Annotated in this window: 102 protein-coding genes (1 of these 102 only partly in view); 41 read left to right on the top strand and 61 right to left on the bottom strand. The window is 46.6% G+C overall.

Annotated elements, in window-relative coordinates; all coding sequences use genetic code 11:
- Nucleotides 1–603 carry the 5' portion of a serine hydroxymethyltransferase gene (gene glyA / locus KO518_RS07790; RefSeq protein WP_216025254.1) on the bottom strand. The gene continues 654 nt to the left of window position 1, outside the view, so only the first 603 of its 1,257 coding nucleotides appear in the window; it begins with the start codon at nt 601–603; its stop codon lies off the left edge, out of view.
- A 128-nt stretch (nt 604–731) separates the two neighbouring features.
- Here glyA and KO518_RS07785 point away from each other — a divergent pair, with 128 nt between their 5' ends.
- Nucleotides 732–1,586 (top strand): LysR substrate-binding domain-containing protein, encoded by an 855-nt coding sequence (locus tag KO518_RS07785; RefSeq protein ID WP_216025253.1) that lies wholly within the window; start codon nt 732–734, stop codon nt 1,584–1,586.
- Nucleotides 1,587–1,774: 188 nt separating this feature from the next.
- Here KO518_RS07785 and KO518_RS07780 read toward each other — a convergent pair whose 3' ends face one another.
- From KO518_RS07780 to upp, 4 genes are all read right to left on the bottom strand, one after another.
- Complete coding sequence (locus tag KO518_RS07780; protein ID WP_216025252.1) at nt 1,775–3,373, bottom strand: peptidase dimerization domain-containing protein; 1,599 nt, start codon at nt 3,371–3,373, stop codon at nt 1,775–1,777.
- A 58-nt stretch (nt 3,374–3,431) separates the two neighbouring features.
- Nucleotides 3,432–5,048: an amidohydrolase gene (locus tag KO518_RS07775; RefSeq protein ID WP_216025251.1), complete on the bottom strand. Its 1,617-nt coding sequence runs from the start codon at nt 5,046–5,048 to the stop codon at nt 3,432–3,434.
- Between the two features lie 12 nt (nt 5,049–5,060).
- Entirely contained in the window at nt 5,061–7,880 is a 2,820-nt protein-coding gene (locus KO518_RS07770) for a TonB-dependent siderophore receptor (protein ID WP_216025250.1), read from the bottom strand.
- Between the two features lie 721 nt (nt 7,881–8,601).
- Nucleotides 8,602–9,231, bottom strand: coding sequence for a uracil phosphoribosyltransferase (gene upp, locus KO518_RS07765; protein WP_216025249.1), 630 nt, complete (start codon nt 9,229–9,231; stop codon nt 8,602–8,604).
- A 297-nt stretch (nt 9,232–9,528) separates the two neighbouring features.
- On the opposite strand from upp, the gene KO518_RS07760 reads away from it, so the two are divergent.
- Together KO518_RS07760 and KO518_RS07755 are read left to right on the top strand one after the other, a co-directional pair.
- Nucleotides 9,529–10,824 carry a M20/M25/M40 family metallo-hydrolase gene (locus KO518_RS07760; RefSeq protein ID WP_216025248.1) on the top strand — a complete coding sequence of 432 codons (1,296 nt, stop codon included), beginning with the start codon at nt 9,529–9,531 and terminating at the stop codon, nt 10,822–10,824.
- Nucleotides 10,825–10,845: 21 nt separating this feature from the next.
- On the top strand, nt 10,846–12,390 hold the full coding sequence (locus tag KO518_RS07755; RefSeq protein ID WP_216025247.1) for a S10 family peptidase: 1,545 nt from the start codon (nt 10,846–10,848) through the stop codon (nt 12,388–12,390).
- 246 nt (nt 12,391–12,636) lie between these two features.
- Here KO518_RS07755 and minE read toward each other — a convergent pair whose 3' ends face one another.
- The 6 genes from minE to KO518_RS07725 all read right to left on the bottom strand — a co-directional run bounded on the left by minE (nt 12,637) and on the right by KO518_RS07725 (nt 18,536).
- Nucleotides 12,637–12,891 (bottom strand): cell division topological specificity factor MinE, encoded by a 255-nt coding sequence (minE, locus tag KO518_RS07750; RefSeq protein ID WP_216025246.1) that lies wholly within the window; start codon nt 12,889–12,891, stop codon nt 12,637–12,639.
- Nucleotides 12,891–13,700, bottom strand: a complete 810-nt coding sequence (gene minD / locus KO518_RS07745; protein WP_216025245.1) for a septum site-determining protein MinD — start codon at nt 13,698–13,700, stop codon at nt 12,891–12,893. Before minD ends, minE begins: the two co-directional genes overlap by 1 nt.
- A gap of 29 nt (nt 13,701–13,729) precedes the next feature.
- Nucleotides 13,730–14,479 (bottom strand): septum site-determining protein MinC, encoded by a 750-nt coding sequence (gene minC, locus KO518_RS07740; protein WP_216025244.1) that lies wholly within the window; start codon nt 14,477–14,479, stop codon nt 13,730–13,732.
- Nucleotides 14,480–14,676: 197 nt separating this feature from the next.
- Complete coding sequence (locus KO518_RS07735; protein WP_216025243.1) at nt 14,677–16,080, bottom strand: zincin-like metallopeptidase domain-containing protein; 1,404 nt, start codon at nt 16,078–16,080, stop codon at nt 14,677–14,679.
- 255 nt (nt 16,081–16,335) lie between these two features.
- Complete coding sequence (locus KO518_RS07730) at nt 16,336–18,210, bottom strand: DUF885 family protein (RefSeq protein ID WP_216025242.1); 1,875 nt, start codon at nt 18,208–18,210, stop codon at nt 16,336–16,338.
- A gap of 110 nt (nt 18,211–18,320) precedes the next feature.
- Nucleotides 18,321–18,536, bottom strand: coding sequence for a hypothetical protein (locus tag KO518_RS07725; RefSeq protein WP_216025241.1), 216 nt, complete (start codon nt 18,534–18,536; stop codon nt 18,321–18,323).
- A 285-nt stretch (nt 18,537–18,821) separates the two neighbouring features.
- Here KO518_RS07725 and KO518_RS07720 point away from each other — a divergent pair, with 285 nt between their 5' ends.
- Entirely contained in the window at nt 18,822–19,475 is a 654-nt protein-coding gene (locus KO518_RS07720; protein ID WP_216025240.1) for a nitroreductase family protein, read from the top strand.
- Between the two features lie 58 nt (nt 19,476–19,533).
- On the opposite strand, the gene gloA is transcribed toward KO518_RS07720, so the two are convergent.
- Nucleotides 19,534–20,064, bottom strand: coding sequence for a lactoylglutathione lyase (gene gloA / locus KO518_RS07715; protein WP_216025239.1), 531 nt, complete (start codon nt 20,062–20,064; stop codon nt 19,534–19,536).
- 257 nt (nt 20,065–20,321) lie between these two features.
- Between gloA and KO518_RS07710 the strand changes: the two genes are divergently transcribed.
- The 5 genes from KO518_RS07710 (at nt 20,322) to KO518_RS07690 (ending at nt 24,379) form a co-directional block, all read left to right on the top strand.
- Nucleotides 20,322–20,840, top strand: a complete 519-nt coding sequence (locus tag KO518_RS07710; RefSeq protein WP_216025238.1) for a YgjV family protein — start codon at nt 20,322–20,324, stop codon at nt 20,838–20,840.
- Nucleotides 20,841–20,996: 156 nt separating this feature from the next.
- Nucleotides 20,997–21,458, top strand: a complete 462-nt coding sequence (locus KO518_RS07705; protein WP_216025237.1) for a hypothetical protein — start codon at nt 20,997–20,999, stop codon at nt 21,456–21,458.
- A gap of 131 nt (nt 21,459–21,589) precedes the next feature.
- The gene (locus KO518_RS07700) at nt 21,590–22,219 is read left to right on the top strand and encodes an NAD(P)H-dependent oxidoreductase (protein ID WP_216025236.1); all 630 of its coding nucleotides are present in this window, start codon (nt 21,590–21,592) and stop codon (nt 22,217–22,219) included.
- On the top strand, nt 22,216–24,135 hold the full coding sequence (locus KO518_RS07695; protein ID WP_216025235.1) for a monovalent cation:proton antiporter-2 (CPA2) family protein: 1,920 nt from the start codon (nt 22,216–22,218) through the stop codon (nt 24,133–24,135). The genes KO518_RS07700 and KO518_RS07695 overlap by 4 nt, the downstream gene beginning before the upstream one ends.
- A 70-nt stretch (nt 24,136–24,205) precedes the next feature.
- Nucleotides 24,206–24,379 (top strand): hypothetical protein, encoded by a 174-nt coding sequence (locus KO518_RS07690; RefSeq protein WP_216025234.1) that lies wholly within the window; start codon nt 24,206–24,208, stop codon nt 24,377–24,379.
- Nucleotides 24,380–24,575: 196 nt separating this feature from the next.
- On the opposite strand, the gene KO518_RS07685 is transcribed toward KO518_RS07690, so the two are convergent.
- A complete protein-coding gene (locus KO518_RS07685) occupies nt 24,576–24,980 on the bottom strand; it encodes a helix-turn-helix domain-containing protein (RefSeq protein ID WP_216025233.1) in 405 nt (134 codons plus the stop codon).
- A gap of 76 nt (nt 24,981–25,056) precedes the next feature.
- Here KO518_RS07685 and KO518_RS07680 point away from each other — a divergent pair, with 76 nt between their 5' ends.
- Complete coding sequence (locus KO518_RS07680; RefSeq protein ID WP_216025232.1) at nt 25,057–25,551, top strand: DUF2938 family protein; 495 nt, start codon at nt 25,057–25,059, stop codon at nt 25,549–25,551.
- 9 nt (nt 25,552–25,560) lie between these two features.
- On the opposite strand, the gene KO518_RS07675 is transcribed toward KO518_RS07680, so the two are convergent.
- The 7 genes from KO518_RS07675 to KO518_RS07645 all read right to left on the bottom strand — a co-directional run bounded on the left by KO518_RS07675 (nt 25,561) and on the right by KO518_RS07645 (nt 34,449).
- Complete coding sequence (locus tag KO518_RS07675) at nt 25,561–26,574, bottom strand: ABC transporter ATP-binding protein (RefSeq protein WP_216025231.1); 1,014 nt, start codon at nt 26,572–26,574, stop codon at nt 25,561–25,563.
- Nucleotides 26,574–28,094, bottom strand: coding sequence for an iron ABC transporter permease (locus KO518_RS07670; protein ID WP_216025230.1), 1,521 nt, complete (start codon nt 28,092–28,094; stop codon nt 26,574–26,576). The genes KO518_RS07675 and KO518_RS07670 overlap by 1 nt, the downstream gene beginning before the upstream one ends.
- Entirely contained in the window at nt 28,091–29,134 is a 1,044-nt protein-coding gene (locus KO518_RS07665; RefSeq protein WP_216025229.1) for an extracellular solute-binding protein, read from the bottom strand. Before KO518_RS07665 ends, KO518_RS07670 begins: the two co-directional genes overlap by 4 nt.
- 13 nt (nt 29,135–29,147) lie before the next feature.
- Nucleotides 29,148–29,954, bottom strand: a complete 807-nt coding sequence (locus KO518_RS07660; RefSeq protein ID WP_216025228.1) for a hypothetical protein — start codon at nt 29,952–29,954, stop codon at nt 29,148–29,150.
- A gap of 108 nt (nt 29,955–30,062) precedes the next feature.
- Complete coding sequence (locus tag KO518_RS07655; protein ID WP_216025227.1) at nt 30,063–30,950, bottom strand: 5'-methylthioadenosine/S-adenosylhomocysteine nucleosidase; 888 nt, start codon at nt 30,948–30,950, stop codon at nt 30,063–30,065.
- Between the two features lie 252 nt (nt 30,951–31,202).
- Nucleotides 31,203–32,723, bottom strand: a complete 1,521-nt coding sequence (locus KO518_RS07650) for a mannitol dehydrogenase family protein (protein ID WP_216025226.1) — start codon at nt 32,721–32,723, stop codon at nt 31,203–31,205.
- Nucleotides 32,724–32,733: 10 nt separating this feature from the next.
- On the bottom strand, nt 32,734–34,449 hold the full coding sequence (locus KO518_RS07645; RefSeq protein WP_216025225.1) for a cytosine permease: 1,716 nt from the start codon (nt 34,447–34,449) through the stop codon (nt 32,734–32,736).
- A gap of 324 nt (nt 34,450–34,773) precedes the next feature.
- On the opposite strand from KO518_RS07645, the gene KO518_RS07640 reads away from it, so the two are divergent.
- Nucleotides 34,774–35,451, top strand: coding sequence for an HAD family phosphatase (locus KO518_RS07640; RefSeq protein ID WP_216025224.1), 678 nt, complete (start codon nt 34,774–34,776; stop codon nt 35,449–35,451).
- The gene (locus KO518_RS07635; RefSeq protein WP_216025223.1) at nt 35,448–36,425 is read left to right on the top strand and encodes a sugar-binding transcriptional regulator; all 978 of its coding nucleotides are present in this window, start codon (nt 35,448–35,450) and stop codon (nt 36,423–36,425) included. The genes KO518_RS07640 and KO518_RS07635 overlap by 4 nt, the downstream gene beginning before the upstream one ends.
- A 10-nt stretch (nt 36,426–36,435) precedes the next feature.
- Here KO518_RS07635 and yghU read toward each other — a convergent pair whose 3' ends face one another.
- From yghU to KO518_RS07620, 3 genes are all read right to left on the bottom strand, one after another.
- A complete protein-coding gene (gene yghU / locus KO518_RS07630; protein ID WP_216025222.1) occupies nt 36,436–37,299 on the bottom strand; it encodes a glutathione-dependent disulfide-bond oxidoreductase in 864 nt (287 codons plus the stop codon).
- 112 nt (nt 37,300–37,411) lie between these two features.
- Entirely contained in the window at nt 37,412–38,443 is a 1,032-nt protein-coding gene (locus KO518_RS20210) for a M48 family metallopeptidase (RefSeq protein WP_216025221.1), read from the bottom strand.
- A 6-nt stretch (nt 38,444–38,449) separates the two neighbouring features.
- On the bottom strand, nt 38,450–39,631 hold the full coding sequence (locus KO518_RS07620) for a YjgN family protein (protein WP_216025220.1): 1,182 nt from the start codon (nt 39,629–39,631) through the stop codon (nt 38,450–38,452).
- A 212-nt stretch (nt 39,632–39,843) separates the two neighbouring features.
- Here KO518_RS07620 and KO518_RS07615 point away from each other — a divergent pair, with 212 nt between their 5' ends.
- The gene (locus KO518_RS07615) at nt 39,844–40,752 is read left to right on the top strand and encodes an alpha/beta fold hydrolase (protein WP_216025219.1); all 909 of its coding nucleotides are present in this window, start codon (nt 39,844–39,846) and stop codon (nt 40,750–40,752) included.
- Nucleotides 40,753–41,149: 397 nt separating this feature from the next.
- Here KO518_RS07615 and KO518_RS07610 read toward each other — a convergent pair whose 3' ends face one another.
- The 4 genes from KO518_RS07610 to KO518_RS07595 form a co-directional block, all read right to left on the bottom strand.
- Nucleotides 41,150–41,347 carry a hypothetical protein gene (locus KO518_RS07610; protein ID WP_216025218.1) on the bottom strand — a complete coding sequence of 66 codons (198 nt, stop codon included), beginning with the start codon at nt 41,345–41,347 and terminating at the stop codon, nt 41,150–41,152.
- A 46-nt stretch (nt 41,348–41,393) separates the two neighbouring features.
- On the bottom strand, nt 41,394–41,546 hold the full coding sequence (locus KO518_RS07605) for a hypothetical protein (protein ID WP_216025217.1): 153 nt from the start codon (nt 41,544–41,546) through the stop codon (nt 41,394–41,396).
- A 12-nt stretch (nt 41,547–41,558) separates the two neighbouring features.
- Nucleotides 41,559–41,693, bottom strand: coding sequence for a class IIb bacteriocin, lactobin A/cerein 7B family (locus KO518_RS07600; RefSeq protein ID WP_216025216.1), 135 nt, complete (start codon nt 41,691–41,693; stop codon nt 41,559–41,561).
- Between the two features lie 111 nt (nt 41,694–41,804).
- Complete coding sequence (locus KO518_RS07595; protein ID WP_216025215.1) at nt 41,805–43,841, bottom strand: TonB-dependent siderophore receptor; 2,037 nt, start codon at nt 43,839–43,841, stop codon at nt 41,805–41,807.
- A gap of 62 nt (nt 43,842–43,903) precedes the next feature.
- Here KO518_RS07595 and KO518_RS07590 point away from each other — a divergent pair, with 62 nt between their 5' ends.
- Nucleotides 43,904–44,290 carry a MerR family transcriptional regulator gene (locus KO518_RS07590; protein ID WP_216025214.1) on the top strand — a complete coding sequence of 129 codons (387 nt, stop codon included), beginning with the start codon at nt 43,904–43,906 and terminating at the stop codon, nt 44,288–44,290.
- A gap of 64 nt (nt 44,291–44,354) precedes the next feature.
- Here KO518_RS07590 and KO518_RS07585 read toward each other — a convergent pair whose 3' ends face one another.
- Both KO518_RS07585 and KO518_RS07580 read right to left on the bottom strand, forming a co-directional pair.
- A complete protein-coding gene (locus KO518_RS07585; protein WP_216025485.1) occupies nt 44,355–45,173 on the bottom strand; it encodes an SDR family oxidoreductase in 819 nt (272 codons plus the stop codon).
- Nucleotides 45,174–45,201: 28 nt separating this feature from the next.
- Entirely contained in the window at nt 45,202–45,918 is a 717-nt protein-coding gene (locus KO518_RS07580; RefSeq protein WP_216025213.1) for an enoyl-CoA hydratase/isomerase family protein, read from the bottom strand.
- Between the two features lie 237 nt (nt 45,919–46,155).
- Between KO518_RS07580 and KO518_RS07575 the strand changes: the two genes are divergently transcribed.
- Nucleotides 46,156–46,593 carry a hypothetical protein gene (locus KO518_RS07575; protein ID WP_216025212.1) on the top strand — a complete coding sequence of 146 codons (438 nt, stop codon included), beginning with the start codon at nt 46,156–46,158 and terminating at the stop codon, nt 46,591–46,593.
- A gap of 15 nt (nt 46,594–46,608) precedes the next feature.
- Here KO518_RS07575 and KO518_RS07570 read toward each other — a convergent pair whose 3' ends face one another.
- Nucleotides 46,609–47,424: a mechanosensitive ion channel family protein gene (locus KO518_RS07570; RefSeq protein ID WP_216025211.1), complete on the bottom strand. Its 816-nt coding sequence runs from the start codon at nt 47,422–47,424 to the stop codon at nt 46,609–46,611.
- A gap of 261 nt (nt 47,425–47,685) precedes the next feature.
- On the opposite strand from KO518_RS07570, the gene KO518_RS07565 reads away from it, so the two are divergent.
- From KO518_RS07565 to KO518_RS07555, 3 genes are all read left to right on the top strand, one after another.
- A complete protein-coding gene (locus KO518_RS07565) occupies nt 47,686–48,879 on the top strand; it encodes a hypothetical protein (protein WP_216025210.1) in 1,194 nt (397 codons plus the stop codon).
- Nucleotides 48,880–48,923: 44 nt separating this feature from the next.
- Entirely contained in the window at nt 48,924–49,295 is a 372-nt protein-coding gene (locus KO518_RS07560; protein WP_216025209.1) for a hypothetical protein, read from the top strand.
- Between the two features lie 281 nt (nt 49,296–49,576).
- Nucleotides 49,577–50,743: a DUF819 domain-containing protein gene (locus KO518_RS07555; protein ID WP_216025208.1), complete on the top strand. Its 1,167-nt coding sequence runs from the start codon at nt 49,577–49,579 to the stop codon at nt 50,741–50,743.
- Nucleotides 50,744–50,783: 40 nt separating this feature from the next.
- Here the strand turns inward: KO518_RS07555 and KO518_RS07550 are convergent, their stop codons facing one another.
- On the bottom strand, nt 50,784–52,355 hold the full coding sequence (locus tag KO518_RS07550) for an ATP-binding cassette domain-containing protein (protein WP_216025207.1): 1,572 nt from the start codon (nt 52,353–52,355) through the stop codon (nt 50,784–50,786).
- Nucleotides 52,356–52,790: 435 nt separating this feature from the next.
- Between KO518_RS07550 and KO518_RS07545 the strand changes: the two genes are divergently transcribed.
- Nucleotides 52,791–54,296: a S41 family peptidase gene (locus tag KO518_RS07545; protein ID WP_216025206.1), complete on the top strand. Its 1,506-nt coding sequence runs from the start codon at nt 52,791–52,793 to the stop codon at nt 54,294–54,296.
- A gap of 155 nt (nt 54,297–54,451) precedes the next feature.
- On the top strand, nt 54,452–54,904 hold the full coding sequence (locus tag KO518_RS07540) for a hypothetical protein (protein WP_216025205.1): 453 nt from the start codon (nt 54,452–54,454) through the stop codon (nt 54,902–54,904).
- 93 nt (nt 54,905–54,997) lie between these two features.
- Here the strand turns inward: KO518_RS07540 and KO518_RS07535 are convergent, their stop codons facing one another.
- Nucleotides 54,998–55,228, bottom strand: a complete 231-nt coding sequence (locus tag KO518_RS07535; RefSeq protein WP_216025204.1) for a VF530 family DNA-binding protein — start codon at nt 55,226–55,228, stop codon at nt 54,998–55,000.
- A 168-nt stretch (nt 55,229–55,396) separates the two neighbouring features.
- Between KO518_RS07535 and KO518_RS07530 the strand changes: the two genes are divergently transcribed.
- Nucleotides 55,397–55,876, top strand: coding sequence for a nuclear transport factor 2 family protein (locus KO518_RS07530; RefSeq protein WP_216025203.1), 480 nt, complete (start codon nt 55,397–55,399; stop codon nt 55,874–55,876).
- A gap of 101 nt (nt 55,877–55,977) precedes the next feature.
- Here KO518_RS07530 and KO518_RS07525 read toward each other — a convergent pair whose 3' ends face one another.
- The gene (locus KO518_RS07525; protein WP_216025202.1) at nt 55,978–58,947 is read right to left on the bottom strand and encodes a TonB-dependent receptor; all 2,970 of its coding nucleotides are present in this window, start codon (nt 58,945–58,947) and stop codon (nt 55,978–55,980) included.
- Nucleotides 58,948–59,412: 465 nt separating this feature from the next.
- On the opposite strand from KO518_RS07525, the gene KO518_RS07520 reads away from it, so the two are divergent.
- The 3 genes from KO518_RS07520 to KO518_RS07510 are packed head-to-tail and all read left to right on the top strand — an operon-like array spanning nt 59,413 to nt 62,343.
- Entirely contained in the window at nt 59,413–60,564 is a 1,152-nt protein-coding gene (locus KO518_RS07520; protein WP_216025201.1) for a hypothetical protein, read from the top strand.
- A 4-nt stretch (nt 60,565–60,568) separates the two neighbouring features.
- Nucleotides 60,569–62,182, top strand: coding sequence for a glycoside hydrolase family 43 protein (locus KO518_RS07515; protein WP_216025200.1), 1,614 nt, complete (start codon nt 60,569–60,571; stop codon nt 62,180–62,182).
- A 23-nt stretch (nt 62,183–62,205) separates the two neighbouring features.
- A complete protein-coding gene (locus tag KO518_RS07510; protein ID WP_216025199.1) occupies nt 62,206–62,343 on the top strand; it encodes a hypothetical protein in 138 nt (45 codons plus the stop codon).
- Nucleotides 62,344–62,516: 173 nt separating this feature from the next.
- Here KO518_RS07510 and KO518_RS07505 read toward each other — a convergent pair whose 3' ends face one another.
- The 10 genes from KO518_RS07505 to KO518_RS07460 all read right to left on the bottom strand — a co-directional run bounded on the left by KO518_RS07505 (nt 62,517) and on the right by KO518_RS07460 (nt 73,764).
- The gene (locus tag KO518_RS07505) at nt 62,517–62,681 is read right to left on the bottom strand and encodes a hypothetical protein (protein WP_216025198.1); all 165 of its coding nucleotides are present in this window, start codon (nt 62,679–62,681) and stop codon (nt 62,517–62,519) included.
- On the bottom strand, nt 62,678–64,261 hold the full coding sequence (locus KO518_RS07500) for a sugar porter family MFS transporter (RefSeq protein WP_216025197.1): 1,584 nt from the start codon (nt 64,259–64,261) through the stop codon (nt 62,678–62,680). The genes KO518_RS07505 and KO518_RS07500 overlap by 4 nt, the downstream gene beginning before the upstream one ends.
- A gap of 213 nt (nt 64,262–64,474) precedes the next feature.
- Entirely contained in the window at nt 64,475–65,509 is a 1,035-nt protein-coding gene (locus tag KO518_RS07495; RefSeq protein ID WP_216025196.1) for a LacI family DNA-binding transcriptional regulator, read from the bottom strand.
- A gap of 81 nt (nt 65,510–65,590) precedes the next feature.
- Nucleotides 65,591–66,613, bottom strand: a complete 1,023-nt coding sequence (locus KO518_RS07490; RefSeq protein WP_216025195.1) for a methionine synthase — start codon at nt 66,611–66,613, stop codon at nt 65,591–65,593.
- Nucleotides 66,614–66,621: 8 nt separating this feature from the next.
- Complete coding sequence (locus tag KO518_RS07485; protein WP_216025194.1) at nt 66,622–67,623, bottom strand: DUF1852 domain-containing protein; 1,002 nt, start codon at nt 67,621–67,623, stop codon at nt 66,622–66,624.
- Nucleotides 67,624–67,840: 217 nt separating this feature from the next.
- Nucleotides 67,841–69,058, bottom strand: coding sequence for an ABC transporter permease (locus KO518_RS07480; protein WP_252736014.1), 1,218 nt, complete (start codon nt 69,056–69,058; stop codon nt 67,841–67,843).
- A gap of 10 nt (nt 69,059–69,068) precedes the next feature.
- Nucleotides 69,069–70,379, bottom strand: a complete 1,311-nt coding sequence (locus KO518_RS07475; protein WP_216025193.1) for an ABC transporter permease — start codon at nt 70,377–70,379, stop codon at nt 69,069–69,071.
- A gap of 10 nt (nt 70,380–70,389) precedes the next feature.
- Entirely contained in the window at nt 70,390–71,091 is a 702-nt protein-coding gene (locus KO518_RS07470; protein WP_216025192.1) for an ABC transporter ATP-binding protein, read from the bottom strand.
- A gap of 30 nt (nt 71,092–71,121) precedes the next feature.
- Nucleotides 71,122–72,420 carry an efflux RND transporter periplasmic adaptor subunit gene (locus KO518_RS07465; protein ID WP_216025191.1) on the bottom strand — a complete coding sequence of 433 codons (1,299 nt, stop codon included), beginning with the start codon at nt 72,418–72,420 and terminating at the stop codon, nt 71,122–71,124.
- 195 nt (nt 72,421–72,615) lie between these two features.
- On the bottom strand, nt 72,616–73,764 hold the full coding sequence (locus KO518_RS07460; protein ID WP_216025190.1) for an AI-2E family transporter: 1,149 nt from the start codon (nt 73,762–73,764) through the stop codon (nt 72,616–72,618).
- Nucleotides 73,765–74,149: 385 nt separating this feature from the next.
- Here KO518_RS07460 and KO518_RS07455 point away from each other — a divergent pair, with 385 nt between their 5' ends.
- The 5 genes from KO518_RS07455 to KO518_RS07435 all read left to right on the top strand — a co-directional run bounded on the left by KO518_RS07455 (nt 74,150) and on the right by KO518_RS07435 (nt 81,898).
- Complete coding sequence (locus tag KO518_RS07455; RefSeq protein WP_216025189.1) at nt 74,150–74,629, top strand: DUF3718 domain-containing protein; 480 nt, start codon at nt 74,150–74,152, stop codon at nt 74,627–74,629.
- A 706-nt stretch (nt 74,630–75,335) separates the two neighbouring features.
- A complete protein-coding gene (locus tag KO518_RS07450) occupies nt 75,336–78,254 on the top strand; it encodes a TonB-dependent receptor (protein WP_216025188.1) in 2,919 nt (972 codons plus the stop codon).
- A 299-nt stretch (nt 78,255–78,553) separates the two neighbouring features.
- The gene (locus KO518_RS07445; protein WP_216025187.1) at nt 78,554–80,896 is read left to right on the top strand and encodes an EAL domain-containing protein; all 2,343 of its coding nucleotides are present in this window, start codon (nt 78,554–78,556) and stop codon (nt 80,894–80,896) included.
- Nucleotides 80,893–81,078, top strand: coding sequence for a succinylglutamate desuccinylase/aspartoacylase family protein (locus KO518_RS20205; protein ID WP_216025483.1), 186 nt, complete (start codon nt 80,893–80,895; stop codon nt 81,076–81,078). The genes KO518_RS07445 and KO518_RS20205 overlap by 4 nt, the downstream gene beginning before the upstream one ends.
- A gap of 163 nt (nt 81,079–81,241) precedes the next feature.
- Nucleotides 81,242–81,898, top strand: a complete 657-nt coding sequence (locus KO518_RS07435; RefSeq protein ID WP_216025186.1) for a DsbA family protein — start codon at nt 81,242–81,244, stop codon at nt 81,896–81,898.
- Between the two features lie 179 nt (nt 81,899–82,077).
- Here KO518_RS07435 and KO518_RS07430 read toward each other — a convergent pair whose 3' ends face one another.
- The 5 genes from KO518_RS07430 to KO518_RS07410 form a co-directional block, all read right to left on the bottom strand.
- Nucleotides 82,078–82,260, bottom strand: a complete 183-nt coding sequence (locus KO518_RS07430; RefSeq protein WP_216025185.1) for a hypothetical protein — start codon at nt 82,258–82,260, stop codon at nt 82,078–82,080.
- Between the two features lie 32 nt (nt 82,261–82,292).
- A complete protein-coding gene (locus KO518_RS07425) occupies nt 82,293–82,853 on the bottom strand; it encodes a DUF4339 domain-containing protein (protein ID WP_216025184.1) in 561 nt (186 codons plus the stop codon).
- A 467-nt stretch (nt 82,854–83,320) separates the two neighbouring features.
- The gene (locus tag KO518_RS07420; RefSeq protein WP_216025183.1) at nt 83,321–84,937 is read right to left on the bottom strand and encodes a PepSY domain-containing protein; all 1,617 of its coding nucleotides are present in this window, start codon (nt 84,935–84,937) and stop codon (nt 83,321–83,323) included.
- A gap of 17 nt (nt 84,938–84,954) precedes the next feature.
- Nucleotides 84,955–85,266, bottom strand: coding sequence for a hypothetical protein (locus KO518_RS19880; RefSeq protein ID WP_252736013.1), 312 nt, complete (start codon nt 85,264–85,266; stop codon nt 84,955–84,957).
- A gap of 94 nt (nt 85,267–85,360) precedes the next feature.
- The gene (locus KO518_RS07410; RefSeq protein WP_216025182.1) at nt 85,361–87,697 is read right to left on the bottom strand and encodes a TonB-dependent receptor; all 2,337 of its coding nucleotides are present in this window, start codon (nt 87,695–87,697) and stop codon (nt 85,361–85,363) included.
- A gap of 243 nt (nt 87,698–87,940) precedes the next feature.
- Here KO518_RS07410 and KO518_RS07405 point away from each other — a divergent pair, with 243 nt between their 5' ends.
- Both KO518_RS07405 and KO518_RS07400 read left to right on the top strand, forming a co-directional pair.
- Complete coding sequence (locus tag KO518_RS07405) at nt 87,941–89,029, top strand: M14 family metallopeptidase (protein WP_216025181.1); 1,089 nt, start codon at nt 87,941–87,943, stop codon at nt 89,027–89,029.
- Nucleotides 89,030–89,346: 317 nt separating this feature from the next.
- A complete protein-coding gene (locus KO518_RS07400; protein ID WP_216025180.1) occupies nt 89,347–90,690 on the top strand; it encodes a serine hydrolase in 1,344 nt (447 codons plus the stop codon).
- A 321-nt stretch (nt 90,691–91,011) separates the two neighbouring features.
- Here KO518_RS07400 and KO518_RS07395 read toward each other — a convergent pair whose 3' ends face one another.
- From KO518_RS07395 to KO518_RS07375, 5 genes are all read right to left on the bottom strand, one after another.
- Nucleotides 91,012–91,200 (bottom strand): hypothetical protein, encoded by a 189-nt coding sequence (locus KO518_RS07395; protein WP_216025179.1) that lies wholly within the window; start codon nt 91,198–91,200, stop codon nt 91,012–91,014.
- A gap of 86 nt (nt 91,201–91,286) precedes the next feature.
- Nucleotides 91,287–92,357 (bottom strand): hypothetical protein, encoded by a 1,071-nt coding sequence (locus KO518_RS07390; protein WP_216025178.1) that lies wholly within the window; start codon nt 92,355–92,357, stop codon nt 91,287–91,289.
- A complete protein-coding gene (locus KO518_RS07385; RefSeq protein WP_216025177.1) occupies nt 92,347–92,847 on the bottom strand; it encodes a YgjP-like metallopeptidase domain-containing protein in 501 nt (166 codons plus the stop codon). The genes KO518_RS07390 and KO518_RS07385 overlap by 11 nt, the downstream gene beginning before the upstream one ends.
- Nucleotides 92,848–93,077: 230 nt before the next feature.
- Nucleotides 93,078–94,067, bottom strand: coding sequence for a zinc-dependent alcohol dehydrogenase family protein (locus KO518_RS07380; RefSeq protein WP_216025176.1), 990 nt, complete (start codon nt 94,065–94,067; stop codon nt 93,078–93,080).
- 161 nt (nt 94,068–94,228) lie between these two features.
- Nucleotides 94,229–94,999, bottom strand: coding sequence for a CmcJ/NvfI family oxidoreductase (locus KO518_RS07375; protein ID WP_216025175.1), 771 nt, complete (start codon nt 94,997–94,999; stop codon nt 94,229–94,231).
- Between the two features lie 387 nt (nt 95,000–95,386).
- Between KO518_RS07375 and KO518_RS07370 the strand changes: the two genes are divergently transcribed.
- The 3 genes from KO518_RS07370 (at nt 95,387) to KO518_RS07360 (ending at nt 98,579) form a co-directional block, all read left to right on the top strand.
- Nucleotides 95,387–96,331, top strand: coding sequence for a 2OG-Fe(II) oxygenase family protein (locus KO518_RS07370; protein WP_216025481.1), 945 nt, complete (start codon nt 95,387–95,389; stop codon nt 96,329–96,331).
- Nucleotides 96,332–96,490: 159 nt separating this feature from the next.
- Complete coding sequence (locus tag KO518_RS07365; RefSeq protein ID WP_216025174.1) at nt 96,491–98,008, top strand: Hsp70 family protein; 1,518 nt, start codon at nt 96,491–96,493, stop codon at nt 98,006–98,008.
- 64 nt (nt 98,009–98,072) lie between these two features.
- A complete protein-coding gene (locus tag KO518_RS07360; protein WP_252736012.1) occupies nt 98,073–98,579 on the top strand; it encodes a thioredoxin in 507 nt (168 codons plus the stop codon).
- Between the two features lie 11 nt (nt 98,580–98,590).
- Here the strand turns inward: KO518_RS07360 and KO518_RS07355 are convergent, their stop codons facing one another.
- The 3 genes from KO518_RS07355 to KO518_RS07345 all read right to left on the bottom strand — a co-directional run bounded on the left by KO518_RS07355 (nt 98,591) and on the right by KO518_RS07345 (nt 101,282).
- The gene (locus KO518_RS07355) at nt 98,591–99,181 is read right to left on the bottom strand and encodes a hypothetical protein (RefSeq protein ID WP_216025479.1); all 591 of its coding nucleotides are present in this window, start codon (nt 99,179–99,181) and stop codon (nt 98,591–98,593) included.
- Between the two features lie 564 nt (nt 99,182–99,745).
- Nucleotides 99,746–100,381 (bottom strand): response regulator transcription factor, encoded by a 636-nt coding sequence (locus tag KO518_RS07350; RefSeq protein ID WP_216025173.1) that lies wholly within the window; start codon nt 100,379–100,381, stop codon nt 99,746–99,748.
- Between the two features lie 4 nt (nt 100,382–100,385).
- The gene (locus tag KO518_RS07345) at nt 100,386–101,282 is read right to left on the bottom strand and encodes a sensor histidine kinase (RefSeq protein WP_216025172.1); all 897 of its coding nucleotides are present in this window, start codon (nt 101,280–101,282) and stop codon (nt 100,386–100,388) included.
- Nucleotides 101,283–101,687: 405 nt separating this feature from the next.
- Between KO518_RS07345 and KO518_RS07340 the strand changes: the two genes are divergently transcribed.
- Nucleotides 101,688–102,506, top strand: a complete 819-nt coding sequence (locus KO518_RS07340) for a MipA/OmpV family protein (protein WP_216025171.1) — start codon at nt 101,688–101,690, stop codon at nt 102,504–102,506.
- A gap of 9 nt (nt 102,507–102,515) precedes the next feature.
- Nucleotides 102,516–102,662 (top strand): hypothetical protein, encoded by a 147-nt coding sequence (locus KO518_RS07335; RefSeq protein ID WP_216025170.1) that lies wholly within the window; start codon nt 102,516–102,518, stop codon nt 102,660–102,662.
- 76 nt (nt 102,663–102,738) lie between these two features.
- Here the strand turns inward: KO518_RS07335 and KO518_RS07330 are convergent, their stop codons facing one another.
- From KO518_RS07330 to KO518_RS07315, 4 genes are all read right to left on the bottom strand, one after another.
- On the bottom strand, nt 102,739–104,226 hold the full coding sequence (locus KO518_RS07330; RefSeq protein WP_216025169.1) for a cell wall metabolism sensor histidine kinase WalK: 1,488 nt from the start codon (nt 104,224–104,226) through the stop codon (nt 102,739–102,741).
- Nucleotides 104,223–104,948 carry a response regulator transcription factor gene (locus KO518_RS07325; protein ID WP_216025168.1) on the bottom strand — a complete coding sequence of 242 codons (726 nt, stop codon included), beginning with the start codon at nt 104,946–104,948 and terminating at the stop codon, nt 104,223–104,225. The genes KO518_RS07330 and KO518_RS07325 overlap by 4 nt, the downstream gene beginning before the upstream one ends.
- A gap of 153 nt (nt 104,949–105,101) precedes the next feature.
- Nucleotides 105,102–105,959 (bottom strand): spondin domain-containing protein, encoded by an 858-nt coding sequence (locus KO518_RS07320; RefSeq protein WP_216025167.1) that lies wholly within the window; start codon nt 105,957–105,959, stop codon nt 105,102–105,104.
- A gap of 11 nt (nt 105,960–105,970) precedes the next feature.
- The gene (locus tag KO518_RS07315; protein ID WP_216025166.1) at nt 105,971–106,786 is read right to left on the bottom strand and encodes a spondin domain-containing protein; all 816 of its coding nucleotides are present in this window, start codon (nt 106,784–106,786) and stop codon (nt 105,971–105,973) included.
- 410 nt (nt 106,787–107,196) lie between these two features.
- Here KO518_RS07315 and KO518_RS07310 point away from each other — a divergent pair, with 410 nt between their 5' ends.
- The 5 genes from KO518_RS07310 to KO518_RS07290 all read left to right on the top strand — a co-directional run bounded on the left by KO518_RS07310 (nt 107,197) and on the right by KO518_RS07290 (nt 114,277).
- On the top strand, nt 107,197–107,964 hold the full coding sequence (locus tag KO518_RS07310; protein WP_216025165.1) for a hypothetical protein: 768 nt from the start codon (nt 107,197–107,199) through the stop codon (nt 107,962–107,964).
- Nucleotides 107,964–109,130, top strand: coding sequence for a hypothetical protein (locus KO518_RS07305; RefSeq protein WP_216025164.1), 1,167 nt, complete (start codon nt 107,964–107,966; stop codon nt 109,128–109,130). The genes KO518_RS07310 and KO518_RS07305 overlap by 1 nt, the downstream gene beginning before the upstream one ends.
- A 125-nt stretch (nt 109,131–109,255) precedes the next feature.
- On the top strand, nt 109,256–111,790 hold the full coding sequence (locus KO518_RS07300; protein ID WP_216025163.1) for a TonB-dependent receptor: 2,535 nt from the start codon (nt 109,256–109,258) through the stop codon (nt 111,788–111,790).
- 57 nt (nt 111,791–111,847) lie between these two features.
- Nucleotides 111,848–112,930, top strand: coding sequence for a tyrosine-protein phosphatase (locus tag KO518_RS07295; protein WP_216025162.1), 1,083 nt, complete (start codon nt 111,848–111,850; stop codon nt 112,928–112,930).
- Nucleotides 112,931–113,170: 240 nt separating this feature from the next.
- Nucleotides 113,171–114,277 carry a helix-turn-helix domain-containing protein gene (locus tag KO518_RS07290; protein ID WP_216025161.1) on the top strand — a complete coding sequence of 369 codons (1,107 nt, stop codon included), beginning with the start codon at nt 113,171–113,173 and terminating at the stop codon, nt 114,275–114,277.
- A gap of 3 nt (nt 114,278–114,280) precedes the next feature.
- On the opposite strand, the gene KO518_RS07285 is transcribed toward KO518_RS07290, so the two are convergent.
- A complete protein-coding gene (locus KO518_RS07285) occupies nt 114,281–115,123 on the bottom strand; it encodes a DUF2306 domain-containing protein (RefSeq protein ID WP_252736011.1) in 843 nt (280 codons plus the stop codon).
- Nucleotides 115,124–115,343: the final 220 nt, after the last annotated feature.

Here is a 115,343-nt window from a genome sequence, read left to right as displayed (position 1 = left end):
ATCTACTAGCAGGAATGCCCCAACTTCATCAGCAATATCCCTAAATCGCTGCCAGTCAACCACGCGGGAATAGGCAGAAAAACCAGCGACAATCATTTTTGGTTGGTGAGTTCTCGCCAGACTACGTACCTGCTCGTAGTCAATTTTTCCGGTGTCAGCATTCAAACCGTACTGCACCGCATTGTACAACTTACCAGAGAAATTCGGCTTGGCGCCGTGTGTCAAGTGACCACCGTGATCCAGGCTGAGTCCCAAAAGGGTATCACCTGGCGATAATAACGCCATGTAGACAGCGGCATTTGCTTGAGAACCTGAATGGGGTTGCACATTGGCGTAATCTGCGTGAAATAGCGCTTTCGCTCTGTCTATGGCCAATTGTTCAGCGACATCTACCGCTTCGCACCCCCCGTAATAGCGTTTAGCGGGATAACCTTCAGCATATTTATTTGTCAGTTGACTCCCCTGTGCAGCCATCACCGCCTGACTGGTGTAATTCTCCGAAGCGATAAGTTCAATGTGATCTTCTTGTCGAGTTGCCTCTTGTTCAAGTACCGCAGCAATATCTGGGTCGCACTGTTCGAGCGGGGTTAGTAACGAGTTCATTCTATCTCCATTGTGTTTTAGTTTTCTTTATGCTAGTTGTAGTACAAGAATAAATAAAATTAATAAAAACAATCGAACCATAAGTTTATAAAATAGGATTGCCTCCTATTTTCAGTAGGAGTGTAGGCATGAAAAATTTGTCCATCGACTTTCTTAGATCCTTTGTGACCATTGCGCAAACTGGCAGCTATACAGTTTGTGCAGAACGTCTGAAGCGAACGCAGCCGGCGATCAGCCTCCAAATTAAAAAGTTGGAAGACGTCGTAGGCGAGAAGCTGTTCTCTCGCGAAGGAAATCGCTTAACGCTGACCTTGGCGGGCAGTAAATTGTTAGAGTTCGGCATGAAAATTCTGATGTTGAACGACCAGGCGATGGCGGAATTCGGCCGTCCTCAGGTGAGTGGAAATATAAAGTTGGGTATACCCAGCGAGTTCTCGACCACCTTGATGCCGAAAATTATACGCCGGTTCACGCAATCCTATCCGGAAGTCTCTATGGAAGTGCACTGCGCTTTAAGCAAAGACTTATTATGTGAGCCGCTAAAAAATCAGTTTGACCTTATTTTGTCGTTGCAGGAACAGCCAGATCCGGACCAAGACGGTTACATTGTTACCGAACAGCTGGTTTGGGTAGGCAGCCAACGGTTTGTCAACAACCTGCCAGAGAAACTCCCTATTATTGCGGCCCCAGCCCCCTGCATTTACAGGAAGCGAGCTACCAATCTACTCGCGCAAAGTAAAAAGCAATGGCAAATAGTTTATACCATTGGTGATCTCAACGGCATTCAAACCGCCATCAATGAAGGGTTAGGAATAACCGTTCTGGCAAAAAGTACTGTGCCCAATGGATTACATGTTCTGTCTGCCTCACAGTCGTTGCCCGAACTGGGTCAAATTGGCGTGTGTTTGGTCAATCCACAAAAAGTGCGCTCTGAGGCAATAGAGCTGCTGGCTAAAACCATCGTCACCGAACTGGCCACATAAAAAAAGGCAGCACAAAATGGCTGCCTGAAAACGCTCAACGGAGCACGTACACATGATTGCCCTCATGGGCATGTCAGGCCAGACAGGCAACCCCATCCGGCAGACCTGGTTGACCTAAGCCTGTTTTCCTGTAAAAAACAAACCCTGGCCATGCACTGCCACAAGCGATTCACGCTCGTGTCAGTAGCTTACTCGTCGCCTTTTACCATAGGGTAATTTATCCCCAGTTGTTCCAGATAAGTGTCATATTTTTCGGGGTCGTAATAAAACTTTCGCATCTTGTCCCGGTACCTGGCCATAATATCTTTATTTAGGTAAATTTGCGGTTCATCTCCGTCTCTTAACAATGACTCGTACTTGATGTCTTTGGTTTGAACATCATTAAAATACGCGTGCATTTCGGGTAACAAGTCCGGGTTGGTAAACAAATCGACCATATTCATCGCGTGAGCCTTCGCTCCGGCGATGATTCCCTTATGTGCAATGGGCGTCGCCATTGAAACCGCATTTGCCCAGTTGTGGCCAGGTAAATTGGGAATGTTGGACGGGTAAAGCATAAAAATTGTCGGCACATTCCAGGCAATATCGCCAACGTCGTCTGAGCCACCGCCGGTGAGTTTGTCCTGTGGAGGAGGTTCACGCATGGGCATGATTTTTTCTGGTAGCCCGATAACTTCTGCTCCGATTTCTTTTTGCAGGGCTCTGGCCAGTGTCACGTCAGCATCCGACCAAGTCGGCATGCCCACTTTCTTAATGTTCTCGTATGCCGCCAGCGCCAGCGGCTTATTAAAATGACCAGGCCAGGCAGTCCCCATAACAACAGAATCCCATGAAGTATTGCTCATTAGCGCTGCCCCTTCAGCCATCTTGTCACCCACTTCCCACAGTGCTTTAATGTGGGGGTAATCGGTTTCACGAAAAAAATACCAGGCAGTAGCTTTTGGCGGTACAACGTTTGGCTGATCCCCACCATCCACAATAACGGCATGTGTTCGTTGGGCAATGCGTAAATGCTCACGGCGATAGTTCATACCCACTGACATAAGTTCTACCGCATCCAATGCACTGCGACCACGCCAGGGCGAACCCGCACTATGGGCCGATTCTCCGTAGAAGTTGTATTTAACCGATACCATCCCTGACATACCGGGATTGCCGTAAAACGTACCGAAACCGCTGCCAACGTGGGAATACAAAACGGCATCAACGTTGTCGAAGTAACCGTCCCGCACATAATAGGCCTTAGTGGCCAATTGCTCTTCTGCCACACCTGGCCACAGCACAAGTGTGCCTTCAATGCCGTTGGCACTCATATATTCTTTCATCGCCAGCGCAGCGATAATATTCACGACCTGACCTGAATTATGCCCTTCACCATGGCCGGGCGCGCCTTCAACGATGGGGTCGTGATACGCTACGCCGGGCTTTTGCGAAGCTTTGGGGATACCATCTAAATCTGTGCCCAACGCGATTACAGGCTTTCCACTTCCCCAAGTGGCATACCAGGCAGTAGGAATACCGGCAATCCCCCGCTCTACCGCAAAACCGTGTTCTTCGAGGAAAGTAGTTAAGTACGCCGACGTTTCAATTTCCTGAAACCCCAGTTCACCAAAACTGAAGATCATGTCGTTCATGACCTGTGCCAACTTGGCTTGTTTATCAATTGTCGCAACCAGTTCGTCTTTAGCTGCCTCGCGTTGTTCAGTGGTAAACGTGGTGGCCTGCACTGCGGACACCAATACACCTGAAAACATTGCGAAACGGCACGCGTTAATCAATTTTTTCATACAACACTCCTGTCCACGGGCGCTGAGCTATCCCACCGCCTGTAGCTCGTAAGTTAGTTTATTCTCTGACTGTGGGATAAGACACGCCCAACTGTTCCATGTAGGTGTCGTATTTTTCCGGATCGTAATAATATTCAGACATATCGCCCTTGAACTCGGCCATAATGCCTTTGTTCAAATGTACGGCAGGTTTGTCCTGCGCTCTGAGCAAGGGGGTATAGGACGCGTCTTTTGTCTGAACGTTTTTGTAGTAATCCCATGCTCTGTCCATTAGTGCGTCATCGGTAAGTAAATCGAAAAGTGTAAGTGCCTGGGCTTTGGCACCAGCCACAATACCTTTGTGCGCAATGGGTGTCGCCATGGCAACCGCATTCGACCAATTGTGCCCGGGTAAATTGGGAATATTCGCCGGGTATCTAAGCGTGATGGTAGGTACTTGCCACGATATATCACCAATGTCATCTGAACCACCGCCGGTGAGTTTTTTCGGATCCGGTGGGTCACTCAATTCGCTGATCTCTGTACGCAAGCCCTCTGGTTCAACGCCGATTTCCTTCTGTAGCGCTTTTGCCAGGGCTATATCGTCTGCAGACCATGCTGGCATACCCACCAGCTTTATATTTTCATAAGCGTCTTCTGCCATCGCCTTGTTCATGTGTTGTGGCCATGCAGAACCAAGTACTACCGATTCCCAGGTAGTATTGGACATCATGGCGGCACCTTCGGCCATTTTGTCACCTATTTCCCACAGAGACTTAATGTGCGGATAATCGGATTCACGGAAAAAATACCAGCGACTCGCCACAGGAGGGACAACGTTTGGCTGGTCGCCACCGTCTACCACAATAGAATGGATACGTTGAGAAAGCCGCAAATGCTCCCGGCGATAACTCATTCCCACTTCCATGAGCTCTACAGCGTCCAACGCACTTCTGCCACGCCAAGGCGAGCCCGCACTGTGGGCTGATTCGCCATAGAAGTTATACTGAACCGATATCAACCCGTTTCCACGCCCCGTTCCCCAACTGGTGCTGAAGGAGTTTGATACATGGGAAAACAATACTGCATCAACATCTTCAAAATACCCGTCGCGTACATAATAGGCCTTGGTGCCAAGCTGCTCTTCAGCCACCCCGGGCCACACTTTGATCGTACCTGTCAGGCCATTCGCTTCCATGTATTCCTTAACCGCTAAAATAGCAATAATGTTAACGACCTGGCCGGAATTGTGGCCCTCCCCATGCCCAGGTGCACCTTCAAGAATAGGGTCGTGGTAAGCCACACCGGGCTTTTGAGATGCTTTGGGTATGCCATCAATATCTGACCCTAATGCAATAACCGGTTCGCCTTCTCCCCACGTAGCCATCCAAGCAGTTGGAATCCCCGAAATGCCCTCCTCTACGCTGAACCCGTTCTCTTTGAGGATATCAATGAGGTATTTTGACGTTTGATACTCCTGAAAACCCAACTCACCAAAACTGAAAATCATGTCGTTCATGACTTGTGCTTGTTTTGCTTTGCTATCAATGGCCTTGATTAGCGCTTTTTTTGCATCCATTCGCTCGTTTTGAGACATACTGGTAGCGGCCAGAGACGCGCTTGCAACGCCCGAGAGGGCCAGTGCAACAAGCGCTGTAAGCAATTGTTTATGAAACCTTTGTAATACGAGTGGCATGATAACTCTCCCTTATAATTCCAAACGGAAACCCACTTTGAACTGGCGACCTAACACGTCATATAAACTGCGATTCGTTGCCAGATAGCCAGGTCTGTTTTCTGAGCCTTGGAACGCCGGGTATGTCACCTCAGCAGGATCTGAATTCAGCAGGTTTCTCACTTGCATATACAGTTCCAGCGACCCGGTATCACCCATTGGTATTGACTTGGATGCATAAGCATCGAGGTAGATTTTCGCCGCCACCGTGTTATCGTTAATCGTATAATTTGGCGCAATACTCTCAGGGCAATTTGACGAACATTCAATGTACGCGTTACTCAACGTGCCTTCTGAAATACCTCGGGCGGTTAAGTCAAAACGCATGTCATCAAGGCTATAAGTCACAGATGCCCGATACTTCCAGTCCGGCGTACTGTTGGCAACAGATCCAGCCTGATCTATCGCCGTCACACCGTTATCAGTGATCGCCTCAAGGTAGTTTGTCGCAAGAAATCGAAGTTTAAAGTCACCTGGTGCACCGTCGATGATATCTGCAGTATCAAAACGATAGGTTAAGTCATAATCCACCCCTTTTGCCGTCATGGCATTGAGGTTTTCGTACAGCAAATTGATAGTTTGCAGGGTACCGCTTTCATCGTAAATCATGTTGTCACAGTAGCGTTGCACGCCGAATTCAACACAATATTCCGCTGTTGCATCAGCAGATACAAAGCTGATAACACCTTCAATTTCCACTTCGTAGTAATCGATGGTGGCAGAAAACCCCTCGAGGAACGACGGACGCAGTACCACCCCGAGTCCCCACGAATCGCCTTCTTCAGGGCTGACATTCGGGTTACCTTGCAAATTTTGAATCATTGGTACAGACGCACCGTTAATCGTTACTGAATTTGAGCGTGCCGTACCGGCGGCATACAATTCGGATAAATTTGGTGCCCGAATATCTTTTGAACGGGTCAGACGAAACGTGGCATCATCGATGGGAGACCAGGTCAATCCGGTTTTCCAAGTTGTTACGCCGCCAGATGTACTGTAGTCGGTGTAGCGAACCGCACCATTAAAATCAAGATCTTCCATTACCGGCACGAGTGCTTCGAGGTACGCTTCTTTTACGTTGTATGACCCCTCTGTCACTTTGTAGTTACCGTATTTCCAGCCAGTGGAATACTGTGAGTCAACCTCACCGTCCATTTCTTCACTGCGGTACTCCGCACCGAAGGCGATTGAAATCGGACCTGCCCAGCCCTCTAACTCATTGGTAGAAAAGTTAATGGCTGCTACATCTTGAATGAAAGACTGCTCTCTGCGAGGACGCCCAAGTACATAGTTAAGTGCTTCATCACTGGCGACACCCACACCAAGACGGTTCAAGGGCACGCAACCGTTACTGGGATCTGTTAGTGTGGAGCGGCAGACAATGTTACCCGTACCAGGGTCAACCACTGCATCGGTTGCTAACGTAAGTCTTGAAGAGTTGTAGGTTGATGTCATATGCTCATCGGTATTGGTTTTTCCATACTGGTAATAGGCATCCCAGTTGAAAAACTTACCCGCCAGCGTAAACTCTCCGTCGGCACCAACGACAATCCGGGTTGTATCTCGTTTGTTGTTACTACCTGATGCCGGCATATCCACGTTACTGGTATTCAGAGAAAAACTGTCTAGACCCAGTTCCGCCATTTGCGCTGATACAGAGGAGGGTAAATAAGCGTTATCTGCGTATATCGTTACGCCTTTGGAGGTCGGATTAATATAGTAGCTAAGGCCTTCATATTCCGCGTAGGACCCTTGCAAAAACACTTCTGTTTCACCAAACATCCAACTTAAGCGACCAAACAGGTTCTTTCTGTCAATCTCAGCTGCCAGGGAGTTCGTACCTATCATGCCCGAAGTCGTATATTGCCAGTCACCACCAATCATCCACTGGCCTGACACATCGCCGTATGCCAACTGCCCCGGAGCGCCGTCAACGCCAAAATACGTGCCTTCCAGAGGCCCGGATGCAATTAAACCACCCGGCGTGTAATTCGAGATACCAATGCCGTTTCCAACAAAATAAAAAGGCGCGCCATCGGAAGTATCCGGGTTTATCATCGCTACACTACCGTCCTCTGCGTACTCTCTGGTAGTATTGTGGATACCGTTGGCGTGAAAAGTTTCGCCACTTAACAACAGGTGACCGTCGCCATTTCCCAACTCTGTACCATATGTAAGCACGATTTTGTTGTTTTCTCTGTCACCGTAAGTTGTCTCGCCGTACTCCACCTCAGACTTAAATCCGGTATATTCTTTGTCGAGGATAAAGTTCACCACACCGCTGATAGCATCGGAGCCATAAACCGAAGATGCACCGCCGGTAACAATTTCCACTCGCTTAATCAGTGACTGTGGGAAGGTATTGGTATCGACCTGGCCGGTAGAAGCAGATACCACTGAGCGCTGGCCGTCGAATAACACCAACGTTCTGCCGGTTCCCAGTGCGCGAAGGTTCAGCGCAGCAATACCCGACGCACCATTACTCAATGAACCAGAGCTGGTAGACGCTGTAGAGCTCCCGGTAACCGATGGCATGGTGTTGACAAAATCCGCCACACTATTGGGAGCAAAGGTGTTGATATCTTCTTCTGACATAGAGGCCACTGGTGTCGGCGTGTCATAGCCATCACGAGAAACGCGCGAGCCAGTTACTTGAATGGATTCCATTTTTTTTTCATCAACGGCGCTATCCGTGCCTGATGATTGCTGGGCGAATACCGGTGCGCTAAGTGCACTGGTGATGGCCACCGCAAGCGTGAGCTTTTTGGTCCGTAACGTTACCTTTGCCTTCATAGTGTATTCCTCTGTTTAGTACTGTGCTTGCCGTAAAGCTGATTATTGTGATGCGTCCAATGACAGCTTTGGCGCGTGCTCTTTCAGCCGTGTCTAAATAAAAGACATTTGCACAAGGCGTACCTAATACACTGTTTTAAATAAATTTTATTGAAGAACGGTTTATTCCAACGGAATTTACATTTGAGAAATTAACTTTAAACTTTGGTTTTCAGCACCTTAGATCCATTCATCGCCGTTTTAACAATAGCTAAACATATAAAAATTATTTATTAAAAATAACAGTAGTAAATGTGAGAATAGATAATTCAATATATTGCATAATTATTTTTTATAACGAGATTAGTGAACCTTATACTTTTGATTGAGATGCACAGATTTAATGCAATGCAAATCACACTTAGCACGTAATATCAAGAAAAAATGTTACATCATAACAAAAGTCATAATGTGATAAATATGTCCTATAAAAAGAGGAATAAAAACAGATATCTCGACAAATAACACTGGGTAGCGGACAGTTTAGCGGTGAAAAAAACAGCATTTATGGATAGAATTATCACAGCAAAGAAAAGCGTAGAAGAAGAGTTCGCAGAGAAAGCAATTTGATAATAATGGTGCATGAATGCATAAATATTCACATTTGACGCACCATTTTGCTACATACCAGAGGGTGAATTTTAGTGCTCACCTCTCCAGTAAAGAAATAAAAGCCCGTCCGTCACCGGGTACCGAAGATTTTATCACCAGCATCACCCAAACCTGGCAGTATGTATCCTTTATCGTTTAGTTTGTCATCAATAGAGGCGGTAAAAATATCGACATCGGGGTGAGCGTCACACACGGCATTAATTCCCTCGGGCGCAGAAACCAAAAACAGCCCCATGATTTGCTCACAGCCTTTTTGCTTGAGCAGATCGATTGTGGCGATTAACGTGCCTCCGGTTGCCAGCATTGGATCAACAATGAGCGCTGTGCGCATGTCGATGTCTTTCACCACTTTGTCAAAATACGCCACGGGCTGCAGAGTTTCCTCGTCGCGATACAGTCCGACTACACTGATCTTTGCATTGGGAATTAAACGCAACACGCCATCTAACATACCCAGGCCAGCACGAAGAATCGGCACCACGGTTATTTTTTTGCCTTTTATTTTTTCCACATCCAGCGTATCTCCATTCCAACCTTCTATAGCGGATGTCTCTGTTGGCAGTTCTCTAGTGGCTTCATAAGTAAGCAAGTTTCCAACTTCACTGGCCAGCTCTCTGAAGTCTTTACTTGAAATGTTGGCTTCGCGCATAAGCCCAATTTTATGTTGAATTAACGGATGCTTGATTTCGAAAACGGCCACGGTTATCTCCTGTTTGTTGCCTTTGATCAAAGCCCATGGGTGACTTCGACGCCCGGAGGACGAAGGGGCTTTAGATGTCGTACTTGCGAGAACGTCCGATTTTGCGCCCTGCCCCACAGTATTTCAACTCTGGCGGGACGATTTCCCTGTTTCGGGCCACTAAATTCCATCTGAACGAGCGCGGGTAATCAAATCCTCTGTTTAGCCGAGAGATTAGGAGGTTAATCGACAACCCTTTGCCAGCCCGGTCCGTTGACAAGTACCGTCGCAGATAAACACACCACAGGGAACAACAATATGAAATTACAGACACTGCTCATCGGAGTTTGTCTATCCTCACTTAATGCAATGGCAGCAATAAGTAATAAAGAAGCAACCATGACCGCTTTCATTGACGAAAACCAAACACAAGCAGTGCAGTTGTTGGAAGAGATTGTAAATATAAACAGCGGCACCATGAACTTTGCCGGCGTAAAGCAGGTGGCAGATACCCTTATTCCGCAGTTTGAGGCTCTTGGCTTTGACGTTTCCTTTGAAGATGGCAGTGCCTTTGACCGCGCCGGGCATTTGGTGGCAATAAAAGCAGGGGGAACAGGGCCTCGCATTCTGTTGATTGGTCACCTAGACACTGTCTTTGAGCCAGAAAGTACTTTCCAACACTTTGAAAAGATTGATGACCACACCGCCCGAGGCCCCGGCATAGCGGACATGAAGGGGGGCAATATCATTATCTTACAAACCCTAAAGGCCTTACAGGCAGCCGGTGAACTCAAAGACATGAACGTCCACGTAGTAATGACCGGTGATGAAGAGTTAAGTGGGCGCCCCTTATCTTTGTCAAAAAAGGCACTTATTGACAGTGCTAAGTGGGCAGATATCGCCCTGGGGTTTGAAAATGGCGACGGCAACCCAAAAACAGCCAATATCTCAAGGCGCGGCTCAGTTGGTTGGACGCTCACCGTTAAAGGGGTACCTTCACATTCCTCACGAGTGTTTAGCGACAAAGTTGGCGCAGGAGCAATATACGAAGCATCCAGAGTACTGAACACCTTTTACAACGAACTAAGAAGTGAAGACTTACTTACATTCAACCCGGGTAAAATTATAGGCGGAACCACGGTCACACACGACCAAACAAGCAATAGTGGCACTGCGTTTGGCAAGAGTAACGTTGTAGCAGAAACCGCCATTGTCACCGGCGATATCCGCGCCATTTCAGAAACACAACTCAAACGAGTGAAACAAAAAATGCAATCTATTGTGAGTGACAGCTTGCCGCAGACCCACAGTACTATCACCTTTGCAGAAGGATATCCCGCTCTTGCGCCTACGGATGGCAACAAAGCGTTACTCAATCTTTACAGTAAAGCCAGTGAAGATTTGGGTCTGGGCGCCGTCGTAGCCGTAAATCCATTGAATGCCGGTGCCGCTGATGTATCCTTTACTTCAGCACACGTTGATATGGCTATTGATGGACTTGGCATGAGTGGCGCAGATGCCCATACCGTCAATGAAGTGGGGAATTTACGCAGCCTTGCATCACAAGCCAAGCGCGCAGCGCTGTTGCTATACCGGCTAAAAACACAAGAATAACCAACCAAATAAGGACAACTGATGAAAATTTCGCAAACGCTCTCTGCAGTAGGTTTTTGCATTGGGTTGATGTCTGTCTCCCTCACTTCCGTCACTGCAGCGCAGGAGTCAGAATCCTATAACCGGGCTATTCCGGTGGAAATGGCCAACACCACGGAACACAAAGCCACCATCAATGGCAAAAAAATCACTTACACCGCAACTGCCGGTATGCAACCTGTCTGGAACGAGGAAGGTCACCCAATAGCAACACTACAGTTCACGTACTACGAAAAGGCCAACGTGAAGAACAAGGAAAAACGTCCCTTGGTGATTAGCTTTAACGGCGGCCCCGGTTCGGCATCCGTCTGGATGCACATTGCTTATACTGGTCCTAAAATTCTCAATATCGACGAAGAAGGCTACCCACTGCAACCTTACGGTGTTAAAGACAACCCTTACTCTATCTTAGACGTTGCAGATATTGTGTACGTGAACCCAGTTAACACGGGTTATAGTAGAGTGTTGCCCGATAAAGAAGGAAAAATGCCAGGTAAAGATGAGCAAAAAAATCTTTTCTTCGGTGTTAATGCTGATATTGCCTACCTCGCTGACTGGTTAAACACATTCGTAAGTCGCCAAAACCGCTGGCGGTCACCAAAATTCCTCATCGGTGAGAGCTACGGCACCACCAGAGTATCGGGGCTGGCCAAAGCCCTACAGCAAAACCAATGGATGTACCTCAACGGCGTCATTCTTGTATCGCCTACTGAGCTGGGGATAGCCCGGGAAGGGACAGTGGAATCTGCCAATCGTTTGCCATATTTTGCTGCCGCAGCATGGTTCCACAATAAACTGGCACCTGAATATCAAAACATGGCACTGGAAGACTTTTTACCCCAGGTAGAATCTTTCACTCTAAACACTTTACTGCCAGCGCTGGCCAAAGGCGCATGGATAGACGAAGATGAAAAGCGAGCTGTTACCGCCCAATATGCTGCCTATTCCGGTTTGTCGACAACGGAAATTGAACAAAATAACCTGGACGTAAGTACGTGGTATTTCTGGAAAGCGCTGTTGAGAGATGAAGGTAAAACCATAGGGCGTTTAGACAGCCGATATCTTGGTATCGATGAAAAAGACGTAGGCGACAACCCGGATTACAACGCAGAATTAAGTGCGTGGTTACACGCCTTTACGCCGGCTATTAACGATTACCTTCGCAACGACCTCGGCTTCGTGACTGATACTAAATACAATATGTTTGGTCCGGTTCACCCATGGGACCGAGAAAACAATCATACCGGTGAGGACTTACGAGCTGCCATGGCGGAAAACCCTTTTCTAAAGGTCATGATTCAGTCTGGTTATTACGACGGTGCTACCAACTACTTCGATGCAAAATACACTATGACCCAGATCGATCGCAGCGGAAAAATGAAAGACCGTCTGCAATTTAAAGGTTATCGCAGCGGACACATGATGTATTTGCGCTACGAAGATTTAAAAGCGGCCAACGAAGACATTCGGGCGTTTATTGAAAGCGCAACCCCCAGTACGACTACACCGGCAAAATATCAGCGTTAGTAGTACTTACCTTTTTGTTCCCTTGCACCAAGTGTTAGCGGTCAAGGGAGCAAAGCACCGCTTTTTACTACCTGCAGAAGCTGATGTTGCCCCCTCCAGCGCGAATTTCAGTTCCCCTTAAACGGGTAACAGAGGTAAACCATATAAACATTCCGCACTGCACCTTTCAATGCGCGCAAAACTATCATTAAAAAAGCGCCAGCGGCGCTCTCTTATGGGATGAGAATACGGTGTCAATGCCCTGCCCTATCGATCAGGCAAGGTAATGTTGAGTTCCAATACACTGCAATCTTCACTGTTATCCAGTTGTACTGACACGTCGTCTTCTGCAATTTCCACGTACTTGCGGATAACTTGCAGAATCTCCTGTTGCATCATGGGAATATAATCAGGTTGAGTGCGTTTTCTGCGCTCGTGAGCAACGATGATCTGCAGCCGCTCTTTTGCAACGGCGGCAGTACTAGGCTTCCCCTTTTTCAGCAGATAATCGAATATTCCCATTACTTACCTCCTAATAAGCGCTTTAAGAATCCTTTTTTCTCAACATCGAGGAACCTGTGTTCAACCTTTTCCCCGAGTAAACGCTTCACGGCATCTGAGTAGGCTTGTCCGGCATTTGATGCATCGTCGAGAATAACAGGTGTTCCCTGGTTAGACGCTTTAAGTACCGCTTCTGATTCCGGGATCACGCCTAATAATGGCACAGCCAATATTTCTTCCACATCGGCCACACTTAGCATTTCAGCAGTCGCTACCCGGTGTGGATTATACCGGGTAAGCAGTAAATGCTCCTTTACCGACTTACCCTGTTCTGCACGCATAGACTTACTTTGCAAAATACCTAGAATCCGGTCGGAATCGCGAACCGAAGACACTTCCGGATTGGTAACCACAATAGCTTCATCCGCGAAGTACAACGCCATTTGCGCGCCTTGCTCGATCCCTGCAGGTGAGTCACAAATAATAAAATCATAGTCTTTTGAGAGATCATTCAATACTTTTTGTACACCTTCCATTGTAAGGGCATCTTTATCCCGGGTTTGTGAAGCCGGTAAGATATACAGGTTCTCGGTGCGCTTGTCTTTAATCAGAGCCTGGTTCAGCGTTGCTTCTCTATTGATAACGTTGACAAAATCATAAACCACACGGCGCTCACAGCCCATAATAAGATCAAGGTTTCGCAAACCGACGTCGAAATCAATGACCACGGTTTTATGCCCGGCCAGCGCCAGTCCTGTTGCAATGGCCGCACTGGAAGTTGTCTTCCCTACGCCGCCTTTGCCTGATGTAACTACAATTATTTTCGCCATTATTAATCCCCAAATTGCCGATACACGGGCTAGTTCAGTCCTTCGACCACGATTGTATCAGCGTCTAAATATGCTTGTGCCGGTTTCTTCCAACACTGTTGTTGTACGTTTTCCTGCATGACGAAGCGCCCTGCTATGGATATCAACTCCGCTTCCATATTTTGGCAAAACACCCGCGCCTGCTCATCGCCTTTTACTCCGGCCAGCGCTCTTCCACGTAATGTACCATAAACGTGAATATTTCCATCTGCGAGAATTTCTGCTCCCTCACTAACCGCGCCCAATATGATAAGATCAGCGCCTTCAGCGTAAACCTGCTGTCCGGACCGAACCGGACGGGAAATAATCTTCGCTGGCTTCCCTCTCTGATTTACTGGCGCAGTTGACGGGCTTTCTTGTTCTGCGGGCCTGCGCGTTGACGGTTCGACAGCTGCATCACTGACCGTTTTTTGTTCACCCAGCGGCCGCTCACTTAATTTACTCTGGCTGATATCCGACATACCAAGGTCGTTGATCGTTCGCTTCAGGGCTTCTGTATTCCCTTTTACTGCCATTGGTTGCAATTCATGGCGACGGCACAATGCAATCAGCAGTTCAAATTCAGTTACCGTAAGCGCAGAAGTTAAGTGAATGATTAGCGAAGAGCGGGTAAAAAAATGAGGGGCACTGGCAATCTTCGCAGCCAATTGCGTTTCAAACTCGTCGGGTTCAAAATGAAGCACTTCCAGTACAATACTGGTAAGTGTGGTGCCTTTCATGCGAAAGCACTGTTCTGACATGTAGCGCATCCTGAGTTATCGTTGTTATCTCGCGAGGGCGCGTTTCAACGCCCTGGAGAAAGAGACAATAACTCTACCAAAATTCAGGATCACAGCAACATAAAGCGGCCGCTTAAGACAACAAAAGACCGTTTTTTGAACAAAAAACAGTCTCTGTGATACAAACCGCCTTATTTACCGCGACAAATTGACCCCTGTCAGCTTTGCCGCTCATCTGGAAAAAGAAAATTACACACCCTGTTTGCGCACTCAGACGCTTCGGCTACGAAACGAAAGCGGGAATCGATGTCGAGGTCGTCAATCCAATTACCAATGCGTTGTACACTGGTTTGACAAGGTTTTCTGTCAAGACCAAAACGCACAGATAAATGTGCTGTAGCCACTTCACTCACCAGTGTAACAAAGGCGTCTTGTTGCACCGGAGAAGTTAGATGAGCCCCCGCGTTTACGCGGCTTTTATGTCCTGCCCAGCGCACAAACTCGGGAAGCAATGCCTGGTAGTATGCGTCAGTGAAATTTTTAGCGTACAGCCCTGTCTCCGGCGGCATTTCTATATAATCATCGTCCGCGACCCAATGCGCTTTGTCACCTTCGCGAATATCTACCCTTAATTGCTCTATTCTGTCCCGCAATGCAGACAATGGCGTGACGAAGCCCTCTTCATAGGGCAAGCCGCGGTAATCAACCAGGCAACTGGCATTGTACACCAACTGTACCTTTCGCCCCATCTGAGAACGGCCTTCGTCGCCTTCGCCCAAAGACAACTCCTGGGAAGGCATGGAAAAATAGTGAAACACTGGAGCAGGCATTGCATTTTTGCGCAGTTTGAAGCCACATTTTTTCCACTGAAGCTTAGTGCCCCACAAGTTGCTGGTATAGCCGTAAGTTCTTGAGATAAGTGAAAGAATGAGCCAGCTCCACATTGAGTGATACGGCACTTTTGAACGTACGTTAAAGTGAGCCATCGGTTCTGGTTGTTCTATCCAGCGCAAAATACAATCACTGTCACGTTCGATCATGGCGTGTAAAATTTGATAATACTGGTGTTCGTCCAAGTCCCAGCTTTCGTGATTCAGTTCCACCACGTCAGCAAGGGTCTGGCAACCGGCTACCGGATGTCGCCGCAAAAAATAGTACAAACTTTTGGCGGAGACCACGTCTTTCTTTACAATATCCAAATCGTTGATGTACATCACCCAATAATGAAGTTCACCCAGTAATCTGAGCATCTCATCACGGGTCACGTCCTGCCATTGCCCGGGAGCCTGTAAATCGAAAACCTTGCTAACCAAAGTATCACTGTGAGCACAGGCTATTTTTTCCAGAATAGCTTGATAGGACAAGCCCAAAGAATCCTCTATGTTGGCGATTTGCTTACTGATATTGCTTAAATTCGACACGCTCGCATCCAGACTGCGGTCATGACCGAGAAAGTGGATGGGTCGGCTACAGGTCGCAGTCTGTGCTAAAAAATGATGAAATTGATCACTGCCATTGTATTTCGCAGACATCTTAAGCAGCGTTTGCGGGCTGCTTCCCGTTGCCAGAGAATACTCCAGCTGAACGGGATAACTATTGCGAAACTGTGAAAGGGTCAACATATCCAACATCCTTCTCTCAATGGTTCAGAAAGCTCTGCACAGTACGAAAAAACCGAGCTGCTGGCTTTCTGATTTTTAAGAAGTGTAGCTAACTCACTTTTCCTGTTCGATATGGAAAATGATAATCAGATGTGTAAGTTGATAAGTACTTCATACCTAAAATTTTGGCCCTAAGCCAGATTTCCACTTACGCCATGAAAAAAGGCCTCTGAAATCAGAGGCCTTCTGTACAACTTAAAAATAGTGGGGTTGAAATTATTTCTGTCGTTCAATCCAGTGTACTACTTGCTTTTCTACCAGCGACATTGGTCGCGCACCGGAAAGTAACATCACGTCATGAAGTTCTCTAATGTCATAATTGTCACCAAGAGTCATTCTGGCTCGTTTTTCCAACTCAATGAACTTCAACATGCCAAGCTTATACCCCAGAGCCTGACCGGGCCACGCCATGTAGCGTTCAACCTCAGGTACCACATCAGACAATGATGTTCCTGTAGTTTTGTGAAAATAATCAATGGCCTGTTCCCGGGTCCAGTGCTTTCGATGCAATCCGGTATCGACCACCAAGCGCACTGCCCTGTATAGTTCAGCTTGCAGACGCCCTAAATTTCCCAATGGATCATCGTCATACATACCCATATACTCACTGGCAACAAATTCCGAATACAATGCCCACCCCTCCACATAGGCATTATAGGGTGCATTTTGACGCATAATACCGATATCCTTTTGCGCCATATTCAACGCAAGCTGAAAGTGATGACCGGGCACAGCCTCGTGATAGGTTAGCGTTTTCAGACCAAATTTAGGCACTGCAGCCATGTCCCGTAAATTGATCCAGTATATGCCGGGCCGACTTCCATCCAGCGAAGGCGAAGAATAAAAACCACCAGCCTCGCCCGCTTCAGAAACTGGGGGAATGCGACGCACCTCCACGGCCTGAGTTGGCATGGCGCCGTAAAATTCCGGTGCTTTTGTAAGTATCTTGTTAATTTCCTCAGAGAGGTAATCCAACAGCGCCTGACGGCCTTCATCGTTGCCTGGGTAGACCTGTCCCGGTAAACTGGCAAGTGTCATCATTCGCTCTCCGACGGTACCGTCCTCAAAACCGTTAGTGCGAAGTATATCGTCCATTAGCGCAGTAATGCGGTCTACTTCATCGAGCCCAAGCTGATGTATTTCATCTGCCGTTAACGAAGAATCGCCAAGGAAACGAATTTGGTGTGTATAGAAATCATCCCCGCCGGGCTGAGACCAAATACCATCGTTGTTACTGGCAATTGTCTCATTTTCAAGTATCGCATCCCGGGCTCGGTTATAGGCGGGATAAACCACCGTAGTTACCCATTTTATCGCCTGCAACTGGTATGCCTTGCGTTGTTCCTCACTCAAACTGTCTATAGCGGCAATTTTGGTTACGAAGGTCCGTACGAGTTCGTGTTCCGGGGGGTCACTAGCGAGAAAACTGTTAAAAAACGCCAGGGTTTTAGGATGTAATTTCTTTGGAAGAACGATGCCCTTATTGGCATCAGCCTTAAATTTTGCTACCACATCATCAACAAATGCCCCCATGGTTTCTAAACGGGTTAGATAGGCTTCGATTTGCGCCTCATCGGTCACTGCCTGCTGTACTTGCATCAGTTTTGGCAAGTCGATAAGGGGCCCGGAAATCTGATTGATGATGTACGGAAGATGTCCCCCCCAGGTGTCAATATAACCTCCTGGAAAATGTTCGTCACCAGCGTAGTAGGCAAAGATATCTGCCAGTATCTGTTGATGAACCCGTTCACTTTCAGATAAACTTTCAGTTTGTATCGCACCTATTTTCTGGCTGGCTTCCCGCATACTTTGCTGAAAGGCTGCTGTACCTTGTTCGCTGTAATCGGGAAAACGGTGGTTATACGGCCCGCCAGCAATCTCTTCCTCAAGGGCGAGCATCGTAGAAAGCGCTGGTTGGTGGCGAAGAAAAACACCTGTGTATTTCACATCAGCTGTTTTTAATTGCTCTGCGGCGCTAGTTTTGCTAGTGAGTTGTTCAGTGCCCGGCATAGTATGACTGCCGGGAGGCTCGGAGCAAGCAGACAAACAACCTGCCCCAACAAAGGCAAAAATCAGTGTCTTAAAATTCATTGAGTTCTCTTTTTTTCATATTATCAAGACATTCTGCCTCAACATCGGGGAAATTACAGCCCACCATAAAAAGAAAGCCCCTGCGGGGCTTGTCTAAATGCGTTTTTGCATCAGGCGATGCGAAGTCTTTTATTCTTTACCGGCTTAGGAAAAGGATAGCTGGAATCGAGGATCACGTGACTGCCATCACGAAAAGCGTATTCCGTCAGGGTATCTGACAACGGCTGACACGACGAACAGGTGCGAAAACAATGCAACCAAATATGCGCACTATCCACACTGGTGGCGCGCTCTGCAAGTGTTGAAGGGGGGACTGATGATGTCATAATGGATCTCCAATTAAGCATCTTCTTTTGAAAACTGCCACAAAAGAGAACATAAAAAACCGAAAACCTATGGTAGACAAAAACGGCAAGAAGAAACTTGATCTGAACCAAGAAAGTTTTCAGTTTTAGTGTAGGCTCTAAGCAGATTTTTGCCATATAAATTGACTCTTTTTACATTTCCATCGCTTTTTCCCGAGGTTTCAACCCAGTAGCAAAAATGATGCTTTGGAAAGCGCAACAATGACCTCATTATTACACCGTGTTTGACCTATAGAAGGAGAAATCATGTCTCACCCGATTATCGATGATTTGAAGTCCCGGCATACCGTAAAGCAATACGATGCCAACCGAAAAGTACCGCGCGAAACCATGGATGTAATTTTAGAAGCGCTTCGCCTGTCCCCCTCTTCGATAAACTCTCAACCGTGGAAATTTATCGTGATTGAAAGCGACGAAGCCAAGCAGCGTTTTCACGACACCTTTGCCAATAAATTTCAGTTCAATCAGAAACATGCAAAGACAGCATCACATACTATTTTGTTTGCCTACAACCCAAAGTACAACCGGAGTGACTACAGCAGGGTAGTAGACAAACAAATTGCAGATGGCCGTGCCAAACCAGAAGACCGGGAAAAATTGTTTGGTAGTTTTGCATTTTCAGAGCTCAATACAGACCCTCAGGGTGTTAATGCTCCTTGGACAAAAGCACAACTGTACCTCGCCATGGGTAACGTTATGCACACCATAGCCAGACTCGGAGTGGACTGTACGCCTATGGAAGGCGTCGATAAAGATATGATTGGGGAATTGTTTGCCAAAGAGCTGAACGGTTATATCTGCGAAGTCGCCTTAGCCATTGGTTACAGCGATGCAGACGACTACAACGCCGCACTGCCGAAATCACGCTTAAATAAAGAAGACGTTATTACTGTCATCTAAAGCAAAGTTGGGCCGGCCACCCTTCGTGGCCTACCCAATGTCAGTTGGCAAGACGTGGTTAACCCAAACGACTCACCTGTTTCGCATCGAAAATTTCAATCCAATAGCCGTCCGGATCTTTAATAAACGCAATGTTATTCATTGCCCCATCTTCAGGCCGCTTTTGAAAGGGTACGTCTAATTCATCAAAACGCGCACACGCTGCCTTGAAGTCTGGCACGTGAAAACCAATATGACCAAACCCACGAGGGTCGCTGTTACCGTTGTGATATTGTGTAGTTTCTGCAGTGTCATCCCAGTTATGTGTCAGCTCCAGCATTGCCGGTCTACCAAAAGTCTGCGCTGTGCGCGTAGCAACATCATCACTAATATCTGAAAAGTCATCACCGGCGGCAAGAAAGTACAGGCTGAATTTCATCGATTCGAAATCCAGTCGTTTCAGTAAAGTCATTCCCATTACCCGGGTATAGAAATCCAGCGACCGGGCAGGATCTGCAATGCGCAACATGGTTTGATTAAATACAAACCCGTCTGTTGCAGGGTCCTTGTGTTCACAAAGGCCGTCTGCCTCATCAAAATGTCGACTCACGTTTTATTTCTCCCCATCAAACAGTGTCAAAAATTCACGAACTAGTGAAATGGGGTATCCTTTGCGTTTTCTCAAGTCTAAATATTCTGACCAGGACGCCAAAGCAGATACTAGTTGCCATCAACCAGAGCATCATAATCTTCGTCTCAGACTCTGGTAATTCAGCGCACTGTACTCACTTTTTACTGGTAAAACAGATGCGCCGGAGTAGACTGCCGCCGTTGCCGTGTAAATCTAATTTTAATAAGGTTTGTCGTATGCTAGCGCTACTTCTTCATACTCTGCCCGTTGTTTTTGCCCTCGCCTCATTTTGGTGTAATACAGAGCGAAAATTACTGTTGCTCAACCTAGGACTTTGTATTTCTATCAGCAGTTTGTTGTTGTTTGAACAGGCCTGGGGCGGTGCCATAGTATTACTGGTAGCAGGCATGAGCACTACCTACCGACTGGTAAAACAAACTTTACTCTCGGCGACAGCCACATACGTCAGCTTGTCTTTAATGACAGGAATTGTTCTCATTGTGAATGATTACACCGGACAAACCAGTGTCCTGGCTATGCTGCCAGTATTCACGTTCATGGCGTACCGCTTTGGCGAATTATACTGCAAGGAAGCCGGTTTGCGCGTCTGCATGATAGTCGGTTCAGCTAATTTCACACTTTATGCTATGCTAACTCAAACTTGGGGGCTTGCTATTACCGAAGCCATGTTTGCAATATCAAATACTTGGTACTGGTTTAAGTTGCGCAGACAACTAATGGCACATCCAGCTTAATTACACGGGGCCTTTACCTTAAGCAGTGCTTGATTTAAGGTATAGTCATAACAACAATATACATTGTCTTCTTTTTTTGCTTTTACCTCAGGGCAGCACCAATAGTCACAGTTCTCGGCTGAGATGGTGTAAACCTGTATAAAATTGAGTAATAGCATGAAATTAAAACCTTTTCTTCTTCCTTTGTGTATCGCGCTTTTCACGGTTGACGCCCTGGGATGCCAATTTCACGAAGTAAGCGACAGTAAAATACCTCTGTTTCCCCCACTTTCTCCTGCACTACACCCGGTAATGCTTCAACACTTTAGTCCACCGGAAACCGCTCCTATTGAGGTGGCGCTTTCTGCATCATCTGGGCGTTCATCGTCGGAATCAGTTCTAACACTTCGATATCGGGTGCACCCAGATTATCACAACGTTAAAGCTGAAATCGTGAGTGGTCGGGGTGTAGAAATAAAGGGCCGTTCGAGTTTGTATTTAACCCGTTTAACTGGTGATAAAACTCTGACTCTCACTGCGCCAAAAAACGGAAAAGCCTATGTTCGCGTGCGGGTTTCTGCGGTCAGGCACGGTTTACCCGTTATCGTTGAAAAGCGCATTGCTGTGCTAGCTGGCTAGCAGAGGCAAACACGTTTTTAGGGCTGTTGGGAACAATTTATATCCACGACAGCCAATATTGCGATTGTTCACAAGACACAAGCTATTCATAATAGTGTCAAACCCACGTCGAATGTCAGACACCTCGCCCAATGGATAGCAAGCAATTACCAGCTCAATCAATACTTGTACTTTACGCTCACCCGTCACCTTCCCGGTCTGAGATAAACGTGCCACTTTTCCGCGACGCAAAAGCACAACGTCACGTCAGCGTTATCGATTTGTACGCCGAGTATCCCGATTTCAATATTGATATAGACAAAGAGCAACAACGCCTGCTCGCCCATGATGTCATCGTTTTTTTATTTCCTCTCTACTGGTACTCCACCCCGTCACTACTAAAAGAATGGCAGGATCTAGTCCTTGAATACGGGTTTGCTTACGGTGACAACGGCACGGCACTTAAGGGAAAACGGTTTGTCTGTGCGCTATCCGCTGGCGGTCGTGAAGAAGCCTACCAAACCGACGGTTACAATCACTTTTCGTTAAAGCAGCTACTGCAGCCTTTGGAACAAATGGCCAACGTCACAGGCATGCTATATCTAGGGCCCTTTGCTATTTTTGGTTCAAGAACCGCAAGAGAAGAACACCGCATTAACCTGCACCGGCAAAAATGGCGACGGCTGTTGCAAAAGCTGGCAGATAACACGCTGAATATCGTCGAGGCCACACACTGTGAGAACCTCGCCGACTGCCCATGTATCACTGGAGATATCCTATGACAGGTTACTTTCTTCAAGCCTTCATCTATCTCATTGCTGCAGTGATCGCAGTCCCCATTGCCAAGCGGCTGGGCCTGGGATCTGTTCTGGGCTACTTAATAGCGGGCGTCATTATAGGGCCTGTATTGGGGTTGGTCGGCGACGAAACCACCACTATTCAGCATTTCGCTGAGTTCGGCGTAGTCATGATGCTTTTTTTGGTCGGACTGGAATTAGAACCCAAATCACTATGGGCAATGAAAACAAAGCTCATTGGATTAGGTGGTTTACAACTGCTTCTTACCACGGTTTTGATTATGGGTGGCGCATTACTCATGGCGCAGCCGTTTACTATTTCGTTGTCTATTGGCCTAATTTTCGCGTTGTCGTCAACGGCCATTGTACTGCAGACCTTTCAGGAAAAAGGTCTGCAACAAACAGAAGGGGGCAAGAGCGCATTTTCTGTGTTGCTGTTTCAGGACATTGCCGTTATTCCCATGCTGGCGCTCATTCCCCTATTGGCTATTCCCGAACTCGCTGCAAATGCGCAGCAAGGTGGCACAGAACATCACGATAACTATAATCTCGTGTCCGGATTGCCCGCCTGGTTATACGGGTTAGTGATTATCGCTTCGGTCGCCGCGGTAACGGTGGGCGGGCACTATCTCAGTCGTCCGCTATTTAAATTCGTTGCCGCCTCTGGTCTCAGGGAAATCTTCACGGCCACGGCGCTTATGCTGGTGATTGGCATCGCGGCACTCATGGGTTTGGTCGGTTTATCTCCAGCGCTGGGGGCGTTTCTCGCTGGTGTGGTACTGGCAAATAGTGAGTTCAGGCATGAACTTGAAGCCAATATAGAACCCTTCAAAGGACTACTTCTGGGTTTGTTTTTTATCACGGTTGGCGCGGGGATCAACGTTGATGTACTGACAAACAACGCACTGTTAATTATTGGTATAACCCTTGCTGTTATGATGATTAAAGCCATGGTACTTTACGTTATCGCCTTGGTTTTTGCTCTCAGGGAAAGCAATAAATGGCTGCTTACCTTAAGCCTTGCACAAGCTGGGGAATTTGGTTTCGTATTACTGAGCTTTTCATCTCAAAACCATGTGCTCACACAGAACATCATTGCCATTTTGTCTTTAGTGGTGGCGTTATCCATGTTCCTGACGCCAGGACTTTTTATTATTTTCGACAAAATCATCCTGCCTGCTTTTGAAAAGCAATCAAATGACGAAGAAAGCGATACAATCAACGACAGTGGTTCTGTGATCATCGCAGGAATAGGAAGATTCGGACAAATCATTAATCGTTTGTTACTCGCTAATAATTTCAAAACCGTTGTATTGGACGTGCGCTCTGCGCAAATCGATTCAATGCGAAAAATAGGCACCCATGCTTATTTTGGAGATGCATCGAAACCCGATATGCTACATACCGCTGGGATCGAAGACGCATCACTGATGGTCGTAGCAATAAACGATCGGGAAACCACCATTGAAATGGTGAAATATATTAAACACACCTATCCCCACATACGTATTCTTGCCCGTGCTTTTGACCGTGGCCATGGTTATCGAGTAAGACAAGCCGGTGCCCATTTTGTGGTATCAGAAACCTACCATTCGGCACTGGAAATGGGAGCAGAAGCGCTGCGCTCTATGGGATTACACCCTTTTCAGGTGGAACGTCAGAAAAGCGCGTACAAGCACATCGAAAATAAACAGGATGATACTTTATACGAAGCGTGGGCAGATGATGCCAGCGGCGAACGTTTTGACAATAACTATTTAGCACTCTTCATACAACTTGAATCACTAATACAAGATGCGCTTAATCGCGACTTGCACGAACACCATTCCCGTATGCGAGGGTGGACACCGCCGCCTAAAGGCTATGCAGACAAATTAAGCGAAAACGAGCCAAAAAGTTGAAATGTATATACATACGATATATATTGTATATCGTTAAACCGATAAGGCTGTTTCGGTGAGGGTAAAAACGTTGGACAAAAAGAAGCCAAAAAAGAAAGATAGTCAGTTGATTATTCGTATCAATGGTCAGGAACGGGCAGAATTTGTAGACCTCTGTGAAGAGCTTGATACCAGTGCAGCCAGAGAAGTAAGGCGGTTTATACGCCAGTTTATTGTTGAGCATAAGCCTAAATCATCACAGTAAATGATATGCCGCAATAAAGAAGACCAAATAAAACAGGAGAAGCCAACATGGCCAAAAAAGCAAAAGTGCTAAAGAAAGAAATTAAAGTAGCAAAAGCCAAAATTGCTAAGCAAGAAACCAAAGTGAAAAAGCTGAAGAAAAAACTCAAAAAAGCGAAGTAAGCTCGATTACTTTAGATAGAAGCGCCTCAATTTATTCAGGCGCTTTTTTTACGCCTGACTTTTTTTGCTGCGATTTTCATAAAGCGTTGAAACCGAGGGCAATCTAAGTGCTTAGGTGCAGAGCATACTGCAGCGTGGCGCAGACCATCTCTCATAGCGGTGAGCTGTTGAATGGTTTTGTCCAGAGAGTCTGCCTTGTTCAACAGCTCAGATCGATCTATTTCAGGCGAGTTATCACTTCCCAATAGCGCACCCACTTCATCCAGGGAAAAGCCAGCAGACTGACCTAATGCAATAAGCGACAACCTTTCGATTACCGACGGGCGAAATACTCTGCGCAGCCCGTGCCGACCCACAGAAGTAATTAGGCCTTTTTCTTCGTAGTAGCGAAGTGTCGAAGCTGGAACTCCGGTTGCTTTAGCCACTGTAGTAATATCCATTTTTGACCTTGACTTAAAGTTAACTTTAAGTGGCAAACTAGCAAGACTGATGTACCAAATCAATAGCAGAGTCAATATGCAATTACCGATATATCTTGCTGATAGTATTCAACTGGGTCTACTGGCAACACTGTGGATGGATATACTGAGCTTTATTTCCGCCCGATTCACAGCTATTCCGTTTCCGAATTATCCTATGGTAGGACGATGGTTCGGCTATGTTTTCCGCGGAACAATTTTGCAACGTCATACCCCTTCGGCACCGGCCATACAAGGCGAAAAAGCCATTGGCTGGGCTGCACACTACCTAGTTGGAATTTGCTTTAGTCTGGGATTTACTGCGTTTAGTGATGGCACATGGCTGACAGCTCCCACACTGCTGCCAGCGCTCGCCACGGGAATGGGAACAGTCATACTTCCCTACTTCATCATGCAGCCTTGTATGGGGCTGGGTGTTGCCGCAGCGAAAACACCACAACCGGGAAAAGCCAGATTACTGAGCCTTTACAACCATACTCTTTATGGCGTGGGTTTATTCCTGGCGGGAGAATCGCTACATCTTATGGGTTAGAGGACGCGGCTATGCTTTGGCAAAATATGCCAAAGCATGCGCTGAATGCAAGTTGAGTTGTACCCTGTCTTTAGGTTGCACTCTGATCTCGTGACTCACTCTGGCCTTTAACTCAGTTCCACTGTCGAGCACGGCGCCACAAAGTCGAGACTCACCTTCGTAGCGACTCCACATAATGGTTGCGTTTGTGTCCACACCACCAGTATGCATAAACACGTCGTCTGGCCTAACCAGCACATCAACCTGCCGGCCGGAAGTATTCATGGCCTTACCTGGCGCATTTCCAATTTCCGTTTCAACCCTGTCATTAACAACACGGCCATCAACAAAACAAGCATCACCGAGAAAGCGCGCGACAAAGCGGGAGCGAGGTTGCGAAAAACAAGCTTCAGGAGTATCGAGTTGCTCGAGTTCACCGCCGTTTAATACGCCAACCCGATCACCAACCGATAGCGCTTCATCCTGATCATGGGTAACCCATATCGCAGGCACACCTGCAGTTTTTAGTGCATCTCGAATTTCCCAGCGCAGCGTGTCTTTCAATGCCGCATCAAGGTTTGAAAGTGGCTCATCCAACAACACAAATGCGGGTTCATGGGCCAGTGTTCTGGCGAGCGCCACCCGTTGCTTTTGGCCACCGGATAAACTTGCAGGTTTCGCCTTTTTAAAATCACTTAAACCCAGTAACGACAGCCAGTGATCAGACAATGTCGTGTTCTTTAACCTAAAACAAACATTTTGCTCAACGGTGAGATGGGGAAATAGAGCGAAATCTTGAAAAACCATACCGACATTCCGTTTTTCCGGCGGAATGTTATTTCCGGCGGTCGATGTCCATTTACCTAATGAAATCTGACCTTCTGAAATCGGAATCAGTCCGGCTAAAGCCTGAAGAATAGTCGTTTTACCGCAGCCCGTAGGGCCAACCAGCATAAGAATTTCACTGTCGCCAAGTTCCAAATTCAGTTTATTAACTACCCGGGTAGATCCATAATCTACTGACAAATTACTGACTTTTAGCATTAACGACGATTATCCTCACTGATTGAAAATTCGGCACGGCGCTCGCCTGAAAGCATAATGACCAGCCCTATACCAGAGAGCACTACAAGCAATAGCCCAGGCACAGCCGCTCTGCCAAAGTATCCGGCTTCGTATACACGCCACAGATACGTTGCCAGGGTTTCAAACCCGGTGGGACCTAACATTAACGTAGCAGGTAACTCTCTCATAGCTTCAAGAAAAACAAGCGCAGCACCGGCAATCATACCACGCATAGTAAGGGGTAATGTAATGCGAATAAACGCTTCCTGGGGTGAGGCACCCAGTACGCGAGCTGCTTTTACTAACCCAGCCTCCTGGTTCTCCGCGGTACTGCGTACAGTTCCTACCGCCAGAGGCAAAAAACGCAATACGTAAGCAAGCACCAGCAAAGCCAACGTCTGATACAACACGGTGATTTGTAACCCAAGGTAAACCAGGGCCGTGCCCATTACTATGCCCGGCACACCGAAACCAAAGTAAGTGATGCGCTCCATCAACTTTCCAGCTCTACCCGCTATTGCAGCATGAGCGACTGGCACTGCAAGCACCACCGCGGCAATCGCAGCCAGCATGGAAGCATAAGCAGAATTCCACGCATACCCCATCTCAAACCCCGTTGTGCCTTCCCGCGCCAGCCACAAACCAAATACTAAAAGGGGGAGGAAAATTGCCAAAATGACCACCGGCATCGCCAATACAAGAAATCCGGTATTCATCCACGACGGTAACCACAAACTCAAATGCCGACCTGGCCGCTCTTTATCGCCGCCCATTCGAGATTCTATCACTAACACCAACACTACGATCAGCATGAGTTGTAGCGACAGCATGGCAGCCTGGCTTAAACCGAAAGCATTATATTCTACAAAAATTACCCGGGTAAATGTGTCAAACCCCATGATGGCAGGGGTGCCAAAATCTGATAATGCATACAGTGCGGCCAAAAGCGCCCCTGCGGCGATACTGTTTACAACCCGGGGTAAAACTACCCGCCAAATACTGCCTATCAGGCTCAAACCAAGAGTTCTCGCTGCATTGACCAAACTGGCATCAAGGCTTAACAGCGCTGCCCTTGTTGTCATCATCACAAAAGGATAAGTGTATAAAGACATAACCAGTGAAGCCCCCCAAAGTCCTTCCAGTGGCGGGGTGCTGACACCCAGTACATTCTCTATTTCCCCCCCCGTGCCAAAGGCAAAGTACAGCGTAAAAGCCCCTAAGTAACTTGGCAGCGCCAGTGGTGCAGCAAATAGGATTAACCACAGGCGCTTGAGCGGCAGGTTCACGTATGCGGTAAAAAGTGCAAGGGGAACCCCAATTAACACTGAGCCCACTATCGTAAAAAACATCAGTGTCAGAGTATTCCACAGCACTTGCATGTTACGAGGGTCAAAAAAAGACGCGCTTTCTGACGCAAGTGAAAACAACACGCCAATAGGCAAAACTGCCATTAGCGCAATTAAAAATGCAAAGGGATAAGATTTAGGCAAATTTGTCACAGAACGCCAACTTTCCTCATCAGATCGAGGGTAGGCCGAATATCTGCCAGTTTGCGTAAATCCAGCGCTGGTGGAGATAATTCCGTCAATGGTACTAAGCCAGACGGTGGTGTAACATCGTTAACCAATGGAATTTCATACGCTTCAGAAGCAAGATAAGATTGCACCTCCCGGGAGAGCAAATAGCGAATGAAATTCACCGGCAATTCGCCATCACTTAACGCCACAATACCAGATGCATTTACTAAGCAGCCCGCATCGTTTTTGGTATAGGCGAGACCAACATTGGCATCGGGTTTTCCGGATTTAAGCCGCAGCGTGTAATAGTGATTGGCGAAACCCAAATCTACTTCACCGCGTTCAACCCCCATTACAACACCTAATTCGCCCGCGTATTTCTTCGCTTTTCCGTTGATACCTTTAAGCCAGTTTGCCGTTGCTTTGTCACCTTCAAGTAAACGCATTGCAGTGACGAAAGACTGGAATGATGAGTACGCCGGTGCCCACCCCAGCTTTAGATCGGTATCGGCAAGCGCCATCACACTGTCTGGAATTTGCGCTGCAGATAACCGGGTAGTATTAAAAGGTAAAGTCCGAATCCGGCCGGTTACCGGCGACCACTTTGGATACTGAAAGCCGGGTTTGAGCTGGGCAACCAAATCTGTGGGAAGCGTTTTCGCCAAGCCGGCTTCGGTTATCATGCCAATAGAACCGGTGTCTACGGCCCAGAATAAATCTGCCCGTTTTACGCCCGCCTTTGATTCAGCCACCAGAGTATTTGCTAGGGCAGCGGTGCTGCCCCTGCGAACTTGTAGTGTCAGTTCCGGGTTCCTTTGCTTGATTGCCTCTATTACATTCTCATACAGGCCACCTTCCCCTCTGCCAAGGTACATAGTCAGATTTCCCTTTAACTTTGGCAAATCTTCTACGGACACAGACGATGTGGCCATTTGCGAGGCAAAGGCAAATCCACCAGGCAACGCTATACCAGCAGATAACCCGGACAAGGCCAAGCCCTGGATAAATGTTCTACGATGCATTACTTCATATTCCTTAGAAGACGCTCTTGCGGCGCTTCTCTGCTTCAGCCAGCAGTTGGCTGGCTTTATCCAGCTTCACCTGCATGGCTTCAACGACCTCACGTACGGTATCTACGCCCTTATCTGCACTGATGGCCTGAGGCAAGGTCACGTTGAAATCTTTTTCCAGATCTTCAACCAGTGCGGCGTTTTGCTCGATTAACGCGCCTTCAATACCTTCAAACCGTTGCAGGTAAGTATCGTGCACGAGTGTTGTGGCGACTTCAGAGAGTTGCTCTGCGTATTTAGCCACTACCCGATCCAGGCGTTTTTTAATATCTTCAACCACTTCCGGGCCAGTTGTAGGTTCAACCTCGGTGGTTTTCACTTTGGCAATGAGGCCTTTTTTCTGATATTGGGACGCAAGTTTAACGGCCCCAAGCCCTTGCCACAAGGCCTGATTGAGTTTCATTTGCTCCTTGCGCACAACATCAATTTTCGCGCCTTTGTCAATGGCTTGTTTCACGCCGTAAATGCCTTGCCAGATCGATGCATAAACCGGCACGTACTGGGTTTCAATGGCAGAGTGAAAATCAACTTCTTCCCAATACTCAATCATCACATTTGTATCGGCTTTGCCCTGTTTTTCGTAGGTATCCACAACAGCACCAAACTTGCCTGTTAACCAATGCACTTCTTCGTTATATTCATCCAGGTGCGCGTGCAGGTTATTCACCTGTTCGGTTATGACACCATTGGCAAGTGTATGTCCACTAAACAACCCTGTTGAGATGGCAAGCGCGACAGCTAGATTGCGATGTTTTCGAGAGATAAAAGTCATAATCAGTTCCGATGTGAGAAGAAGTCAGTAAATGATACTTATTATCATTAATGCTGTAAATATACCCGTGCACGTCGTTCGAGAGAAGCCCGCGCCGGTCAAACGTATTTAGTGTGGGACAAACGACTGTGTATCGATGTATTTTTCCACCAAGAGCCTGACAAACTGCTGACAGTCTTTAGCCGTACTTGGGTCATATTCACCGAGATTAGTGATGTTATTCGACAAAATTCGCACACCGAGAAAAGGCACACCGTAGGCATGGGCGATTTGCGCCGCCGAAGCCGTTTCCATTTCTTCCACACTGGTTTGTAAATTTTCGTGAAGCCAGCTAATGCGATCTATTTCATTGTTCCAAAAGTTCCCACTGCCGATCACGCCTTTTACCACCTTGCCGCGCTGATGGGCTGACTTTATCGACAACGCCATATCAATCAGCGCAGGATCACCGCTATAATAACGCACCTTTTCGGCATCTTTGGCGGCTTCGCCTTCCCCTGCACTACCTTCAGACGCCATGATATCCATGGGCAACCAGTTCAGGGGCTCGCTCCCCTCTCCGGCTGCCCGGTGAGGCGTTTTGAAATTGGCGGCGTTTACGCTTCTTTCACCCAATACGATGTCTCCTACTTTGAGTGTAGGATCGTGACCGCCAGAAGTGCCCTGATTAATGATAACCGCCGGTTTATAACGCTCGATACCCACTGCCGTCGCTGCAGCGGTATTCTCCAGCCCCTTGCCTGTTTTTACAACGACAACCGGGTAACCTTTCAAAGTACCAGAATAGAAAACTGCATTGCCAGTTGCTTCTGTTTTTACATTGCTGAGCAATGAAGCGAAATACTCGGCTTCAATAGGCATCGGACCTTGAATCATGACTGGCATGGCGTTAACAGGAGTTGAAGGCACCGTAATACTGTTAAAATCTCTTGCGCTGGCGACGAAAGAACTACAAAGAACGATAGTGACGAGGAATAACCTAATTACATTTCTCATGGCCAGTATCAATGCCTCTATTGGGTAAAAGTAATAATGCAGATGGACGAATTTCCCATAGTTACACAGAAACGCTGACAGAGGAATGGGCGAGAACTGACACCTTGGTCCACATTAAGGGAAAGACTTGGCAGTCTTAGCATTCTCAATGACACATGGCCTAAGAGATGCTAAGAGATGGATAAAACACCGGACGGGGAATATTGCGCAGGAGAATACCGGCAGCAAGCACTACCGGCCCAACGCAACGATTTAAACCATCACCAGGGTGCGCTGTGTCTCTGCGTTGAGCAAACGCTCAACAATGTCCAGCACTGGCACTTCGCTGTACAAATCCTGGGTAAATTTGACATATTCTTCGGTAAATGACTTATGGGCTGCCAAATCACCAAATACCGTTTTAAGCGCTAAGAACATCGTTGGATCAGCTGCACCGTCCGAGGCTGCCTGATGAAGCTCATCCGCCAGGACGTCGTCTATTTGCAGGGCCTTTTTGCTTTGCGACATCTGCTTGTCTGAGTAGTAGCACCAGCAGGCTAGGGTCAGCGCCGCAACACTAACGGCCCCCTCATTATTCAAATTGTCAAACACCGTTGGCAATAAAAACACAGGAATTTTAGCACTACTTTGAGAGCAAATCCTGGCCAGGGAATCCTTAATAAACGGATTAGAAAAGCGGCTCAGCAATTCATCGCGATACGCTAAAACATCAATGCCCTTTACCGCGTCCAGTTGCGGTACAACTTCTTTGGTCATAAATACAGACAGCAATTCCCGCATGCCCCTGCCATCCATTGCCGAGTGAATACTGTCAAATCCTGCCAATGCTCCAACTAATCCGAGCACTGAATGCCCTGCATTGAGCATACGCAATTTTAATTTTTCGTAGGGGGCCACATCTGTGACAAATTGTGCTCCCACACTCGCCCAATCAGGTCTGACGTTGGAAAACTTGTCTTCGATTATCCACTGATGAAACGGCTCACACACCACCGGCCAATTATCCGTCAACCCGAGTTCAGCGACTATGTCTCTGTCTGCATCTGTGGTTGCAGGCGTAATGCGGTCAACCATGGAATTAGGAAAGTCAACGTGCTGTTCAACCCATTCTGCCAACACCACATCGCTAAGGCGAATGAAAGACAACAGCATTTTCTTTGCCATATCGCCATTGTGCTGAATATTGTCACAGGACATCACCGTGAACGGCTTTATACCTGCTTCCCGACGCTTTTTCAGCGCAGCCGCGAGAAAACCAAAAACAGTCGTGGGTGACTTCGGTCGGGCAATATCTTTTACTATATCCGGGTTATCAACAACAAAGTTGCCTGAGGACGGGTCAATGTTATAGCCGCCTTCAGTAATGGTAAGTGAAACGATTTTGGTTTTCTCATCAGCCATTCTGTCAATAACGAGAGCCGGGTTGTCTTGTGCAATAAGAAAATCTCTCAATGCGCCAATGACATTTGCTTTAACCTTACCGTTGGCATGCTTTTCCACCAGCGTATAGAGATAATCCTGCCCTTCAAGGGCCGACTTCATCAGGCGATCGTTTTCTCTCAGTCCCACACCGCAGATCCCCCAGCGTAGGTCACCGGTCTTCGCCATGTAGTGATTCACGTACATAGCTTCATGGGAGCGGTGAAAACCGCCTACACCGATGTGAACAATACCTGTGGAGACCTCATCAATATCATAGCCGGGTGCAGAAACGTGAGTTGGTAACTGCTGGAGTTGGGCACGCCCCAGTGGCACGCATTTTAAAGTTTGCATAAATAAACCCTTATACAACGAGCGCTTTCTGGCGACGCATGGCCCAGTAAGCAGAAATAAAGTAAATAAGTGTGCAGGCGAACCCGACGTCAAAAAACTGTTCGCGATTCGTTTCATACACGGCAATATCAGGACTCATTAAAAAAGTATTGCCCGCAAGAAGTACGGTTACAGCCAGGCTGCCCCATGAGACTACCCGCAGGGCTCCGGATATCGCTGACCTGTCTTCCTGGTGAGGCGGTAAACTCGCAGCTTGGGCACGCTGGAAAGCTTTAACTTTATTGTCGAATGCCTCGCTTTTTGCTTTTTCTTCTTCAAACGTTTGTTTCGCACCGTATTTGGCAGCGAGTACGGTATACACTGCAATGGTAAAGAACCACGTGGGAATGAACAGATAGTAAAATGAGATCACATCAAGAGCGTTGAGTCCAAACCCGAAGACCAGCCCCAGACCCCAGCTGGCAACGGCCGGTGTACTGTGTCTCAATTGCTTATAATGTGCCCAATAGCGGGTATAACCGATTTTTGGAAAAATCACGTGTTCTGCAAACACAATGGCGCCTACGGGAACCACTGATAAACCGGCATAAGTCAACAGAGGCAATAGCTTGGTAAACACGAATGGGAAACATGCTATACAAACCGTTACAGCCCCCACGACGGCGGTAGTAGTGTTGCGGGACTTATCTTTAAACACAGCTTGAGCAGCGAGGCCTGCGCGATATAAATTGGCATTGGCGGTTGTCCAACCTGCGACAATCACAATCACCAAACCGGACAGACCTAATGCATGGAAAGCAACATCACCTGGATCGAGTTGAACAATAGATTTTTGCACAATTACTGCGGTCCCAGCTCCCATGATCCCCGCTGAAATCCAAGCGATATAATGACCAAAAAGCATACCTGCAGAAGTACACAAACCATAGCGTTTACGCTTGGCATAACGCAGCAATGCCATATCGATCAAGCCAAAATGGGTAATGGTGTTGGCTGCCCAGGAAAAGCCTATTACTTCCATCAGTCCAATACCCGGCTCGCCATGTTGAGTTAGCCCAGTCCACACCGACGTACTGCCAATTTCCATGAAGGATTGCCAGCTTGATACAAACGTGTCGCCAATAACAGCATTGGCTAATACCGGCATGAGCACCAAAGGCCCACTAATAAACATAGTAAATAACCACGGCGCACAGATACGGGAGAAATCAGATACCGCATTGAAGCCATACATAGCCACGACAACAACAATTACGCCCACAGCGACTACTACACCCACAAACGCAGCATTAGTTGGATACCAGTTCAATTGTGCGGGTATGTCCAGCGCAAATCTTACCGCTGTAGCCGAGACAGTAATCATTGCCGCCGATATAACGGTAAAAATGATTACGTTGGCCCAATTATACAGCTTGGTCATGGAGTCGCCGGCAATTTTTTGCAAGTAGGTATACAGACTCAAGCGCGTTTCCACGGCAATGGGTGTTGTGATAAGGGTCCAACTCAGTACCGCTAACAGATTCCCCACCAGTAAACCGATGAGTATATCTGACATGGTCGCCCCCAGAGCTACAAACGTGGCGCCAAACACAAACTCTGTCGCCGCAACGTGTTCACCCGCGTACAAGCCGGCGAAGTGTTTCCACCCTTTTAACTGATGTTTGGCAACCGGCAGTTGCTCATCACTTATCCCCGATATATCCACTTGTCCTGACGTTTCTTTCATTGGCTTCTCACTCAATAGGTGCACCTTGCGATCTTATAGCGCCTTACGCAACGTGCTGCTCTCTGGCTTAAACAGAACGGCCTCTCAATGGTCAATTCCTGCGAACAACCCCAACAGAGAGCATACGCCCCGTTAATGAATAATTGCTCACCTCGCGAATAATTGCACAACTTCAAAAATTTGTAAACAAAGATAAGCAACAACATCACAAATTTTATACAGCTCGCTTCTTCTTTGATTTTTGTTAACCAATGCCCGTTTTAATAGAAACTGGCAATAAATGTACGTAATATCAGAGACAAAGTGGAAAACGGGTTATAACCTATGACAGTCCCCATTGAACTGGTGATTTTTGATTGTGACGGCGTGTTGATAGACAGTGAAGTGCTGTCGATGGGCGTTTGGCAACAACTCCTTAGTGAGCACAATGTCACAATAACAAGAGACTATTTCACTAAACAGTTTCTCGGCAAAAGCATGGCTCACGTTGTAGCTTCAGTGAAAGCTGATTTTGCTATTGCCCTGAGCGAATCAGACCTGTCTCACTTCAATCAATCTCTCGCAGACGCTTTTTCATCGGCATTACGCCCCACCGATGGAGTTCACAATGTTTTAACGTCATTGAAGGTGCCCTTCTGTTTAGCGACCAGCAGTTCGCCAGAACGAACCGAACTAGCATTAGCCTGCACGGGCCTCGCCCCATTTTTTATTAACAATCGTTTTACTCGTTCAATGGTGGATCGTGGTAAACCTGCCCCTGATCTTTTCCTCTTTGCTGCAAAATCCATGGGCGTCAGTGCGGAACGTTGTTTGGTAATTGAAGACTCCGAGGCAGGAATGCAAGCAGCGAAGGGGGCAAACATGCGGGCATTGCGTTTTGTTGGCGGCAGTCATTTTAATACCCCTACCGATCCACAAGACAGTGTCATTGTCAGTTGGACAATGTTCAAAGAACGCTACGCCGAGCTTTTTGACCACAACTCAAATTCGGACTTACTATGAGTAAAAAACTACAAACAGAAAAAAATCGCATTGACGAAGCAGCTCGCGCTGGATGGCTGTATTACGTAGCCGGCAAAACCCAGGATGAGATTGCAAAAATGCTAAATACTTCCAGACAAAGTGCTCAGCGCATGGTGGCACTGGCCATGTCTGAAGGACTGATAAAGGTCAGACTCGAACACCCTATTGCTCGTTGTATGGAATTGGCAGAGCGCATTAAACACCGATTCGGCCTGCGTTATTGTGAGGTCGTTCCGGCTGTGGATGAAGATCCTAACTCCACCCTTGGTCTCGGAGAAGCAGGAGCCGCTGCCATTGAGCGAGAACTGAAATCAGAGACGAGTAAAACAATTGCCTTTGGCACAGGAAGGGTGCTTAGACATTGCGCCAATGAATTAGCGCTGATGCAGTGCCCTCAGCACAAAATCGTGTCTCTGGTGGGAAATATAGACAGTGATGGCGCGGCGACCCGTTACGATGTTGCCGTGCATATTGCCGACAGAATTAAGGGTCAGCATTATCCCATGCCTCTTCCCGTGATCGCTGCATCGGAGAAGGAAAAAAACCAACTACAGCAACAATCTCACGTGAAGCGTATTCAACAGCTTGCCCAGCGCGCTGACGCCCTGTTTGTGGGCATTGGCAATTTAGGCCTCTCTTCACCGTTGCACGTAGATGGTTTCATTGATGACGACAATATGGATACATTGGCGCAAGGCGGTGCAGCAGGAGAGATCATTAGCTGGGTATACGATATCAACGGCAACATACTGGATTGTGATGTAAATCGCAGAGTAACCAGCAGTGTACTGACACCATCCCCCGACAAACCGGTTGTAGGCATTGCATCGGGGCTCAATAAACGCAACGCAATTGTTGGCGCTCTGCGTTCGACACTAATAAACGGGCTGATCACCAACGAAACCACAGCAATGGCTGTACTGAGCGAGACGTCACCGGCGGGCAACCGGTGACAAGGGCCGTTTACGACTTTACTGCCGCCAACGCGTCGTCAATATCTTTGCCGCTATGACGGTTAGCAACCTGCCCATCTTCACCCCAGGTACGATTTACAATTCGTCCCCGTTTTACTGCCGGGCGGGCTTCTATCCGCTTTGCCCACGCAAGTAAGTGGGTATACTCGTGTACCTGTAAAAACGTCGCAGCATCATACAGATTGCCCAACACGAGGTTGCCATACCAAGGCCATATTGCGATGTCTGCAATACTGTATTGATCGCCTGCCATATAGGCATGACTGCCCAGGTGCTTATCTAACACGTCCAACTGACGTTTTGTCTCCATAGTAAAACGGTTAATCGGATACGACATGGGATAAGGTGCATAACTGTAGAAGTGGCCGAAACCACCACCGATATATGGCGCCGATCCCACTTGCCAGAATAGCCAGTTGTAACACGCTGCTTTTGCTTCATGGGCATCGGGAATAAGCACCCCGAACTTGTCAGCGAGGTAACGAAGAATGGCTCCTGATTCAAATAGTTTTGTTTCCGGCGTAGTGGTGGTATCCACCAAAGCTGGAATTTTAGAATTAGGATTTACCTCCACAAATCCTGAGGAGAACTGATCCCCTTCACCAATGTTGATGAGCCAAGCATCGTATTGAGCCTCTTCCACACCTAGCGCCAATAATTCCTCCAGCATAATGGTCACTTTTTGCCCGTTTGGCGTAGCCAGAGAATACAGTTGAAGACCGTGTTTTCCTATCGGTCTGTCTTTCTCATGGGTTGCTCCGGACACCGGCCGGTTAATACTGGCCCACTTGTTGCCATCATCTTCTGCCTGAGACCACACTTCAGGCGGCGTATACTTTTCCTGTTCTGACATAGATGCCTCATTAGGTTGTGACTTTGTAAATAGCATTGTGCTCAACAAGCAATAAAACAAGGGCGGTTGATTCAGCGTAAGACAAACAGCGGCGACTTGCGATAATTCGCAGTCAGTCCGTATTGTTGTCATCGTTAGTACTGCTGTAGCCCTCGGCGTTTTCAATACGTTGTTGGATAAGCGGATGAGATTGAAACCACGACATTTCCTCGCCAGTAGAGCCTGACATCAGGGTTGCTAATTTCTCCATAGCCTGTTTAAAGGCTGCGGGGTCGCGGTGGCTTTCCTTCAGCGTAGTCAAGGCAAAATTATCAGCTTCCCATTCATGGGCCTGAGAAAATTTATTGTGCACAACACTGGAACCTACGCCAAAAAAGGCTTCTACCGCTCCGGAAACATCGCCAAACAAGAGACTAAACCCCACCGTGGCAAACAGTGATTCTGCAACTAGTTGCATAGAGTGATTGTGCTCTACATGGCCAATTTCGTGCAAAAATATCGCGTCCAGTAACGCCTGATTTTGACTTACGAGCTCAACGAGTTGGTCGGTAAATACAATAGTGCCATCGGGTAACGCAAAGGCGTTTGGGCCCATGATATCGGAGTGGCGAAACAGCACGGTGAAATGCTGGTGTTGAGTACGAATATCTCTGAGAACGTCTTTAAACCCTTGGCTTATTGATTGGCGAGTTTCAGCGGAAAGTTCGCTGGGTGACAACGCACTGTAATCAAGGGCTGTGAGCGTTTGTTCCGAAGCCACAACCTTTGCGTTCATAGGAACAAAAGCGGCAAAATGCAGAGCCATTGCAGGGATGAGTTTGCCAAACACAAGGTAAAGCAAGAGAGGGACAACAACAAAACTCCCGACTATTACCCGTCGATTGCTCTCCAGAAACGAAAGGCGGCCGCCTTTATTACCATCTAGCCATTTATCCAACGACAGCGTACCTGGGAGAACAAGCAGCATACCATTGCCGAGGGTTATTTCCCGTGGCAAATTCCCGAGTTTCGATTGAACTGTAACTTCGTTTCGCCTGTAGATACGTTGTGCTTCACCGTCATCGACAACCAGTGTGCCATCGCGAAGAGCACACGTCACCGTACACTGCTGGGCCGAGCCGGGTTGGAAAAGCTGCCCTTCCACGTTCTCTTACCCCAGTGCAATATCAACGTCAAATAAGGTAGCAGCTTCGTCACCTAGCGCGCCCTGGGTATCAGTGTTTGTGTCTACGACATCCTCGATCCCGTTACTTATGGTGACGTAGGTAGCTCCAGCATAAAAATTCGCAGTTCTAATCTTTACCCAGGGAATGGCAAATCCCAGGGAAACGACGATCGCCAGCACATTGGACATTCGCAGCCAAATTAACTCTTTCACTTCCACCTGTGATTCGAAACGCGCCACACCTGAAAGCTCGGTAACGGCGAATATATGGTTGCGAATACGCGCCGTGTAAAATCCGGATGACACAGCGAACGCTATGAGGTACATGCCAAAAACCAGCATCATTACCGCACTCACTGCTTCTTTGTTCTCAGCGACCAACGCGACCAAAATGGCTATCACAATGCCCCCGGCGAAGAAAATACCCAACCCAATAGCAACGGCGCTGATACCCGTGCCAAAATACTCTGCAGTACTCAGTTGAGGCTTAAATTTTCTGTCGCCAAAGCCAGTCTCAGAAAGAATAAATTCATCAATCTTCTTCAGTACTATGGGTAAGATTGTGTAAAGCGTGAATACACTGGCAAAAGGCAACAACACAAATATCACGAATGCGCGGCCATAACTCCCTTCAAAACGAAATCGCACATTGCGGTATGCGGTCATTCTCATTTTAAAGCGGTAGCTCATTACCACAAAAAAAGGTGTTAATACCACCAACACTAAAGCGAGTATGCCGCCCGCCAGAGGATATAACGAACTTAAAATGAAATACGCTGCGAACAAAGTCACGGCAACGGCTCGTCCAATGAGTATTTGCATCGGCTCAGCCAAATAAGAAAAGCGATGCCCGTCGATTTCGGTGTTACCGTAAAAATAGCGATTGGTTCTAACTTTTGCCCATGCAGAATACACACCCAGTGTAACAATGGTAAGCAGAAGGTTAACTATCCAAATAGAAAAAAACTCCCGTGTGTTGCCGTGAAATTTTACCGGTACGCTTCTGCCCGATTCTGCAACCAGCGTTTCTACATCGAGGCTCTGATGTTGTTGCTCGGCTTCAGCAATCAGCTTATCAAGAGTATTAACCCGTTCCGGATACGCCGCTTCGTCCAATGTTGCCCTTGCTTGTTTTAGTTCTTCCAGTGAAAACTGTGAATAATCCATTGTTGTGTCCTTATGATCTCTTACTTTCGGGCAATCCGTTTAGTGCACGAAAAACAGCACGCGAGTTTTAGCAGACGTTACCGAAAAGCCCATAGGTGGGCAAGTTATTTATCCTGCCCTCAGGCCATTCAAAGCCCCGACTGGTTTGTCCAGTTGAAATACAGCGGACTAAGTGTCATGCTTCACAACGAGCACGCTTTTGGGAGAAACTGATGTACGGCAACACACTAAGGCAGGACAGCATATTTATCGATGATGGCCATCATCAGCTGCATTTACGTCACATTCGCATAAATGAAAATGGCCCGCCAGTGCTAATGCTCCACGGAGTCATTGAAAACGGACGAATTTTTTATACTGAAAGCGGCAAGGGGCTCGCCTGCTTTCTGGCAGCTCAGGGCTACAACGTATATGTGGCAGATATGCGCGGCAGAGGGAAAAGCGTTCCACCCATTTCAGAAGATCACAACCACGACCAATACGATCAAATCACGCGGGACATTCCGCTTTTTCTCAACTATGTTTTTGAGCACACCCGACAACCCGTGCATGCAATCGCTCACTCTTGGGGAGGCGTGTTGCTCGCATCGGCATTAGTTCGTTTTCCTGAATTGTCGAAAAACATTCGCAGTAAAATTTGCTTTGGTACAAAACGCAGTGTACGGGTACAGAACCCAGAAAAGTGGTTCAAAGTTGACTTTGTATGGAAATGGTTGTGCCCCAAAGTCGCCCGTCGAAAGGGGTTTCTACCTGGTGCAAAAATGAAAATTGGCGCAGATGACGAAACTTACGGTTCCCTTTGCCAAGGGATGAAATGGGTGGAACTTAACCCATGGGTAGACCCCAAAGATCAGTTTAATTATGCGCAAGCTGCAAAAGAAACTAACTGGCCCGTAACATGGCATATAGCCGCAGCTAACGATTACGCCCTTGGACATCCCAGGGATGTTCGCGATTTTATAGCTGAATCAGTCGGCTCTTCAGCCCGTTTTACCGTGCTGAGCAGGAAAAATGGCAACCTGTTTGACTACGACCACATAAACATGCTCACCCATCCTCGTGCTGTGGAAGATCATTTCCCTTCAATAGCGCAATGGCTTAACGAGCAATGTGATGATTAGGATTCGCCCACATTCACCGGGCGTTTTGTCATCGACTTTGGCATACACCAAACCGCTAAATAACCACCCCAGACTGCAGAGCATCCTATAAAAAACGGACGCAGTATGCGTTCTGCGATTAGAACGATCACCACACACTACTGGGAACTTCACTGAGCTTAAACAGAATATCTTTGATTGACAGGGATGAGCAGTGCTTTCCTCGGTTATCAGCCGGTATCAACCCTGGGTGAATAGGATAGAAAAGATGTGGCTAGCCTTACGCGAAACCATAACCTGCAATCAAAAATGTACAAAAATACAACAACCATCAAGAAGAGTGCGGCGGTTTATGCAAACCGCGTCACCATTTCCTGGTAATGCCCATGGAATGGCGAAGAGGCAGACTTAGGATAAGTCATTTAGCCCGACCCGATACTGACTCACGACCAAACCACAGCTTTTGCAAATAGCTCAATATTAAAAAGAGCAAACCTGTCTGTAAATCGTCATTAAACAACACACGTTCACTTCCGACAAAAAGATGATAAATAGCCTGGGCAAAAAATACTCCCGCAGCCAACTGAAAGCCTATTACCAAATGTTTCCCTAACATCTTGTTTATCCTCATATAGAAAAGGCTACTTACGTAGCCTTACTCACTAATACCGGTACCAGTGGTTTTTGTTGGTATTGCCATATTGCTCACGAATCCGGTCGTTTGCATTCCCAACGTGAGCAAAAAAACGCCCTAAATCGTAGAACAAGCCTGCCCCCTGCACTTGCTCGATTTCACTTTTTGTTAATTGCTTCATCGCAACGTCTCCCTATGGTCTTTTCCGATGTTCCATATAACCTTTGATAAAATCGTAGCCCGCATCAGCCACAGCGATACCAATAGCAATATGCCCCCAGATACCACCGTTGACCTGCTGTATTTCAGACGTCGATAAATCCTTCATCTCAATTTCTCCTTAATTAATGATTGATTCAACATGAATCAAGACCAACAATACGCCACGCAGCAGAAAATCCTACTGTACTTACAGTCGGTTTTACCTGCGATTTCAATCTCACCAACTTAGCCGAACGCCCCCATTGACAATAAAGCCGTCATTTCTCGACCAGATATCCGTAGTCCATTGGCCGCTTGGCGCGCGCTCAGGAAGTAACAGCGGGTGGGTATCTGTTTGCTTAACGTCCAGTAAATTTTCCAGATTTACAAACCAACTCACGGGCCCTCTGGTGATTTCCCCCATTAATCCAAGGTGCCAGTATGGTTTGGTTTGCGAAGTGTACGGATTGTTCTCTACCCGCTGTGTACCAGTATAGTAGGCTTCAAAACCGACTCGAAATTCTCCGTGCTTTTCCCACATAGCAACAAGTCCAGCCGAGTGTTGAGGGGTAAGTGCAATAGGTAATGATCCAGATTCGTCGGCCGATGCGGTGTCGAGGTACAAATAGCTACCAGTAACCTTAACGTCTCGCCAGTTGTACCTTAGCAAAAGTTCCGAGCCACGAATTTGGGTTTCGCCGTCAGCGTTGAACAATCGGACACCATTTAATTGGTTGCTGCCATCAACAGAGTAAGCTTCAAGTTGAGTAACGTTTTTCACATTTGATCCAAACAAGGTCACACTCGTCTCCACACTGTCAAACCGATAGGTCAAATCGATGGAAGCGGTTTCTGCCCGTTCCTCATCTAAAGCGAATACCGGATTAAGACGAGACAGCCCTGCGGCTTCAATTTCTTCAACAAACGGCGTAGGAGCGAAATATCCCTGCCCATATGAGCTTCTCAGCGTAAAGTCATCATAGCGATAGAGCAGCGATACCCGCGGGCTAAACTGCGTTCCATACTCATTGTGTTCGTCAATACGGCCACTGAAAGATGTAGTTAGCGCTGAACTTAGCTGATAGTCAATTTGTGCGAAAACCCCAGGTACCTCATAGCGGTAGTCGAAGCGCGGAAAATCTTCCGACGTAAATACCTCAGACAGGTATGCCAGCCCAGCCACCCAGTTGCTGTTGTCCGTATAGCCAGAAAGGCTTGACTCGAACAAATAGCTTTCGTGCTCATCCCGCTCTTCCTCTGTACCAAACACATGGGTATGCTGTTGCTTCATTGCCGAAGCACGGGTGGAAAACGTAAGCACATCACCAACCGGTACGGAAATCGTCAATCCACTGTCGATGCGAGATGAATGTTGCTCTTGCACAAAAGGCAAGCCATCTGAAAGCACTTCTCCAGGCATTGTGCCGCCTTGTCGATGCTCATTCATGTACCCGCCGGTGAAATATACCTGGCTACCTGATTCACCTTCCCAAAATAAACGCGGCCTGACTGTATAACGTTCATAACCAGCCAAATCAGCCCAGCCGTCGCCATCAACATCTTCCTGTTTTTGATGGTGCGCCCCTGCTGTCATAGAACCGCGCGTAGTCTGCGTAAACGGCATTTCCGCATACGTAGTAAGATCTTGCCCATCGCGACTTGTAGCATTGAACACCGTCTCCCCTTTTGCTTCCTCTCCGGGCCGCCTTGATACCAAATTAATCACACCGCCCAAAGCAGAGCCGCCGTATAAAGAAGAGGCAGACCCTTTTATAATTTCTACACGGCCCAAGTCAGTAGGAGGGATCTGAAGCAGGCCAATGGAAGCAGCTTGATTGCCATAAAGAGGTAAACCATCTGCCAGCAACTGTGTATAACGACCATACAACCCTTGCAGTCTTATATTTGCGCTACCAAGCGCCGGAGAGGTTGTTTGCACGCGCACACCACCCGTTTCTGCGACTAACATTGATATGTTTCCTGGCCGCATGGCAGCTTTTTCCTGGATCTCCTCGCGGTTGATAACTTCCACCCGAACCGGTTCCTCGTCGGCGATTCTGCCTGTTCGCGTGGCCTGCACAACGACGCGTTCAACGTGTTCGTGTTCGTGTTCGTGTTCGTGTTCGTGTTCGTGTTCGTGTTTTACATGCTCATCATGGGCGCTATTTTCAGACAAGGGTGGGTGAGAAGTCTGATCCGCCACTACTTTTGGAGACAACACAAATAAAAGGGAAAAACTCACGGTTAATGTAAGGGGATAAACAAGGTTAGGCATAAAATCACAAACAAAAAGATGGTAGAATCAATTCTAAAGGTTCCAGTTACTGTAAGGTCAATATGAGAATAAGTGAACTTGCGAAAGCGTCTAAGGTTTCCGTTAAAACCATCAGGTATTACGAACAGATCGCCCTATTACCCTTGCCCGCTCGGGATAAAAACGGTTACCGTGTATATACTCAAGACGATGTTAATACGGTGATATTCATACGCCGGTGCCGGGAACTCAACATTAGCGTGAAGAATATAAAACGCATCGTAGGCATTCGAAAACAGCCCACGGCTTCGTGCGCTGAAGTAGACAACATTATTCAGGCACAGTTACAAAAAATACAACAGACACAAAAAGAATTGGCGCTACTCGCCGACTCTTTACAGGTCCTCGTGCAATCGTGCTCTAACAAACAGGTTAAGGATTGCAAAATCCTACACCATTTAAACGCATAGCCCCACCATTGACACCGAGGGAACCAGCCGCGGATTGGGAAACAAAGCCAACCCGCTCTGCCTATTAACTCATTTTATCCAGCATAGACGACAAATTGGCCATTATTGACGTGGCACCGCCCTGACTCCAGCCACCATCTACCGGCAAGATAGCGCCGGAAATATAACTTGATTGTGGTGCACTTAACATTGCCGCTGCATTCGCGATATCGTCAACCGTTCCCTGGCGACCAAGTGGCACAGAACGGCGAACCCCTTCTTTCATCTCGGCAGTTGGGGCCAGTCGATCCATACCTTCCGTACCTTCAATAGGGCCGGGAACGATAGAGTTCACCCGTATGCCGTCTTTCCCCCATTCAATGGCCAGCGTACGGGTAACCATGTCTACACCAGCTTTCGCTGAGCACACGTGGGCCTGATGGCTCATTGGTAAAAAGGCTTGAGGCGCAGAAATATTGATTACACTTGCACCGGGCTTCTTGAGATAACCATGACTGGCTTTCATAACGTGAAAGGTGCCAAGCAAGTCGATTTCCAGTACCGACCGAATTGCATTCGCAGACATCTGGTTTACCCGAGCAGGAAAATTACCGGCCGCACCAGAAATCAGTACGTCTATCTCTGCGTCAAAAAATGCACTGACTTTTGCAAATCCCGCTTCCACCTCCTCGGCATGGCGTACATCAAACACAGTGCCAAACGCATCTGCGCCGAGCGACTGCAAATACGCGACAGCGGCATCTACTTTTTCCTGTTTCCTTGACGCAACAGCAACTTTTGCTCCCCAACGCGCGAAGCCGGCAGCAACACCGAGATTTATGCCACTGGTTCCCCCCACGACAAATACGTGTTTATTAGAAAAATCGAAGGTTGCACTCATTATTTAAACTCCCGTTCCAACCAAAAATTCACTACACCATCAATTTTACAGCGTCAATCAACGGCTTGTTCTGAGTATCGATGACGTTAATAATTTCTCTGTGCATACGCTTTTTATGCTCAGCAAAAATGGCCCGTTTTTTGTCAAATCCTGCGGCGAATGCCAGAGCTTTAGCCTGAAGCGCTTCGTTGCCTTCATATGCTCCTTCGACAACGTGATCTGCAGCCAATTCAGCCCCACTTACCCGGCGTCCGGTTAGTTTCATTTCATTTAAGCGATACTGGGGAATCGCCTTTCTCACAAAGGCAATCATGCCAGGTAAAAAAGGAATAGAAAGGTCCACTTCGGGGAAACAGAAAAAGCCCCGGTCGGAACGCATGAACCGAAAATCGCAAGCACAGGATAATATGGCGCCATTGCCAAATGCATGTCCGTTTATTGCTGCGATCACCGGAATCGGGAACAACAGCAGAGTTTTGAACACTTCATCCATGTCGTACATGAAGGCCTTGATTTCATCAAAATTGTGTTGTTGCATCGCTGGCATGAGCCATTCTACGTCAATGCCCTGGCTCCAGTTTTTCTCATCGTCTGACGTTATGATAAGTGCTTTGAATTCTTCGTTTGCCTGTACGTCAGCCAACCGCGCCAGCATCTGAGAAGCAAACACAGGATTGTGCCGGTTTTCACCGTTGCACATGGTAAGCACTGCAACCTGCCCTTGGGCACTCAACTCAATTACTGCCATGACTATTTTTCCTCACAAAAGATATCTTGTTGTAAATTTTAACCCGTATTTAGCTTACCTATAACACACAGGTCGTACCAGATAAACCTCAAGTGAATTTTATTTCGTTACTGCATTCATTCGTATTCACTGAATACCTCTCTCCCGGATGCTTTACGCAAAACTTACAAAGATGGGGGAAACTATTTGTTCACGCAGGCTTCTGAAGTTGAAGTAACGACAGATACGGACCTTTAAATGAAACATTTATCAATTGCCAGTGCCATCGCCCTAACCCTTGCAGGCTGTGCTCATTCCCCCCCTGTTGCTCCAAAAGACATATTTTTTGACACGAAAATTGAATCCGACAGCAGTAAGGTATTCTCAATCAGCATTCCCCTTCCCGGTAAAAATAGAAGCCATAAGTCTTCAGGGCAGGGCCGAGAGAAAAAAGGAAACCGCAACAGGGGTGACATGGGAAGCGGCATGCCGAACAAACGGGAAGCCGATAATTCAGACAAAGTTTACGAAGCCCTGCTCGATGCACTGGATGATAAGCTAGCCGAAACCGGCTATTGCACAACAGGGTACATGGAAGTAGATACGCATCAGTCCGATACGCGATTCCACCTGTTGGGCGAGTGCAATGAATCTGCCAGCGCCCAGGATAAAGTACATTTCCCCAATGCCTACTAAGGCTGAGGCTACCTGCTATAGCATTTTTACTTCCCGCTGCGGGAACGGTATTTCGATGTCTGCCTGCTTAAGCGCTTCAAAAATAGCTTTATTTAATGCATAGCGGATTTCGAAATGCCGGGTGGTCTGCGCCCACACTCGCACGCCGAAGTTAATGCTACTATCACCAAAACTGTCTACACCTACTGCTGGCGCTTTTTCATCAGACACCCCATCAACAGTTTCAATCGCAGAGCGAATGAGCGCTGTAACCTCGTCTACGTCACTGGAATACGCCACACCGACGTCTAACTCAATCAGCATTCGTTCCGCTGAGTTATGCAGTATTTCACCGACAATCAGCTTGTTAGGAATTTGGATATGTACGTTGTCTTCGTCGATTAGGATGGTATAAGGCAACATGACTTTGTCAACCACCCCTGCCACACCGCGCACCCGTATGGTGTCACCAACCACAAAGGGCCGGGTAATGATAATTGTAAACCCTGCAGCATAGTTCGCCAACATGCCCTGAATGGCTAGGCCAGCACCGATGCCCACCGCACCAATGGCTGCAATAAAAGGCGTAACACTGATACCGATATTGCCCAGCGCAATAATGATAACCAACCCGAGAATGAGTATTTTGCAAGCACCGCCAGTAAAACGACTTAACGTGATGTCGATATTTCGTTTTACCATCACATTCTCGACCACATCCCCCATTTTTGCAGCCAGCCACCAACCGACAAAAAAAATGAAAAATGCACCTACAATTTGGAAACTATAGGTTACGGCAAATTCTACCAGGGTGTCATACAATGCCTGGGCTTGTTGAAACTCTTCTTCCATCACGGCTATTCAATAAAGACAAACTACCGGGAGAATAATCAACAACCCCCACTAACACAACTCCAATTGAATGACGATAAGCCAGGCTTTGTTCGTACCCGCTGTCAGTAATCTGCAAAACAAATAAAAAAGGTAATGTGCGAAAAATAACAAACACATCCCATAAACAGAAATATCATCCTAAAGTGGGGAGGCAAAGTGTCAGTCCAATATCTATACTTCAGATCATTGTTCCGTATGGCCTTGAAGAGAAGAACATCCATGTCGGTGAAATGGATCACATTGCTGTTAGGGGGGGTCGTTACCGCAACCCCCAACGCACGGGCATTTGCAGATAACTTAGAAATCAGTGGTTTTGCCCGTGTGGTGGGTGGTGTTATTGACACTGACAAAGCCGAATTCGAAGGTTATGATGAGCGGTTCAGCATATCCGAGCAATCCCTTTTGGCCGCGCAAGGCGATCTCGCGGTTACGGACAACCTGAGCCTGTCAATGCAACTGTTGGCGCACAGCAGTGAAGACAGAGATTCTGGCGTGGAATGGCTGTATTTAACTTACGATCCCACAGCGGCTTGGACTTTCAAACTCGGTAAATTAAGAACGCCATTCTTTCTCTATAGTGATGTTATTGACGTAGGCTTTGCTTATCCCTGGATAACCGCGCCGGAACCGGTTTACGGTGGCTTCCTCTTTTCCAATTATCTCGGTGGTACTGCCACATATCGCTTTCAATACAACCAGGCACATTTTTCCGTCGAAGCCTATTACGGATCTTACGATGGTACCTTTGACCGGGCCGGGGAAGAAACCAATATTGAAGTAGACGAAATAAAGGGAATAATTTTTAGTGCACAAAAGGGCCGTCTAAGTGCCCGAGTTTCGGCAATTGTATCGTCTGATTTCTATGCTGATATTCCTGGATTTGACGAATTTGCAGATCTGCTGGATGGCTACGGCTACAACGACAACGCCGCACTGTTTCGTTTTGACTCTGATGCGACTGCTTATCAGGCAAGTTTGCAGTACGATGCTTTGGACTACTTCGCGTATGCCGAAGTCATTAATATTCAATCTGATTTGATTAGTGTTCCCGAAGTAAATGCCTTCTATATTACGTTAGGACGTAACATCAACGATTACCAGCTTTTCGCCACCTTTGCGTCGTCAACCAGCAGAAACGATATTCCTGAAAACCATATTCCAAAGGGAACCAACCCACAGCTCAACAGTTTGTCTTTTGCCTATGATGAGATCACAAGCAATCTACCGCTGTACGATCTCAACTCGCTTTCCCTTGGAGCGCGGTGGAATTTCCGATACAACCTCTCGGCCAAAGCGGAAATCACATGGCTCAAGGGAGAACCTGGCCAGAATTCATTTTACTCACAGATCAACGATGATAAGTTCAATCGGCAGGCGTTTCTATCGCAAGTAGCCCTGGAGTGGCTATTTTGAGAACCTTTACTGCCCTCCTGCTCATATCAACAAGCTTTTTTGTTATGTCGGCTGCACAAAATGACACCCTCGTCGTGGTTGCAAATACCGATAACCAGACCCTGACCTTAGAAAAATGGCAGATTAGGGATTTGTTTATGGGCAACAACGGCGATATCACGTTGGAACCCATAGGACTCGCACCGTCCAATACACTTAGAACCGTATTTAATACGAAAATCGTGGGCTTAACTGAATCGAGAATACAGGCATATTGGGCGCAAATGCGATTCAGTGGCCGCGATACCCCTCCCACAACCTTTGCATCGCAAAACGAGGCTCTCCAATACGTGCGACAACACAAGAATACTATTACGTACGTTTCCGCTTCTGCGACAATACCCGCTGATCTCGTCATTGTGTATGAGCAGCGTTAAACGCAATAACAAGGTCCCACGTACTACTACAAATTCAATCATCAGGGCCCATTGTTGTGTTTAAACCCTTCGAGCTATCTAATTTTGTTCTGTTCACGACAGAACAAAAACTTGCTGCTCAACGGCCTGGCATCACCGCAATTACCGTTCACAACGCACTGTGTTGTTCGCACCCTTAAGTAATAATTTATTCCGCCACGCATGATTATTACCTATCAAATATTTACAAACTGAATGCAGGCCGGTAATGTCTGTGCCACCAATTATCAAGTAACCCTGTTATGATCACCACTGCCTTTGCTTATATTTCTCTGTTGTTAATTGTTGCTGGTACCTTGCGTCTCTTAGAAGCAAAAACACAGTGGCGGATCTTTACCTACTTACCCGCTATCGTAGCTCTGTATTTTCTCGTAATGGTTTTATCGAGTATTGGCGTATGGCAAAACACAGACGCCATCAATACGACCTACTCTGCGGTAAAAAGCAATGTGTTACCCGCCATGATATTTCTAATGCTACTGACAGCCGATCTTCGACAAATCAGAAAATTGGGTGGAAAACTGCTATTGGCATTTCTGGCGGCGTCTGTGAGTATCGGCATTGCATTCACGGTGGCCTTCACGCTTTTTCAATCGTGGTTGCTACCTGACGCCTGGAAAACACTAGCCGCTCTGTCTGGCAGTTGGATGGGCGGAACCGGAAACATGGTCGCCGTGCAACTTGCCCTCGATGTGTCCGATGCCAGTATGGGCTATACCCTGCTTATTGATTCCATTGACTACAGTCTGTGGGTAATGCTGTTGCTTGCATTGGTTCCCTACGCGAGCCGGTTCAATCAATGGACAGGCGCAGATGCCGGTTTGCTTGAGAAAGTGGGTGCAGAATTGGAAAAACAAGCAAAGCAAACTTCATCTTTGGATGAAACAAGCAGCATGCTATTTTTGCTGGCCTTGTCGTTTGTGGTTTCCACCTTGTGTCAGACCCTCGCTGCCACCTTGCCAAGTGGCGCGTTCTTTACCGCCACAGCGTGGACAGTTACCCTGGTGACCATTTTAGGAGTTGCAGCAGCTCTCACGCCGATAAAACGTTTGTATGGCGCATCGGAACTCTCCACCATTATGCTTTACCTCATTGTTGCACTCATCGCGTCGCGAGCCAATTTTGCTGAATTGACAGCAGCGCCCGTTTACATTATTACCGGCTTTGTGATCTTACTTATTCACGGCCTGCTCATGCTCGTTATCGCCAAAATAAGTAAATTGGATCTGTTTACTTGCGGCATTGCCTCGCTGGCCAATATTGGCGGGGTTGCCTCTGCGCCTATTTTGGCAGCAGCGTATTCCCGGGCACTCATTCCAGTAGGCGTTCTCATGGCATTATTGGGATATATTGTGGGTACCGGCGGCGGTCTGCTCGTTGGTAAAATTCTCTCTGTCATTGCCGTATAGACGCCATGGGCAATTGACGTTGCCCATGGTGTTCCCCGTTTCATGACAAGTCGATACAGGTTGTCACGCCAGTATCCTCTGCAAAATCGGCATCGTGACTCACCAGCATAAAACCGCCTTTATAGGTTTTTAGTGCGCTGGCCAAAATACATTTCGCATTGAGATCGAGGTGATTGTCGGGTTCATCCAGCAATAGAAACGGCTGTGTTGACTGATTGCTGACAATCAGCATTGCCAGTTTCATTTTTTCACCGCCGCTTAAGGTCTGGCTTTGCCGGAATACCTCATCTTTGCGAAAGCCGATACCTGCCAACAGGGTTCTTGCCTCGCTTTCTCCCATGCCCGCACACTTCAACAACAAGTTGTCTAGCATGGATGATGCTCTGTCAATGACAGCAAAATGTTGATCTAAGTAATAGACTGGCTTACTGAGCTGCAAATGGCCGCTACGTAAAGTGAAATCACCAGCCAGAGTTTTTAGCAGAGTGGATTTACCGCTGCCATTTTTACCAGTCAGGTGGACTTTGTCGCCACTACATATCCTAAGAGACAATCCCCTCATGCCGCCAAAACAAAGCTCGCCATCAATAACAGCAATCGCATGTTGCGCCCGCAATGTAAAAGCTTGCATAGTAAATTTCAGTTCATTCCTCATTGTCTGCTCAGCCGAAAGCGCCTGCTGTTTATCACGCAGAAGGCTGTCTCGTTGCTGTTCGTTTTTAACGCGACTTGCAAGCCCGGCCGTAGCGCGGTCTTTCTTACTATCAAGCAATACCTTAGGCTGACTACCTGACTTCCTCAGTCGCGTCCCCTGAGCATTTCGTTGTGCCGCTTTTTCACGATTCTTATTCGCTGTGTCAGCCAGTTTTCTGCGCTGTTTATGCAGTGTGTTGAGCTTTCGCTCCAACGCTTCAGATTCCGCTTTTTTTTGCTCGCTATAATGGTCGTAATTTCCACCATACACGCGTAAACCCAGGGGCGACAGCTCCCATGTTTCTTCCACTTCTCTTAGCAGCGCCCTGTCGTGACTGATGAGTAATATGGGCCCGTCGTATTCATCCATCTGTTCTATTAACCACTGCTTTGCATCCCTGTCCAAGTGATTAGAAGGTTCGTCGAGAATTAACAGCCCGCAGCTCTGTTCGAACAAATGCCACAGTTGAAGTTTTGCCAGCTGACCGCCACTGAGTTTTGAACAGGGAAAGGTAGGATCTGCGGGCAAACCTAATTGTTCCAAGGTCTGTGCAAGCCGGGCTGGTAAATCCCACTGTTCATTCACTATGTCAAACCAATGCTGTTTAACGTCACCAGCCTCGATATGCGCGATGGCTTCAATAATGGTCTGTTCGCCTAAAAACGCTGCCACTGAAACAGTATCGCAAAGCAGCAGAGATGACTGTTGCTTAAAAATAGTAACCGGCACTTCTCGCTGAATACTGCCTTTTGTGGGAGATACATCTCCGCTCAACAAACTGCCAAGAAGAGATTTCCCCGCGCCGTTTTGTCCTACCACTCCTACCCTGGCGTGTTTCATCGAAAACGTGAGGTTCGAGAATAACACCTCGCCATTGGGAAATTGATAGGTGATGTTCTGAGCAAATAAATATGGCATTGTTAGCCTCCTGATAATCAGGGGCAAAGTCGCAGCATGAACCAGGTGCATGATACCAAACCCAGACTTAAGTCAGGGTTTGTAACAATGCAAATTCGGTAAATAGATAAGAAAACAGACAAGCTACGCCCATTAACCCTGTAAATCCAAGAAATGAAGAAAGATGGATGACAGGCTTAATTGTTCATGACGGCGTAAACTCCTAGAAGAAAGTGGTTAAAGAATAACCTCACCCCGTAGCATTGTCAAAAACACCGTGTAACAAAATGCGTCACAATAAAAAACACGGCTCATTGTGCATTCATCGAGACTCACATTCACCCTTCCTTCACCCAGTGCCGTTCAAAATATCGCAGTATCAGTACAACACAGCTAACAGCCTGATATTTGGCAAGGCTTCTACCTGTTCTCAATTTACACGATGGAGTGAATACAATGACCCCTTTATTTAAACACGCGGTGGTTGCCATAACCACGCTACTTGTTGTTACCGCTTGCGGCAGTTCACATCCCGATGGCGCCACTCCCCAACCCAGGCGAACGCACTCTGATTACCACGGAGTGTGGCTGGCGCACAGTTATGGCCGAGGTATTCAGTATGAAGATGACACGCTCGTTCTGTTTGACTACACCACCGATTACTGCCTCAAAACTATGGAGATTGATGCTGTTTCCCCCCAGGATATGGCGGACAACTTTACGCTGAGCGAAGATAAACTGACATTAGTTGAACGTGAGGGCGATCATCCGTTAAATGCCACAGCGAACCACATGATATATGAAGCCTCTGTTGGCGGCGTAACCCTCAGCCCGCGTCTGCCCGTATCATGTGAAAACGGGATGATTGCACGGCAAGGAGAAAGCGGCTATACCCGAAACCCGGAAAGAGATCTGGCGTATTTGTATCAAACCTTTGATAACTACTATGTAGACTTTGCATTGACGGATACAGACTGGCCAGGTCTTTATCAAAATGCGATAGTTGGCATTGACGAAGACACCTCTGACGAAGCGCTGTTTGAATCTATCTCCACAATGATCGCTCCGCTTCGGGACGCCCATGTATCCGTGACTTCTGCCTCTTCAGGCACCTTTGGTGTTAACAATGCCCCCACACTCATAGATACGCTGCTAAGCGAATTTGCCACAGCAAACGACCTGACGCTTCCCTTGCCATCTCATGCAACTGACGACGCCAACAACTATATTGCTGATGCGTTACAGAAAATAAGTGATGCCGCTTTACAGTATGCTGAAGATGGGTCTGTGCATACCGCTGGCGGTGATGCACTGGTTTGGTTTCAACAAGGAGGCCTGGGCTACCTGTCCATTCAAAGAATGTTCGCTTTCAACGATGATCCTGACGATATAGACGCCGATATTGCTGCGGCCGAAACCGCCATGATGGAAGCGATGACAGATCTCGCCTCTACTGACGGATTAATTGTTGATGTAAGGCTGAACAACGGCGGACGAGATGTAATAGCCTTGGCCATTGCCCGCTTTCTGTTTGCCGGAGAGCAACACGTCTATTCCAAGGAAACCGAAGCTATGGGCGCAAATTATTTACGTAGCGAGATAGTGTTGTCATCCCAAGACACGCCCTACACCAAACCTATCATCCTGCTTACCAGCGCCAGTACCGTCAGTGCTGCTGAAGTATTTACCCTCATCATGCGAAGTTTTCCTCATGTAACGATTGTTGGTCAACCCACCCAAGGTGCACTTTCTGATGCGCTACAAAAGCAACTACCCAATGGTTTTACCTTTACGCTGGCCAACGAGCGATACCTGAGTACAGATGAAGAATGGTTTGAGCGTACGGGTATTCCCGTTGACATTAACACTGAAGTGTTCTCAAAGACACAACGGGAAAATAACCAGGACCATGCCATCGAGGTGGCTGTGGGTTTGCTCACTGGAGAAGTTACTTTCCCTTAAATGTCGGATTGGAAAAATACGTTTTGCTGCTAATACACAACAACCAAGCGAATAAAATTTGTACAACTGTGAATATAGTTCTACTATGTTCACGCCTTCAAACCTGTCGCAGAGGCCGCAGGTAAGGCACCCTAACTACGTAGATGGAGTTAATAATGAAAAATTATGGAAAGATGTATAAATACGCGGTAGCAGTGGTTTTATGTATTTGCAGTGTTCATGCAGTGGCACAAACAGATGAACTACCTTACACAGCCGGAAACTACTGGGAAGTGTCCGGCATTGAGGTAATGCCAGGGCAAAGTTTAAATTATGCTAATCACTTGGCAAAACAATGGAAGAAGTATATGGATTTCGCCAAGAAAAAGGGGTGGATAGTTGATTATAAAGTACTGGCTAACTTGCATCCCAGAGAAGGCGAGCCTGATTTGTACTTAGTGACTGTATTTGAAAAGTGGGTATCCAACGCAGAATACGACAAACGCTATGACGAATACGTCGCATATATGAAAACGACCAATGAAGAACTCGAGGAACAAAGCGGTGAAAGAGTCGTGATGCGCAAACTTAAAAGCGACATTTTACTGATGGAATACACGTTAAAATAAACCAAAGCCGCCCGAGATTTTCGTAGTTCGGGCACATAGAGAGGCATTCCTCTTGATTTCTTCACGTCTGCAGCCCGGACCAGCCAGACAACATTAATTCAGGCCATTTTTAACAAACGTACTAATATAAAGCTGTTCGACTTTATCCCGCGCCCATTGGGTTCTGCGCAAAAATTTAAGTGAGGATTTAATAGAAGGATCGTTACTGAAGCAGTTAATTTTAATGCGGTAATAAAGTCCGTCCCATCCGTAGTGGCTCTGCAGTTCGGTAACAATTTTCTCCAGGGTAAGTCCATGGAGAGGGTTGTTCGGTTGCGATGACATAAATAATCTCAGGCTATTTTTCCACGCAGTATACCATGCCACTGCATTTCAATGGTGTACAAACACTCACCTTAACTCCAACAGAAATGCCATAGAACATTTAGATATACAGATCTGTCTACTTTTAGTTTATAGTCATTTATCTGTACTGAGCATCTGGAGAATCAAATGGAAACCACTAACGAAATACGCAAACCCCTTCCCCCTTTTACCCGCGAGTCCGCCATTGAGAAAGTCAGGTTGGCTGAGGATGGCTGGAACGGCCGAAATCCGGACAAAGTAGCTAAGGCATACAGTAAAGATACCCATTGGCGAAATCGCGCAGAATTTATAACATCCAGGGAGGAAGCCAAGGCATTTCTCGAGCGCAAGTGGGCCAAAGAGCTTGAATACCGGCTGACAAAAGAGCTGTGGGCGTATACGGATAATCGCATTTCAGTGCGGTATGCGTATGAATGGCACGATGATTCTGGGAATTGGTTTCGTTCCTACGGCAACGAAAACTGGGAGTTCAATGCCCAGGGATTAATGACTAACCGCTACGCAGCGTTAAACGATTTACCTATACGCGAAGAAGACAGATTGTTTCACTGGCCTTTGGGTAGACGCCCGGATGATCACCCAGGTCTGTCTGAACTCGGGTTGTAAACTACGATTTAATCAACACGCGTACGTTTTCTCTTCAGCGACCGCGCTGGGGAACGTTGCTCTGGGTAAGAAAATGGCCGCCATACCGCGGCCACATAATGCTAGAAGGTTCCCCGGAACCCTACGTTGTAACGCGCCTGAAAGGCCTGCGCACTCACCAGTTGATTCGAGAACCGACCATGCTGTCGCAGTGACGATTCGGTTAGGTTTACGCCTTCAACAAACAACGTAAAATGTTCGTTAATGTCATAACTGATGTTGGCATCAACCTGCCCATAGGATTCAGTAAACACAGGCTCATCCGGAGCGCGAAGTTGATCTGTCGAAGCCAGGAAATCGTCACGCCAATTGTACGCGACGCGAACCTGAAACCCGTTTTTATCATAAAAAGCAACCAGATTTGCAGAGTCACTTAGTCCAATTAGTGCCGTTTGTTGTACTACGCTTCTAATATCATACTCAACGTCGCCGTCGACAAAAGTGGCGTTAGCCTGGATCCCAAAACCGGTATCGTCGAATAAGTGTTGAACGGCGAGTTCGATACCATCAACACTGGCAGACTCTTCGTTCACAGGCGTGGTGATTAGCCAGTCTATTACAGGTGAGTTTGCGACTGCCGTGCCATCACAAACCGGCGAATCGGTACCGTTTAACGGGCATTGACCGGCTCCATTACCCAGATCTCCCTGACTTGGATCGGTATAAGCTATGCCGTCGGCATTATACAATTTACCCGACACAGTGTTGTTAGATATGTAATTATCAACCCATTTTTTAAAGTATCCAATCGATGCATAGCTGCCTTCGTCGTAGTACCACTCTAAAGACACATCAACACTATCAGCGACATAGGGTTTTAAATCAGGGTTGCCCTGATAAGCCAGGTATGGGCCGGCAGGTCGCGAATTAGCGATATTTGTAGCTGGCCGCAATGCGGTTAAATCATTACGCGTAAGACTTCGGCCTGCGGATAGACGGGCGATAAAGTCATCCGTCATTTCCACAGCAATATCGATATTAGGCAATAAGTAGGTATAATCACCGCTTAATTCACTGACACCAAATTGAGGCTCTGAGTCAAATTGTGAACGCAATTCCGTCAAACTAACGTATCGCAGCGCATAAGGCGTTACCTGAGATGTGACCCCTGTGACATCTGTAGTTTCGTAGCGGGTGCCAGCGACAATATCCACCAGCATACCGTGAAACTCCGTTTCGAATTCCAGTTGAACGTATGCCGATAAGGTTTTTTCCTGTAATTCATTCACTACGTTGGGGTTATAGGAAAAACCTACATCATCATTCACCCGATTCAACAACTCATTGACGTCAAACTCCACCACATATGGGAAAAGGGTATCACTATTAGAAAACTCACTGCCCAGATTACCTCTTTCCAGGTAAATTAAGTCACTTTCACTGGGGTTCCAGCTGCGACCCAATCCTGTAAAGTGCATGCGCCAGGTAGTGTCGTAATTAAAATCGACATAACCTACCCCAAAACTAACGGCTGCTAAATCGCTGTCACCATCGTTTAACCACGTGAAGTCAAGTTTGATTTGATCAATGGTATTCTCAACTTCGTTGCCCCGACCAATAGCCAGGTTTCCACCGACTAGGCCTGGATCATAGGGTCCATCGATACCAGTCATCACCTCACCGGTATACAAATAGCGCATCTGACCATCAAACCCTGCTGCTGCCATTGACGACTGATCATTCAAACGAGGTAAGTCCCCACTATCGTTATAGTCCAGCGTGTACTGCCCTGCGTAGCAAACCTCAAACGTATTACAAGCAAAATCAGCGTTCGTTAGCAATAGGGAGTTTTCAGAAATCGTGCCATCTGGCTGAGCATGTGATGCAGAATGGTGTGCGTCAAACGCCATACGCAAGGTATCTGTGAGTTGCCATTTTACATTGACGCCCACAGAATCGTTTTGTGTTTCAATTTCATCATAATAGCCGATGAAATCAGTACCACCCGCACCATTGGTAATATGCGCTAAGGTACCGTTAGCATCTGCGACCGCATTTACCCAATTTCCCACCCAGTAGGCAGTTTGATAGCGCTCAATGGTAGTTTCATAGTCCGACATGAAATAGTCCAGTGTTACCTCAAGATCGTCAGAAGGCGCAAATTGCACAACCAATTGTGCATTGGTTCGTGAGCGCTCATGGTGAGATACATCCATGTTGTAATTTTGCGGTAGCCAGAGGTGTCCTTCCGGGTTGCGGGAAAGGTCAATATTTGATGTATCAACCGAACCACCAGCCCCACCGCAATCAGGGCTAAAGGGTGTGGCGTACCCTAACTCGCAGTTGCCACCGGTTTGCCGAAGCCAGCCGTCAGTTGCAATGATTTCCTGAGCGCTGTCCCGGTCACTCGAGGAATAAGCTAGCAGTACACCGAGCTTTCCGTCCATAAAACGGTTCGATACCATACCGGAGAATTCAGGGGTGACTTCACTGCCTTTTTGGACAGAACTATCGTGAATACCCTTCACACTAAAAGCAGATTTAAAGCCATCGAAGTTAAACGGCTTTGCAGTTTCAATGTTAACAGTGGCACCGATACCGCCTGACGCAACATCAGCTCTGGCTGTTTTATATATTTGCACGCCACTCACAGATTCGGCGGCTATTTGTTCAAAATTAAAGCTGCGGTTTTGGGTGCCGCCTGCCCCTTCTTGTTTCGGTGAGTCGGCAAATGGCATTAAACGACCATTCAACGTAACCAGGTTGAAACTTGGACCAAAGCCGCGAACGGTAATTTGATTCCCTTCGTTGTTTTTACGATCGATAGAAACCCCGGATATTCGCTGTAATGACTCTGCCAGGTTGGTATCGGGAAACTTACCAATATCTTCGGCCGAAATAGCATCCACCACACCCTGGGAGTGTCGCTTTACGTCCATGGCTTTAATAACTGAAGAGCGAATGCCCGATACCTCAATCACTTCCATATCTTCGTCAGCGCTCTGCGCAACGCTGATATTCGGTGTAATAAATAGCGCAGCGGCTATCGCTAAGGATAATGCGGATGGCGTTGTGCTGATGTGGCTTCTCATATTGTCCCCTCCCCGGGTTTTTATCTCGTTGTAAAACAAAATACCGTCGTACCACGTGACACCCGCACCGCGGGTAAACTCACTATGCTCAACAGCATCCAAAAACAATGAGCCAACAAAAATGTTAGCGCTAACAATGAAATTAACTTATCATCAAAAAACAAGCGCATCAAACAAAAAAAGAACAATTTATTAACACCGGCAAGACAAAAACGAATTTTCGTAACAAAGAAAGAATTTTAGTGTATGGAAAAACCAACTTATTGAGGCAAGACTTAGTAAAATTCGACACTTAGGCCGTATATCAATGCTTAGCAATAAGCAAAAAAGTAACAAAAAAGAGGTTTACAACGAACCTCGCCGTCATTTATGTTAAAAATGTTAACGGTAACAAAATTAAATCGCGTAAGTTTTAGATTTGTTTTGCTATCACTGTAAGAACACGCGAGTAGGTGGTGACTGAATATGAAAAAAATAATTGTTGTACTTAGTACGTTTACTTTGCTACTTACAGGATGCGCTTCACACCAAGACAAACGACAGCGCTCTTCCCATCACGTACCACCTGACAACAAACTACTGCTGTTCATCGGCCAGGATTCCGATACCATTTCCAATTATCTTTCCCAAGTGCAGGAAGATAACGTCGAGGCTGTAACACTCTATACACAATTAAAATCACCTGTTCCTGATGATACGCTACACGGTATTCGACAAGCGTCCTCGTGGGACGCCGGAACAACAGATTTTGATCGAACCTTAAGCGAGGTTCCCCATGCCGCGTTAGCAATCGGTCTTGCTTTGGATACCTGTAATCAGGTGAATCATCCGGCCCGCCTTGCCAACGGTGACTACGACGACAGCCTGGCGACCCTGATTGACTACCTCGTATCACTCGCTCCCCGAAAGGTATTTCTGCGTATAGGTTATGAGTTCGATGGTCCGTGGAATTGCTATGAGCCTGAAGCATATAAAGCCGCCTTTCGCTACATTGCCCGAGCACTCGATAATGCTGATACTGCTCATGTCGCTACGGTATGGCAGTCTGCCGTTTGGCCTGACGGATATGATCAAACAAAGTATGACGTGGCGGCACCTAACCATTTTAGTAGCTGGTATCCCGGTGACGATGTTGTGGACTTTGTAGGTATCTCGGTATTTTATCGCGATCTTAGCTTATGGAACTACCAGCCACCATCAAACCCTGCAGAAGGGCAAGAGGCAGCGCTCTCATTTGCCAGGACACATCAGAAGCCCATTATGATAGCGGAATCAGCTCCCCAGGGTTATCGGACAGGAGCATTAACCAAAAGCCCTATCCATCAGAACAAACCTCAACCGCTAAGTGCCATGGAGATATGGCACAACTGGTATGCACCTTATTTCGAATTCATCAGGCGCAACAGAGACATCATTAAGGTTGTTGCCTATATCAATACCCACTGGGACGCTCAGGGCATGTGGCAATGTAATGAAAATGCCGCTGCCGGTCGCGATGGTTGCCCGCAGGGTAACTGGGGAGACTCTCGTGTTCAGGCTAACCCTTACATCAAGGCTAAGTGGTTAGAACAGGTAAATGATACCTCCCTGTGGATTCAAACAAGCGAGTACGATTAAGCCCATGTCAAAAAAATATATTCAAAACCCCATTCTCACTGGTTTCAACCCAGATCCAAACATCCTGCGAGTAGAAGATGACTATTACATTGTCACCTCCACATTCGAGTGGTTTCCTGGATACCAAATCCATCACTCCAGAGATCTTGTCAATTGGCAACTCATTCACCGGCCACTTGACAGAGTGTCGCAACTTGATATGCGCGGCGTGCCCGATTCCTGTGGTGTGTGGGCGCCCTGCTTGTCTTATCACGATGGCGTTTTCTACTTGCTTTATTGCAATGTGAAGAGTTTTAATGGCGACTGGAAAGACACACCAAACTATCTGGTTACTGCCACTGACATACGCGGGCCCTGGTCGGAACCTGTTTTTTTAAATGCCAGCGGATTCGACTCGTCGTTATTCCACGATGATGACGGCAAATCTTACTTTGTAAATATGTTAATGGACCATCGCAATGGCAAGTTCTTTGGTGGTGTCGTGCTACAGGAATTTTGCAAAGAAACAAACGCACTCACGGGCAGGATTCATCATATTTTTGAAGGCACCGAACACGGTCGCACCGAGGGGCCTCACCTATACAAACGAAATGGCTGGTACTATTTACTTACTGCAGAAGGCGGTACCAGCTATGAGCATTGCGTCACGCTGGCGCGTTCACGCTCTGTATTAGGGCCTTATGAAGTACACCCTGAAAATCCGATAATCACCGCCAAATACAACCCCAAAGCACCGTTGCAAAAACTGGGGCACGGCGATTTGGTAGAGACACAGAACGGTGAATGGTACGCAGTTTTTCTCACGGGAAGGCCGTTAACTGAACTTGGGCGTTGTATCACTGGACGAGAGACTGCCATTGAACAGGTGGAGTGGCGAGAAGACGACTGGCTTTACCTTACCCATAACAGTAAAGAAGCGAGACTCTATGTTGAAGCCCCGTCGTTACCTGAGTATCCGTTTACTGCAGCACCGGGATCGGTGAGCTTCGATAGCCCGGAACTCGATATACAATTTCAATCACTGCGCGTTCCTATGTCACCAGAATGGATAACCACGCAAGAGCGGCAAGGCTACCTAAGACTCTACGGCCGTGAGTCACTGAGCTCCTGCTTTGAACAAAGTCTGGTGGGCAGAAGGGTGCAAGCCCACATCTCCAGTGCTGAAACTTGTGTTGAATTTTCTCCAGAAAATTTTCAGCAAATGGCTGGGCTTGTGTGTTACTACAACACATTCCACTACCATTATTTACACATTTACGGCGACGACTTCGGCACATATTCGGGACGAAAATTTCTCACTGTACTGAGCTGTGACAATCACCTGACCACCCAGCCTAACGCGGAGCCGATAGATATTACAGGGGCAGAAAAAGTTTACCTCAAAGCTGAATTTACCGGCTCAGTCATTCAATTTCACTATGCATTAATGGAGGGAAACTGGCAAAAGATTGGGCCAGAGCTGGACGGCAGCATCCTGTCCGACGATTACGTCGAACATGGTGAAACACGCTTTCACCCCTGCTTCACTGGCGCATTTTACTGCCTGGCATGCCAGGATTTGTCCGGACAGAATCTACACGCCGACTTCAGCTATTTCACCTATCGCGAAAATGCGTAACAAACCAGAAGAGAGGGCCTTACATGGCCACTACACTGATGCCATTCCTGGCGATAGATGGTATACACAATATTTCCTGGTATTGTGGAGCACCAATAGCGCTAATGGACCTTCAAGCGGCAATGTGTCTTGATAGTCTGGATTTGCTGTTGCAGCCATAAACTGCGCGCATGCGGTACAATTTCATAACCTAGCCGACCATGGCGTATATCATCCGCTACCGCTTGCGCTTCATAGTGAAAACCCTGGCTCCGCCGCGGGTCCTCAAAGCAATCTACTTCATCATCCAACACAAATAGCGAGGCCTTACGGGCTCGCCAGAAGTCGGGGATCGCTATGTGGCGAAGGTTTTCGCATCCTCTTCCCGCCGCGCAGCCACAGCAACAACCTCACTCCCACTGACGTATTGCATATCATCAACGAACTGTTGCGCAATACGCCCTGTACTCACTATGCCCCACTTTATATTACTCTTTGTTTTATCAATAATGGTACTCATCCTTTTGCGGACTCCACTGCGGGTGTAATTACGAGCACGTTTTCAATATCCTCCAGCGATTTGCCTTTCGTTTCGGGTAACACTCTGTAAACCAAAACGAAGCCGAACACAGCGAACACCCCATAAATGAGAAACGTTACCGACGTACCTAACGTCGCCACCTCAACGGGAAATACCAGTTGTACAGAAAAGCTCACGATACTGTTAAACAACCCTGTAAAAGCAATGCCTATTCCTCGGATATGGTTGGGGAATATTTCCGCCAATAGCACCCACATCACCGGCCCCAACGAGACCGCAAACGAGGCAACAAACCCCAAAATTCCCGCTAGAATGAGCATAGGATTCATGGTCACAGCAGCTTGAATCAAAGCAGATTCATATTCCCTGGCCTCCGTTTTTCCTAAGCGAGCAACAATGGCGTTCTTGAATTGCACGTCATTGGTATAGACTTCGCCTAGCAACGGCGCCACCTTTTCCTTCACTTCACGATTTTCAATAAGATGCATTTTTTCTGCAGATAGGGAATACGTGGCCTGGCTAAATCCATACGCCACCACACTCATGCTCACGGCTACGCCGGCAAGACCAATTAGCATGAGTGGTTTTCGGCCCAGCTTATCAATCAGCAACATGGCTACAATAGTAAACACTACATTCGTCAGGCCAACCAATATAGCTTGAGAGTATGCCGCATCCTGGCCTATTCCACTTTGCTCAAAAATGGTGGGCGCGTAGAAATAAACGGCGTTGACACCGGTGATTTGTTGACAACAAGCAACCAACAGCCCAACGGCTAACACCAAGCGCATGGGTTTTGAAAAAAGCAGGGTAAGCCGTTCTGACAACGACGACATGGTGCGAGTTTGGCTACCTTTTATGTCGCGTACAAATTTGTCAGCTTCCGCGCTGGGGAAAAGCATACCAATCACCCTTTTTCCCTCGTCTATCCTGTTATTCATCACCAGCCATCTTGGGCTTTCAGGTATGGTGGTCAACGCCACGAGGTATAGGACGGCCGGCACTACCTCAATACCTAGCATCCACCGCCAAACATGCTCGCTCATACCCAGACTATCTGCCCATTCAGCGCCACTCGCACTGATTTTTAAGAGGAAATAATTAGCAAAATAGGCCGCGGAAAAACCCACTACAATATTCAGCTGATTGATAGAAATCATCTTCCCCCGTTGCTGACTAGGGGAGATTTCTGCAATATACATAGGAGCCAATACCAGGGAGGCAAAAGCAATACCGCCGATACAGCGAGCGAACACCAGCGCACTATAACTGGTAGCCGATGCAGACAATAATGACGAGAAGCAATAAATAAAGGCAATGCTGATCAACACATTTTTACGCCCGAACTTATCTGCACAGGGGCCAGCAAAAAAAGAGCCTAGCACCGCCCCAAGTGTCGGAGCACTTACCACTAAACCTTGCTGCCACTCATTGAGTTGAAACTCTGTAGCGACAAACCTTACAACGCCGGAGATGACAGAGGCGTCAAAACCAAAGATAAAGCCACCCAACGCCACGATAACAACATAAAGTACATTACTCGAACCACACCTATGCATGGCACCTCCTCACTCTCATTGTTGTTCCAGCTCGAAAGTCATCGCCCTCAACAAGCCATAGTATTGGAGGCTAATAACAATATTAGTTTTCCACCACAAAAAATGATAGCGCTAACAAATTACGCAATAATTACACATCATTCAATATTTATTTACATGATGGCGAAAAGAAAAGTGATACAGATACCGCTTACAAATATTAAGGGAGTCACGTTAGCTCAGTGCGCGAACCGATTCTCTTTCGACAATTTCAAAATCCAAAATATGTCTGAGATCGCGAAGCGTACATGTTGCTGGTTGCGTGAGTTTACCCGATGCCAGAATATCAATGGCCGTTCTTGCCATTTCGGTAATCGGCTGACGCACCGTGGTAAGGTGAGGAGAAATAGTCGTTGCTAACTGAGCATCGTCGAACCCAACGACGGAAAGATCTTTGGGAACCTGTAAACCGTTAACGTAGGCCACTGACACCACTGCCGCCGCCATTTCATCGTTAGCCGCAAAAACGGCGGTTGGCCTAGAGCCCAGTGTAAGCAGTTTATCGGCACAAGCCAAGCCGGACTTGTAGGTAAACGCCCCCTGTTCAATATACTCTGGCGGCACTGACAACCCGTTAGAGCGCAACGCGTCGAGATAGCCTTGATAGCGCATGCGGCTAGCGCCTTGCTTTGCATCGCCAACAATATGAGCGATGCGCGTGTGCCCCTGAGCAATAAGATATTCTGTGATATCAAATGCAGCCTGGTAATCATCAATACAAATAAAAGGGGAAGACGTTAAATTCTTGTCAGGCGCCACCCGCACAACAGGCACATGATGAGCTTCAAGTAGTGAAATCACTTCTTCTTTATCACTCACTGGTGGCAGTAAAATCATGCCGTCAACCTGTGTGGTGGTGATGAGTTCGCGAATAGACTCCAGCGAACGCGGCACATTGTCGTCGACTTCATCAACCACCAGATGATACCCCCTGCGACGACAGTGTTTTAATGCCGACAGCAGAAACTGACTAACATACGACCCATTCAAATCGTAGTAAAGCAGCCCAAGAAAGAATGATTTGTTGCTGGCGAGTCCTCGTGCTGCCACGTTGGGCCGATAGTTAAGGGCCTTCACCGCACTTAGCACTTTCTCCTTTCTTTTTTCGCTTACCTTCGATTCATTATTGAGGACGCGGGATACCGTCATGCTCGATACACCAGCAAGTTTCGCCACATCCTCAATTGTCGTTCTTTTTTTTCGGGCCATACCAAAAATTGTCTTCTCACCGCAGCATTGCATTACATCAGCTAATGCAAAAATGTGCAACGGAAGAAACCACTGCCACCTTCAAAGCCCTTGTCTGATAAGCGCTGCTCCTTGGCACAATGCCTTTAATTTACCAAATGCCACTTGCCGGGGTAGCGGCGCCATGCCGCAGTTTGTGCAAGGGTAAAGTTTATCAGCATCCACAAACGCGAGGGCTTTTTCCAACGTTGCCGCGACTTCTTGTGGGGTTTCTACGGTGTGATTTGCCACGTCAATGGCGCCTACCATGACCTTTTTCCCACGTAGCAACGCAATGAGTTCCATGGGTACTTTTGAGTTTTGACATTCTAACGACACCATATCTATGGCGGATTGCTGCAATTTGGGAAACACGGCTTCATACTGTCGCCATTGTGCGCCGAGTGTCTTTTTCCAATCGGTATTGGCCTTTATGCCGTAGCCATAACAGATATGCACAGCGGTTTCACAGCGCAAGCCTTGCACGGCTCTTTCAAGCGTCGCTACGCCCCAATCATTCACTTCATCAAAAAACACATTAAAGGCTGGTTCGTCAAACTGAATAATATCGACTCCCGCCGCTTCCAATGCTTTGGCTTCCTGATTTAAAATCACTGCAAATTCCCACGCCAGTTTTTCCCTACTCTTGTAGTGAGCGTCGTACAATGTGTCTACCATCGTCATCGGGCCTGGCAGCGCCCACTTAATAGGTTTTGTGGTTTGACTACGCAAAAAGGCCGCATCGCTCGCAAACACCGGTTTTTTATAGGTAACAGCATCCACGACAACCGGTACACTGGCGTCATAGCGATTGCGTATTTTCATCACCTTGCGCTTGGAAAAATCCACACCGCCTAATTGCTCTATAAACGTGGTAACGAAATGCTGACGAGTCTGTTCGCCATCACTCACAATATCAATGCCGGCCTGAAGTTGGTCGTGCAGGGATACGCGCAATGCGTCCCGCTTTCCCTCGGTTAAGGCCCCGCCCTCTAATTTCCATGGCGACCACAAGGTTTCAGGTTGTGCCAGCCACTGTGGCTTGGGCAAACTGCCCGCAAAAGAAGTTGGTAAACGTGTTGTCATTGTCTGCTCTACTTGAAAATAGCCGCGCGTTGCCGGCGCGGCCAGTTGGCTGCCCATTGATTTAATATTGCCTCATAAGGCTTGATGAAATGTGTCTCGGTGAACCTGCCCTGTTCAATCGCCAGCCTGCTTCGCTCTTCACGGTCGTAGACAATTTGAGTGAGAGAGTGGTCCTGGTGCTGCAAGCTCGGCTGATAGACCTTCCCCGCCGTGGCGTTGGCGTTATATATCTCCGGACGGTAAATTTTTTGAAACGTCTCCATAACACTTACCGTACTAATGAGCTCCAGGTTGGTGTAGTCGTTGAGCAAGTCACCATAAAAATAGAAAGCCAACGGCGCAGAGCTGTCAGGAGGCATGAAATAGCGCACATTAAGCCCCATTTTTTTAAAATACTGCTCGGTTAATGAAGACGTGGTTACCTGATATTCCACTCCTAATACCGGATGGTGATTTTCACTGCGATGGTAAGTTTTGTTTTCTGACACACTTAGGCAAATTACCGGGAGTTTTGAAAAATTCTCTTTATACACAGCAGAGTTGACAAACTCCTGAAAGAGCTTGCCGTGAAGTTCGCCAAAACTATCCGGCACGGAAAATGTGTTGGTATGCTTATTGTGCGCTTGTAACAGCACACTAAAGTCATAATCGCGAACGTAGGATGAAAAATTGTTGCCCACCATACCGTCAATGCGTTGTTGGGTTTTGTTGTCGAGAATTTGTGCATGCAGCACCTCAATGGAGGGGAAGCTGTTTCCATTCCCCTCCACGTCGATATCTGCAGAGATAATATCCAGTTCAACGGCGTAACGGTTTCTCTGTGGATTATCCCACTGAGCTAGTGCATTGAAGCGATTGTTTATCATCGTCAGGGTATTGCGAAGATTCTCACGACGTTGCTTTCCTCTCGCCAAATTTGCAAAGTTAGTGGTGAGGCGGGTGTTTTCTGATGGGCAATACTCTTCGTCAAAGCGAAGTCGTTTAAGTGTAAAGGTGAACGCTTTATTCATGATATCCGGGCACTGTGTTAGCAAAAAATCTCATTTTATTCACTGCGTCATAGGCAGTAGCCACAGTTATACAACGGCCAACACATGAATAAAAATGATATAAAATCATCAAACCATGAGCATAAATCATGCGGCATAACAATAAGGAGGGAGACTGGATACCAATAATTACTGGCGCGTTAAGGCTGGTGCACGCCAGCCTTAACAATGGCGACATTCACACTGTTCGGGTTGCGATAGCCGGAGGGATACCAGCCGCCCGGCTGGCTGGCCCAAACACGGCCAACTGCCCTACCAGCCAAAGTATGAGCATGCCAACTGGAATGTAGTACCAGGTGATTGGCGTCAAATCAAACTGTTCAACAAGCACAATATTCAGCCCTATTGTGAGCGCGGCCCCCACTAATACGCCAACCGTTGTAATGATAAAGTTTTCCATCATGAAATACCGCAATACCGCGCCCTTACTTGCGCCAAGTGCCCGCCGGGTGCCTATTTGTTTTCTACGACTGTTTACGCTGAAACTGGCTAGCCCCACAATACCCAGTGCCGTTACGACAGTGAGAACAATCATGACGGTGGTCAAAATTTTAATCATGGCGCTATCGCCACGATAGCTTCGCGCCCGGGTTTCTTCAATTGTGTTCAAACCGCGAATAATTCTGCCGGTGTGTCGTTCGGCTAAGAACGTTTCAACCTGTTGCATGACCGCATCTCGCTGGCCTGCTTCCGTGCGCACAAAATAACGAGTAGCATCATTATTCAGATGTTCCGGCGACAACATAGCATTTTCCACCCGGCTCCACCCCACCCAGGGCGCCTGAAGTTTATCGACAATCCCCTTTATCACCATAGGTTCTGTATCGTTGATGTACACCGTTTTACCCACAGTTTTAGAATAATGCTCGTCGGGAAACAATGCCTCAGCCATGGCCTTGGTGATAATGACGTCATTCGGCCAGTCACTTTGAGCGGGTTCCCGCCAGCGAACATCGGTAGCGGTAAAGTTTTCCCCGGCAATAACATCGAGATCCAGCGCATTGACGCCGTGTTCATCGACCATATACACCGCCACGCCAACGCCATCGTACTCAACGCCAGCCTGGGTTTTAAGTCCCATAGACCAACCACCTCCACTGATGGGGATGGCATTTATCTGCACAGCGTCAATCACACCGGGTAACTGGCGAAGTGCCGCGAGATCCTCTGTGATGGTCACTTTAGCATTGAAGTTTGAACCAAAACCAGAACTGGAAAGGTAGAAAGAATTTGCTTCATCAATACCGCTTTCGCGCTGCATTTTCTGACTGCGCTCATACACAATGAAAACCGCATTCACCACAATAGTCATAGTTATGGCAATTTGGATAGCAATGAGCAACGCGCCGGTTTTGTTTCGCATCAGTGATCGAAAAATAGGTCCTATTTCTAACATGACGGCTTCCTTATTGACTCTTGAGTTGACTGGCAGGCGCAATATTGCAGGCTCGCCACGTAGGATATAGCCCCGCCGCAACGCTCGATACAAGGGCCAGCACTAGTCCCACCAGCACCATGGTAAGATCGAGCACGGCGAGAGCCTGAATATACTCTCCGTAAAGGCTTTTAATGCCTTCTAACCCCACCAAGGCCAGCGACAATCCCAATAATCCCCCAACAAGGCCAATCAGTGCGGTTTCTACCAAATGCTGTAAAAACACATCGCCTTTCGATGCACCTACTGCTCTACGCAATCCTATTTCAGACGCTTTGCCGCTAAATTTCGCCAGTAGCAAACCAATCGTATTCAGCAGGCACACAAACAAAAACATTAGCGATAACCACAGCATGATTTGCGCATCGTCGGCAACGACTTCCTGGTCTTCCATCCAGGTCATGACATCCGACAAACGGTTTTGCATAGGACGGGGAAAGCGCCCCAGTGTTTTCTGCTCGCTCACGTAACTGTGCAGAAAATCCAGATAAGCAGCTTTATCCTCTAGTGTGGGCAGCTCTACCCACATCTGAAAACCGATACACTCTGAGCGAAGTTGCGCCTCGAAGCCATCTCCTTCTGGAGCTTTCCAGCAATTGGTGTTACCCCAACTCGGCAAAGCCAACTCTTCTTTGAGCATAAATGGAATAAACACTTCTTCCGATTCTTCAAACGCGCCGTTGTTCACATCGTAGAACTTAGGCATGGGTTGCCAATCATCGAGTACTCCGACTACCCGAAACTGTCGACCAAATAACCGAATAGACTCACCCACAGAATTTACGCCGCCGAAGACTTGCTCATTAATACGCTTTGTTAGCACCACCACTTGCTCTCGCTTTTCATCAGCGCGAGCAGACCATGGATTACCGTATAAAAAAGGCACTTCAAACATGGCAAAAAAATCGCGAAACGTCAGTCTTGCCGATACTTCAAATGGTTTGACATCTTTATTGTCCGGTTCCATTATTCCGCCGGTACGGCTCATCGCAGCCTGTCGCAATGCCCTGTTAGCGGCCATCAAATTAGTGGCTTCTGTCCAGGTTAACTGGTTGGGAATATCGTCTTCATTGAACGCGTTGTGTGGGTCCCAACTGTCAACCTGAACGTAATACAGGGCATGACTTTTTTCCGGAATAGGATTGGCCGACATCAGGTAATTCACCGTTATCGTGGTCATGCTCGAACCAATCCCCAGTGCAATAGCAGCCACCATAAGTCCGCTGAGAACCGGATTTCGCTTGATGCTCTTCACCGCGAGTCGAAGGTAATAGATAAACATGGATTGATCCTCAGGCGATGGCTGCATTGGGGAACGCAGCGCCGGTTGACAGTTCACTTACCTGGCCGTCCCTGACGAATATATTGCGTTTAGCCTGATTGGCGAGAACCTGATCGTGAGTGACCATGACAATAGTTGTGCCACGGGCGTTGATATCTTGCAATAACGCCATAACACTGGCGGCCATGGTAGAGTCCAGGTTGCCCGTCGGTTCATCGGCCAACAGAAAACGGGGTTCACCGGCCAGCGCACGCGCAATGGCAACCCGCTGTTGCTGCCCTCCGGATAATTGTGCGGGAAGGTGCTTCATTCGGTTCGCTAACCCCACCAAATCCAAACTTTGTTCTATGCGCTTGCGTCGTTCTTTCGCGTTAAAGCCGCGATAGCGAAGCGGCACGTCCACGTTGTCGAATAAATCGAGATCGGGGATCAGGTTGAAGCCTTGAAATATGAAGCCAATTTTTTCATTTCGCATCCTGCTGCGCTGTTTGTCGTTTAGTTGGCTTACATTTACACCGTCCAGCTCATAGGTACCGTCGCTGAAGGTTTCCAGTAATCCGGCTATATTTAAAAATGTGGTCTTTCCCGAACCCGATGGCCCGGTAACCGCCACAAAATCTCCTTCGTCTACCTGGAGACTAAAATCACGTAGTGCATGAGTTTCGATTAAATCCGTACGAAATACTTTCTTCACATCTGTCATTTGTAGCATGGTGTGTTCCTTCTGCCCTGTAGAGCTGTCTTATTGATTAATTTGAATGGTTTGGGCGCCGTTAAACTGTTCAGTACCCGACACGACAATGGTGTCGCCAGGCGCGAGTCCTGAAAGAATTTCTACACTGGAAAGACTGCGCGCGCCCGTAGTAATAGCCGTTTTATGAGCCATGCCGTTTCGCACCAGATACGCGATGCGACCGCTACCACTTTCCAGGAACTGTCCGCGCTGTACCATCAGCACGTCCTGCTTATTTTCCATAAGAATACGGGTGGTGAGTCGCTGGTTTTGTCTTAATCCCCGAGGCTGCGTCAGTGTGTTTCCTCGGTCGTCGAGGGTGGCGAATCGCACTCTACCGGTTACCTGATTGTTCTCGATTTCGGGCGAGATAGTAACCAGCGCCGCCCGGTGCGATTCGCCGTTGAGCTCTACTTCAGCGGCCATACCGATGGCCAGGTCGTCGGCATAACTCTCTGGTATTGCCACTTCCAATTCGAATTCAGACAAATCAACCACGCTGAGAATTGGTTGATTCTTCGTGACCTGGTTTTTCTGCTGAACAGCCAAATTGCCTACGATACCGTTTACCGGAGAACGCATTGTCAGTTCTTCAACCTTGCGACTGAGTTCATCCACCAGCAGTGACTGCCGCTCTACTTGCAGCGCTTTAGTGTGAATTTCAAATGCCAGACTCTCTTTATTCAGCGCGGCGTCCTCTACTGCATGTTGATGCACTAGCTCCGCGTTTTTAAGATCGTCCTGGGCCTTCTCAAAATCAATCTGGCTAATGGAATTACTTTGATAGGCTTTATCTGCACGCCGCTTTTCACGATCTGCCGCCTCCAGGGCAACCTGGGCGAGATCCACGGCTTTTTGATTCTCCAGTGCCTGTTTTTTAGCCTGTATTTTTTCTCTGTCCAGCGCCATTTCAGCTTCCTGCAAGCTCGCTTGCTCTTGCTTGAGTTGGTTGGCCAGTTCAAAACTTTCGATGGTGGCCAGCACTTGGCCTTTGCGCACACTGTCACCAGCATCAACCTCAAAGGTAATGGTACCTTGGGCTGGGCTATATAACTTTGGGCTTACTGCGGCTACTACCTGGCCCTGAACAGACAAGTCCCGGGTAAAGTCTCCACGGGTTACGGTGGCCACCCGAATACGCTGCGCAGAGACGGAGGAATCTGACCCCGACCATTTGCTCATCGCCGGAACCACCCACAGAGCGGCAATGACAATAAGCAGGAACAACACAGTAATTATGACGTAGGGCCTAACAGACTTTTGCGTGGCAAGAGTGACATCCTGGCCACTGGTATCAGTGATTTTCATCAACACTATCCTGAAATCTAAAAGAACAATCACAGGGTAAGTCGAGGGAACTGAGCAAAAGGTTTTAAAAAATTTTGTAAGAGCTAAAATTTCATGACGAGAAACAGAAGACGACCTATTGAGACTTAGATGACAACAGCAACAGGGTGTGTAGCAGGAAAACAGAACCAGCGCTCGGTCAGCGTACTCTGGGCCTCAAGATTCAATAAGCTTTACCCAATGTGGCAGCGCGCCGACGTTAGCTAGAATAATTTTGATACTCATTAATACCGGTACAGCAAGTAAAACGCCAATAACACCCCACAACCAACCCATAATTGACAACCAAAGAATGATTATAAGTGGGTTGACCCGCATACTCTTTCCCAAGATGGCTGGCGTGACAAACTGCGATTCCACTATATTTATACTCAAAAACACTGCCGCAGGTAACAAAGCCGCACTCACTAAACCAAATTGCACTGCACCGGCCACAAGCAGAATAGAACAGCTCACCAGACCACCAAGGTAGGGCACAAAATTCATCAGTGCAACAAGTACCCCCCAAAGCACGGCGTCTTTAACCCCTAAATACGTGAACGCCAACGCGGTGATGAAACCCAACAACCCGTTGATAATGCTCACAGTAATGATGTAATTCGACAGCTCTCTTTGAATGTGATTAACCATAACAATGGCCCGACGCTTGTTTGTCACAATGGGAAAGTCCTTGATGAAAACGCTGAACAGTTCCGGGCCAAATACCAACAGAAACAATATGAGAATAAGGCAACCAAAAAGCTGTGCAAGCAACAGTGGTGCACCACCTAAGGCAGTCATCAGCATTTCCATGCCACTTTGTTTTAACTTCCCGGTCACTAAATTTTCCTGTTTGTCTTCGGGTACCGGCGGCGCGTCGTCATCGTCAAACCAACCAAAGAAGGACGAACGCTCTTTCTGTGGCTCGGGAAGTACCTCAACGCCACCATTTTTAAGACTATCGCTGAGATCTTCTATTTCCTGAGTCACTTCTGCTGCCATTTGTGGCAGGGCTTTCATCCACCGCTCGGCAGGTTCTGCCAACTCAATGCCCAAAAAACTGAACGGAGCAATAAGAAATGCCATTAATACCGCAGCAGAAACAGCCCTGGGAATATAGAACTTTCTGGCCATAGCCACCAATGGGCTTAACAGCAAGGCTAACAAAGCAGAAAACAACAGGGGAATAAGTAACGATTTGGCAAGGTAAAGTGTGTAAATAATGGCAAGAACTAACAGTGTTCTCAGCAACCTGGTTTGACGGGCTTCCCGCAAGTAAGGCACAGAGCGAGGGTTGCTATTGCCTGGTCGTAATTGTTTACCCATCGTATGCCTGTTGTTCCAACGTTATTGTGAAGATCCGTTCATAGGTATTTGTCCATCTGCTTTTGGCTTTGGGACGTCATTTTTACGCCCACGGACCATTTCGGTTCACCGATTCGAAAGATCTTTGTCTGCCAGTCACACTGGAAGTGTAGTCAGGCCACCTGACAATAGCGTGCAACTGTAACGAGAAAGCATACTTTGTAAATTTTTCTATAAGAAAACATTTCACAGTGTAATTTTATTTCATTTTTGTCGTAAAAATAAAGAAAAAAACGCATTTTCTGTAATTAAATTACAAAAAATACTTTATTTTTGGTTTTTTTAGGCGATAATACAAACATCACAGCGGTGATATCTAATTTAGTTACAAAATAGGAATTTAATAATGAAACTGTCTACTGTCGCTCTCGCTTTAACATTATCTGTTGCTGCTACACAAACATTCGCCAAAAGCCTTGTTCTAAAACCTCTGAACGACAACATCGAAACTCAAGCGTGCTTAACAGCTGCAAATGAAGGTTATCAGCAGGCATTGCGATTGGTTCGCAGCAAAGGCTTAAACTCTGAAGAGTTTGCTGCATCAGTACGTTGTAACGGCGTGACTTTGCACACTTTTGCGAATATGTATAAAACGAAAGAAACACCTGCAGATAACACTGCTGAAGCCAGAACCATTGCGCTTGTTGCAAAAAATCGCGATATTGCATCTCAGGCCTGTCTTGAAGCACTGTCTTCAGGTAAAGAAGCTGCCCTGGCAAAATTCGGTTTAGAAGGCGAAAGTATTATCTGCAATTACAAATCATTGAACGATTTTGTTCGCGAGTACAGCGCAGACAACGTAATAGTTCGTACTTCAGCGGAATAAGCTGAAAAAAGGTTAGCAACCTACTGCTAAAAAAGTACAGTTTCATGGCCTTTCGCCCCTAAAGGCGAGAGGCCTGACACTATACCCTTTGATCGTCACATTCTTCGAAAAAATTCTCGTTTCCTTTGCCATTCATCCCCTAAAACCTTCCCGCTGTACAAAGATATCATTCCTTATTTGTTTATTTTTCCCGGCCTGATTTCAAGCGTATCTGCAACCTGGACGAATAAATTGCGTTTGCTGTAAACCTAATATTGCTTTTATGAGTTGACCACTTGCATAAAATACAAGCACTTTGAATCGGGTGCTGACCAAGCCCAAACCCGTTTTCACCATTTCGTGAACGAGATGAGGAGAATCACACGGCTCAAAACATCTGGGCGTCATATCAATGGGCGTTTCGTCAAGCAGTCGATATTGCATGATTTGTTTTTTTGCGCTTCTTTTTTGTACTACACAGACTGCATATTCTCTTTAGTTATTTCCCGCTACAAGCACGCTCGCCCCTTCTTCGTATCACCCTTGTTTGTTTTTTGTTATTTTTTTGTTTTAACCGCAAACATAATATGTTTAAATAAATACCATGATAACAAAAAGAACAACTTTGATATAATTGTCTGACCTGTACTCACATGGAAACAGGTTTCAAGCAGGCAATTGGGATGTATACAATTTCGGATGGCGGGCTCAGGAGGCTCAAAAGGCGATGAAAACCAAAATGACACATAATTCCCTGTTAAAAAATACAGCGATTGCTATTGCTGTGGCTCAGTCTTTAACTGGTGGGACAGCGTTTGCACAAACCACCGCAAATGAAGATGACGCTATAGAAACCATTCAAGTGCGCGGTATTCGCGCCAGTCTAAGCCAAAGTTTAAACCGCAAGAAAAACAGCGATGAAGTGTTAGATAGCATTGTTGCCGAAGACATCGGTAAATTCCCGGACACAAATGTCGCGGAGTCATTGCAGCGTATTCCGGGTGTGTCTATCGACCGCGCTGGTGGTGAAGGTTCTCAAGTTACTGTGCGGGGTTTCGGCCCTAACTTCAACTCTGTTTTAGTCGGTGGACGCCGACTGGCTACCGACACAGCAGGCCGCAATTTTCGTTTCGACTTACTTGGTGCAGAGCTAATTGGTGGTGCCGATGTATACAAATCAGCACCCTCGCACTTGCAAGCCGGCGGTATAGGCTCAACTATCGATTTACAATTGCAAAAACCACTAAGCATTGGCGAACAAAAAACCGTACTTAGTACCCGGGCCGTTTATGAAGATAACTCCGGCGAAGTGGCACCTCAGTTCTTTGGTTTATTCAGTAACACCTTTGCTGATGACACCATGGGTGCGCTGATATCTTTGTCTTATCAAAAACGAAAATCAGCCCAGGATGCAGTTTTTTCAGGCCCCTTCGTTGGCCCGGAGATAAACGAAGAGCAGGCTTCAGTGCTGTTTGCTGATGGCACCGGAAATGGTGCGGGACAATATCTTCACCAACAACAAATTAGGTTCGCAAGGCAAGAACAGCAGCGCGACCGTATTGGTCTTACCGGTGTATTCCAGTATCAGGTAAGCGACGATGCCATGCTAACCATTGACGGGTTATATAGTGATTTCGATATTTCTAATCAGACCACGCATAATTTTATGTTTAACGAGCGGGCAACTTACAATAATGCAATAACCGATGAGAACAACATTCTCGTAGGATGGGATCAAATTGGTCGCCCTTTCCAGGCTGCGATAGAAGACAACAGAGCATCGCAAGTCTGGCAAATCGGTGTTAATTTTAATTGGGACATTACAGACAACATCAGTGCTGCGTTTGATGCCTCCTACTCTGAGGCAGAAGACGATTCTGCCGGAGATGATTTCTTCTTTGTGGTGGCCGGCCCAGAAGCTGTGCAGCGTTTTGATTTTACTCAAAGTAGCGATGCCCCGACGTTCCAAAACTTTGAATTTGAGTTGGCCGATACTGATCTAAATGGCGATGGCGTGATCAACAGCCTCGATCGCATTGTTGGCGACGAAATTTTAGCGCCAGATCCAAACGACACCTATTCTTGGTTTGGTACCCGTGAAGGCCAGGGCAGTACAGATAAAATTCTCGAGCTTCGTTCTGACTTTGAATGGTATATTGACACAGGCGTACTTGAAAATATTACCTTTGGCGCCTATTACGCCGATCAGGAAAAGACCCGTTCAGATGCGCGCACACCTGGCGGCGGCAATGGCATCAACAACGCCTATCTGCAGGGGCAAATTCCCCTGCCAGCGAGTCTGTTTTCACTCAAAAACAATGACAATTTCCTGGACGCAATAAACATAGATGCGCCCTCGCAGTACCTGGCATATGATCCTGAAGCGGTAATTGATTATCTGGAATCCGCAGAAGCGCTGGCGTTACGCGATAGCCTGAATGGTTTGCCTCCTGGCACCAGTGCAGCGCGCTTAGGATTAGACCCTGCTAATCCTCGCGCTGACGGCGGTGTAGGTTTTAACGCCATCGATGTACCAAGAAATGCCTTCATCATTGGTGAAGAAACAATGGCAGTATATGCCAATGCGAAGCTAACAGGTGAAGTCGCTGACATGGGGCTGACGGTAAATGTTGGCTTTCGCTACACAAAAACCGAAACTACGTCTGAGGCATTCGCTGAACCCTTTGAAACTATTTTCCCTGATCCAACACGCCCAGATGTATTGCTAAGTACCCGTTTACCTGCCCAGTTTATCGAACAAACTGAAGATTATGATGAATTTTTGCCATCGGTGACAGCGAAACTGAACGTCACTGACCAGGTGGTAGTGCGGGCGTCTTACTCTAAGTCACTCACTCGCCCTAACCTTACCGACTTAAACCCAGGTATTAATACCGCGCCAGAATTGCGATTGTCCAGCCTGACAGGGTCCGCGGGCAACCCGGATCTTGACCCGTTTTTGTCAGACAATATCGATATGTCTGTAGAATACTATTTTGCAGATACATCCGTGATCAGCGCCGGCGTTTTCAGAAAAGATGTCTCAGCCTTCATTGCACAGCAAGAGATGCGCGAAGGCTTAACACTGCCGCCTGGCAACCGCTTAGACGAGGTGACCGAAGATCGCAGCAATATTGATGGCGATACTATCTACTTGGACATCAACCGCCCGCGTAACCTGAACTCCACCGTTGTAGACGGTGTCGAGATTTCATTTCAGCACGTTTTCGATACACTGCCAGGCTTGCTGCAATACGTCGGTGTAAGCGCCAATTTAACGTACGTCAGTTCTGATGATGAAGTGGGTAACGAACTCATCGACGCCGCGGTTGCCCTGCCTGGCTTAAGTGACTCGCAGAACTTTGTGGTTTACTATGACGATGGCACAATAGAAGCGCGGCTTGCCTACAATAACCGCGATCGTTTCTTTAGCGGCCGCCAAGGTGCAGAGCCTATTTTCACCGACGATTTTGACCAGCTCGATGCCCGTATTGCCTGGAACATTGGTGAAAACTATCAGGTATTTATCGAAGGGACGAATTTAACCAATTCTTTCGTTAAACGCTCCGGACGATTTGCCAGCCGGTTTGGCGGCATTGAAGATCCGGGTGCGCGATATGTGCTTGGTGCCAGAGCCACTTTCTGAAAAACGCATAATTGCTGCCAGCCATTCATTGTGTGATTGCTGGCACATTAGCTGAAAGATTCACCAATTATTGTTCTAAAGACGCCCGCGTGGCGTCTCGTTTTCTTACCGTTCATCCCTGGCTGCTGTTAGATGCCAGGGGATACTTCCTAACACGCTGCAAACAGTTCGGCCTTACTTTCTCAACGCCGCACTCATACCGTCAACATTGCTACACGGCTCGTCTGAGTTATCTATTACGCAAATTACAAAAAATAACGCATACTTAACACGGTCAGTTAATAAAAGAGGAAGCTTGTTTGAGTAATCCAGCAGGTTCGAAAGACGAATACGACAGGATAAAAGCATTACACAAGCTCAATATTTTAGATTCTGAGCCTGAAGAACGTTTTGATCGAATCACCCGCTTGGCACAGCACTTTTTCAACTGTGAATATGCTGCAATCACGTTTATCGATAGCGAACGACAGTGGCTCAAATCCCGTGTTAATTTAGCCCTGCGTGAATCGCCAAAGTGTGACTCTTTCTGCGTACATACCATTGCGCAAGAGGAACACCTGGTGATAGCCGATACGCGCTTAGACAATCGCTTTGCTAACAACCCGTTTGTCACTGGCCAGCCAAATATTCGGTTTTATGCTGGTGTGAAGTTAACCTTAAACGGCTACGCATTAGGGGCGCTATGTGTGTTTGACTCGCACAAGAAAACGTTCACCGACGAGCAGCTTGCGCAGTTAAAAGACTTGGCCAATATTGTAGAATCGGAATTAGTACGGCAAGAAATTATCCAGGCCAACGAAACACTCAGAGGCTATGAAAAACAGGTGGAAGAAACGCGAAAACTCACACGCGTTCGCAGTGCCATTCTGGAAAAAATTGTCTCGTCAGATACGCTAGGCACGGTATTGCACAATATTGTAGATGCCGTAGAACACGAATACTCAAACATGTTCTGTAGTATTTTACTGCTCGAAGGTAACCGGTTGCGTCTGGGCGCGGCCCCCTCGTTACCGCAGTTTTACAATGATGCCATCGACGGTGTTGTTGTTGGGCCAGGCGTGGGTTCCTGCGGTAATACAGCGTACAGCAATGCGCTGACTATTGTAGAAGACATCACTACACACCCATACTGGGAAGCTTGGAGTGATATTGCTGCACAGGCAAAGTTGGGTTCGTGCTGGTCACAGCCTATTCGTGGCGCTAGTGGAGAAGCGCTTGGTACGTTTGCTATATACCATTCCACGCCATCAAGCCCCACATCAGAACAAATCAATCAAATTGAGCAATTTGCCCATATTGCAAGTATTGCAATTGAACGCGAACGGGCGAATCAGCTTATTTGGCGGCAGGCAAATTTTGACGTTCTCACAGGATTACCCAATCGCAACCTGATGGAAGATCATTTAAACCTGGCATTGAAAGCAGCACAACGGGAAAAAACAAAAGTCGCAGTACTTTTTCTGGACCTCGACAACTTTAAAGATGTTAACGACTCTCTGGGTCATGACACTGGCGATGTGTTACTCGTTGAATGCGCACAACGCATAGAGAACGCATTGCGCAAAGAAGATACCGTGTCTCGCTTGGGCGGCGACGAATTTGTTGTGGTTTTGGGCGGCCTGAGTGATGTAATTTTGCTGGAAAAAGTCGTGCAGAAGCTAATGCGCAACGTGTCTGAGCCCTATACGCTAAACCAGCAAATTGTTCACACCAGCACCAGCGTTGGCATTACCCTTTATCCCGACGATGGCGAAGACATTACAAGCCTTTTAAAAAATGCCGACCAAGCAATGTACGGCGCTAAAGCGCAAGGCAAGAATAGTTACCAGTTCTACACCAAGTCTATGCAGGATGCTGCCATGAAGCGCATCGTATTGCTCAATGATATAAGAGAGGCGTTAAAAAATGAGCAGTTTTTCCTCGAATACCAGCCCATTGTGCATTTGCGAACCAATACAGTTACCAAAGCAGAGGCGTTAATAAGATGGCAACACCCCGAAAAAGGCCTTATTCGCCCCGATGAATTCATTCCACTTGCAGAGGAGTCAGGCTTAATTTTTGACATCAGCAACTGGGTATTTGAACAAGTATGTGACGATGCTATCCAATGGCGACGCGACTTGTGCCCCACGCTCCAACTGAGTATCAATACCTCTCCAAGCCACTACTTCAGTGCTAACCCGGATATAATGGACTGGTTAACCGTGTTACTGGGCAAGGGGTTATCTTCAGACGCGGTTTTGCTGGAGATAACAGAAAACCTGTTTATGGAAGCCAACTTCAGTGTAGCAAAAAAACTTTTTCAGTTCCGTCAAGCCGGAGTGGGTATTGCCTTGGACGATTTCGGCACCGGCTATTCATCCATCTCTTTCCTCAAAAAATACCCCACCGACTTCATTAAAATCGACCGTAGTTTTGTCAAATCTATGACAGAAGTCAGTAACGACAAAGTTCTGTGTGAAGCTATTATTGTCATGGCCAAAAAACTGGGCATCAAAGTCGTGGCAGAGGGCATTGAAACTGAAGAGCAACTGACTATTTTAAACAACATGGGTTGTGACTACGGGCAAGGCTATTTCCTTTCAAAACCGCTGAACAAGTCAAACTTCGGAGAAATACTGCAAAAAGAGCAGACAAAATAAATACGGGGAACACTGCCGCTGGTGTTCACGGCTATGAATACATCTCGGTTTTAACCGCTGAAAAATGGGTGAAATCCCTTTCCCCTGACACCATTTCTGATGTCTTAGTTATTGTGAGGCTTGCGCATATTCCCGCATTTGAAGAACGCTCAATATACGTCAATTCCTATGCTCGCAATTAAATAACACGCATGATCGCCTAGCGCTACTACCAGAAAAGACAGCCACAAGTACCAGGGATGTTCTGCCAAAATCGATACAAGCCAGAAAAGGCGCGATCTATTTTTTGAATAGCACAAACCTTAAATGCTACCATCACGCCATTAGAATTCTTAAGGAAAAATAGTGCTACATCACCGTTATTTTAAGAAAGTATCTTTAGCTACCGTTTTATCAATCGCATGTTACTCGGCGGGAGGCTTCACCGTTGCTTCAGCGGATGAAGAGACGACCAACCCAACGGTCGAGAGTATTGTAACAAGTGATATGGTTTTGGGTGACGCAGACGCCCCTGTAAGCGTTATTGAATACGCCTCATTTACTTGCGGCCATTGTGCAACTTTTCACAATTTAGTGTTTGATAAGTTAAAAGAAAATTACATTGACACCGGAAAAGTGAAGTTCACTTTTCGAGAAGTGTACTTCGACAAGTTTGGCTTAGCGGGCTCGCTTATTGCCAGGTGCGATGGCAACACCGATTTCTATTATACTTATTCAGGCGAACTGTTTAAAAAACAGCGCGAGTGGATGAAGTCAAAAAATGAAGGCGAATTATTATCACACTTTCAGGCTATGGCAATGGCTCTGGGACAAAGCGAAGAGAAGTTTAGAGCTTGTCTGAACAACAATGAAAATGCTGATTCGTTGCTAGCGTGGTATCACCACAACGCCGACGTCGACGGTATAAAGGCTACTCCCACTTTTCTTATCAATGGCAAGAAACATTCAAATATGAGTTTTGAAGATATGTCGAAACTTATCGACGCTGAGCTCAATAAATAAACACAGCGCCCTAAGAGATGCTTTTTGTGTTGAATGCGAAAAGAGTCTCTTGTTGGCGTGACTAAACTTTCTCTATGTTGATGAGGTGCATTACACTTGCCGTCAGAGCGGGGTTAGTCTTGTGCCAATACAGCTCAGCACAAGACGTGGAAACAGAGTGCCACAACGGTAGCTCGAAGTTAAGGTTTCTGAGCTTGCTTACTTTCAAGATGATCACTGTAATACCAAGCTGCTATAGCGGCGATTATCCATGTAGGGGACTCAGTATAGGCATCGTCAACGAAAAAATATATTAGCGTGGTGACTACCGCTAGAACAAAAGATATCCAGGCAATGACATCCCATACTTTAGGGTCTTTCATATTCTTTTCCTTACGCTGTTGAGGGTAAACTGCTAGGCAGACAAAACTAAAACGAACGAAACGATCCAAACCGCAAAGTAACCCATGCTATGGTTTAGATTTTTTGCTCTTTGAAAAAGATATACTGGCACAAGCCACGTCATACCTTTAAATTTCTTAGTGTTGTGGCCAGCTTGCGAGAGACGTTTTTCATCCCAATAAGACAGTGCCACGTTTAGAATCACTGTAATGTAAAAGTACTTTGCCTCAGCCATTGCTTGCTCAGCTTTCCACTCAGTACTGTTTGCTGCTCCTGCAACGATCCATTCCAAAAAGTAACCAAGGATGGGGGCGAAAGCCAATATCCACACCACAGTATTATTAACGTGCTCGCCGGCCAGAGGAGGCGGAGTAGCGTTGTTAAGATGCACGTTCAGCTCAGTATCTTCAACTTTTAACCAATCTGGAAAGCCTTGTTTCCAAACAGAAGTCCCATGAGATACAACCCCCGCGTTAATCAGCGCTACGAGGTCAGCCTCTCCAACCCCACCCTTTCTTTTGCCGTTCTCCTCGTAAAACCAAGAAATAGAGGCATCCTGATGATTTCCAGTCATATTGTTTTCCTTTCCCAATCGCCTAAAGATAATTGACTGTGCATAGGGAGCTCACAGCCTACGCCCTGATAACACACTGATAATGTTGGGCAAGTTAAGATGTCGCTAGGTTAATTGAAAAAAGAAGTGTTTTCTTCCTCATCAGGGTATTGGTTTTTAAACCATTGTTTATAAAGTAATATATAACAGGCAGGAAAAAACAGATTCCGCGCAGCTTACCTATTGGTGCTGACTTATCGCGAGTTTGCGAGTGCAATAAAGTAAACCGGTAAGTGAAAGAAGCGCCAGGTAAACGAAAAAACCGCGCATTTCGCCATATGTAAACACAGTTAGGGCCAGAGCTACAACGTGAAAACCAAGCCCCAAAAAACGCCCCGTTTTTCTGCCCGTGAACGAGCCTGCTAAATTCAATTGTATGCAGCCTATTACTGCAAACGTCAAAATAACCAAATGAAGCATTACATCCATTATTTATTGCCCTCTGCCTTTATGAGTGGCGACTCTATTGAGCCTGCAGTCTTTCCCTTGTAAAAAAGATAGTAGAAGGAAAGCAATCCCAGCATAAATAGAGTCAGATCTACACCGACGGACACGTTATGGTGGGTAGTACTAACATTAAAAAGATGGCTACCTGTAAATGCAATATCCAAAGGCATGACACTTACCAAACATAGCGCACTCATCATGCCCAACAGCCTGAAAGAGTGCTTTGCCCGGACGAAGAGACCGAGTAAGGTTGCGCCTCCCCAGACCCCAAAAAACGCCGTAAAAATAAGGTAAGTTTCGTCTGCACTAGGCATGATGTGATTGCACACGAGTTGAACAGGAAATAACACAGACGTGGCGAGTACGATCCCAGTACAGGTTCCACTTAATAACCTACCCACCAATTCATACGTACGCTTTGAATGAGACGGGTTTTTCGCAGCAATACCCCGTTGTTGCCAGAGCATAATACCGCTTATGGGCAACAAAGCCATTGCAAGACCTAACCACGCCCAGATTACTTTTACAAATATCCCGGCAAAATTGCCAAAATGTAGCGGGAACATGGCATCGAGTATTTTTCCTGTAACGCCCTCTAGCCGCCCAAAATTTGCTTGAGATCGCAGATATTCTCCTGTTGCTCCTTGATAAACCAGAGTCTCCCCACCAAGTTGCTCACTTCCCGTACCAAACACATATACCAGTGCTTCCTTGTCGCCGTAACCCATCACTGTAAAGTTTGTCAATGTGAGATCAGTCCGGGTTTCTTTACTTGCGCTTAATATCTCACTTATTTGAGTTTCCTGCTGAACATGACTGATTTCAGGGGCTTTTATAGCGGTGAAGGTTTCGACGAGTTTTTCCTGATCGCCGTTAAATCCAACATATGCAGCCGCCGGAACCAGGATAACCGTAGCAAGCCCCAGAAACGCTCCTGTAAACGCAATCACTGAGTGAAACGCTACTCCCCATATTCCCATGACTTTGTGTCCGTCACTGAGCAATAACGAGAAACTCTTATCAGGTCTGAACGTAAAGATCTGTGCTAGTTTCTTTCTATGAATAAGAATACCGGTGATTATCGACACCATTAGGGTAAGCCCCAGCAATCCGGTCAAAATTAATCCCACGGGGCGGCCCAGGTGCAAATCGGCGTGAAAATGCGCTATAAAACTTGCCATATCAAAACGCACAGTGGAAAAGTAAGTTTCCATATCGAATTTTTCGATAACACGTAAGTCTTTAGGGGATAATTCAAAAACAAATCCTTCGTGTTTTTCCGTTCCGTCTGGCTGCAATACGTGCCCTTCAAAAATCACTCTGGCCGTTTCAGCTGACCGCGCTCTCGGGAAATTAACATGGACTTCATCCAGATATTCAGGCCCTACCTTTTGCGCTAAAGTGGCGAGGGTAGCGTGGTACTGCTCCGGGTTTATTGGTATGGGTTCGCGGATAGCGCTATTTGCCCATATTTGTAACTCTGGACGGGCAAATACGGCAACGGCGCCACTAAATGCAATAACAAATAATAAGATGCCGGTAATTATTCCAACCCAAGTGTGCAGCTTGTACAGCTTTTTAATTGTGATACTTTTCATAAGGGTAGACTTCGTTCTCAGCCAGCCAACGCGAAATAAATACAAATAATATGGATAGCCGCCAAACTAACCAAGACAGCCCACAATTGCTTTACAGAAGTCACCAAAAAACAATAAATAAACAATGCCGCCCAGATGAAGGGAAACAATAAAATCGGGAGTCCCACTGCATCATTTTGATTAAATGGTAAGTAAGTAGACATACCTGGAATCATTACCGTTGAAGTAATCATCACCATTATCACTGCCGCAAAAATACGAGTCTTTAAAAAACTAAAAACTGATTTGCGGGAAGACGTCAGCTTATTTCCACTTGCCTGATGTTCCATTGCAATAACCCTACTCTACTTTGCATCTTGTTCGTGTTAAAAAGCGCCGTCTTTCCATCGTAGAGTAAACCTATAAGGCTCTCTTACGTATCATTTAGAAACTTCCTCGAAACTCAAGGCTTACCTGCCTCGGATCACCCAGTGTGTGTGTAGCTGGATTCGTCAACGTGGCGGCCGCTGAGCGGTACTCTTCATCAAGGAGGTTTTGAGCAACCAAGTAGATGCCAAATTGAGACTCATTGCGCCATTCGTAGCCAATCCGAACATCAACCAGCGTTCTCGCATCATTTTCTGGTTCAATGACATCGTCGGCACCGTTGGGTTTTAGCTCTGCAATAGAACTGTCGTTATAATTGATATTGGCATTAGCGACAAAGCCTGACTCAGCAGTGTAATTCAGCCCCATGTTGGCTGTTACTTTTGGGGCTCCCGCGAACGGTCTGCCGTCATAGGTGTTGCCGTTACTGCTATATTCTTTAAATTCTGTTTCAGATAATCCAAATCCCGCATAAAACGACAAATTTTCCGATGCAACATATTGAGTTTCTATTTCAAAGCCCATTACTTCTGACCGACCTGCGTTCACCACAATTGAGTCGTTATTCGCGGCACTCAAAGCTACCGTAAGTTGTTGGTCGGTCCAATCAATATAGAACACATTACCATTAACTGTTAACGCATTATCAAGCCATGTAGAACGAACGGAAAACTCGTAATTGTCAGTGAACTCAGCACCATAGGAATAGCGTTCACCTCGAATGATGTTGTAGCCTACACCACCCGACCGATAACCCTTCTGATACACAAAGCTGTAAGTTAGGTCATCATTGACATTATATTTTACGCCTGCTTTGGGAAGAACTTCAGTAAAGCTTCCACTTGACTCAGGAATAGAAGTAGATGCTTGCGCAGCCATGCCCTGAATTTGTGTGTTTAGAAGTGAAATAATCATTCCTGTCGTAGGATCGTATTGAGTGGGATCCGGAAATGCAGAGCTAATTGCATAGTTATCGTCATTGGAGAAACTCTGCTCTTCATCATCAATGCGCACACCAAATAGTAAGCTGATGGTTTCATTGAAATGATATTCCATATCGGCAAACAACGCGGCAGTGGTTATAGTTTGCTGATACTCACCATTTAACGCCAGATCTGCCGGGTCGGCGCCGGAATCAGCATAAACTCCCATCACATATGCTGTTGTCCCTATCGCCGTGGCTTCGTCCATACCAAACTGTGTAATAAGGGTAGATGTAAGGAGCTGATCGATACCTAAAGAAGAAAATGGTAGCAGTTGATTACCGTTGTAGTTGTCTTTCGAGTCCAGATCAGAGTAGAAAGCACCAATAACACCGTCAACATTATCGTAGTCAAAGACAAAACGAATTTCCTGGCTAAAGGTATCGTCATTTCTGGTATCAAATTGCTGTGCTAGCGCTAATGGCGATGCGTCACTGTCCCATTCGTAGCCATATTCTGCTTTAGTCAAAGCCGTCACTGATGTAACTGACCAGTTGTCGTTTATTTCGTAGTTCAGGGTAAGGTTGAAAAAGTCTGTGTCAGTAAATTCATGGGTAGGCGCGTTATAATCCATGATGCGTTCAGAGTAACGCTTTTCAGGCTCTGAAGGCACATTAACAAAACTAACGCCGTTATCACTTTGCATATTTGAATACGCAAACATGGCAGAAAAGCCGTCTAAATTCAGCGGTTCATAAAGTACTTTAAGCCGCCAGTTGTCTGCTTCTGAATAATCACTGTTGCCTGCTATGTTTGGCGCAGTGTTATACCCATCGCGATCGTTCTTTTCACCGGCCAGGCGAATAGCTAATTCATCTTCAATTAACGCACCGCCACCAGCAAACGCATATTCCCTTAGACCGTCGCTACCAATATTCGCGCGGACTTTCGCGCCCCAGTCATAAGTAGGGTTAACGGTAGTCATGACAACGGCACCGGCCAGTGCGTTTCGACCTTGTAGTGTCGATTGAGGACCCCGAAAAACTTCGACTTGCGCGATATCCCAGGCGGTAAGCGTACCTTGTTGAATAATACGATACGGCATTGCAGCACCATCTAAGTACAAACTAGCCAGCGCGTTATTTGTTCCGCCCCCCGTAATGCTTTGGCTGGCACCAAATGCGTTAATACCGCGAACGCTAAAATCTGATTCATTACCCACAGCAACATTCGGCACTTGTACCAATACATCGTACATACCGATTAAACCGCGCTCTTGTATATTTTCTGCCGTAGTCACATTCACGCTAACAGGGGTTTCTTGAATGGTACGCTCAATTTTTGTTCCGGTGACAAGAATTTTCTCGACTTCGTGCAATGAACCAGGTTCATCATTGGCCAATGACGACGCCGTAAAGCACATCATTGCAATTGAAAGTGGGGAGAGTTTTGACAGTGTAGGTAAATCCATGTTTTAGCCTTGCGCGAACACAATAATGAAGATGCGCATCATTATCATTTACATGCAGTACTTTGTAAAGATCAACTTTACTTACCCGACTGGAACTCAGGAGCGTGTTAGCCTGTTAATCGCGGACACAAATTAATTCCAGAAAACACAATGACTTGCTCTGGGAGCTCGCTAAAACTGAAATCTTCCAATTACCCAATGGTTGCTCGATAATAACCCTGGAAAAAGTATTATGGAAAAGCTATGACAACAAACAACTGGCTAACATTTAGCATCAAGCGCCTGGCATTTATCTTTGCATGGGGTATTTTCAGCGCCAGTAGCTTCGCTGCGCAAACCCTCGAAATAGCAGGTACATTCATTCCTCCCGGCACCAGTAAGAACTTGACTCTTGAGGTTGCTGCGGGCGAAAGTGACCCGGCAACGTTTATTCCTGTTACTGTCATTAATGGTAAGAACGACGGCACAGTATTGGCTACTGTTGCTGGCGTTCACGGGTATGAATATATCTCTATTCTCGCCACAGAAAAGTGGGCAGAAACGCTTTCACCAGAATCCATTTCAGGGGCACTCATTATCGTGAGGTTAGCGCATATACCCGCTTTTGAAGAACGGTCTGTCTATGTTAACCCACACGATAGGAAGAATCTGAACCGTAGCTTTCCCGGCAGTATTAGCGGTACACAGACAGAGCGTATTGCCCACGCCATTTCTACTCATATCGTCGCCAATGCAGATTTCCTGATTGATTTACACAGCGGCGATGGCGCTGAGTGGTTAGCCCCCTTTGTGGGCGCATACGGCGGCCCCTTGGCCAGTGATTACGAACAAGCCATGGACGTAGCGACACATTTTGGCTTTCCCAATATCGTTACCTATGAAATGAAAACGCAGCAGCAGGTAGATACAGAGCGCTCGTTAAATCGTCAGGGCGTAGCAGCAGGCATTCCAACCATACTCGTAGAAATAGGCGAAAACGCATCGAAAGATGAAACCTTGGTAAATAGGCTCGTAACAGGCTTAAATAACACCCTTGTGCGCTTATCAATGTTGCCGAAGGAAACATCACCACACTCCAATGAGACCCAACTTAACCATTTTGTGGGCACGACATCCGTACCTGTTGATGTATCTGGTATTTGGTATCCACGCCACGTGACTGGCAGAGAAATAGTTGAGGGTGAAATACTGGGTGAAATCAAAGATTACTTTGGCAAAATTGTCAGAACGGTTCGCGCCCCCGCGTCAGGTTATGCGCTATATGGGTTAGCAGGGCTTCCGGTTAAGCAAGGTGAAAGTGTCATGACCATTGCATTAAAAGATACTCCCTAATATCTTCCGGTAATATTCACCCATTGTTTCATCAAGCCGCTGATGTTGCTCCTCTCGTCAGCGGGAATCCAACTGTTTAAATGAAGTCCACCGTTTACTGAACTTATTTCGCGGCAATTAGAAGTCAACGACCAACTAAACACGGCCCAGTCTGCACTATATGACGAACATTCTGCTGCTAATTTACGGGAACAAGGTTACTATTTATCCCGCCCGCTACCGTGGGATGATTTTTTCTCTATGATAAAAGACTAAACTTGCTCCTCAGTTAGGCGCCCTGTAACTTAAACCTGCCCTCACATAATAAGGTCATTTTCATGAAGAAGGTATTCAGCTTTTTTGCACTGCTTGTTGTATTTGGTGTTTCAGGTCAAGATTTCGATAGCGCTAAAATGGATAGCTACTTAGACTCACTTGCCAACCACGACAAAGCCATGGTCAGCGTTGCCATTATGGAAAAAGGTGAGCCTGTTTATCAAAAAGCGGTGGGGTTTGCTGATGTAAATGCCAAACAACAAGCAACGATCAACACACGGTACAGGGTCGGCTCGATTACCAAGGTATTCACCGCCGTCATGATTTTTCAGTTAATTGAAGAAGACAAGCTGTCGCTGGACACCACGTTAGACACCTTTTACCCCAACATTCAAAATGCCCGTGCAATAACCATTTCAATGTTGCTACACCATCGAAGCGGTATTGCCAACTTCACCGACCTCCCCGCGTATGGCAGTTACATGACGCAGGCAAAAACTCAGGCCGACATGGTGAAGATACTGTCTGCGCTAGATAGCGACTTCACCCCAGGCAGCGGCGCAAAATATTCTAACTCCGGCTACTTACTATTGGGCTATATTATTGAAAGTATTACTGGTGATAGCTATGACAAACAGTTGCAACAACGTATAACCAGCAAACTGGGCCTGACGCATACGGTTTTTGGAACTAAAACGGACTCAGTGACTAAGTCTGATTTAGCAGAATCCTACATCTACCGAGGAACAGGCTGGCTACCTGCCAGCAATACTCACTTGTCAATTCCCCACGGTGCTGGTGCTATTGTTGCAACACCGTCTGACGTAACCGCTTTTTTCTCAGGACTGTTTGCAGGTAAACTCATTTCAAATGCATCGTTATCTGAAATGAAAACTATTAAAGATGGTTTGGGCGCAGGCCTATTTCAATTCCCTTTTTACGACAAAACCGCTTATGGTCATAACGGCATTATCGACGGCTTCAGTTCTCAAGCGTCTTATTTTGAAAAAGACGGCGTTGCCTTTGCAATCGTCGCTAATGGGCTGAATTATTCACTTAATGATATCAGTATTGCCATGTTAAGCCTGTTTTTTGGCCGTGAATACACGTTGCCCGATTTTGCGGGAAGCCCTGTTTCGCTGCCAACGAGCCAACTACATCAATACAAAGGCACTTATGCATCTCAGCAACTGCCACTAAAAATCACAATAACAGTGAAAGGCGATCAACTTATCGCGCAGGCTACCGGGCAAGGGCCGCTCCCTCTCACGCCTTACTCTAAATATGAATTTCGTTTCGCACCTGCTGGTATCGTTATGCAGTTCGCACCCGGTGATAAGAGCGAAAGCGCTGACGAATTTACACTTCATCAAGGTGGCGGAACCTATCTCTTTACAAAAGAGTAGCGGGCCTATTTTGTCTAACTGCGCGGTTTAAAATTTCTATTCCTTACCCCACACTTTAACGCGCAGCTAACGCTTATCCCTTGGATAAGGTGCGGTTTGAACCCGCTTTCTAACAGTGTTCTGCGCAACTAAATCAGGACACTTTTACTTTCTTGAATTGCGATTGCGCTTGCTTCGGCAATGACGTTATTAATTTGATGCTGAAAGTCTGTTTGCAGCATATCAAACTGCTGACTAATGGCATCATCATTAAAGCGTATCGAGAGCACCCTTGGTGCAGAACAAGGTAACGAGGCTGTCAGGATAAGCCTTCGCCTTTCATTAACGTTTACGGGGGTTGTCTGTTTCAAGCCACTTGGCAATCAGTGTTGCGATGCGCTTGTGATCGTTTTCACTTAACTGCATAAGCAAATCCCCTGAAGTGGGTTTATACCCTGTCCTGGCTTGCCCTTTCGTCATTATGCGTGAGAACGGCGATTTTTTCTGTTTCTCTTTGGTTGGTTTATTCATCGTATGGCAACACACTTATCCACTAATCACTGCTGATATTTACGCTTAACTTCATCGGTTTGACGTTTGGCCTCTTCTTGCATCTTTTACATCCAACCTTGAAAGTCCATCATTACCTGGTTTCTCTGCTGGGTGCTGCCTGCCCTTTTTAAATCCTGCTTTAGTTCTGCCTGCTTTATTAGCCTGCCGTCGCCACGATAAATAGCATTGAGCAGAGTGCCCGCAGGCAAGTCACAAAATGGGAGATCTTCACACCGGGCTCCAAAGTGATTCTGTTCTTTGTGTTGTTCGTACGCTTGAGCGTCATCATAAGCATGGTAATCAACCACCCTTGGGTACGTAAGCATGAGATATTGTTCAGCTTTGGTCAGTGGTTTAAATTGGAAAGTGTGGCTATCCCAAGGGGTCTCATTACCAAGCTGCGCGTTATAGACCCGAGCTTTCGTCGCCTCTTTACACTGCTCCTGCAATAGTCTGTTCAAAGTAGCGCCGACAACTTCTTTATACTGCCCGTGAAAATCGTTCTCCCGTTCTTCGCTACTACCCGGGTAATAAACGTCGAACGAACGCTCAATACAAAATTCTGGACTCTTGGCGTAAATGGTTAACTTTTCGTTTTGATACAACGGCTGACGTTGAGCCAAAAACGCCTCTGCGTCCATCCCTTCAGAAATAGCCATTGTGCTTAACTGATTGGCAAACTGCTTTAAACCATCCGTATTTCCCATGGCGTCATTCACTGATTGGTATTTCGGCACGCTTAACCACTGATTAAAAGGATTTCTCAGCATTATGCGCTCACTCTTTCCGGCTTGACCGCTATCTGCACAGAAGTTGCGATCAAGGTAAGAGTCTGAACCATACGGGGTAACTCGCAATGTAAAACTGCCCCATTGGGGGTAGCCATCGCGTTTTTCTTTACAAACCGGTTGATTGGGAAAATACCCTAGTTCATACCAGTAGCCTTTCACGTCGTAATAATCCACACGAGGCTTATCAGCATTGACATTTACTTTTTTTGAAAGCGATTCTCCCACCAACTTACCGTCGAACTTCGGGCCATAAATTCCGCGTACGGTATCTTCATCTATCCACAGCAATGTACGCATTAATGACGATTTTGACAGACAAGTCACATGTGATTGATCACTTCCCATAAGGATTTTCTCCCTTAGCAACAGCCACACAAAACAACCGCAAGTCGAGCTCGAGCTGGTGGTAGTCCGGCTCCATGTAACAACAAAGTTTGTAGAAGGCTTTGTTGTGCTCTTTTTCTTTAAAATGCGCCAATTCGTGTACGACTAATGCTTTCAACAAAGGCTCGGGTGCGCGCAGCAAATCACTATTAATGGATAAATCGTGTTTACGCGTTTTACCCTGCATGCGATAAGTGTGCGTTCCCAGCGCATTGGTAACCATATCCCCTTGCTTTTTAAACCCGGCGCGCCCAAACGGTGGTGCATTTTTTAAGTACTGTTTTTTTAAATCCGTCGCGTACTGATAAAGCAGCTTATCTGTAGTTATGTCATGAGGATAAGGGTATTTTTTCAATAGATAGCCGGTAAGCTGATTGTTTGAAATGAGTTGAAGCGCTTGTTCCACAACACTTGAGGGGTAACCATTAAAATACCGGGCATAGTTATTCACATTTCTTCTCCTTTGCAGAGAGAATTATAAAGTAATTGGGCGTTATGGACAGAGTGCTTTTCCTTACCGGCATTTTGCAATGAACGGCGTAGGAAAGAAAACCGCAGTAACAAGGCTACTGCGGTAAAAGCGTGCTAAGGGAAGCACTACGGGAAGCTAATTTAGCTAAACTTCGAAGGATAAAACTTACTTAAAATGAACAAAATGTGTACCACAACGGTCGCCACGCTCTACTCTACGGTAACCACGACTTTACCTACAGCTTTACCACTTGCCAAATGGTCATGGGCCGCTGCAATTTGCTCGAAGGTATATTCTTTTGCATCAATAATAGGTTTAAGCGCGCCTGCATCGACAATGCTTGCGAGCTCTTTAAGTATCTCGCCGTGAGCTTCACGGCCCACGTTGTGGATCATAGGAAGTAGCATAAACACCACATTCAAGCTCAAACCTCTAAAATGCACAGGTGATAAATCAGTCTCCAATAGAGACAAGGTTGTAGACACCTGACCGTTTAGTTTTGCCGCTGCGAAAGAGTTTTGAAGGTTGTTACCACCAACAGTGTCAAAAATAACATCAAAGCCATTGCCGTTAGTGTACTTACTCACATAATCTTCAACAGATTCATTGCGGTAGTCGATATATGTAGCGCCTAACGACTCAATAATCTCTTTCTGCTCATCAGAACCACCTGTCGCAAAGACTGTTGCTTTCATGTGCTTTGCAAGCTGAACGGCTATATGCCCTACCCCACCTGCACCGCCGTGAATCAATACATTTTGACCTTCACTGGTAAGCGCTCGGGTTAATCCTTCAAACGCAGTAATACCCACAAGAGGAATGGCAGCCGCTTCTTTCATAGAAAGAGACGAAGGCTTGTGTGCGATAAGACGAACATCGGCAAGCATTTTCTCAGCAAGAGAGCCTTGAAGATCACCAAGACCACCGGCACAACCGTACACTTCATCGCCCACTTTATATTCAGTCACACCCTCACCAACGGCTTCAATGGTGCCCGCGAAGTCCATGCCCAGAACCCCAGGAAGCTGCGGAGCAAAAGGTAAGTCTGCGCCCGATTGACGGATCATCATATCAATTGTATTAACGCTGCTTGCTGCAACACGCACAATGACGTGACCGGCCTTTACAGTAGGCTCTGCAATATCGCTTTGTGTAAATTGTTCGGTACCGCCAAATTCGTTTATTACCATTGCTTTCATGATTAAGCTCCTTTAAAGCCTGTTGTATGAGTACACGAAATATCATAGAGACTAAACTTGAGGATGATAATTGGGATTTGAACGCAAACAGTTTATAGATAATTTTGATAATGAGTGAATACCTAGCACTCCGAAGCATAGAGAGTATAGCCGCCTATGGCTTAATATTTCACCAACATCCTACTTTCAATACTTTTCCGGGTTGCATTTTTAGCGCCCTCTTCGCTCATATCTAATGCGCTGTGTGCCAGATGGGGAATACCCTTGTTATCAAAAATATTGAAAATGATACCTTCATCAACGCGCATTTTAGACTTATAAAACCAGCGGTGTTCAGGATTAGCCGTCACGCCCAAAATCTCCCCTTTACGGTCCGGATACACAAGCTCAATGTCGATCCAATCTTCGATATTCATGGATTCAGGGCAAATAAATCCCAGTGGAGAAGACATGATCGTATTTTCCACCGGCCTCCACAGGTTCACAAACCCAAAGTGCCCGTTGTGGTATTCAGCGGCTTTTTCTTCCCCGACTAAATCAATAAGACGGTTTTGAATGCCTTTCTCGCTGTAGTCGTTATGCACATTTCTCGCTGGTCGGCGCGACGCATTTTCGTCATCAATACGAACGGTATGATCAAATACCAGAACGTCTTTAGCGCCTAATTTTGCGCGCAACATAGCAGCAATTTGTCGATTATATTGCCCTTCATCATCAGCCATGAATGGATAGGGAACCGCATCAAGCCCCTCTAAAAAAGTAATACCATGGGTTTTAAAGCCAATATTCGATTCGCTTTTACGAATGTCGTAGACATTGACATTGGTAGTGACAAGTTCAGGTGATATTAAATTACCTTCGATACCATCTGCATCAAATTCAAATGCCTGTGTAACAGGCTTTCTTACGTGGTAATTTACCGAAGCATTCATCTTATTCCCCCCATGGAAAAGTTGCACGCGAGTCATTTACTATGACAAAGCGCTAAATAGGGCTCGAAATATACCTACATATTTTCAATGAAAAACCACATGAATACTGAAGCAGTATTTAGGTTTTATTGATAATGTATCATTCCGGTTGTAGGTGACGGCCTAACAATGCCAGAGCGCCGAACAAAGACTTAGCCCTCATTGGTTGAATTAAAACCTAATTTTCAACAAAATCTATATTCTGACTCTGCAAATAACGCATTTTTATATTTTTATAAGTGAAATATTCTTTAGTAATCGACGCGCTGTACTCAAAAACCGGCAACCAACCTGCGGCGATATAGTGCAACTAACTGGAGAATTTTTATGAGCGTTTCAACAACTCAAATGCCAACACCCGATAGAAGCAACGCGGTTAAAGTCACTGGCGGTGCTCTTGACCGCGCCCGTTTGCTGGACCTTCCAGGTCGCGATGAAATGTTGAAGAGAGCCCCTTCTGTTCAGCGTTTTTGGGATAGCAATCGTTTGCTATTGGAAAGTGCCTGGAAAGAGTGGGATGAACAGAACTCTCAACTGTCTCAATGGATAAATGAAACACTGCTAAGCGAGCCTCTTCGCAATGCTATAGCTTTAGCTTGGGAAGACCCGGCCAAAGAGCAAGCAGTGGCGGATTTGTGGGAAGAAATCCTACCCGGTGTGTATCAGGCACAACTGTTTGATATTGAGAAGCTTCATCTATTACGAGCCTATTTAGACGGCGTAGCAAGCGCGGGGATCCCTCTTCGCCCTCCCTACGGTATCGCTCTGAATCGCAATGGCGGTATGCTGGATGCGCGCTCTGAAGGATATTTGGCTGCACCAACATTCCAAGTATTTTACAACCTGATCATGAATAAGTACATGCGCCCTATTTCACGTATGTTGTTTCCTGAAGTAATGGGATTTGATACCCAGACCTTCGGATTTTCAATCCAATACCAAGAAGGCATGGATACGTCGTTGCGCCCCCATACCGATGCGTCCGCCGCGACAATGAATATCAATCTGAATGTGCCAGGGGAAACATTCAAAGGGTCGGAAGTAGACTTTTTTAACAATGAGACGGGTAAAGTAACACGCACTATTTTCCAGCCGGGCGTAGCTATGCTGCACCGTGGCAGTGTGCCTCATGCGGCACAGCCTATCACTGGCGGTAGCAGAACGAATATGGTGTTATGGCTCTATGGTGACAACATGCAAATTCCACGTGGCGTACTCCCTACCACGAAAGCTGAAGCCAAGGCCAGATGGACGGTACCGGATACGCAAAAAGATGACTTTGCGCCTTTTTAAATGTCGTGACTAACAGTAAAGAGCAGCTTTCATAGAACGCTGCTCTTTTTTGTGGTTTAACAGAAAGTGTCGGCTCACTATTTCCCCAGGCCATCAAGAACTAGAAAGGCTCACCGATTTTCCTTACAATCCGCTCCAAACTATTTACGCGAATAAACTATGACTGCAATTGGAATTGACTACGGCACGTCAAATTCTGAAGTTGTGTATTTTGATGGTTCATCACATCAGCACATCAAACTTGACCCACTGGATAACAAGGGGAGCAAAATTCGTTCTTCGGTGTTTATCTATTTTGAAGATGAATTGCCGCCGCCCCCCGATGCCATGGTTGAAGCAAAAGTCGCGCAATTGCAACGCATCATAAACGAGCAAATCGACAAAGCGAAAGATGGCTACTATTCGGCCAAAGATCCTAAAGAGCAGGATATCTACAGCGCGCGTATCAACGCGCTGCGTGGAGATTTGCACGACAAACCGGCATTACAACGCAAAGCAATTCAGCAGTTAATGCACGCCATGTCCCTTGACGAGATCCCCCTTCGACGTTTGGTTGAGCACGGCAAGTTCGCTTTTGGTGAACAGGGGTTCAGACGCTTTCTAAAAATGCCTGATAAAGGCAGGTTGATTTACTCGCCCAAGAATTTTTTAGGTGCATCGTTGGATGATGATCAGAAGCGCGCTTTCGTCGGCATCATCGCCCGGCAGTTCGCTTATTTCAAGCAGTGTGCAGAAGAACAGCTGGGCAAAACGGTGAATCAAGCCGTTATCGGTCGTCCGGTAAAATTCCACGGTACCCGCGGCGAAGAAGGCAACGCTCAAGCCATTCAAATTATGACAGACGCCGCCCACGAGGCCGGGTTCACAGGCGTTAACTTTTTGGATGAGCCCATCGCGGCGGCGTATAAAATTGAGCAAACACTCCCTAAAGAAACCACCACGCTGATTGTCGATATAGGCGGTGGTACTACAGATATCTGCTGCATTAAGCTTTCACCTGAGCGCGCGACGCAGTTCGACCGAAAAGACGATGTACTATCGGTAACGGGTAGAAGACTGGGCGGCATGGATTGTGATAAAAGCCTGGTACTCAAAACGATTGCGCCGGAAATGGGCATGGGTCTTAAAACCATTACCGGGCTTCCTATTCCGCCGAGCTATTTCACTGACATGTGTGCCATTGACAACATTCCCGCGCTTACACGCTTTTTTTCTGACGACTACGGGCTTGCCATATCCCAAACCATGTCGATAGTAAAAGCCCCTGAACAGCTGGAACGCCTGCTTACCGTGCAAGAAAACAAACTGTCTGCGCGAGTAGTAAACTCAGCTCGTCTGGCAAAGGAACTACTTTCGAGTAAGCAGAGTATTACCTTGCCTCTGCACTACATTGAAGATAACTTTAACGTGAAGATTTCACAAGATTCGCTGAAAAAGGCACTAAAACCATGGCTCGATAAAGTGAAAACCCTGGTGACGGAATGTTTACTCAACAGTGCTGAGAAACCTGAAGTAGTGATGATTACAGGCGGCATGAGCTTATCGCCAATTGTGGTTGAAGCGCTGTATGAATCGCTGTTAACGGAGTTGCCACGCCTGGAAAATGATGCGTTTAACTCTGTGTGTGAAGGGCTGGCTATTCAGGCTGCAAAACACGCCCTTCCTCATCAGCGGTAACACTAACCTGTGTGCTGCGGCATCCACAATAAGCGCGCCACTTCTTTTTTTTTGGAATGTAATAATGCAAAAACTCTACTCAATGTTTGGCGTTGTATTGCTGTTAACGACAGCAATGAGCGCCTGTAGCTTCTCACACGCCAGCCACCAGCAAAAAACAAACGATGCGACAGGTGAAATAAGCCAACAACAGTTGCTTAGCCACTACCCGGCATTCAAAGACAGTTACAACGCCTATACGCCCAGTGATAGCGAAGTGAGCGCCATCGCTTCCCTACAAGGGTATACCGTGCTGGTTTTGTTTGGCTCCTGGTGTCATGACAGCGAGCGCGAAGTGCCCCGCCTGCTAAAAACTCTGGATACGAGTGGCCAGGACAACATAGATATTCAATTAATTGCCGTTAACCGCCAAAAGCGCGACCCGCAAGGTATCGCCCTTTCACATGAGTTAAAATACACTCCTACCTTCATTCTAATGCAAGGTAATAAAGAACTTGGGAGGGTAATAGAAAAACCCTCACGTACCATTGCAGAGGATTTACAAGCACTAACTGAACTGCTAAACCCATAACATGGCACGTACTAGTCAATGTAGCCCCACGGAGCTGGCGGCGTGGTCACGGATTTAGTTAGATCAAAATCGACTCTGAACTCTCTACCTTCACGTATTAATCGATAGCTAAACTTTTCCGGATAGATATACATTTGCCAGATATTGGTACTTGACTGAGGAATACCTAACCTAACAAATAATTCTTTGGAATATTGGTCAGCCGGAAACGACTGTACCTGGTTATAGCCAGCATCAACCGTATGGCCGCCATACATGGTTGACTTGTCCATTGAACCATCCTGATGACGATGGTCGTGTTTTAACGACAAACCCGACCCTGTTTTCTTGATGATCCAGGTACGAGAAGCGTCGTCTCCCACATGAAAAGGGATCTGTAATTCAGTATCATTGCATTTTCGTACATGCATAACGAGTGGCTTATTCGCAAAGCTGTCACCCGCTGCATTGTCTACGGTAACTTTACCGGAATACGCTTTGCCACAGTGCGCTTTGATAGCAGAAAAAAAAGCATCATGGGTTGGAATTGAAACTAAAGGGGCGGACTGAAATGCGCCTGTCTTATTAGCGTTTACCGCGAACACACCAGGACTTAGCAGCATTAGAGCTATTACAAACACGCTGAACATAAAGGTATGTTTAGCATTGCTTTTCACTTTATTGATTTCACTTTTGTTCATTGCCATTCCTTGTTATTTCATTAATGCCGATATGTTAACAACCAATGTAGTGAAGACTCGGTAAATTGCTTCGCTATACCCGTACATACAAATAAGAGCTATGGACACAGCATGCACAAAGCAGCTTAGAGATAAGATATCAACATGCTAAGAAATTAGTTAAATGTATCATAGCGGGCATGGCGAGACTTCCCAAATGACCTGTGTGGTTATGAACAAATTTAATCTAATCATTCATAAATGCTCCGGCGTGATTTTGAAGTGGCCTGTGCGGCCATGAACCTGATGCGTTTGCATTGAGTAAATGTATACTAAAGTACAAGGGAAGTTGCAATTTCCGATGAAATTTAAGTGAATCTCCGACTATGCGTCGCTAAAACACATCTGAACTGACATTTTGAGATTTGATCGCTAGAATTCAAGGTGCGCATTACTGAATGCTCATGGAAGCAATTTGGTTATGCCGCCAAAAAGAAAAATATAACGTCAGATCAAACCCAAATCTATCGCCTTGAGAACAGCCCGTGTTCTGTCGCGAACATCCAGTTTTCGTAAAATAAACGACACCTGATTACGTATAGTGCCTTCGGATTTATATAGTGCCTGGGCAATTTCTGAGTTCGAGTAGCCTGCAGCAATTAAATTCAGTACCTTGAGTTCGCTTTTGCTTAACTTATCAGGTAACAAGGTAGGCTCACTCTGAGGTTGAATTGAACTATTAATAATTCTTTGTGTAATTGCGGGTGAAAGCGCTGATCCACCACTGGCAAGTGTTTCAATGGCAGAGACCAGTCGCTCCAAATTTATATCTTTTAATGCATAACCTTTTGCACCATAGCGAATACACTCAAGTACCTGTTCACTGTCATCGAAAGTTGTCAGCACTAGTACTGGCTGCGTTAACCCCTGTTTGTGCATGGCTTTGAGTACGCCAATACCATCTAAAACTGGCATGCGGATATCTAAAAGTACAACATCCACAGCGTACTGACTGAGTTTGTTCAAAGCACACTGACCATTATCCGCTTCAGCGACAACGTGAATATTGTCCTTTAGAGCCAATAAGCTTTTGAGCCCTTCTCTTAGTAAGGTCTGGTCCTCAACCAGTAGCACATTAATCATAATGTTACGCCAACGTATGTGGGTTAAGTTTATGAGGAAGTGTGGCATTAATCACAAAGCCAGTATCGCTGTGCTTAAACTCAATGGCACCTTTCACTAGCGCAAGCCGTTCTTGCATACCCAATAAACCGTTACCTAAATTGAGCTCGGCGTTTTTATTGCCGTTATCTTTTATACGTAACTGCACAGTTTGATTCTCTAATTGCAAAGAAACGTTTAGCTCATTCGCGTCACTGTGCTTTATGCTATTTGTTATGGCTTCCTGAACTGAATGAAATAACGTTTGCGCAAGAAGTGCATCACTGATTCTGATGGCTGGATCATAATCAAGTACAACATTTAAACCTGCTACATCACTGCATAAAGATTTCAACGATGTGTATAAATCGATAGTTTGATTTTCCCGCATGGATGACACCGAATCGCGTACGTCACTTAATAACAAACGCGTTATCTGCTGGGCTTTCGCAATGTGCTTTGGTACTTGATTGCTGACACAGTGACTTGCCACTTCTAAATGTATGCTAAGTCCGGTCAAATGATGCCCTAGCGTGTCATGTAGATCCCGGGCAATGCGGATACGCTCATCGCGGGTTGCAGTATCGTTTAACAGCGATTGCGTTGCTTTTAACTCGCGTAATAAATGGGCGGCTTGTTCTTTAGCTTTCCGTTCGGAAATAAGCCGCGTAGCAAAACGATAAGCAAAGCTATTGTACAAGGTAAATGCAAGCCCGTTTAACAATACAAACTCGCTATCGAAACCCAAATGAAGGATCAGCGCCATGAAAAAGGGCAAACATATAAGGAAATAAAGTATTGATTTCCTCGGTTCAAAATCACTGTATTTAACTAAGAAAATTATCAATAAAATAGCGACAAAACCAATATTAAATAACCACATGAGTAGTAACACATTGGCTATAGTAAAATTTAAAATGATAGTTTTACAATACTTCAAGCGCCGCCGAAAAAACTCAAAGTAAACTAAAAAAGCAAAAAAGCTGATGAACAGGCAACTCACTATTATTACATGTAGTGGTGAGTAGTCGAGTTGTGCTGTTTGCGCGCTGAGGGGCCACGCATGCAAGGTATAAATAAATACAAATAGCCAAGTGACTGCAGAAAGCAGAAAGTCGCTACGCTGTAAAAAAAGACGTAAAAATTTGTTCATGCCTTTATGTTAATTCTAAATAATCTGTTTATGTATATGACAAATGTCACGTTTTAAGTTGTGACATTTGCAGCATTTTTACTCGCGATATGAGCGCTATATTGTTATTAATTTCACCAATATAGAGGCATTATCATGACCAAAAATAAAGGTCTGCGAAACAGTTTATTTTCGTATCAGTTAATTGTTGCTGGTTGTTTAACCGCACAGTTTACTGATGTAGCTCAGGCAAAAGAGCAAACTGAGAAATGGCAGATGGACGTGGGAGCTGGCCTGCTTGCAGTAGATACACCTTGGCGTGGTTACGATATACAAACAATATCCCTTCCCTATTTTAATGCACGTAAAGGCCGGTGGCGTATTGGCCCGAAATATGGCTTGGTTCAGTATGCATTCTTAGAGGATACAGAGTTTGAAGCCTCGATGGGGCTAAGCTTTCGCGATGATACTTACGACAGTAGCCTGATTTTCAGTGATGAATTGTCAGACGATGATGTGTTTACAGGCTATAACGATGGAAAAGGCGAGCTTACTTTTAGAGCTCAGTTGCAATACAAACAATTGTTTTTGCGTGTAGCGCAAGATATTTCGAACCGCTCGGAAGGAATTACCCTACTTGGGCGCTATCACCTGCCCATTTACGGTAAAGGTTTGGGTTTACAGCTTAGTGCTGATTTAGGCGTTTACTGGCAAGACGAAAAGTATACCCAATACGTTTACGGCATTTCAGGAGAAAATATTGCCCCGGAATACGGTAGATATGCTTATCAGCCCAGCTCCGCAGTGAATCCTTTTTCTGCATTAAATCTTACGTATGTCTTTGATAAACACTGGTCCGTCCAAGCAAGTTACCAGGTTGAAACCCTTGATTCAACAATCAAAGAAAGCCCGTTAGTGGGAGACAGTTTTAAGCAACAATTGACAGTTTTTGTCAATTATCGTTTTGAAAAGTAAGGGATGCAGATGAAGCACATCAGTGTCATTCTAATCGTCGCGGTACTCGTAGGCTGCGACAGCGCAGTCGTTTTTGACGAAAGTGGTAGCGATACGCTTTGGAATAAAGTTGTTGATCCATGCATTGCCAGCGAAGCAAAAATTGGCACTTGCTGAATTGACCGGGATTTGTATTGGCATAGAGCATCATCCAGCCTTCGATATATCCGGGGCCTTTTATTTAGATCATGCTTTACTGTACGGGCACAACCTGTAATTCAAAGCTAAAGCAGGTGCCTTTGCCAAGTTGACTTTCAACTAACAGATCAGAATCCAAAAGCGAGACCAACTTCTTGCTGATGGCCAGGCCCAGCCCGGCATGCAGACAATTGTCTTTCTCATGGTTGGTAGCCTGATAGCGCGCATCAAAGATAAAGGCAATTTCCTTGTCGCTGATACCTACGCCCGTATCGCGAATATCTATGCGTATTTTATTCACTTGCGGGGTGACCGCCAGGGTAATCGTGCCCTGAGCAGGAGTGTGGCGAATCGCGTTTTCTAAGAGATTTGTCAAAATTCGCTCTAGTTTGCCTATATCAGCAAAAACACGGTAATCCGATTCACCTACACTCACTTCCAGGGTTAACGCTTTTTCTGCTGCTTTGAGGGCAAATTTCGAAGCGATATCGTGAAGCAATTCGCCCAATGGAAACGGTTCTTGATTGAGGGTCACTTGCCCACCTTCTAAGTAGGCGAGTTCGAATATCTGATCGATAAGATGTTTTAAATTGCGGGCGTTTTTTAACGAAATACTGATGAATCGCTTTCTCTTAGCTGCGTCTAAGGTGTCGTCATTGATGGCGAGGGTTTCAATATAGCCGTGAAGATTCGCCAACGGCGTGCGCAAGTCATGGGATAAATCTGCCAGTAGCACTCTGCGCTGCGTATCAATTTGCTGCAATTGGTCAAATTGCACATTGATGCGTTTTAACATGCGCGTGAAGGTGCTCCCCAGACGTTGAACCTCGTCGTGACTATCCGATTGCCATTGATAATTAGGTTCGTTCAAGCGGGTTTGCTGAAAGTCTGAACCACTGACCTTATCCATTTCGGCACTTAACTTGCGAAGAGGTGATGTAAGTGCGTTAAACAGCACCAACAAGACCACGAATAAAAATACCAGGCTCAATGCACTGAACAATATCAGCTGCTGTACGTTTTCACTTTCTTTAATATTTCCAAGAATAGAATCATAAATCTCACCGCCAATAATCACATACAAATACCCCTGCAATGCATCGCCGTTCATTACGGGCGCAGCTGAAAATATCTTTTTTACCCCCGGATTGCGTGGGTCATCACCTTTTATGGGAAGCTGGCCAGGATTGCGAATGAGCGTTTGAATGGGAGCTAAACTTACGTACTCCGCTTTTACTTTCCCGGCCTCTGCTGAATAGGTGAGGATTTTTCCATCGGGATCTAAATAGTAGAATTCGAAGTTTGGACCTAATATCATCAACGTATGAAACAAATTTTTTAGTGCCTCGTAATCGTAGACACCAGTTTTAAGTAACGGGCTGTCTAACGCGAGGTGTTCTGCAAGACCAAGATGAAGTTGCTGCTCTGCCTCATCTTGAGTGATAGATTGCAGATGTGCACTGGTAAAAAAGAACAGCGCAAGCACACAAATAAATACCGCCGCCAGGGCCAGGGAAATACGCTGATAAAAACACAGTTTCATTGTGCTTGCACTCCATCTGGGTTGAGCTTATAGCCTACCCCCCATACGGTTTGTACAATTTTCGGCGCGGTAGCGTCTAACTCTATTTTTGCCCGTAAACGATTGATATGAGAGTTCACCGTATGTTCGTAACCACTGTGTTGATAACCCCATACCGATTCCAAAAGCTGTGCCCGGCTAAAAACTTCATTAGGGTGATTGGCCAGGTAAAGGAGTAAATCAAACTCTGTGGCCGTGAGATCAAGGGGCTTTCCCCAAAAGGTGGCACGATGGAGCTTAATACTAATGGCAAGCGCACCAATGGTGATGTCTTTCTCTTCGATGGCATCTTGGCCTTGAGGCGATTTCGCCAGCAAATGTACTTTACGCAATTGCGCGCGAACCCGTGCTTGTAACTCCCGCACGCTAAACGGCTTGGTCATATAGTCATCGGCTCCTAGCTCCAGGCCGAGTACGCGATCGGTTTCTGAATTTTTAGCGGTCAGCATAATAATGGCTTTCTCAGGGTGTTTGTCCCGTACCTGACGGCATATATCAAGCCCGTTCACTTCAGGTAACGTAACATCGAGGATCAATAGCGAGAACGGCTCATCCAGCGCCAGGGCTAACCCTGTCTTTCCATTGTGGACCAACGTAATATCTACACCCAGTTCGCGCAGATTTACGCGAATTAAATCTGCGATATCGGCATCGTCCTCAACCACGAGAATAGTGTCTTGCATATCCACCCCAAGAATATAGCTCCGATAGACTAAGACCGGGGATGGCATCAATTTCATTCACGTAATGTAAATTTTTTTCTGCGCATTGACACTTCGATGTAAACAGTGCGTCACGAATAATCAGGCATTGCTATTCGTGACTCACTGTGTCTCTTAGCGGGTTCGGGTTATGACTATGCGGCTTGTTGGGTTGTCAAAGCGGTGTGCTTCTGTCAATACTGACGTTGCTAACCCCTCACGACTGGCATCAGTAGCATTTGCACTGGTGGTAACACCTGTGTGTAAACGCACAACATCAGCAAAGTCGTCGCGGGTAGGGTCATACCCTGCCGCAGCGCCGCCACCACCGGCTGCACCCGCTGCCGGGCCGGGCATGGTTGCTGCCGTTTCGGTATTGGCCTCGGTACCTGCGTCCCAGGTCACCGTCATAAAGGTTTTACTCTCCCCTACTGCCATACCACTTACATCGGCGGCGTTAAGTCCGGTAAACGCATCGTTGGTGTTTACCAGCATAGTGGTGATGGTTAAGCGAAGATCATCGGCGTCCAGTTCAGGCACCACTAAGGTCATGGCATCGCCCATGGAACTTGGCATCAAAATACCGCCAGAGTTTTGCGCATCAAGGAAGTCTGTGGCGTTCATAGCCTCATCAATCACCATTGATGGGTCGCCCCCTTCTGCCATCACTTCAATGCCCATGCTCGCTGGTTCACCATCCATAAATGCATGAAAACCCGTTTCATGAAGGATCACTGCTGCTGGCGCAAAAGGCTGTGCATGGGTGAGGTTGGTGATCTGTACCGTATATACGGCAGAGTTACCGTTCACACCGTCAGCACCATCGGCACCGTCCATGCCATCAGCGCCATCCATACCATCGGCGCCATCCATACCGTCAACTCCGTCCTGCCCAGCTGGGCCCGTGGGGCCGGTATCGCCATCGTCGCCACAGGCAACCATCAACGAAGAAAGTAGCAGCAGCGTACTGAATTTAATAATTGAATTTTTCATGGCATCGCTCCTTAAGATGCAGGAACAGTGATAACAACACGTGCAACAGGGTTTAACCAACGGTGGACTGTAGAATCCAAGTCGCTCGCGCCGCCAGCGTTATCAGTGTCACCCAAGGCATTTCGGTGAATGTGAACAGGTCCATCAGTACCGTCTTCCACTTCGCCATTGACCACTTGTGCGGCTACACCTGTGCCACCCATGCCGAGGTCGACGATACGCGTAGGTGCACCACCACCGGCCACACCGGGTACGCCATATCCACCCAGCGCATTGCCCGTTTCAGCTTCAACAACATCAGTACGCGCACTGTTTAGCTCGTCGTTTAGCTCTGTGCCGGCGTCATACGCATTGAGGTAATAGGTGTAAGTACCGGGCTCAGTAGGGATCATAATACTGTCTAAACCAACAAAAGCGTCGTTGGTGGGGATCAACATGGAAAGGATTGACAGGTAAGGCTTATCCATAGTGTCAAACGGGTAGCTCAATGACGTCGAAGGGGCCACTAAACCACCAAAACGATGCCAGGTATTAGAGCCATTGTCCGTGTCGACAGGGCCAAGTACTGCTTCAAAGTTTTCGCCGCTGGACGCAGGCTCTTGTTCATCGTCGATAACGCCACCTTCAGCTAGCCACGCCAATGCGGTTGATGCGGTTTCACCCACTTCAAAGGCATCAACGGTAGCATCGTGTGCAACAACTAAGCGCGGAGTGAAACTTTGTGCCTGGGTAAGGTTAGTGATTTCAATATCAAGCGTTACCGCTTGCGCTGCAGATACAGACGCCATTGCGAACAATGTAGCGCCGGCGAGTTTAGATAATTTCATTGTATTGTCCTTGTTTGTGACTGGAAGCACATAGAAAGTAAAGGACAGCGCAAATCAATTCATCACGGAAGTATCACAAAAAACGTACAATTTTGTCTCGGTGAATATACCTGTAAAAAGTTGGAGTGACCGAGACATTAGCATCCACACCCAAAAGCGCATTCACAAGCGACGGCTTTTCCTCACTATCAGGGGAATTATTCTGTAGGCTTGAACATATCTTTTGTGCAGAACTAAAATGTGTTGTTAGTTTCCTTGATGTAAATGCACATGACAAGGCTCAAGAGCTTTCGCGGTCACATACTTGTCACATAATCATCATAAACTTTAAGCTGGTTAATTAAGTTAATAGGCTCATGTCACGCGTTCGCTATGTCTTGATAATTTGTAGTTGTGTTATCGGAACACTGGTGATGAACCTACTGCTTACTCGTCATCAGTCTGTGTCATTGCCAATTGGCCCGCTTAATGAGGTGCAATGTCAAACGGGATCCGGGCTGGTAAATCAACTAAATATACAGTTGTATACGCCCGTACGGGCCAACGAAATTACGCAATTTCTATGTGACTCAACCTTAATTAAGCAACACTACGGCAGTGTAAGACTCTCCTGGCAAGCGAGGGATACCTTGACCCCAATAAACCTGCTGAATCAGGATTTTGATGTCATAATGGGCCGGGAACACAGTCTTAAAGGGCTGGTACCGAGCTTTTCGCAACTCTACTCCCCCATCATCAAGTTTGATGGCTTTTCAGTTTACTGGTTCAGCCGCAAGGCTATTGAATTCTCAGAACTGGAAAAGCTGCGTATTGGTTTGGTAGAAGACCCTCTAAGCCACACCCACTACCTGCTGCCATTGCAAGATCTAAAAGCCCGGTCAAGTAATATAGATGCCCTAGATATACACTACTATGCAGACAATTATTCTTTATACGAAGCATTTGACCGGCGAGAAGTGGACATAATTAGTACTATCGAAATGTTTCGAAAAGGAAGGAACGACGGACTACACAGCGTCAGAATTACCACTGATAACAGCGCCACTTTGTTTGTCACATCCGAACTTTCCAATGCTGTTCGTTGTGAATTATTAACTGCACTAGAGCCTGTAGTTGAGCACTTATCTACTATTTTGAATCTGTCATCGGTACAAACTTCATTAACTGGTTGCAACTAATGCGGTACCCGTCTGTTAAGCAGGTTATCTCGGTATTGATTACTGGTATCGTCCTTTGTGTTACTACCCTTTCATGGTCGAAATGGACGCTCTTGATATCAATTCAGCAACAGTATGCTGCCTCTTATCAATCTCTGGTGCCCAATAAAACATACTCTGGCAATCTGGACGAAGAACCCGTTAACTTTATTGTCAGTAAAATCAGCCATGCTCTTGAGCAAATCAGCCCACAAAGTCGTCTTTCAATTTTAGCGAAGTGCCATGTAACTGATCTGGTAGCAACAGCACCATTTGAAAGTGGCGAACGTTTGCGCAATTTGCTCATATTCCGTCTTGCGCTCGACGACCCTTATCATCATCTAAGTTATATCGGAGAGTTCAGTTGTCGTGTCCACTGGCCGTGGTTAATTGTGAGCCAATTTTCATTATCGCTTTTTTTATTCTTTTTATTGCGTTGGATCCCTGCGCCGCTAAGCAGACAACTCGCCCATCACATCATTCATTGGCAGCAACTGGGGTTAACTGCTGAACAGGCCAGAGAAGCAGCTAACGCCAGCGAACAAACAAGAGAAGTATTCAAAACCCTGATCCTGCACCCATCTCTGGCAGAGTTCGAACGTGATAAGCTGCTAAAATTGATATCCCGCTACGAATTAACCAGTGTAACTGAACGAGAGTCAGTGTGGCTGGGCTTGTTGTATACGCATTTCAACAAGGAAGAACAAGCATTTGTTAATACATTTACGTTACCAGAGCAATTGATCTTTGACGCTAAGAAAAGGTTACTCACTATCAAAGGGATAGAGATTAAGCTAACGGCCACACCTTATTATTACTACCTCTGGTACGCACAAAAGCGTATCCAAACTGATGACGGATGGGTGTTAAATCCGTTAACCAGCAAAGCTGATCATGAGCTCGCAGCAGAATTAATCGCTCTAATGGAACAGTTTGGCGGCCACGGCAAGGCTATTAACGATCTTATACGAAATGGGCTTACAGCGAAGAAGCTAGACCAGAATCGTAATAAAATTAAAGACGAACTCAACTCTGTGTTAGGTGAATCACTGGCCACACCTTTCTTGTTTGAAGGTCAAAGAGAGCAATCTTCATCGCGCTATTTTTACCGAATTCAGGCGCCGAAAGAAAAATTTAAAATACTGTAAGCACAAGAAAAATAAACACTTTTATTTTTAGAGACATCTCGTTTTAGTTTCAGATATCCCTGTCACATCATTGTCATCAAGGTTTTGCAGACTCGCCGCAACTTTTTTATGCGCTGGAGAATTTTATGCAACCACGTTCCTATCTAACCCTGTCGATACTGTCAGCTTTAGGTGTTTTTGTTTCCGCGGCTCACGCTCAACAAACGAGCGAGAATGACAGTCAAGAAATTGAAGAGATTGTCGCATTAGCCTCCCCTATTAAAGACAGCCAAACAGCTGCTATTGAAGCCAAACGCGTGGCATCAAATGTGATGGAAGTTATCGCTGCTGATACTATTGGCCGTTTTCCTGATCAAAACCTAGCTGATTCACTGGGTCGAGTTCCAGGCCTGGCTATTGAGCGGGATCAGGGCCAGGCCCGCTACATAAACTTTCGCGGTATGCCATTTCGCTACACTGCAATCGGCTTTGACGGTATAGACGTGCCCGGCGCTGAAAACGGTCGAATTCCACGATTTGATTCTTTCCCTTCGGTTATAACCCGACGCATCGAGGTCAACAAAGCGGTATTGCCATCAATGACCGGTGAGGCAGTGGCTGGTTACGTGAACATCGAAACCTTCAATCCGTTTGACCGAGAAGGCTTTAGCGCCGACCTCGATGTGGGTATGGGAGAACAGCAATTAGGAGGCGGAGACGTGGAGAAATTTGGCTCGCGCTTGTCATTTTCTAATGACAGTTTTGGCGTTATGGGCTTTTACTCCAAGAATAGCCGAGAACAAGTCACCGACAACCGTGAGTATGATTTAGGTGCCGATGGCGCGGTAAACAGCATTGATATGCGTAGCTATAAATTAACCCGTGAAGATGAAGCATACGGTGGTCGACTTGAGTATCGTTTGGATAATGGTACCCGATTCTTTATTTCCAGTTTGTACTCCGAGTTTACAGATTTGGAGCAGCGTAACCAGTATGTATTTAATTTTGCTACCTCACCTGTAGGGCCGGTGATAGAAAATGCACCTGTGTACATCAACCGTTTGTTACAAGACGGTGAATACAGTAATTCCACGCAAACTATCACTCTGGGTACTGACTTTCTCGTTGCTGGTTGGGATGTTGCATTGCGATACAACCTCACGGAAACCGAATTTTCCACCCAATTACCCATCATTTACCAGTCGGGTTTAGACTTTTTAAATGATTTTGCGGCAGATATTCACTTAGTAGATCTTGACCTCACTAACATTGAAGACCCAATCATCACGTCAGCAACGCCCGTTGACGAAATAGTGTACGGACCGACTTCTACTTACGCCTATAAAATCAATTCGCCGCTGAATGTCGATGCTGACAAAATTAAACTGGACGCCAGCAAAGATTTATCTTTCCTGGGATTGCCTTCAACACTTTCAATTGGTGGCGAATATAACAAGCGCGAAGCAAAAGGTGAAAACCTGGTGGATTTCGATGTGCTCGCTTTTATTCCAGCCTTTGGCGGTGCTGAGCTGGATGTAAATAGCTTTCTAACCGAAGAAAGCTGGGCGTCGAATACTTCTAACAGCATTAACGCAAACTACTGGAACAATGCCGGTTTACGTGCAGCTTGGGAAGCCTCTGGTGCAGAGTTATTCCCTGCTGCCTCTGCAGACGAACGTACGCACATTGAAGAAGATATTACCGCGGCATATGCCATGATGGAATCGCAGTTTAATTGGGGGAGTATTGTTTATGGCCTTCGAATTGAGCAAACGGATTATTCCTCAGTTGGCACCCTGCTCGACAGTGAAACCGGTGAAGAAACGCCGGTAGACTACAGTGATGATTTTACCAATGTACTTCCATCCGTACATCTCAATTACAACATCAATGATAAAGCCATCGCCCGTGTGTCATTTTCAAGTGGCGTCAACAGGCCAACCTACCAGGAGTGGCGAGCTGCGGCGAGCATAAACCCAACCGCAACACCGACTGCCGTTAGTGGCGGAAACCCGTCTCTAAAAGCAGAAGAGTCATATGGCCTGGATGGGACCCTGGAGTACTACTTTGCGCCTGCCAGTATTGCCTCAGCATCTATATTCAGCCGTTTTGTCGATAACGTTATTTATACCGATGTACAAAGTGTCGATGGCGCTATTTATGGTGGGCAACCTGGTGAAACCTGGGAACTTTCTGGCCCGGTAAATGGTTCAGATGGCGAAATTACCGGAATCGAACTCAACCTGATTGCCATGGCCGAAGATTTTGTACCGGCTCTTATGGGCTGGGGTGTCAGCGTTAACGCCACTTTCGTTGACTCAGAATTTACAACCATTCAAGGCGAGACACTGGATTTACCAGGTACCTCAGATCTGATTTATAACGCCTCGGTGTTTTACGAAGATTATGGTTTATCTGCCCGTTTAAATTACCAATACCGTGATGAATGGATCTCGCCCATCGAAGATCCTACTGAATACTGGGGCGAACAAAATCGTCTGGACTTCAACATCCAGTATGTTCTTCCAGAGAACATCACCGGGCCAGTGTCAGCTACCGTGTATTTTAACGCCAACAACCTGACTGATGAGACGGATCTACGCTACGCCGGAAACAACACGGTAAATCAGTCCGAAAGCTACGGTCGCCGTTTCCTGTTTGGCCTGCGCCTGAGTTACTAACCCTTAAAATTACTGACAAAACCAGAGCTGTTATTCGCAGCTCTGCGGAGATTTACTATGAAAAAATTAAGTGTGATGATGTGGGTTGTGGCCGGAGCAGCCACAGTGAGTTTTAACACTTTAGCGTTGGACGCTCAAGTCATGGTTGACCGAGATAGCGGCCATTATGTCTTAAACTGGGACAGTGAAACACCTGTAGCCGTGACTGCTCAGGGTGAACGCAGCGAAAACAGCATTATGATCTCAAACAAACTCAACAACGGCGTAACATCACTGCAGTGGGAGGCGCCAACACAAGACCGTTACACCTTTACATTTAGCGGGCAAAACGGTGAACACACTGTGGTGCGCTCCCGGGTGCTAAACCTCAATGGCGGACGTAACTTTCGCGATCTGGGTGGCTATAAAACCGGCGATGGCCGCCAGGTCAAATGGGGTAAACTCTATCGTTCAGGCGCGTTGCACAATCTCGATAATGCCGACTATGCGATGTTAAAAGAGCTGGACATCAAAACTGTGGTGGACTTTCGAGGCAATAGCGAGCGACAAAATGAGCTGACTCAATGGCAAGCTGGCGACATTAATCATATGACCTGGGACTACCAGATGGAATTTGATACGTCAGTATTCAAGCAAATGTTTGCCGAGGGACGGGCAACCGAGAAAGACATGGAACAGGTAATGGCCGGAATGTACCCGGAATTGCTGAATCAACAAAAAAAGCATTACCAGGCCATGTTTGCCGAATTGGTGGCTGATGACAAACCTTTGTTATTCCACTGCACTGCTGGTAAAGACAGAACCGGTGTAGCCGCAGCATTAATTCTATATGCTTTAGGTGTAGAGAAAGACGTGATCATGCAGGATTACGTGTTGTCTGAGCAAATATTACGGCCAGAAGATTTAATGAACGGGCACGATAAGAATGATGGTGCTCACAAACAGGATGCGACAATGGCAATGCTTGCACAACTACCTAAGGAAGCCATCGGTGCTCTTATGGGGACGCGTGAAAGCTATCTGAACGCGGCATTTGCTGAAATGGAAGCTCAATCCGGTTCCATCGACACCTTTATCAAAGAAGAACTGAACGTAAGTGACGCAGATATTGCTCAGTTAAAAGCGCAATATCTGGAATAAACAGAAGGTGAGCCGGTGCAGCAATGTGCCGGTCTCTCGCCATTTTGCTTTTCTCTGTTGTCATGAAACCAGTTTTTTTCATCAGGATATCAAACCCGTTAAGAGTTGTAGCGTGACTAGCCAATGCGACTGCTAGCTCAATAACGCTGCATACTGAAACAAACACTAACAATTCCGGCCTTACAGTAGCGCCTTTTTGGCCTATGATGAAGCCATGTTTCGCTGCCAATAATACACACGATGACGCTTGATTACGCATACTATACACTGATGTTTACCGCGCTTAGTGTCATGTTGGCGCAGCTATTTTTTAAACCGGTAAGAATCGAGCATATCCTTACCGCCATTTTTAGTGGCTCACTGGTGATGGTGGCGTTGCAAGTATTAACCACTGGCCATGGCAGTGTTTATCAATATGTATTTGCATTGGGCACCTGTGCTACATGCAACCTGGTTTGGCTTATTTCCCGCGCACTTTTTAGAGGTAGTCATAGTATTTCTGCCCAACACTATCTGCTCGCTGCTGCTATTGCGCTGCTGGTTTTTGCTAACCGAAGTGTAGAATTGATGGTGTTTATTGATTGGATAAACGCCGAGAGGGTTGGCTGGTTAAAACGCGCCATAGCGGAGATCACCGGTCTGTTATCCTCTGCTATTCTCGCGCTGTCATTCTGGGAGTCAGTGCGGGGGTTCAGCGCCGCCAACAAGGTTGCACAAAAACAGCGATTACTGTTTGCCACGGCTTTTTTTATAGGCGTGGTAAGTTGTACGGTTGTCGCCGATGGCATATTAAGCAGTGATGCCAGTGAACAAATAAAGCCATGGCTTGTGGTGGGCTCCGCGCTACAAATAACCCTGGCACTCTTTGCCATATTATTGTGGCAGCACAAAATACGGCAGCAACATTCTGTACTTGAAAAACACGCTGAGGTAGAAAGCACCTCACCCTCACCTTTTGTAAAAGAAGATCAACGACTCCTTGAGAAAATTATCTTTCTGATGGAACAAGAGCAGTGCTATTTACAGCACGATTTGAAAACCATAAAAATCGCCAATGCGTTGCAGGTGTCGGAATATAGAGTGAGTCGGGTAATCAGTTCCTACACCTCGGCGGCCAATGTGAATCAGTTTATTAATCATTATCGCATTGAACACGCAAAACACCTGCTAACGGCTAAGCACAGCCAGCACTGGACCATTCTGGTCATTAGCCTGGAATCCGGCTTTGCTTCGCTCGCCCCCTTCAACCGCGCTTTTAAAGCCAGTGAAGGTTGTACACCAAATCAGTACCGTCAAGTACGGCTTAGTGATCAATTGACGTCTAACCAACCCAGTGCCACCAGCTAAATTTTAGTAGCCGATGATCCGTGGCCCCCACATCATCATTGTTGCCGCTACGGTACCAAATAAGGTGATAATAATGGCGAATAATACCGAGATGATGGCGATAAGCCGAGCACTGGCCGCTTTGCTCTGCCGGGCCTTAAAAATGAGTTCCGCTATGACCATGGGGAGCAAATAAGAAGAAAAGGACAAGATAATATCTGCAGGCCCGTCCAAATTTGCGCTGTTTCCCAACGCCCCCTGATTGAGCATAAACCATCCCATCAGTAATAAGCGAAATGTCCACACACCGTTAATTAAAATAAACGCATGTATGGCAAAGCGCTTGTGTTGAGTGAAACGACGTTGCCATGCCGCTTTCCATGCAACGTACACAGCTACGGGAATGAGAAGCCCATTTAGCGTAACACCCAATGCGCCCAAATCACTCAGGCGACTGCCTGTTACCCAAGTAAGATATAGTCCACCTATCGCCCCCAACAAACCAAATGAAAGATACACACGTCCGTTGATCCGATGAAAACGCGGATAGTGTTTTCGAATTCCCGGGAACAACTGAAACGTACCACTTAGACTAATAAGCATGACAGGTATAACATGCAGTAGTAATAAGGCGTTGTTAAGCGTTTCACCGTTTATATAGCCCGTGATCATATAAGCGTAGCGGGATTCACTCAGCTGCCCGGTAAGCATAGGCAACGTGAACTGAACCAAAATATATAAAGCAAATATCCACTGGCCGGTAAGAATAATGCCCACCCAGCACTTTACCAACCAACCCAACACCTTTTCTGATTGCCAGCCCATTGCAGACTGAGTATTTACTGTAGAAGTCATATCTCGAGACATAGTTAGCCCTTCGTTAACAAATAGAGCTTAGAGAATGACAAAAACGGCAGAAATGGCTTATCGAATTACAAAATCGATAACAGAAATATCGATTTACTGAGCAAAAACTATGCTGACATGGTTTTAATGAACCAGTAAGAAAGTGCAAAAAGCATTAACTAATTATCGAAAAACGATAACTTTTTATTGCACAAAGATACTATCGTGTTATTTTACTTGC

Source organism: Aestuariibacter sp. A3R04, from assembly GCF_018860805.1.
In the GTDB taxonomy this organism is placed as follows: Bacteria; Pseudomonadota; Gammaproteobacteria; order Enterobacterales; family Alteromonadaceae; genus Alteromonas.
Note: the sequence above shows the minus strand (reverse complement) of the source record. Positions and strands in the feature narration are given on the sequence as shown.

Excerpts from the sequence above, each read along its gene's own strand:
- KO518_RS07785 (WP_216025253.1), top strand. The coding sequence starts at position 732 with ATGAAAAATTTGTCCATCGACTTTCTTAGATCCTTTGTGACCATTGCG.
- KO518_RS07780 (WP_216025252.1), bottom strand. The coding sequence starts at position 3,373 with ATGAAAAAATTGATTAACGCGTGCCGTTTCGCAATGTTTTCAGGTGTA.
- KO518_RS07775 (WP_216025251.1), bottom strand. The coding sequence starts at position 5,048 with ATGCCACTCGTATTACAAAGGTTTCATAAACAATTGCTTACAGCGCTT.
- KO518_RS07770 (WP_216025250.1), bottom strand. The coding sequence starts at position 7,880 with ATGAAGGCAAAGGTAACGTTACGGACCAAAAAGCTCACGCTTGCGGTG.
- KO518_RS07760 (WP_216025248.1), top strand. The coding sequence starts at position 9,529 with ATGAAATTACAGACACTGCTCATCGGAGTTTGTCTATCCTCACTTAAT.
- KO518_RS07755 (WP_216025247.1), top strand. The coding sequence starts at position 10,846 with ATGAAAATTTCGCAAACGCTCTCTGCAGTAGGTTTTTGCATTGGGTTG.
- minE (WP_216025246.1), bottom strand. The coding sequence starts at position 12,891 with ATGGGAATATTCGATTATCTGCTGAAAAAGGGGAAGCCTAGTACTGCC.
- minD (WP_216025245.1), bottom strand. The coding sequence starts at position 13,700 with ATGGCGAAAATAATTGTAGTTACATCAGGCAAAGGCGGCGTAGGGAAG.
- minC (WP_216025244.1), bottom strand. The coding sequence starts at position 14,479 with ATGTCAGAACAGTGCTTTCGCATGAAAGGCACCACACTTACCAGTATT.
- KO518_RS07735 (WP_216025243.1), bottom strand. The coding sequence starts at position 16,080 with ATGTTGACCCTTTCACAGTTTCGCAATAGTTATCCCGTTCAGCTGGAG.
- KO518_RS07730 (WP_216025242.1), bottom strand. The coding sequence starts at position 18,210 with ATGAATTTTAAGACACTGATTTTTGCCTTTGTTGGGGCAGGTTGTTTG.
- KO518_RS07725 (WP_216025241.1), bottom strand. The coding sequence starts at position 18,536 with ATGACATCATCAGTCCCCCCTTCAACACTTGCAGAGCGCGCCACCAGT.
- KO518_RS07720 (WP_216025240.1), top strand. The coding sequence starts at position 18,822 with ATGTCTCACCCGATTATCGATGATTTGAAGTCCCGGCATACCGTAAAG.
- KO518_RS07710 (WP_216025238.1), top strand. The coding sequence starts at position 20,322 with ATGCTAGCGCTACTTCTTCATACTCTGCCCGTTGTTTTTGCCCTCGCC.
- KO518_RS07705 (WP_216025237.1), top strand. The coding sequence starts at position 20,997 with ATGAAATTAAAACCTTTTCTTCTTCCTTTGTGTATCGCGCTTTTCACG.
- KO518_RS07700 (WP_216025236.1), top strand. The coding sequence starts at position 21,590 with ATGGATAGCAAGCAATTACCAGCTCAATCAATACTTGTACTTTACGCT.
- KO518_RS07695 (WP_216025235.1), top strand. The coding sequence starts at position 22,216 with ATGACAGGTTACTTTCTTCAAGCCTTCATCTATCTCATTGCTGCAGTG.
- KO518_RS07685 (WP_216025233.1), bottom strand. The coding sequence starts at position 24,980 with ATGGATATTACTACAGTGGCTAAAGCAACCGGAGTTCCAGCTTCGACA.
- KO518_RS07680 (WP_216025232.1), top strand. The coding sequence starts at position 25,057 with ATGCAATTACCGATATATCTTGCTGATAGTATTCAACTGGGTCTACTG.
- KO518_RS07675 (WP_216025231.1), bottom strand. The coding sequence starts at position 26,574 with ATGCTAAAAGTCAGTAATTTGTCAGTAGATTATGGATCTACCCGGGTA.
- KO518_RS07665 (WP_216025229.1), bottom strand. The coding sequence starts at position 29,134 with ATGCATCGTAGAACATTTATCCAGGGCTTGGCCTTGTCCGGGTTATCT.
- KO518_RS07660 (WP_216025228.1), bottom strand. The coding sequence starts at position 29,954 with ATGACTTTTATCTCTCGAAAACATCGCAATCTAGCTGTCGCGCTTGCC.
- KO518_RS07655 (WP_216025227.1), bottom strand. The coding sequence starts at position 30,950 with ATGAGAAATGTAATTAGGTTATTCCTCGTCACTATCGTTCTTTGTAGT.
- KO518_RS07650 (WP_216025226.1), bottom strand. The coding sequence starts at position 32,723 with ATGCAAACTTTAAAATGCGTGCCACTGGGGCGTGCCCAACTCCAGCAG.
- KO518_RS07645 (WP_216025225.1), bottom strand. The coding sequence starts at position 34,449 with ATGAAAGAAACGTCAGGACAAGTGGATATATCGGGGATAAGTGATGAG.
- KO518_RS07640 (WP_216025224.1), top strand. The coding sequence starts at position 34,774 with ATGACAGTCCCCATTGAACTGGTGATTTTTGATTGTGACGGCGTGTTG.
- KO518_RS07635 (WP_216025223.1), top strand. The coding sequence starts at position 35,448 with ATGAGTAAAAAACTACAAACAGAAAAAAATCGCATTGACGAAGCAGCT.
- yghU (WP_216025222.1), bottom strand. The coding sequence starts at position 37,299 with ATGTCAGAACAGGAAAAGTATACGCCGCCTGAAGTGTGGTCTCAGGCA.
- KO518_RS07620 (WP_216025220.1), bottom strand. The coding sequence starts at position 39,631 with ATGGATTATTCACAGTTTTCACTGGAAGAACTAAAACAAGCAAGGGCA.
- KO518_RS07615 (WP_216025219.1), top strand. The coding sequence starts at position 39,844 with ATGTACGGCAACACACTAAGGCAGGACAGCATATTTATCGATGATGGC.
- KO518_RS07610 (WP_216025218.1), bottom strand. The coding sequence starts at position 41,347 with ATGTTAGGGAAACATTTGGTAATAGGCTTTCAGTTGGCTGCGGGAGTA.
- KO518_RS07605 (WP_216025217.1), bottom strand. The coding sequence starts at position 41,546 with ATGAAGCAATTAACAAAAAGTGAAATCGAGCAAGTGCAGGGGGCAGGC.
- KO518_RS07600 (WP_216025216.1), bottom strand. The coding sequence starts at position 41,693 with ATGAAGGATTTATCGACGTCTGAAATACAGCAGGTCAACGGTGGTATC.
- KO518_RS07595 (WP_216025215.1), bottom strand. The coding sequence starts at position 43,841 with ATGCCTAACCTTGTTTATCCCCTTACATTAACCGTGAGTTTTTCCCTT.
- KO518_RS07590 (WP_216025214.1), top strand. The coding sequence starts at position 43,904 with ATGAGAATAAGTGAACTTGCGAAAGCGTCTAAGGTTTCCGTTAAAACC.
- KO518_RS07580 (WP_216025213.1), bottom strand. The coding sequence starts at position 45,918 with ATGGCAGTAATTGAGTTGAGTGCCCAAGGGCAGGTTGCAGTGCTTACC.
- KO518_RS07575 (WP_216025212.1), top strand. The coding sequence starts at position 46,156 with ATGAAACATTTATCAATTGCCAGTGCCATCGCCCTAACCCTTGCAGGC.
- KO518_RS07570 (WP_216025211.1), bottom strand. The coding sequence starts at position 47,424 with ATGGAAGAAGAGTTTCAACAAGCCCAGGCATTGTATGACACCCTGGTA.
- KO518_RS07565 (WP_216025210.1), top strand. The coding sequence starts at position 47,686 with ATGTCGGTGAAATGGATCACATTGCTGTTAGGGGGGGTCGTTACCGCA.
- KO518_RS07560 (WP_216025209.1), top strand. The coding sequence starts at position 48,924 with ATGTCGGCTGCACAAAATGACACCCTCGTCGTGGTTGCAAATACCGAT.
- KO518_RS07555 (WP_216025208.1), top strand. The coding sequence starts at position 49,577 with ATGATCACCACTGCCTTTGCTTATATTTCTCTGTTGTTAATTGTTGCT.
- KO518_RS07550 (WP_216025207.1), bottom strand. The coding sequence starts at position 52,355 with ATGCCATATTTATTTGCTCAGAACATCACCTATCAATTTCCCAATGGC.
- KO518_RS07545 (WP_216025206.1), top strand. The coding sequence starts at position 52,791 with ATGACCCCTTTATTTAAACACGCGGTGGTTGCCATAACCACGCTACTT.
- KO518_RS07540 (WP_216025205.1), top strand. The coding sequence starts at position 54,452 with ATGAAAAATTATGGAAAGATGTATAAATACGCGGTAGCAGTGGTTTTA.
- KO518_RS07535 (WP_216025204.1), bottom strand. The coding sequence starts at position 55,228 with ATGTCATCGCAACCGAACAACCCTCTCCATGGACTTACCCTGGAGAAA.
- KO518_RS07530 (WP_216025203.1), top strand. The coding sequence starts at position 55,397 with ATGGAAACCACTAACGAAATACGCAAACCCCTTCCCCCTTTTACCCGC.
- KO518_RS07525 (WP_216025202.1), bottom strand. The coding sequence starts at position 58,947 with ATGAGAAGCCACATCAGCACAACGCCATCCGCATTATCCTTAGCGATA.
- KO518_RS07520 (WP_216025201.1), top strand. The coding sequence starts at position 59,413 with ATGAAAAAAATAATTGTTGTACTTAGTACGTTTACTTTGCTACTTACA.
- KO518_RS07515 (WP_216025200.1), top strand. The coding sequence starts at position 60,569 with ATGTCAAAAAAATATATTCAAAACCCCATTCTCACTGGTTTCAACCCA.
- KO518_RS07510 (WP_216025199.1), top strand. The coding sequence starts at position 62,206 with ATGGCCACTACACTGATGCCATTCCTGGCGATAGATGGTATACACAAT.
- KO518_RS07505 (WP_216025198.1), bottom strand. The coding sequence starts at position 62,681 with ATGAGTACCATTATTGATAAAACAAAGAGTAATATAAAGTGGGGCATA.
- KO518_RS07500 (WP_216025197.1), bottom strand. The coding sequence starts at position 64,261 with ATGCATAGGTGTGGTTCGAGTAATGTACTTTATGTTGTTATCGTGGCG.
- KO518_RS07495 (WP_216025196.1), bottom strand. The coding sequence starts at position 65,509 with ATGGCCCGAAAAAAAAGAACGACAATTGAGGATGTGGCGAAACTTGCT.
- KO518_RS07490 (WP_216025195.1), bottom strand. The coding sequence starts at position 66,613 with ATGACAACACGTTTACCAACTTCTTTTGCGGGCAGTTTGCCCAAGCCA.
- KO518_RS07485 (WP_216025194.1), bottom strand. The coding sequence starts at position 67,623 with ATGAATAAAGCGTTCACCTTTACACTTAAACGACTTCGCTTTGACGAA.
- KO518_RS07480 (WP_252736014.1), bottom strand. The coding sequence starts at position 69,058 with ATGTTAGAAATAGGACCTATTTTTCGATCACTGATGCGAAACAAAACC.
- KO518_RS07475 (WP_216025193.1), bottom strand. The coding sequence starts at position 70,379 with ATGTTTATCTATTACCTTCGACTCGCGGTGAAGAGCATCAAGCGAAAT.
- KO518_RS07470 (WP_216025192.1), bottom strand. The coding sequence starts at position 71,091 with ATGCTACAAATGACAGATGTGAAGAAAGTATTTCGTACGGATTTAATC.
- KO518_RS07465 (WP_216025191.1), bottom strand. The coding sequence starts at position 72,420 with ATGAAAATCACTGATACCAGTGGCCAGGATGTCACTCTTGCCACGCAA.
- KO518_RS07460 (WP_216025190.1), bottom strand. The coding sequence starts at position 73,764 with ATGGGTAAACAATTACGACCAGGCAATAGCAACCCTCGCTCTGTGCCT.
- KO518_RS07455 (WP_216025189.1), top strand. The coding sequence starts at position 74,150 with ATGAAACTGTCTACTGTCGCTCTCGCTTTAACATTATCTGTTGCTGCT.
- KO518_RS07450 (WP_216025188.1), top strand. The coding sequence starts at position 75,336 with ATGAAAACCAAAATGACACATAATTCCCTGTTAAAAAATACAGCGATT.
- KO518_RS07430 (WP_216025185.1), bottom strand. The coding sequence starts at position 82,260 with ATGAAAGACCCTAAAGTATGGGATGTCATTGCCTGGATATCTTTTGTT.
- KO518_RS07425 (WP_216025184.1), bottom strand. The coding sequence starts at position 82,853 with ATGACTGGAAATCATCAGGATGCCTCTATTTCTTGGTTTTACGAGGAG.
- KO518_RS07420 (WP_216025183.1), bottom strand. The coding sequence starts at position 84,937 with ATGAAAAGTATCACAATTAAAAAGCTGTACAAGCTGCACACTTGGGTT.
- KO518_RS19880 (WP_252736013.1), bottom strand. The coding sequence starts at position 85,266 with ATGGAACATCAGGCAAGTGGAAATAAGCTGACGTCTTCCCGCAAATCA.
- KO518_RS07410 (WP_216025182.1), bottom strand. The coding sequence starts at position 87,697 with ATGGATTTACCTACACTGTCAAAACTCTCCCCACTTTCAATTGCAATG.
- KO518_RS07405 (WP_216025181.1), top strand. The coding sequence starts at position 87,941 with ATGACAACAAACAACTGGCTAACATTTAGCATCAAGCGCCTGGCATTT.
- KO518_RS07400 (WP_216025180.1), top strand. The coding sequence starts at position 89,347 with ATGAAGAAGGTATTCAGCTTTTTTGCACTGCTTGTTGTATTTGGTGTT.
- KO518_RS07395 (WP_216025179.1), bottom strand. The coding sequence starts at position 91,200 with ATGAATAAACCAACCAAAGAGAAACAGAAAAAATCGCCGTTCTCACGC.
- KO518_RS07390 (WP_216025178.1), bottom strand. The coding sequence starts at position 92,357 with ATGGGAAGTGATCAATCACATGTGACTTGTCTGTCAAAATCGTCATTA.
- KO518_RS07380 (WP_216025176.1), bottom strand. The coding sequence starts at position 94,067 with ATGAAAGCAATGGTAATAAACGAATTTGGCGGTACCGAACAATTTACA.
- KO518_RS07375 (WP_216025175.1), bottom strand. The coding sequence starts at position 94,999 with ATGAATGCTTCGGTAAATTACCACGTAAGAAAGCCTGTTACACAGGCA.
- KO518_RS07370 (WP_216025481.1), top strand. The coding sequence starts at position 95,387 with ATGCCAACACCCGATAGAAGCAACGCGGTTAAAGTCACTGGCGGTGCT.
- KO518_RS07365 (WP_216025174.1), top strand. The coding sequence starts at position 96,491 with ATGACTGCAATTGGAATTGACTACGGCACGTCAAATTCTGAAGTTGTG.
- KO518_RS07360 (WP_252736012.1), top strand. The coding sequence starts at position 98,073 with ATGCAAAAACTCTACTCAATGTTTGGCGTTGTATTGCTGTTAACGACA.
- KO518_RS07355 (WP_216025479.1), bottom strand. The coding sequence starts at position 99,181 with ATGCTGCTAAGTCCTGGTGTGTTCGCGGTAAACGCTAATAAGACAGGC.
- KO518_RS07350 (WP_216025173.1), bottom strand. The coding sequence starts at position 100,381 with ATGATTAATGTGCTACTGGTTGAGGACCAGACCTTACTAAGAGAAGGG.
- KO518_RS07345 (WP_216025172.1), bottom strand. The coding sequence starts at position 101,282 with ATGTGGTTATTTAATATTGGTTTTGTCGCTATTTTATTGATAATTTTC.
- KO518_RS07340 (WP_216025171.1), top strand. The coding sequence starts at position 101,688 with ATGACCAAAAATAAAGGTCTGCGAAACAGTTTATTTTCGTATCAGTTA.
- KO518_RS07335 (WP_216025170.1), top strand. The coding sequence starts at position 102,516 with ATGAAGCACATCAGTGTCATTCTAATCGTCGCGGTACTCGTAGGCTGC.
- KO518_RS07330 (WP_216025169.1), bottom strand. The coding sequence starts at position 104,226 with ATGAAACTGTGTTTTTATCAGCGTATTTCCCTGGCCCTGGCGGCGGTA.
- KO518_RS07325 (WP_216025168.1), bottom strand. The coding sequence starts at position 104,948 with ATGCAAGACACTATTCTCGTGGTTGAGGACGATGCCGATATCGCAGAT.
- KO518_RS07320 (WP_216025167.1), bottom strand. The coding sequence starts at position 105,959 with ATGAAAAATTCAATTATTAAATTCAGTACGCTGCTGCTACTTTCTTCG.
- KO518_RS07315 (WP_216025166.1), bottom strand. The coding sequence starts at position 106,786 with ATGAAATTATCTAAACTCGCCGGCGCTACATTGTTCGCAATGGCGTCT.
- KO518_RS07305 (WP_216025164.1), top strand. The coding sequence starts at position 107,964 with ATGCGGTACCCGTCTGTTAAGCAGGTTATCTCGGTATTGATTACTGGT.
- KO518_RS07300 (WP_216025163.1), top strand. The coding sequence starts at position 109,256 with ATGCAACCACGTTCCTATCTAACCCTGTCGATACTGTCAGCTTTAGGT.
- KO518_RS07295 (WP_216025162.1), top strand. The coding sequence starts at position 111,848 with ATGAAAAAATTAAGTGTGATGATGTGGGTTGTGGCCGGAGCAGCCACA.
- KO518_RS07290 (WP_216025161.1), top strand. The coding sequence starts at position 113,171 with ATGACGCTTGATTACGCATACTATACACTGATGTTTACCGCGCTTAGT.
- KO518_RS07285 (WP_252736011.1), bottom strand. The coding sequence starts at position 115,123 with ATGTCTCGAGATATGACTTCTACAGTAAATACTCAGTCTGCAATGGGC.